Here is a 115,343-nt window from a genome sequence, read left to right on the forward strand (position 1 = left end):
CGGGGGCATCGGGCGGGTCGACTGCCGGTGCGGCCGCCGGTGCCGCCGCCGGTGGCGGTTCTGGTGCGCCCGTCGGACAGAAGTCGGCGGGTGCACCGGCCGGTGCACGGCCGGCGGCAGCCGGCCGGGGCGCGGCGCGTACAGGACAAGCGGCGCGCGGCGGACCCAGCTCGGCGGGCAACAAGCGTGACGATCGCAAGGAACAGGGGGATGCCGCTGCGGCAACGCCGATTCCGGTGTCGGCTGCGCGCGCCGAACGTGACGCCATCGCCGAGGCGTCGGCCTCTGCCGCAGAGCGCCGCAGGGGTGGCGGAAACGATCCGTTGCGCTTGGGCCGCCGCATCGCCGCCGCGCTGAACGCGCCCGGCGGCGGCGGCGAAGGGTACTTCGGCTTCTTCTGGGTCACCGCGGTCACCACCGACGGTAAGATCGTCGTCGCGAACAGCTATGGGATTGCCTACATTCCGGAAGAAGTGCGGTTGCCGGAAGCGGTGCGCATGGCCAGCGCCGACCAGGCCATCCCGCCCGCCGAGCGGGCGCGCTGGGCCACCTACCCCGTGCTGGCGGTGCAGGGCTGGGCGGCGCAGCACAATACCGGGCTGCGCGCCGTGATCGCCACCGAGGAGCAGTTGGCGGGCTCCGATCCGGGCGCTGCGAAAGTCGTGTTGAAGCCGGACGACATCCCGGCCAGCGGTGTGATGGCCGGCCGGTCGCGCCTGGAGGTGGTGGATCCGGTTGCGGCACAACGCCTGGCGGAGACGCCGGACGTGCGTCTGGCCGACTTGTTACCGCCGGCACCGGTGGACGCCAAGCCAGCGGCCGATCGTTCCGCCGCGCCTGCACCATCGATGGGCGCCGAGGAGGCCGCATTGCTCGCGGCATCGGTGGCCGCGGGAACCACCAGCATCGAGCAGATGCTCGCCCAGTTCCGGACGGGATCAGCGGACCTCAAAGCGCCGGCCGATCAACGGCCGATGTTGTGGCTCGAGGTGATGAAGCCGATGACGAGTAGTGCGACCGGGCGCCAGGCCGCGCACCTGCGGGCCTTCCACAGCTACGCCACCCACGCACTCGAGGCCTCACTGCGCGAGGCGCACACCGCCGTCGACCCGGTCGCGCAGCGCTGTGCCGTCGCCGACTGGTTGTACTGGAAACAGCTGATCGGCGTGCTTGACGCCGCGCTGTCCGAAGTGAAGTAACGGGGGTCGGAGAAAGCCCGGCGGCACAATGACTTTGCGGGCTTTGGGGGGCTTTGGGGGCTTTGCGCAGCCGCGCGGCCCGGCTGTGATCAGGCCCCGACCCGCGTCGTCGTGGGTTGTCCCGCCGCCGGCTGTTGGACGGGGACGCTTTCCGATGCCCCCTCGCCGTCGGCCTGATCGATCTGGTCGACCATCTCGGCCTGGTCCGCGGCGGGCGACTCGGTGTCGTCGAGCTGGGCCGGCGTCGCGGCGCCGCCGGCAATGCCGCCCGTGGCGCCCTGGGCGCTTTGCATCGCGCTTTGGGCCGCGAAGCCGGCGGTACCGGCCAGCTGTCCGTACTGGGCCAACCGATCAGCTCGCGGCAAGGACGCACCCGGCTGCGGTGTCCCGGGAATTTCGCCTTCCGCGGGCGGAGCATCTGGGGGTTCATCCCCGGTGCCATCCCGGAGCGCGGCGGTGCTCGAGGCACCCGAAATCGTTCTCGCCGTCCTGACGAACTCGACGCGGTTGACATGACCGCTCAACTGCTGGTCGGTCTCGGCGTAGATTTCGGCGGCGGCGACGATGTTGTCGCCGGTTCTTCTCAGTACCGCCTGTACGGCGGGCAGACCCTCGATCACCGGCGATTCGACGATCGGCAAGGTCGCGTTGATCGCCGACGACATGGAGTCGGTTCCGTCGACGACGATGCGCGGCGGGGGCGCTGGCAAGGCGAGTTTCCGCAGGGTAGCGCCGGCCGTTTCCAGACGGGCCGGATCGACCACGAGCGGCTCAGTCACCGACCGCTCCCCAAATCGATTCGCACGAGACGATTTTACCCGCGGGCGGATGGGTTCGGCCGCACCAACTTTTATCCGGAGGTGCGCCCCGCCCGTGGCGGGCTCAGAATTGGATGTTGCGGACCGTGTCGTACACGCCGGTGATCCACAGCAGCATGGGCAGGATCGCGGCGACCAATGCGCCGTCGAGCAATTCGAGCACGCGCTTCATCACCGGCGAGATCCGGCGCACCCCGACGGTGGCGCCGACGACCGCCAGCGCTATCAACGCGGCCGCGACGTAGACCGACAAGGCGAGCCAGGCAAAGTGCGGATACCAAACGACCAGCCTTGCCGTCACTGCCGTGGGAATGACTATTGCTGCGGCCAGCAGCGCCCACGCGCACCAGCGCTCGGCGTAAAGCCGGGACCGGAAGCCGCACGCCACCGTGACCAGTCCCGCCACGACCAGGCTATGGACGAAGAAGTGCCCGCGCACCACCACGGCGATCGATCCGGCCGCCAGGACGAAGGTGCCCGCCGCCACGAACCCGATCAGCAGCCGGTTGGCCAACGCGCTGCGCTCGGTGAGCCGCATGGCCGAGTCGGGCACCGAGGCGATGATGGCCTGCCAGGTGCGCGTCTCGTTCTCGTCACCCGCGTCGTGCCCGGCGACGGGATTGAGCAGTTCGTCGTGATCAACGGCCTCGCCGGGTGCCGGGATCGGCGGGAGTGCGATCCGTGCGACCGCCACCGTGAGCTTGGCCGCGTTGGTCACGATGAACAGCCCCAACACGATCGCACCCGCCGGCACCCACTGCTGGCGGCCGTAGCCGAATGCGATGGCGGCCAGGGTGATCGCGAGGGCGATGACGGCGGTGAACGCCGCCGGCTCGGCGCGCCGGCGGGGGCCTCCCCGGTTCAGCAGCGTGAGCAGCAGAAGTGTGGCGGCGGCCGCCGCCAGCTGCGGTGCCCCCAACGCGTCGGCTCCACGCGGGCGGGGGATGGCCAGCGCGGCCGCGGCGACGATCAGCGGATGCGCCGCCGCGAGCAGGCTCTCGGCGAAGTCGAGGTTTCGGTAGAACCTCTTGGCGGCCCAGCTCCCGGTCGCCACGAGGACGCCACCGATTCCCAGAGCAAGCGGCCACCACAGGTGGCGCCCGGTATTCCACCACCCGACCGTCGCCAATCCCGTAACAGCCAGTGCCACAAAGGGAATTGCCGTCCAGATGAGGCGATGCAGCGCTGCCCGGTCGAATTGCGGCGAGTCGTCCAGCACCGCGATCGCGTCGATGACGTCTTCCACGAGCGGCCGGTAACGCTCGGTGCGGCTCACCGGCACCAGGGTCAACAGGGACCCGTCGACAACAACCGCGTCGTCGAGTGATTGGTCGGGTCGAAGGGGCGGGGCTCCGGGGCGGGCGAACGTCCAGGTCCCTTGAGCCGAGAAGTCGAAGCCCGCCAGGACGTCTGCCGGCGTGTCCACCAGCAGTTCGGACAGCACCGCCATGGTGTCGTCGATGTAGGTCTCGATCGGTGCCGCGGACGGCAGCACCACATCGGTCAGCCGCCTGCCGGTGAGGATGGTCACCCTGGTGGACGCGGGCTGGACGGAAGCCGCCTCGGCGGCCGCCGGAGCGGCGGCGGCTGCTGCTGCGGTGGGCGCGCTCAACGACGATCACCCCTGTCGAAGTCATCGGACAAAGCTGCGGCGAGTTCGACCATCTTACGCTTGTAGGCATCACCGAGCTGATCGCTGCGAATCTCGGCGCCCGCGGCCACGTGCTCATCCCACGGCAGCACGATGACCCGCTCCGGCGCCACGAATGCCTCGAACCGACGCACCAGGTGGTCGACAGGTTCGGCGCGATTCGCCGGCGCAAGTTGATTGATCGCCACGCACGCGCGGCCCAGCAAGGCCTGATAGCCGTTGAGACGCAACCAGTCCAGGGCTAGCGCGGCTTGCCCGATCCCGTCGGCGGATGCGCTCGACACGAGGACCACCCCGGATGCCGTCGCCAGAATGGCGCGGGTGGCCGGACTCAGCAGATCGGTACCGCAGTCCGCGAGCACCAAGTTGTAGTACCTGGGCACGGTGCCGACCACGCATCGCCACTCCTCTTCGGTGAGTGGCCCTCGCGCCGCGCCGTACTCGGCCGCCGAAAGCACTTCGAGGTCGAACTCGTGCACGCTGGTGTGCGCGCGGACATCGTTATAGTTCGAGAGCCCCGCACCGGTCAGCAGGTCGGCGACGGTCGCTCGCGATTGCCGCCCCACCCGGTCGGCGAGATTGCCGGCTACGGGGTTGGCGTCGACCGCCAGGATCCTGTCTCCGCGTATTCGGGCGAACGTCGAGGCCAATGCAACAGCCACTGCCGTCTTGCCGGCCCCGCCTTTGAGACCCACGACCGCGATCTGATAGGAGCCGCGAACCTTGCGGCGGATGCGCTCTTCGAGTTGCCTCTGGTACTTCTCGTCACCGGACAAGCCGAAGTTGACTCCCGTCAACCGGTAGGCCCAGCGCCGCCATCCGCGCCGCGAAACCGCCTTGGGGAGGGCGTTGTTCGATGCGACTCGGTGGGCGATGGCCGGCTGTCGCGCCGGGTTCGCGGCCTTCGCCGAGTCTGTTCGCGGACGGTGTGGGAGCGAGGCACGGGGCGGCGCGTCCTCGCGGGCCCGCGGCGCCGCGCGATGGCTGTTGGGCGCTCCGGCATGTGACCGGATTTGTGGCGCAGCGGCTTTGCTGTCGCCGCGGCGCGCGTGTCGCCCCTGCTGTGCCGAGTCCCGGCTCGCCGTCACCGGACCTGGCGGTGGCGGTTCTGGGCGCGCCGGTGGTGTGTGCGGGGCCCAATCGACCGGGGGCCTGCTGTGGCCGTTGGACCGTGGTGCGCTCGCGGGCACGACCGACGGCGCGGACGGGGCATCAACGTCGTAACCAGTCTGGGCCATGGCATCTTCCGGGTCCTCCGCCCCGTCCGGGGTCTGGAAGAGCCGGTCATAGTCGGCCGCCATGCAACCCTTTCACCTCACCGCGCGAAGAAGCACGAGATGGGCAGGCCGCCCGATCCCGTGCTTCGCCGCTCTCCGCTTTTGCTATGTGAACATCCCGGTGACGCCCGACTCCGTCTGGGACATCGCCTGGCCGGCTTCGCTTATCCGCTGCGCGAGCGACTGCAACGAGGCGTTCAGCTCGGCCGAGGCGTCATCCCAGCGCCGCTGAACATCCTGGTAGGCCTCCGAGCCGCTGCCGCCCCACGCCGCGGCGAGGTTGGTCAGCGAGGTCTTGCCCTCATCGAGCAGTCCCTGGGTGGTCTGCACCGCGCCCTGGATCGCGCCCGAACCGGCTTCGATGCCGGCGAAGTTCCAATGCTGTTCTGACATTTGGTGCTCCTTTTCTTCTGCTCTGACCGAGTCGGTTCAGAAATTCATCTGGGACGACAGCGAACCGGCCTGCTCGTCGTCGGCCTTCGAGTACTGGATTCCGGCGCCCTGGATGTTCTGAGAAATGTCGGTGAGCGCCTTGATCTGCTGCTGCCCGGCCTCGTGGAAGCGGGCCAACGCTTGCTGTGCGGCGGCGCCCGCCTGGCCGCGCCAGTGGCTTGCCAACTCGCCGCCCGTGCTCTCCACGCCCCGGATGACCGTCTGAAGTTCGCTGGAAATCCGGTCGAAGTTGCTGGCCTCCGCGCGCAGGGTCGCGGCATCGGTCCTCATCTCTGCCATGCTGGTCTCTTTCCTTTTTGCTCTGTCCTCGCCAAGTGCTGGCAAGTCTTCCGGCCCCGGCGGCCGGGAAGTCTGTCGGCGTGGGTGCTCACCAATCGTCCTCATCGCCAACGTCGTCCGGTCCGTCGTGCGCGTCGGCGTCCGGGGCCAGCAGGGTCGGCGCCGCGAATCCCGTTCTGCTGCTGCCGCCGCCGGCCGCAGCGCCGGCGCCCATCATCCCCATCGGTGCGGCACCCCCGAGAGCCGACGACCCGGCGGCGGCAGCCGGCATGGCGCTCGCGGACGGCCTGTCGATCAGCTGGCTCATCATCGCCGTGCGAGCCGGGGACCCGCCCGCCCCGGGCAGCGCCTCGGCGTGCATCAATCCCATGCCCACGCTCGGACCCGCGCCGCCCGCCAGCGGATGGTTGGACAGCGGACCGGCGCCCAGGAGACCGAGTTGTCCGAGTCCCTCGCCGCCCGGCTCGCTCAGCGCGTCCGCCGCCGCGAGATCTTCCGGGGCTGCCGCGCCACCCGTGCTGCCGGCCTGGCTCGCCAACGCACCCACCTGCTGCAGCGGCATCATGAGCTGCTGCATCGGCCCGTTCAGCTGCCCCAATTGCCCCATCTGAGAGAGTATTTGGCCCACCTGCTCGTCGATCGGCAGTCCCGTGACCGGATTGGGGACCTCGTTCGCCAACTCGGCGAGCCGGCGCGAAGCCGATGGCGAGTATTCGGAGGCCACGTCCCAGAACCGGCCGAAGGCCTCGCTGACAGCCTCGCCCGCCTCGGGCTGCAGGATCGGCTTCACCGGCGGCAGCGGCTCGAAGGTGGTGTTGGCGACGGTCTCTGCCTGATAGATGTCCATGACACCGCCGGCCTGGTTCCACATGCGGACGAAGTAATCCGTCTCGTTGAAACCGATTGGCACAAGGTTGATGCCGAGGAAGTTGGTGGCCGTCAGGACCGCGTGAGTGACGTGGTTGATGGCGATCTCCGGCAGCGACGGTGTCATCGCCAACGCCTTCGTGTAGGACGCGGCCTGCGCCGTGGCCCGCATCGCGCGATCCCGCGCGTGCTGCGCCGCGGCCTGCAGCCAGGCCACCATCGGCGTAGCGGCGGAAATCGCGCGGTCGCTGCCCGCTCCGGTCCACGTTTCCTTCAGCGCGACCAGCTCAGCTGCCAATTCGGTCGCCTGCGTCTCGAGCGCGCTTCCCAACTCCTCCCAGCCGGCGGCGGCTTGCAGCATAGGTGCCGGCCCGGCTCCGGCCATCAGCCGGGCGGTGTTCAGCTCCGGTGGCATCGCGTGCCACAGCATCGTCGCCGGTCTCCTTGGTGGTCAGGGGATTTATGGGACATGTCCTATGCCGGGTGTGAAACCTGCACTGCGCCATCGCCGATAGCCGGGCAACCCTCCAAAAGCGTTAACGGGAACCGAATAGCGCGTGAACACGATCCGATTCCGCCACGGTAAGCAGGAACTCAACCGTCAATTCCGTTATCGCTCGCCGTTTTTCTGCTCCTTTGCCGGGCGACGGATCAATCCTAACCGTCCGTTGACGGTGCTGGATGCACTTCTTCGGGGGGATCGATGTAGGGAGCCTGGATGACCTCTTTGCCCTCCGGGGCGACCAGAAAAGCCTGGCCGGGCGGGCGGCGTTTGACTTGCAGTTCGCGCGACGGGAAGTCCTGCTTGTCGCCCGAGAGGAACAAGGTGGGAGCGCCCGCGCCGAAGGCGGCGCCGACGAACTTGTCCATGGTGGCTTTGTAGGCGTAGCTCATCTGGCACGTGACGATGATGTGCAGTCCGATGTCCGCCGCCGCCGGCAACAGGGGGGCCAGCGGTGCCATGGGCGGCATTCCGCCGGCGGCGCCCACGATCATGTGCCAGTCGTCGACCAGCAGAACGACATCGAATCCGGTCCACCACGAGCGCGACCGCAGCTGTGTGCTGGTCAGGTCGGCCGGCGGCAACCGCTTTTTCAGATTGGTCGCCAGCGCTTTGATCGCCTCGTCCAGGGTGGTGCTGTTGCGATTGATCGCCCCCGCGTCGAGCAGGTGGCTGTCCGGAACAGCGTCGAGCAATCCCGAGCGGTAATCGGCAAGCATGAATCGGACCTGCTGAGGACTGTTGCGGGCGCAGATGGCCCGGGCGACGGCATGGGCGGTGCTCGTCTTGCCCGACTTGGCCGCGCCGAAGATCAACAGGTGCGAGGTCGTGTACATGTGCGCGTGAGCGACCGACAGATCCCTCTCGCGCACTCCGATCGGGATCGTCCAGCGCGTCCTGTAGTCGGATTCCGGTCCGGGCGGGTCGGGGTCGAGCTCGTGCAGGTAGATGAGCTCCGGCAGCACCCGGACGCGTGGCGCCCGGTCGGTGTGCAGGGCGGCGATCTGATTCACCGCCGCCGTCATCGCCTCCACCAGGTTGTCCGCGCCGTGCACGCCGTCGAACCTCGGCACGCCGATCATCAGGTGATGCTTCTCCACCGACATTGCGCGGCCGGGCCGATTCGCCGGGATATCCCTTGTGGCGCGATCGATCTGCGTATCGTTGACGTCGCCGAGGCGGAACTCGATCTTGGTGCCCAGGTAGTCGCGGACCCGCGACTTCAATTCTGTCCAGCGTGGCGTGGTGATCACCATGTGGACTCCGAAAGCCAGGCCCTGCGAGGCCAATTCCTGCACCGGCGTTTCGAGCTCCGGGAACTCGCCGACGAAGGCCGGCCACCCGTCGATGACCAGGAAGACGTCACCGAAGGGGTCGGCCGCGACGGGATGACCGGGGTCTTCGCGCAACTGCCGGTACATCGCGATCGAGCCGATCCGGTGCTCCTTGAAGGTGGTTTCGCGCTGGCGCAGGATGGCCTGCACCTCGGCGATGACGCGCATGACGCGGTCGGGCTCCGAGCGGGTCGCCACCCCACCGACGTGCGGCAAGTTGTCGAGATAGATGAGCCCGCCGCCGCCGAGGTCGATGCAGTAGAACTGGACCTGGCGGGGCGTGTGCGTGGCGGCGGCCGAGACGACCAAGGTTTGCACCAGCGTCGACTTGCCGGTCTGCGGCGCGCCCCCGATGCCGATGTTGCCGCCGGCTCCGGATACGTCGACCCCCCACACTCCCTGCAGGTGCCGGCGCGGCTCGTCCATGATGCCCAGCGCAAAGCGCAGCGGTTGTCGGTCGTCGCGTTCGATGAGCTCGCCCAGCGGCGTGGGGTCCTTCAACGGCGGCAACCACATCTTGTACGCGCGCGATTCCGTTGTGCTGAGCTGATCGAGTACCACCTCGCTCAGCGCCCGCACTTTGGGTTCGACCGTCATGACGTCATCGACTCATCGAGGACCGGAGCGGCGGTGAACCGGCGAATCCGCAGCTTCTTGGGACCGGCGTGCGGGCCGGCACCGTTGCCGTCGGCGTCGATCTCCGCCCGCGCCGGTGCAACGTAGGGCGCGCCCGTGTAGAGGGTGCTGAATTTGACCGGGTCTTCCATGCCGACGCGCAGAAAGCCGACACCGCTCTCCTTGTTGGTGATGTACTGCGCTTCGGGCGTTCCGATCACCATCTTGGATTCGTGGGAGCTTGTGGTGCGCAACGCGATCCGGTATGTCAGGTTGGGCTCCAGCTTGTCGATGCGCGCGCCGCCCGTCTGCAACGACTGGGTGGCCAGCAGCAGGTGCACGCGCAATGATCGCCCGACGCGGCAGATCCGGTCGAAGAGGTTGATGAAGTCGGGGTGGCCCGAGAGCAGCTCCGCGAACTCGTCCACGACAACGAAAAGCGTCGGCAGCGGCGCCAACTCGGCACCGCGCTCGCGGTACTTCTCGTATTCGGCCACGCCGGAGAGCGCGCCCGTCGCACCGACCTTGATGCCGGCCTGGCGCAGCAGCGACTGGCGGCGGTCGAGTTCACCGGTGAGCACCTCACCCATGCGGCTGACGAGCTCGGCTTCCTCGGCCATGTTCGTGATCACCGCGGCGGTGTGCGGAAGCTTCTCCATTCCCAGAAACGTCGAGCCCCCCTTGAAGTCGGTGAGCAGCAGATTGACCTGATCCGGATGATGCGTGGCCACCAGCGACAGGATGAGGGTGCGCAGGAACTCGGACTTCCCGGACCCGGTGGTCCCGATGAGCATGCCGTGCGGCCCCGAACCGAATTCGGCGCCCTCCTTGATATCCAGGTACATCACGTTCCCGGTCTTGAGCTCGTGACCGAACGGGATCCGGAGGCGGTCACGATCCTTGTCGGTATACATGCGCCAGCGGGCGGGCGTCACCTCTTCGACGCTCTGGGCGTTGACCAGCTGATGCCACTCCGTCGCCACCTTCTTCTGAACGCCCACGCTTCTCTTGTCGACGATCGTCCCGGTGATCGACCACCCGGCCAACTTCCGGGCGATGCGGGTGGCCTGTTGCGGCGACATGTGATCGGTGTGCTCCGTCACCAGCCGGAACGACTGACCGGGCAGCCGGTCGTCGGCCGTGCCGTCGTCGGCCACCCTGATGCGGTAGTTCGAACCGCGGTGATTGCCCAGTGTGATCACCGTGACCCCGGCCCTGCCGTCCGGCGGGAAACCGGCCTTCCCGCCGGTCAGATCGAGCACCACGACGTAGGGCCCGCCCGGCAGCGAGTCGGGTGAGTGCGGACCTCGGGCGGCCAGATCGGTCAGGCCGTCCGGACGGCTGCTGATCATCCGTGAGAATCCGGCTCCGTCGGTGTCGGTCGGATGCGCCACGTGCGGCAGCCACTTCAGCCACGACCAGTCCGGGTCGTCCGGGTCCTCGGTCAGCACCCGCATCTGTAGCAGGTCCGGGGGATGGTAAACGGCGAGGTGGCAGATCATGGCGCGCAGCAAGCCGGCCGCACCTGCCGGGTCGCCGCCCACGGCGATCGTCGGGAAAGTGCGCAGTTGCAGCAGCTTCGGGCAATCGTGGATCAGCCCGTGCGTGCGCAGGAATTTGACCACCCACATGTTGGCGACCGGCTCCAGGTACGGCTGGGGCGCCGCGGAGGGCCCCGCCAGCTCGCCGCCGACGGAGGGTTTGATCAACCGGTCCACCGCCGGCTGGTCACCGGTCCCGATGCGGGTTGCCGCGTAGAAGTCGGCGGTGGCCGGACGGGACCACTGCCGGGGGGTGCCGATGATCGACAGGAGGTCGTCGGGATGCGGTGCGTGGTAACCGAAGAACGCGACCTGCGCTCCGGCCGATGCCGTCACCCGGGGACGCAGCCCGGCCAGGTAGCGCAGGTATTCCCGGCGGTCGGCGTTGATCTCCGGCACCTTCTTGCCGCCGCCTCCGCCACCTGCCATCATGCCCATCGACATCATGATCATCATCAAGGGCATCATCAGCATGTAGGGCGAAAGCGCCCTGGTGCCAGTGAAGATCATGATTGCGATCATGCCCACCATGCAGACGCCCATCACGTAGGGCAGGGCCTTCTGGATGCCCGACGCCGGTACGTCGACGCCGAGGTCCTCCGGCGGCGTGATGGTGATCTCCCCGGGCGTCAGCCGTGGGCCGCGCGTCATGGTGGGGGTGAACTTCTTGGTGGTCACGAGGACGCTCCGGGGGCACCGGCGGGAACCTTCCGCGGGCTCGGATCAGCCGGCAGCGTGTCGTGTTCGAGCAGCGCGGCCTCCTTGGAGAGCACCGGGCCCTCGACCAAAAGCCGAAGGATGTCCCATGGCGCGGTCTTGGGCGAACCGAGGCCCAGGGTCGAGGCGGTCTGCTGGCCGGGCAGCCCGTAACGCACGCCCTGCGGGTCGACGTAGTACAGCGACTCGCCGTACCGAGGGTCGGGTGACTGCACTTGGACGTATTTCCCGCCGTCGATGTAAACCGTTGCGCTGCCTTGGATCTGCTTGATGCCCGTGTTGATCGCCGACGCTGGGATGGGCAGGTGGCGCCCGGTCAGCACGGCAGTCTTCGGCGCCTGTTCGCCCGGCTTGCGTTCCCAGGTGAAGCACAGCGCGGGATCCTGTGGGCGGGAGACGATCTTGACCGCCTCGTCGGGTAGCGGAGAGTCGTACACCAGTTCCGGGAGGCCGATCACGATATTCGGGACCACCGCGGGGGGCGCGACCAGCCCGTACGATTGGATCGCGCGCAGCGCCGCGGCGGTGTTCGCGTTGACCGGCGCCACGCCGTCAGGCAGCACCACGAAGTAGCGGGGCCCGGAACTCGCGTGGATCTGAAGCACCGACCCGACCACCAATTCCTCCGGCAGGCCAAGGGTATTGGGTGACCCCGCGCCCGGGATCGGGGGGAGCCGCCAGGATCCGGCGTCGGGCAAGGCGTTGAACATCGCCGTGGACAGGGGGGCGGGCTTGGCGGTCCCTCGTATCCCCACGGCAAAGGTCATCGGGCGGTCCGCCAGGTCGGTGGCGTGCCGTCCGGCAGCGGTGATCACCCAGTCCTTGCCTTGGTAAGACGCCAGCAGGGCCTCGTTCTTGAGGATCGGATCGATCGACGAATCGATGGCCAGCGGCATCGCGATCACCGCTGTCTGCACGCCGGGACTGACGGTGTCGGGTCGGGTGAGGGTGTCGCACAGCGCCCACGCCGACGAGGAATCCGGCGAAACGGGCGTCGCATACGGTGCTCCCGGAATGCCGACCGTCTGTCCCCTGGGTATCTTGTTGAGCTCCGAGGATTTCACGGCCACGGGTTCGGCCGGGTTGCCCAGCACCAGGCGCGCCGAAGTCAGGTTGTACACGGGATGCAGCTCTCCCGAGACCATCAGGTACAGCTGACTGGTCGCGCGATCGACGAAAAGGTCTCCGCCGCCCAGCTTTCCCTGCGGCTTGAAATACGCCATCGCCAGGGCGCCGACCACGATCAGCACCGAGATCACCACACCGAGCGCCACCGAGCGGCTGTAGAACTGCAGCGGGTCGTCGAACATCCGGGTGTCCCGGCGCACGATGGCGTGCTCGAGCCGTCGCAGCAGAAAGCGCCAGCCGCTGACCTGGACTTTGGTGGTGAGCCGGAAACTGGCCATCGATCACCCGGTGATGTTCAGGCGTGCGTGCACGGCGGCGATCGCCTCCGCCATGTCCTGGCCGTTGATTTCGCGCAGCCGCTCCTCGTCGAGGCTCTCGAAGTCGACGGCCCGGGTCAGGCGGATGTCGCGGTACTGTTCACCGGCCTCCACCAGTTGCCTCGCGTAGCGGCCGTTCCCGGCGATGTCCAGCGCGGGTGTGCCACGCACCGTGCGCTGGCTCAGCAGCTTCGCCGCCTGCAGCAGATTGTCCGCAGCTTCCATGCTCAGCGCCGAGTCATTGGCTTCGGCAATGACTTTCGCGATCTCGAGGATCTCATCCGGGGAGTAGGACTCGAACTCGATCCGTGTGGCGAAGCGCGACCGCAGTCCCTCGTTGGTCTCCAGTAGCCGGTCGATGTCGGAGCTGTAACCGGCGATGATCACCACCAGCCGGTCGCGGTCGTTCTCCATCCGTGCCAGCAGGGTGTCCAGCGCCTCTTGCCCGAAGGGATCGGTTCGCCCGTCCCGCTCCTGCACCAGCGCGTAGGCCTCGTCGATGAACAGGACGCCACCCAGCGCGCGGTCGATCGTCTTGCTGGTCTTGACCGCCGACTGACCCTCGTACTCCGCCACGAAGTCTTTGCGCGACGTCTCCACGAGCTTGGGCTCGGGGATGACGCCGAGCCCCGCCAAGATGTTGGCGACGACCCGCGCGATCGTCGTCTTGCCGGTACCGGGCGGCCCGGTGAAGATCATGTGCTTGCTCGGCTGCGCGACCTTCATGCCGCGGGCGGCGCGGACCTTCGCCATCTGCGTTGCCGCCCGGTAGCGCTCGATCTGCTCCTTGACCCGGCCGAGGCCGATCTGTCGCTCCAGCTCGGCTTCGGCCTCGGCGAGCAGCTTGTCGCGGCCGGAGGTGTCGGCCACCACCGTGGAAGCGTCCCAGGGATCGGTGCGGGCCGAGATCTCATCGGCGCTGGTGACCGCCAAGCGATAGGCCGGATCCTTCAGCGCCGCCGCGACTTTGGGCTCGGGGTGAGTTGTCTGCAACCACTCCAGAAGCGCCACCGCGGCTTCTTCGTTGCCCTGACTGCGGCGCGCCATCGCCAGATACCAGGCGATGGCCTTGGCGCATGCCTCGGCCGCCGGAGTGGCGTTGGCCTCCGTGAGTCGGCGTTCGGCCTCGGTGAACAGGCCGAGGTTCGCCGCCGCCACCCCGTGCGCGACGCCGGCCGCGGCGGCCAGGAACGCGTCCGGCCACCTTCCGGCCCCCCTGACCTCATCGATGACGTCCGTCCAGCGCTGTGCCTCGCCGTAAATGACCGCCTTGACCCAGGAGACCAGGTGCTCGGCACCGGTGACGGATGTGCCCTCGAGTGCCTCCATGGCGTCCGCGTGATTGCCCTGTGCCGCTTCGCTGACCGCGAAGCCCATGGTGATCGCCAGCGGCGAGCTGACCGGGTAGCTGATGTCGCCGTAGGGGCCGCCGATCGGCACCCTGGCGGCCACGGCGTTCATCGAGAGCTGGGCCGCGCCCGCGAGTTGACCGAAATGGGTTCGCGAATACCACGCGCGGAACAGCGTGTAGCGGTCGGTGTCGCCGCAGCGGATTCGGCCGACCCACGCGTCACATGCCGACTCGTCATAGTTTGTGATCTCGGTGAACAGCTCGAGGGCTCGGGCTTGCGAGATCGGGAGCATGCCGACGGCGCTCTCGAACAGACCGGCATGGCGATCGCTCATCACTGCGCCTGGTACCGCGTCGCGAACACCCGAGCCTGTGTCTCGGACGCCTGTTGCGGCGAAGGCAATTCCATGCCGTTCTCCAGCACGTCACGGATGGCTGCGGTGTCGTCTGCCCCCAACTCCCGCATGCTCTCCAGCAGGAACTCGTGCTGGGCTGCCTGCCCCTTCTGCCGGGCCAGGTGCGCCAAGACCATGATCTCCTCGGCGAGCTGGGATTCGGTCATGTTCGTCACCCTGCCCGACAGGGTCACCTGGTGGATTCCACCGTCCACGACCGCCGACACCGCCACCGTGCCGGCCGGATTGGGCACGGTGAACAGCGATTCGGCGTCCTGCTCGTCCTCGCCTTCGATGGCTTCGGCGGGCGCGCTCACAGCCGCGAGGTCGGTGGAGAGCTCCCCGGACTCAGCGGGCACGTCGGCGCGCCAATCGTCGGCGCCGGCCGAATACTCGCCGTCGTCTTCGTCGGACACCGGTGCGGTGGAGCCGGAGAAGTCAAGGGCGGCGGCGAGATCGTCATCGTCGCTGTCGAACGGATGCTGGGGCATGGTGTCTTCTCTCGGACGAATGGGGGACCGATCGCTCAGTGATCGGTCGCGTATCGGGTGGCGAACACTTCCGCCTGCGCCGCCTCGGCTTGCTCCGGCGTCGGTAGACCGATGCCGTTTTCCATGAAGTCACGCAGAACCTCGTTGCGGTCCAGGCCCATCTGGCGCATGGTTCCTGCCAGGATCTCGTTCTCCAGAACGTAGTCGTGCTGCCCGGCTAGCCCCTTCTGCCTGGCCAGATCCGCGAGAACCAGGATCTCCTCGGCGAGCTCGTGCTCGGTCATGCTCGTCACCTTCGCCGACAGCTCCACCCGCTGCGTCCTGCCGTCGATGAGCGCCGACACCGACACGGTGTCTGCAGGGTTGGCGACCGTGAAAGTCTGAACGGCTTCGCCTTCGTCCTCTTCCTCTGGTGCCGAGGCGCCGGCCTGTGCGTGAATGGCGTCCAGCTCACTCTCGTCGGCGGGCTGGGCAGGCACGTATTCGTCCAGGGCGTCGACGGCTGACTCGTCACCGCCGTCATGATCGACGCCGGAGAAGTCGAGCGCGTCCGCACCGGCGTCGCCGTCGCGGTGAGTGTGGTCGGGCTCGTAGAAATCAAGGGCGTCGAGATCGTCGCGGTCGTGTGCGGGCATGGTGTCCCTTTCTGTGTCGGTGGCTTCGCGCTCAGTGCGCAGGGGAGGTCTCGGGGTGGTCCAGCCAGGCTCGCGCGGGAAGGAACTCCAGCAGGGCGTCAAGAGTGCGCTGCAGGTTCTCCTGGGTGCCGGACAGGAAGCTGCCATACAGTTCGCCGCCGACGCGGCGCGGCAGCGACACCAGCCGGCCGTATGCGGAGTCCAGCACACCGGCGGCGACATCGGTGTGTGTGCACGTCCCGCCTGAATGACGTTGTCCGGCAACGATCTCGACCCATCCACTCGGGTCGGCGATGATATCGGCATAGATCCGGGCCGATGTTGCGGCGAGGCCGTACTGCGCCAACTGGGCTGCGGTGGTGCACACCGACAGCTCGGCAGCCACGCCGGTCAGCGGTTCCACGCGCGCCGCGTCGGCGGGACCCAGGACGGCGGTGACCATGCCTGCCAGGCTCACCTGCGGAGCCACCATCTGGAGTACCAGCAGGTCGCCGTCGCGCGCGGCGATGACATGGCGTTCGTCCTTGCGGCACACCACGAATCGGATCATCACGCCGCCGGCGTCGCGCCGCCACCACCGGCATTCCAGGGTTCGGTCCGGCCTGCCGAGAGTGTCGACCATCGCCGCTACCGTCGGGTGCGGCTGCCCGTCTTGGTCCAGCACCCCTTGCGCGATCAGGTCCCGCTCCACCTGCCCCCAGACCAGGTTGCGCAGGTCTTCCTGGGGGATGTTCGGCCGAATCCCCAGCGCCGCAGGGAATTCAACCAGGTGCAGTCGGTCGGCGATCACCAGCATGCCGTCGACGGTCACCTCCACGCCGACGACATCGTCGACGAGTCCCGCGCGGCCGCCATTGAGGGGAACGGACATGATCAGCGCCGTTCGTGTACCTGCTTGTTGAGGTTCTCGCTGGTGTCCTGGTCGACGCCCGTGTAGGTCTGGGCGGCCGTGCGCAGCTTCGCCGCGAGGTCCGAGGCGGCGGTCGCGATGTTGTTCGCCGCGCCGCGGCGCACCCCCTCGGCGGCGGTGGCCGCGCTGTTCGACACGCCGCTGATCACGCCGTGCGTCACCCACACCGCGGTTTCGATGCCGGACGCCGCCGTGGCCGCGTCGCGGGCCTTACTCGACGCATCGTCTTGCTTCTTGGCCAGTTTCTCGAGGTAATCGGGGGTGATGGCTAGGTTCGCCACGGGGTCTCCTCCACGCTGGGTATACGCTGAAAACAACTCGGGCTCGTCGGGATCCGGACCGCGTCCCGCATCACACGAAACGTTCCGACTGCGACGTGCCCGATTGGCCGCCGCCCGCGAGATCGACGGGCGCGCGCTCGGCGCCGTCGGTGTTGATGCCGGCCCCGGCGCCCTCGGCATCGTCGGCGAGCGCAGCCTCCGCCGGCGCGGCGCCCTCGGCGGCGGCATCCTCGGCGGGCGCCGCGGCCTGCTGGCCCTGCTGGCCCATCGACGAGACCTGCTGAACCGACCCCATGGTCTGATTCACCAGGTTCATGTGCTGGGAAATGTGTCCGGACATCTTCGCGGCCTGCCCTGACGCCGCGCTCACCTGCGCCAGGGTGGGTGGTGTGAATGCCGGGGCGGCCCCGGTGTCCGGAACCCCGGGTGTGCCCTCCGGGATGCCGTCCGCGGGGGGTTCCTCGAGCGCGGTCATCTTCGCTTGCGCGTCGGCGGCGGCGCCTTCACCCGCGGTGCCTGCCATCCGGGCCAACGAGGAGACGGTCGGCATGTTGGCGAACGCGGACATGCCGGCCATGCTCTCGGAGATGGCCGTGAAGCTGGTGAACGTCGATTGCTGCGCGGCGGCCACCTCGATCCGGGCGAACGCCGCCGACAGTGTTGCGTTCTTCTGCACGTCGCCGTACTCGAGGGCCAGCGCGTTGATCTCGTGACCGAGCGACATCGAGTTGGCCAGCGTGAACATCTCGAACGCCAGGACTGTCGCGCATGCCGCGAAGGCGGCGACGATCTGCCATGCGCACGAAATCTCTGCTCCCACAATGGGAATCATGTAGAGCACGAGCGCGATCCCCTGAGCGACGACGAGCGCGAACAACGTCACCGAGATAGCCGTGTGCGCCTTCTGCACCTCGGCGCCCTGGTTGGCCACGAGGGCTTGCATTTGCTTGTCCAGATCTTTCATCGTCTCGACGAGGGCTTGCAACGCCGCGAGCTGGGCGGTGTAGGCCTTCGCCGCGTCACCGTCCCAATCCCGCGGGTCGACGACGGCCGCCTCGAGCTGCAGCTTGACGTTGTCGAGTTTGTCCACACCGCTGGTGAATGAGCCCCCCTTGTCGGGCGGCCCGAAGCCGTTGAAAAGGTCCACCACCGAGACCACCACCATCGTCACGTCGATAATGGCCGTCGGAGTCGGCAAGACACTTTTTCCTGACTTGGCCAACGCGTCCACGAGGGACTTCCATTGGCCCTTCGCGTACCACATCGCCTTGCCGGCAAGCGCGCCGAGGTTGGCTCCAAGGCCCACCCAATCCTCTGCGTAGCCGGCGCTACCCGCACCCCCCAGCCGCTGGAAGCAGTACGCCAGGTCATGAATGCCTGCTAAACGACTCACCGCGGTGCATCCCTTCGCGCTCGCTGATTTGTGCACCGACCTCGTGCACGGTGTTTCGAGCCTAACAGCGACCCGGCCTGGCAGAGTGCACGAATTTTCAAGCGGGCCAGTAGCTTCGACCGCTCCGGCGGGAGGCGCCACCGCAACATTGCGCAACGGTGGCCGCGCGGTGAACATCCGGGCTCGGGCGCCCGTTGACCGGGCCTCGGCCGTGCCGTCACGCGCCGGCCGGCACGGTTGACGCCCGGGTGGCCAGGTGAAGCGCGCCGATGCGCCAATCCAATTGGGGCCGAGCGGTTTCGACTCTGCCGCGCGGTTGCGCACCGAAATCGCCCTCGTCGCATAGTCGCACGACCATCTCCGGCGTGTGCAGACAGCGGGCCGCGCCACCGCGGCAACGGCGCAAAAAATGGTGCGGTGGGGCCGGTGAGCGCGGTGTTACGCTCCCCGAAACGCCCTTTCCGGCTCTCAGGAAGGTCAAAGCCGTGGTGAATTGGCCCGCGCTCTTCAAAACGGTCAGCGATGCGAAGTCTGTCGTCGGCATGGCCGGCGGGCTGGGGAAGAACGTGTACGCGAAGGATTGGGAAGCGGTTGGAGTGGGCAGCTTTTCGACCGCCGCCAGCCTGACCAGGATGGGCGTCAAGAAGTGGGCGGACCAGGGGATAAAGAATTTCAAGCCCGACGATTTCGTCTGGAATTCGGCGCGCGATACGCTCTCGCAAAAGGAGCGAAACGCGGCGGGCTTGAAATCGATCCAAGATAAGTATGAGAAATGGACCAGAGGTGCGGAAATCATCGAGTGGGCCATCTTCATCATCACCTTGGAGGAATTCACATTCGGCCCGGGCGGCAGTCCCGTCAAGGGAGACAAGTTCGGCCCCACCGGCGCCGCTTACCCGCTGGGTCAGGCCCTTGACAAAGTGGGGAGCGCACTCCCGGACGGAAGATGGCAGGGCAGTGCGGCGGATGCCTATGCCGCACGCAACAAAACACAGCAGGAGCGCATCAGGAAACTGATGGATGACGATGTGACCACGAAGAAGCTGATCGACGACACCGCCGCCAAGAACAAATACTATCGACAGCAAATCGCCATCACCAAGGACGGCTTGGGTGGGTGTATTTTCGTCGCCGTCGCGCTTTATGCCTGGAAGCCCGCGGCTTCCTACATCTTCCAGTTGTCGGTATCGGCGGCCGCGCTCGCCGGCGTCAACTACATGGTGGGCGACATGGCAACGTATTCCCGCGACCACACCGCGGCCGGGGCGCAGGCGGTCATCCAGAGATACAAAGATATGGCGGCGGCCATCTTGGCCGACCTGGAGGCGCTGGGCGCGAAGGTCCCGGACGGATTGAGCCTGGCTTTGCAGACGGCGCCGCCTTCGGGTGCTCCGAGCTTCGAGGACATTCTCAAGATGGGCATGGCGTCGCAGACAGCGGCTGAGTCCTCCCATCAGGGCCCACTGGCCGCGGTGAGCTCGCGGAGCGCCCGGGGCGATGGCACAGCTCGGTATGGCGGAGACGACCTGTACGACGGGCCCGCAGAGCCGACTGAACAAGAATCGCCGGAGACCGCTGCGCCGCAGGCGCCGGCCGGCCCGGGGTGGGCGATGCCGACGTTGAGTCAGGTGGCAGCGGTCTCGGCGCGAGGGGCGACGATGTCCGGCCAGATGTCTCAACACATGAACCTCGTCAACCAGACAATGGGATCGGTACAGCAGCTCGCCACGATCGGCCAGCAGGGCGCGGCGGCAGCGCCCCCGGCCGAGAGGGCCGCCGATGCCGGGCCGGCAGAGACTGCCCCCGCCGAACCCGTGTCGGCGGACGCGGCCGACGGTGCGGCCCCGGGCGCCGAACCGGCCGAGCGCGCACCCGTCGATCTCGACGCCGCGACGGCCGGCGCCGATCAGGGCACAAATCCCGACCCGGCTCGGCGCGCCCTGTGACGCGCGTGCGGCAATGAAGGAGCACACCCGTGGCGAATCTGGCCGTCGACCCGACCTACCTGGAATTTCTGGCGTCGAAACACGATGACGAGAAAACCGGTGCGATCAACGATCTCAAGCAGGCGGAGATCGCGTCCTCCGGGTTCGCCTGGGACCTGTGGTGGACACATGGTCCCGTCTGCACCGAGGGCAACAAGGCCATGCACGAGCTCGACATCTTGCGCAGCGCCGTGCTGGTGGGTTTGGAGGCGATATCGGCTGTCCTGGCTGCGGGCCTGCGTGCCGGCGCTCAGGCGTACGTGAGCACCGACGAGCAGGGCGGGCAAAACCTCGGCACACAGCTGGTGTGACCGCCGGATCCGATCGGGCTTGCGCCGCCTCGAGAGACGACACGTTGGCCCGCGGCGTGCCGAGTGAAGCCGTTGCGCGAGTCGGCATTTGGGGATGCCGGCTCCGCTTGCCGTGCGAAGAACCCGCCACCGCGGCAAGAGACCGGTCGTTTGGTAGGCAGTTGTTCATCCCGCCGACACGCGTGAGTCGTTTGGAGGTGACAAGCTCCGCCTGTTATCGCGGATGATGCGCGCCAGGTAATCGTGTGTGTGGGGTCTCCAACTGTGGTGTTGCGACAGCTAATTGGTGACGGACTCGGGGCCGTCGGCCAAAATTCCGCGGCGCCTGTCGAGGGAAAGTAGGCCTATGACCGCCGAAGCCGACGGCGGGGGGGTTTGGCGGGGTGCCTGTGTGCGCGATCCGGATCGCTGGACCACGGCTCCCGACGCCGAGGCCAAAGCCTTGTGCCGGGTTTGTCCGCGCCGATGGCTCTGCGCCCGGGAAGCATGCGAGCTGCCGGGCGCGGAAGGATTGTGGGCCGGCGTGGTGATCCCGGAGGCGGGCCGAGGACGCGTCTTCGCGCTGCAGCAGTTGCATTCCCTGGCCGAGCGACACGGATACCCGGTGCGCGGCCGAAGGGGTACGGCAAAAACGGCCTGACTGCGACCGTTCGCCGGCCCCCGGGTGCTACCGATCAGCTACGGCACAACGGCGGGCTCGAACCGGAAGACGGCGAGCCGGCCGGCCAGCGCCTCGAATTCGTCGGCGCTGCCGTCGCGCACCAACCCGGAGCGTTTGGCGAACGCCACCCCCACCGGCACCTCGGTGGAGAACGCCCGCAACACCGGCCGGGCTTCTTCGGCGTTGAGTTCGACGATCCGGACCGGTCGCGATCGCCTGCCCCGCGCGAGCGTGCCGCGGCCCGCGGCGCGGGCGTTCGCCGCCCAGTCGGCGCCGGGATAACCGGCCACCACATAGAGGCCGCCGCGGAATTCGAACGGGGTCATCGGCGTGCTGCGCGGTCGGCCCGATTTGCGGCCGGCCACGGTGAGCACCATCGCGGGGCCGGTGGGGATGCCGAGGCGTTGCACGGCCATCATCACCTTGTTCATCGGCTTGAGGTAGCGCGGCGGGCGCAGTTCGGACATGTCAGGCTCCTTGCCCGTCGAACAGGTTGCGGTGCGCGGCAACCCACTGCGCGAAGGGCAGCGCCGGGCGGCCGGTGATCTTCTCGACGTCGTGGGTCACCGGGGCGGGCCTGTCCAGCGTTGCGGACAGCATCGCGGCGTACGCGTCGGCGAAATCGGCCGTGAAGCCGATGCCGATGAACCGCCGCCGCACCGCATCCATCGGAATCTCCCGGTACCGCAGCGGGCGGTCCAGGACCTTTCCGATCGTCTCGACGAGCTCGGTGTTGGTCAAGGCCTGCGGACCGGTGAGCGGTATTCGTTGTCCCACATGTTCGTCGGTGAGCAGCGTGTGCGCCGCGACCGCCGCGATGTCGCTCTCGGCGATGGGCGCAGACGACGACCCGGCGCAGGGCCCCGCCACCACGTCGCCACCGCGGATCTGCGCCGACCACATGCCGGCGAAGTTGCTCGCGAAGACCGAGGGCCGCAGACTCACCCAGGCCAGCCCGGAGTCGACGGCGAGCTGCTCCACCTCCTTGTTGCGGTCGCCGCGGAATCGGGAGGGCTGGCGGGAGAAGTCGTCGTCGGCGTTGATCGCCGACAGGGCAACCAACTTCGTGACGCCGGCGCGCACGCATCCGGCCACGAAGCCGGGCAGGCCCTCGCCGAGTGCGCGGGAGTTGAGGAACACCGCCGTCGCGCCCGGCAGGGCCGCCCCCGCCGAGCCGAGCACCTCGACGGGGGTGGGGAACCCGGCGCGGTCGGGGTTGCGGCTCACCGCCCGCACCCGGGCGCCGGCGGCGACGAGCTCGGCCACCAGCGGGCGCCCGACGTTGCCGCTGGCACCCGTTACGACGATCGTCATGAATCTGCTCCTTCCCGGAGTTCTGTGCTTGCTCCACCAAGGACGGCGCGGAAGGTGAGAAAGTTACGCAAGCAACCCGTAACTTTTCGCACCGTCGGATCGTCGAAGATTCATGAACAAGTCGCCGTCAACCCAGGACCGCCTCAGCGAGGCCTGGCGCCGAAACCACCCGTATCTGATCAACCTTGCCTATCAAATGCTGGGCGATGTCGGCGCCGCCGAAGACGTTGCGCAAGAGGCTTTTCTGCGGCTGTCGCATGCCCTCGGCAGCGGCGACATCGGCGACGTGCGTGGCTGGCTGACCGTGGTGGCAAGTCGTCTGTGCCTCGATCAGGCGCGGTCTGCCCGCGCCCGCCACGAGCGGGTGGGCGACGTCGGCGAGCAGTGGGCGTCGCGCCGCCCGGGCCCCGCCGAGCGCGTCACCCTGGACGACGAGATCCGCTCCGCGTTGCTGGAAGTACTGCGCAGGCTCAGTCCCGCCGAGCGGGTGGCCTTCGTGCTGCACGACGTGTTCGCTGTCCCGTTCGACACGATCGCCGAGACCGTCGGCCGCCCCGCCGGAACGTGCCGCCAGCTGGCGCGACGGGCGCGCGCGAAATTCGTTGCGGCCCAACCCAAGCTGACAGAGGTGTCCGCATCGGAGCATCAACTGGTCACCGAGAGGTTCATCACCGCCTGCGCCAACGGCGACATCGACGCGCTGATCGCCGTCCTGGACCCCGCGGTCTGGGGGGTGGGCACACTGCTCGCCGAGCCCGCGCCGCCGCCACAGGTCAATCACGGACCGCGGGCGGTGGCCACCAATCTGCTGGTCTATCTGGGCCCCGGCGCGACGCTGGTGAGCGGGCCCGCCGGGCAACCGGTGGTGCTCGCCTTCGCCAACCGCCGGCTGTTCGCGGCAGTCGTGCTGACCGTCATCGCCGGCCGGATCACCAAAATCGAGGCGCTCGCCGACCCGTCGGCGCGGTTTTAAGGCCGTCTGCCGCGGGCGCGGTGGGGGCGCGCCGCGAAATAGCCCGCCACGGTGGCGGTGACCTGGAGGAACTTGCGTCGCGTCGCCGGCGCCATCTCCCGGCTGACGTCGATGACGCCGCCGGGCCGCAGATGGGGATCGAAGGGCACCTCGACCACCGGCTGCCCGTGATCGATGAACTCGCGTGCGAGCAGGTTCTTGGTGCGTTTGTCGGCGTGCCCGTCGGAGTCGTTGAGCACGACGATGCTGTTCTGCAGCAGGTGCGACATCCCTTGGTCCGACAGCCATTCCATGGTGCGGGCGGCGGCGGACGCCCCGTCGGCCCATGGTGAGGACACCACGATCAAGGCATCCAGGTCGCGCAGGACTTCCTGGGTGACCGGCGCGTCCATGGTCGACCCGCAGTCGATGACCGAGATCGCGAAGTGGCGGTCCAGGCGCAGCGCGGCCTCGCGGTAGATCGCGGGATCGAGCACCCGACGAGGGCCGGCCGCCGGCTCGCCGCCGAGCACGTACAACCCGGCGGAGTTGCGGCCGACGCGGGCCACCACGTCACCGAAGGACTGCAGGTTCTTGTCGGCGGTCAGCTCCCAGAACGAGCCGGCCGAGCCGGGGTCGATCCGGCTGGCGAGCCTGCCGAACGCGGTGTCGGCGTCGATGGCGACGACATGGTCGTGCCTGCGGAGCTCGGCGAACAGGGACCCGACGCTGGCGGCCACCGACGTCTTGCCGACGCCGCCCTTGCCCAGCACGCCGACCTTGAAATTGCCGTGCAGGTCGGTCCGTATCGCCGCCTGGAATCCGGCCTCCTCGAGTTGCGCCGGTGAGGGACCGGGATTGACCAGCCCGAACGTGGCCAGGCGCAGGAGGCGGCGCCATCCGCGGCCGGCCGCCGCCGGCTCGTGTGGGGGCCGCACGGGGAGGGGCGGCGGGGGCGGGACTGCAGGGGCGGCCGGCTGGGGCCGGACTGCCGCGTGCGGCGGCGGCGAGGGCGGCCCCGCGGGAGCGGGGCTCGGGGCGCCCGGGCGGGGGCGGGGGTCGGAACCGGGCGGGCCTGCCGCGGGCGGGGCGGGCGGGCCTGGCGGGGTGGCCGAGCCGGGCCGGTCACGCTGCAGGCGGTCGCGCAGGAATTCGTCGCGCTCGTTCATGGGCTCCTCGTCGGCCCTCCTCCCACGCCAGGGCATCGATCGTCGCTCCTGCGGTGGGTCCGGGGCAAATTCGTCGAGTGATGAGCGCCACGGCCGCCGTGCCGACGACGCCCGCCGGCCACTGCCGGCGACGGTGCCAGCGGATCTGCCACAGCGGCCGCGCAAACTCGCCGACGGCCCGTTGAGGTCACGCCGCACCGCCGCAGGTCGCGCGCTGAGCACGGCGCCGCGCGGTTTCGGCCGCGTCGGCGGTGCGCTTCGGCCCGAGGCCGTGGCAAAGGTTCTCCGGCGGCTGAATCACCGGCTGACCCGGCGCCGCCGGTCGCGGCGCGGGTACAGTATCGTTGTCGAAAAGTCCTCGTCGGGGGCGTCGGCGGCCGCTGGTCGCCGCCAATTTACGGTGTCGCCGGTTGGCGGTTAGACTTGACCAAGTTGGCATGTCAGGCGGGTATTGTCATATCGTTTTACGACTTGTCGAGACCGGTTCCAAGCCACCGTTCAGCGCTGCACGGACGATCCCCCCACCGGACCATGTCCGCCCGGGGGACAGCCTAGTCGACAAGGCCGAAGGGGCCTAAGCCCGCAACCTCTGGGTGCGGCCTCCTCGAACCGCTCGTGAGGGCCACGGAAGGGCCACGGAAGGGCCGCGTAGGGCCGCTGGAAAGTTCTGGTGAAGGGTCAGGTGCATATGACGCCCAAGCGCGTCGGGTTATACAACCCCGCGTTCGAGCACGATGCGTGCGGGGTTGCCATGGTCGTCGACATGCACGGCCGTCGCAGCCGCGACATCGTGGACAAGGCAATCACCGCGCTGCTCAACCTCGAACACCGCGGTGCTCAGGGCGCGGAGCCGCGCAGCGGTGACGGCGCCGGCATCCTCATCCAGGTCCCGGACGCCTTCCTGCGCGAGGTCACCGACTTCGAGCTGCCCGCGGCGGGTGAGTACGCCACCGGCATCGCGTTCCTGCCGCAGTCGTCCAAGGACGCCGCGGCCGCCTGCTCCGCGGTGGAGAAGATCGCCGAGTCCGAGGGCCTGACGGTGCTGGGCTGGCGCAACGTGCCCACCGACGACTCGTCGCTGGGCGCGCTGTCGCGCGACGCGATGCCCACCTTCCGGCAGGTCTTCATGACGGGGGCCTCCGGGATGACGCTGGAGCGCCGCTGTTACGTCGTGCGCAAGCGTGCCGAGCACGAGCTCGGCACCAAGGGTCCCGGACAGGACGGCCCTGGACGCGAAACCGTTTATTTCCCAAGCCTTTCCGGTCAGACAATGGTCTACAAGGGCATGCTGACCACCCCGCAGCTCAAGGCGTTCTACCTCGACCTGCAAGACGATCGGATGACCAGCGCGCTGGGCATCGTGCACTCGCGCTTCTCCACCAACACCTTCCCCTCCTGGCCCCTGGCGCATCCGTTCCGCCGGGTGGCCCACAACGGGGAGATCAACACCGTCACCGGCAACGAGAACTGGATGCGGGCCCGCGAGGCGCTGATCAAGACCGATGTCTTCGGCTCGGAAGCCGACGTCGAGAAGCTCTTCCCGATCTGCACGCCGGGCGCCTCGGACACCGCGCGTTTCGACGAGGTGCTCGAGCTGCTGCACCTCGGCGGACGCAGCCTGGCGCACGCGGTGCTGATGATGATCCCCGAGGCCTGGGAACGCAACGAGTCGATGGACCCGGCCCGGCGGGCCTTCTACCAGTACCACGCCTCGTTGATGGAGCCCTGGGACGGGCCCGCGTCGATCACGTTCACCGACGGCACCATCGTCGGCGCCGTCCTGGACCGAAACGGCTTGCGCCCCTCCCGGATCTGGGTCACCGACGACGGCCTGGTGGTGATGGCTTCCGAGGCCGGCGTGCTGGACCTGGACCCGGCCAAGGTGGTCCGCCGGATGCGGCTGCAGCCGGGCCGGATGTTTTTGGTGGACACCACGCAGGGACGCATCGTCGCCGACGAGGAGATCAAGGCCGAGCTCGCCGCCGAACACCCCTACGGGCAGTGGCTCGACCAGGGACTGGTTCCGCTGGGCGATCTGCCGCAGGGCGACTACGTGCGGATGCCCCACGACCGACTCGTGAAGCGGCAGCTGGCGTTCGGCTACACCTACGAGGAACTCAACCTGTTGGTCGCGCCGATGGTGCGCACCGGCGCCGAGCCGATCGGATCGATGGGCACCGACACCCCGGTCGCGGTGCTCTCCGAGCGTCCGCGGATGATCTACGACTATTTCCAGCAGCTTTTCGCTCAGGTGACCAACCCGCCGCTGGACGCCATCCGCGAGGAGGTGGTGACCAGCTTGCAGGCCGTCACCGGCGGCGAGGGCGACCTGCTCAACCCGAACGAGCAGTCCTGTCATCAGATACACCTGATGCAGCCGATCCTGCGCAACCACGAGCTGGCCAAGCTGATCAACCTCAACCCCGACGACAAGGTGGGCGGGCGCCCACACGGCATGCGCTCCAAAGTGATTCGCTGCCTGTACCCGGTAGCCGAGGGCGGCGCCGGGCTGGCCGCGGCGCTCGACAGGATCCGCACCGAGGCGTCCGCGGCGATCGCCGACGGCGCGCGGGTGATCATCCTGTCCGACCGCGAGTCCAACGAGCAGATGGCGCCCATTCCGTCGCTGCTGGCGGTCGCGGGGGTGCATCACCACCTGGTGCGCGACCGGACGCGCACGCACGTCGGCCTCGTCGTCGAGACCGGTGACGCGCGCGAGGTGCACCACATGGCCGCTCTGATCGGCTTCGGGGCCGCGGCGATCAACCCCTACCTGGTGTTCGAGTCGATCGAGGACATGCTCGACCGGGGCGCCTTCGAGGGCATGGACCGCCACGCGGCGCTGAACAACTACGTCAAGGCCGCCGGCAAGGGCGTGCTGAAAGTGATGTCCAAGATGGGCATCTCGACGCTGGCGTCCTACACCGGCGCGCAGCTGTTCCAGGCGATCGGCATCAGTCAGGACGTGCTCGACGAGTACTTCACCGGCCTGAGCTGCCCGACCGGGGGCATCAACCTGGACGACATCGCCGCCGACGTCGCCACCCGGCACAAGCTGGCCTACCTGCACCGGCCCGACGAGCGCGCGCACCGCGAACTCGAGGTCGGCGGGGAGTACCAGTGGCGCCGCGAGGGCGAATACCACCTGTTCAACCCCGAGACGGTGTTCAAGCTGCAGCACGCGACCCGCACCGGGCAGTACAAGATCTTCAAGGAGTACACGCGCCTGGTCGACGACCAGAGCGAGCGGATGGCGTCGCTGCGCGGCCTGCTCAAGTTCCGCGGGGACCTGCGGCCACCGGTTCCGATCGAGGAGGTGGAGCCGGCCGCCGAGATCGTCAAGCGCTTCGCGACGGGCGCGATGAGCTACGGCTCGATCTCCGCCGAGGCGCACGAGACGCTCGCCATCGCGATGAACCGCCTGGGTGCGCGGTCCAACAGCGGTGAGGGCGGCGAGCACGTGAGCCGGTTCGACCCGGATCCGAACGGCGACTGGCGGCGCAGCGCGATCAAGCAGGTCGCCTCCGCGCGGTTCGGCGTCACGTCGCACTATCTGACGAACTGCACCGACATCCAGATCAAGATGGCACAAGGCGCCAAACCCGGTGAAGGCGGCCAGCTCCCGGGGCACAAGGTGTACCCGTGGGTGGCCGAGGTGCGGCACTCCACGCCCGGCGTCGGGCTCATCTCGCCGCCTCCGCACCACGACATCTACTCCATCGAGGATCTGGCGCAGCTGATCCACGACCTGAAGAACGCCAACCCGTCGGCGCGGGTGCACGTCAAGCTGGTCTCCGAGAACGGCGTCGGCACGGTGGCCGCCGGTGTGTCCAAGGCGCACGCCGACGTCGTGCTGATCTCCGGCCACGACGGCGGCACCGGAGCGACCCCGCTGACGTCGATGAAGCACGCCGGGGCGCCGTGGGAGCTCGGGCTGGCCGAGACGCAGCAGACGTTGCTGCTCAACGGTTTACGCGACCGCATCGTGGTGCAGGTGGACGGCCAGCTCAAGACGGGCCGCGACGTGATGATCGCCGCGCTGCTCGGCGCCGAGGAGTTCGGCTTCGCCACCGCCCCGCTGGTGGTGGCCGGCTGCGTCATGATGCGGGTGTGTCACCTGGACACCTGCCCCGTCGGGGTGGCCACGCAGAACCCGCTGCTGCGCGAGCGGTTCTCCGGCAAGCCCGAGTTCGTCGAGAACTTCTTCATGTTCATCGCCGAAGAGGTCCGGGAGTACATGGCGCAGTTGGGCTTCCGCACGTTCAACGAGGCCGTGGGCCAGGTGAGCGCGCTGGACACCACGCTGGCGCGCGCGCACTGGAAGGCCCACAAGCTGGACCTGACGCCCGTGCTGCACGAGCCCGAGTCGGCGTTCATGAACCAGGACCTGTACTGCAGCTCGCGCCAGGACCACGGCCTGGACAAGGCGCTCGACCAGCAGTTGATCGTGATGAGCCGCGAGGCCCTGGATTCCGGCAAGCCGGTGCGTTTCACCACCACGATCAGCAACGTCAACCGGACCGTGGGCACCATGCTGGGGCACGAGGTGACGAAAGCCTACGGCGGCCAAGGCCTGCCGGACGGGACGATCGACATCACCTTCGACGGGTCGGCGGGCAACAGTTTCGGCGCCTTCGTGCCGCAGGGCATCACCCTGCGCGTCTACGGTGATGCCAACGACTACGTCGGCAAGGGCCTGTCCGGCGGCCGCGTCGTGGTGCGGCCGTCGGACAACGCGCCGCAGGACTACGTCGCCGAGGACAACATCATCGGCGGCAACGTGATCCTGTTCGGCGCCACGCGGGGCGAGGCCTTCCTGCGCGGCGTCGTCGGCGAGCGGTTCGCGGTGCGCAACTCCGGGGCCCACGCGGTGGTCGAGGGTGTGGGCGATCACGGATGCGAATACATGACGGGCGGGCGGGTGGTCATCCTGGGCCCCACCGGCCGCAACTTCGCGGCCGGCATGTCTGGCGGCGTGGCCTACGTGTACGACCCCGAGGGCGCGTTCCCGATGAACCTCAACGGCGAGATGGTCGAGCTCGAGACCCTCGACGAAGACGACGCAGAATGGTTGTACGACATGATTCAGGCGCACGTCGACGCCACGGACTCCGCCGTGGGTCAACGGATCCTGGCCGACTGGCACGAACAGCAGCGGCACTTCGTCAAGGTGATGCCGCGCGACTACAAGCGCGTGCTGCAGGCGATCGCCGAGGCCGAGCGCGACGGCGTGGACGTCGACAAGGCGATCATGGCGGCCGCGCATGGCTGACCCGACCGGCTTCCTGAAATACACGCATCGGGAATTGCCGCAGCGCCGGCCTGTCCCGCTGCGGCTGCGCGACTGGAACGAGGTCTACGAGGACTTCGACGAGGAGTCGGTGCGCGAGCAGGCCACCCGCTGCATGGATTGCGGAATCCCCTTCTGCCACAACGGGTGCCCGCTGGGAAACCTGATCCCGGAGTGGAACGACCTCACCCGTAGGGGTCGCTGGCGCGACGCGATCGAGCGACTGCACGCCACCAACAACTTCCCGGACTTCACCGGCCGGCTGTGCCCCGCGCCGTGTGAGCCGGCGTGCGTGCTGGGCATCAACCAGGATCCGGTGACGATCAAGCAGATCGAGCTCGAGATCATCGACCGGGCCTTCGACGACGGGCTGGTGGTGGCGCTGCCCCCGGACGAGCTGACCGGCAAGAAGGTCGCCGTCGTCGGGTCGGGCCCGGCCGGCCTGGCCGCCGCCCAGCAGCTGACCCGCGCAGGGCATGCGGTCACCGTCTTCGAGCGGGCCGATCGCATCGGCGGGCTGCTGCGCTACGGCATCCCGGAATTCAAGATGGAAAAGCGCGTCCTCGACCGCCGCCTCGAGCAGATGCGCGCCGAGGGCACCGAGTTCCGGGCGGGCGTCAACGTCGGAGTCGACATCACCGCCGAGCAGCTGCGCGCCGAGTTCGACGCCGTCGTGTTGGCCGGCGGTGCCACCGCCTGGCGGGATCTGCCCGTACCCGGCCGGGAACTCGACGGGATCCACCAGGCGATGGAGTTCCTGCCGTGGGGCAATCGCCAGGCGCTGGGCGAGCTGGGCGCCGACGAGGTGGACGCGGACGGCCAGCCGCCGCTGACCGCCAAGGGCAAGAAGGTGGTCATCATCGGCGGCGGTGACACCGGGGCCGACTGCCTGGGCACCGTGCACCGGCAGGGTGCGACCGCCGTGCACCAGTTCGAGATCATGCCGCGTCCGCCGGAGATGCGTGCGGCGTCCACCCCGTGGCCGACGTATCCGCTGATGTATCGGGTGTCGTCGGCGCACGAAGAGGGCGGCGAGCGGGTGTTCTCCGTCAACACCGAAGAGTTCATCGGCCGGGATGGGCGCGTGACCGCCCTGAAGGCGCACGAGGTGACCATGCAGGACGGCAAATTCGTCAAGGTCGAGGGATCCGATTTCGAGCTCGAGGCCGACCTCGTCCTGCTGGCGATGGGTTTCGTCGGCCCGGAGAAGGAGGGCCTGCTCACCGACCTGGGCGTCAAGCTGACCGACCGCGGCAACGTCGCGCGCGGCGCCGACTTCGACACGTCGGTGCCCGGTGTCTTCGTTGCTGGGGACATGGGCCGCGGCCAGTCGCTGATCGTCTGGGCGATAGCTGAGGGCAGGGCCGCGGCGGCCGGTGTGGACCGGTATTTGATGGGGTCAACGGCCCTGCCGGCACCCGTCAAGCCGACTGCCGCCCCACTTCAGTAATCACATCAGTCACATGAGAAACACGCGGGGGCGAATTCGGCGAGTCTGCCACGGTTTGCCAGAAATTGGTGTCTAATACTTTTCTGTGGGCGTCATCACATACGGGTAACGGTGGGGTCCCCATTGAACGGACCGATCGCAGGAGTGGTCACTGTGCATGTAAACCCGGTACCTCGATCGCGGGTCGGACGAATTGCCTGGTCATGGATTCGTCACCCGGTGAAGAGTCGCGAATTCCCCGCCAAACACGAACGCCTGGTGACCGCCGAAGAGTTGCTGCTGTTCGGGGTGTAAGCAGCAAACTTCGCGACCACTTAAGGATTCGCAGGTTTGCTCGTCGCGGCGGCTGGGGCTCGCCGGTCAGGTGAGCAGCCCGGAATCGCGGATCGCCTCGGCCAATGGTTCCAGGACGGCCGGATCGTGCGGTGGGGGCAGGTAGACGATGCCCAGATCCAGGCCCTCGGCGGCAAGGCCCGCCGCGTCGGCGACGACCTTTCCGTAATCGAGGTCCGGCTCGAGCCGCAGGTGAGCCGACGTCATGATCTCCGTCGGATCCCGGCCGATGTCCGCGCAGTGCGACGCCAGCACCTCCCGCTTGTGCGCGAACACGTCGGGCGGGCCCCCCACGAAGTTCCAGTGCTGGGCGTAGCGGGCCGTGATGCGCAAGGTGCGCTTCTCCCCACTGCCGCCGATGCAGATGGGCGGGTGCGGGCGCTGCACCGGTTTGGGCTCGTTGCGGGCGCCCTTGAGCTGGTAGAACCTGCCGTCGAAGTCCGTGCTCTCCTCGCTGAGCAGGCTGGTGACGACCGCGCACGCCTCCTCGAATCGGTCGAAACGCTCCTTGATGGTTCCCAGCTCGATGCCGTAGGCGCCCGACTCCTCCTCGTTCCAGCCCGCACCGATACCCAGCTCGAGCCGCCCGTCGGAGATGATGTCGACCGCGGCGGCCATGTTGGCCAGCACGGCCGGGTGCCGGTAGTGGATGCCGGTGACCAGTGTGCCCAGCCGTAACCGCCTGGTGGCCTGCGCCAGCGCGGTCAAGGTGGTCCAGCCCTCCAGGCAGGGCCCGGTGCTGTCGGAGAAGATCGGATAGAAGTGGTCGAACGTCCACCCGGACTCGAAGACGTCGATGTCATCGGCCGCCTGCCAGACGGCGAGCATCTGCCCCCAGGTGGTGTTCTGCGGTGAGGTTTTGAACGCGAATCGCATGCCATCGACGTTAGCGGATCTTTATGAAGGGCAACTAAACTCGCACGGGTCGATGGCGCCCGGTCCGCTTCCCCGCGCCGGCAGTCAACGCGCGGGCACACTGAAGGCATGGATCCCGTGACCGCCCTACGGCAGATCGCCTACTACAAGGACCGTAGCCGCCAGGACCCCCGGCGCGTGATGGCCTACCGCAACGCCGCCGACATCATCGAGGGCCTCGACGACGCCGCGCGGGAACGGCACGGGCAGGCCAACAGCTGGCAGTCGCTGCCGGGCATCGGCCCCAAGACGGCGAAGGTGATCGCCCAGGCCTGGTCCGGCCGCGAGCCCGACCTGCTGGCCGAACTGCGCTCGGAAGCCGCCGATCTGGGCGGTGGCGACATCCGCGCCGCACTTCGCGGCGACCTGCATCTGCATTCGAACTGGTCGGACGGCTCGGCGCCGATCGAGGAGATGATGGCCACCGCGGCGGCGCTGGGGCACGAGTACTGCGCGCTGACGGACCATTCGCCGCGGCTGACGATCGCCAACGGACTGTCCGCGGACCGGCTGCGCAAGCAACTCGAGGTCATCGAGCGACTGCGCGAGCAGTTCGCGCCGATGCGAATCCTGAGCGGGATCGAGGTCGACATCCTCGAGGACGGCAGCCTGGATCAGGAGCCGGAGCTGCTCGAGCGCCTCGACGTGGTGGTCGCCAGCGTGCACTCGAAGTTGTCGATGGACTCGGCCGCGATGACGCGCCGCATGGTGCGCGCCGTGTCCGACGGCCACGCCGACGTCCTCGGCCATTGCACGGGCCGGCTGGTCGCCGGCGGGCGGGGCATCCGGCCGGAATCGAAGTTCGACGCCGAGACGGTGTTCACCGCCTGCCGCGATCACGGCACCGCGGTGGAGATCAACTCCCGTCCGGAGCGCCGCGACCCGCCCACGCGGTTGCTGAACCTCGCGCTGGAGATCGGCTGCGTGTTCAGCATCGACACGGACGCGCACGCGCCCGGGCAGCTGGACTTCCTCGGTTATGGCGCCCAGCGCGCGCTGGACGCGGACGTTCCGGCCGACCGGATCGTCAACACCTGGCCCGCCGAACGCCTGCTGGAGTGGACCGGTTCAGTCGGGTAGGTGGGGCATGTCCATGCCGGGGTCGCGGCCGACGAGCACCGCGGGGGTGAGCGCGGACCTGCCGTAGCGGCGGCGTATCCGGTCGACGGCCGCGTCGACGCTGTCGGTTACCGGCGTTCGTCCGCCGAACGGCAACATCAGCTGCTGGGCGCCGCCGCCGTCGATCGAGGACACCGCGAAGCCGACCAGGGTGAGCCCGCGCTGCGCGATGACGGGCGCCGCCGCGGCGACCAGTTGGCGGGCCGCGGCGAGGATGGGCTGCGTCGACGAGGTGGCAGCAGGCAGCGTGCGCGACCGCGTGGCCCGGGTGAAGTCGTCGAAGCGCAGGCGCAGCACGACTGTGCGGCCGGTGCGCCCGGCGGCGCGCAGCCGGGCGGTGATGCGGTCGATCAGCGTGATGACCACCGCGTCGATCTCGGCCGGCGACATGGTGTTGCCGGCCCGGCCCAGCGCCCGCTGCGCACCCACCGACCGGCGCCGCACACCAGTGGTCACCCGTCGCCGGTCGATGTTGCGCGACAACGCGAACAGATGGCGGCCCCGCGCGTTGCCCAGCAGCGAGGTCAGCGTCGACTCGCTGAGTTCGGCGACATCGGCCACCGTGTGCAGGCCGTGCGTGTGCAGTTTGTCGGCGGTCTTGGAGCCCACGCCCCACAGCCGGCGCACCGGCAGCGGGTGCAGGAAGGCCAGTTCCCCGTCGGGCGGCACGAGCAGCAGGCCGTCGGGCTTGGCCTCCTGGCTGGCGACCTTCGCGAGGAACTTCGTCCGCGCGATTCCGACCGTGATGGGCAGGCCGACGCGGTCGCGCACGTCGGCGCGCAGCCGCGCGGCGATCTCGACCGGCGTGCCGGAGACCCGGCGCAGCCCGCCCACGTCGAGGAACGCCTCGTCCACCGAGAGCGGTTCGACGATGGGCGTGCAGTCGCCGAACACGCCGAACACCGCGTCGCTGGCCCGCGAGTAGGCGCTCATCCGAGGTGGGACCACCACGGCGTCCGGGCACAGGCGGCGGGCCTGCGCCCCGCCCATGGCCGTTCGCACGCCGTAGGCCTTGGCCTCGTAACTGGCCGCCAGCACCACGCCGCCGCCGACGATCACGGGGCGGCCGCGCAGGGTCGGGTCGTCGCGCTGCTCGACGGACGCGTAGAACGAGTCCAGGTCCGCGTGCAGGATCGACGCATCACAGCGCACGAACATATGTTCGCACAGCCGGCCGACAAGTCCGGGTCAGCAGGCCTCGCCGTACACGCTGCTGACCCAGATGTGCACCAGCGTGTCGAGCAGTTGTTCGTCGGGCACCGAGGGACTCTCACCCGCGAACGAAGTGAGCATCACCTTCTCATTCAGCAGGTTCAGCGCCGCGGACAGGTCGCGCGCCGGCAGCGTCACCGGCGCGGCCCCGCGGGCGCGCTCGGCCTCGATCACCACCGTGATGTGGTCCACCCACTTCTGCATGAAGCGCGACCACAGCTCGCGGACGTCCTTGTTGGTGCGGGCGGCGTCGGCGGCCAGTGACACCGCGCGGTGTGCCCCGAATGTCTGGACGAAGACATTGATCCCCGTGCGCCACAGCGTCTTGAGGTCCGCGGGCGGGTTGGCGATCAAAGTCTCCAGTGCGGAGTCGGCCTCGACGACCACCCGCTCCAGAAGGGTGAGCAGCACCGCGTCCTTGGACGGGAAATAGAAGTAGAACGTGGGCCGCGACAGTCCGGCGCCCCTGGCCAGGTCGTCGACGGAGATGTCGGCCAGCGGCCGCTCGGCCAGCAGCCGCTCGGCGGTGGACAGGATGGCCAGCTCGCGCTCGTCGCCCGACGGGCGGGTGGACCGCCGGCCCCGCGCGGGGCGGGGGGAGCCGGCGATCGAGCCGGCCCTCGAACTGGCGGTGGTCACGACAGTGAGCTTACACGGCGTTGAAACTTTCGACAGCGTGTTGACTACTTCGACACGGCGTTGATAGCGTGACCCTATGGCTGAGCACCTTGACGTGGTCATCATCGGCGCTGGCATCTCGGGCGTCAGCGCCGCCTGGCACCTGCAGCAGCGGTGCCCGTCCAAGACCTACGCGATCCTGGAACGACGGGACGACCTGGGCGGCACGTGGGATCTGTTCAAGTACCCCGGCATCCGGTCCGACTCGGACATGTTCACCCTCGGGTTCCGGTTCAAGCCGTGGCGCTCGGCGAAGTCGATCGCCGACGGCGCGTCGATCAAGGCCTACATCAGGGAGACCGCGGTCGAGAACGGCATCGACAGCCACATCCGCTACCGCCAGCGGGTGGTGGCCGCCGACTGGTCCGACGCTGACAACCGCTGGACCCTGACCGTGGAAAGCGACGGCCGGAGCTCGGAGCTCACCTGCTCGTTCTTGTTCGCCTGCAGCGGCTATTACAACTACGACGAAGGCTATTCACCCGCCTTCGCCGGGTCGCAGGACTTCAAAGGCACGATCGTGCACCCGCAGCACTGGCCCGACGACCTCGACTACCAGGGCAAGAAGATCGTCGTGATCGGGTCCGGCGCCACCGCCATCACCCTGATCCCGGCCCTGGTGAACTCGGGGTCCGGCCACGTGACGATGCTGCAGCGCTCGCCCACCTACATCGGCTCGCTGCCGGGGGTCGACCCGTTCGCCGAGCGTGCCAACCGGCTGCTGCCCGAGCGCTTGGCGCACGTGGCGAACCGCTGGAAGGCGATCGCGTTCAGCACTTTTCAGTACCAGCTGTCGCGCAAGGCCCCCGCCTACATGCGCAAGACCCTGATGACGATGGCCCGCCGGCGCCTGCCCGAGGGCTACGACGTCGAGAAGCACTTCGGCCCGCACTACAACGTCTGGGACCAGCGGTTGTGTCTGGCGCCGGACGGCGACTTCTTCCGCACCATCCGGCACGGCAAGGCCGACGTCGTCACCGACACCATCGACCGGTTCACCGCCACGGGGATCAGGCTCGTCTCGGGTGAGGAGTTGCGGGCTGACATCATCGTCACCGCAACGGGATTGAACATGCAGCTGCTCGGCGGCCTGGTGCCGTCCCGCAACGGCGAGCCCATGGACCTCACGTCGCTGATGACCTACAAGGGCTGCATGTTCTCCGGCGTGCCGAACTTCGCCATCACCTTCGGGTACACGAACGCGTCCTGGACGCTGAAGGCCGACCTGGTCTCCGAGTTCGTGTGCCGGCTGCTGAATCACATGGACGCCAAGGGATTCGACTTCGTGGAGCCGCAGCACCCGGATGACTCCGTCGACGAGCTGCCGTTCATGGACTTCAGCCCCGGCTACTTCCAGCGCTCGATGCACCTGCTGCCCAAGTCCGGCTCGCGCGCGCCGTGGCGGTTGAAGCAGAATTACCTCTTCGACATGCGCACCATCAGGCACGGCCGTGTCGACGACGAAGGCCTGCTGTTCGCGAAAAAGCGTGCACCCGTAGGGGTTTGAGTCAGGGCTGCGCCGCGACGACGACGATCCCGTCGTCGTCGCTGTGGGCGATCTCGCCTGGTGAGAACGTCACCCCGCCCAGCGTGACCTCGACGTCGCGCTCGCCGTCCCCGGTCTTGGTGCTCTTGCGGGGATTGGTTCCCAGCGCCTTGATGCCGATGTCGATGCCGCGCAGCGCGGCCGCGTCGCGGACGGCGCCGTTGATGACCAGCCCGGCCCAGCCGTTGGAGCGCGCGAGTTCGGCGATGACTTCTCCGACCAGCGCCGAGTGCAGCGAACCGCCCCCGTCGATGACGAGTACGCCGCCCGCGCCGGGCTGCGAGAGCACGGACTTCAGCAGCGCGTTGTCCTCAAAGCAGCGCACGGTGCTGATCGGCCCGGCGAATTGGGTGCGGCCGCCGAACTGGCGGAATTGCAGGTCGCAGCTGCGGACGTCGGGCCCGATGCTGTCGACGAGGTCGGCCGTCGGCTGGAACGACACGGTCACCGGCGCCGAAGCTGCCGGATGAGCAGGACGGCCAGGAGGCTGACGGCCAAGGCGACGAGCCATGGAGCCCGGGACGGGCCCAGCGCCGCGGCCGGCACGTCGACGGGCAGGGGGTTCTCAGCGGCTTCGACGGTTGACTTCGCTTGCGCCGCAGCATCTTTGGCTGCAGCCGTCAGGTCGCCGTTGGTCTCGACGCGCTGCTGGGGGGCCAGTGGCCGCTCCGCGGGTCCGGGGGCCGGCGGGGGCGGCGGTGCCTTCTTGGCGGGCGCTTTCTTGGCCGGGGCCTTCTTGGCCACCGCCTTCTTGGCCGGGGCTTTCTTGGCGGGCGCCTTGGCGGCCTTCTTCGCCGCCTTGGCAGGGGGCGTGTGCTCCGGCGGCGTCGGGGTGCCGTCGGGTTCGCTGTTGGGTTGGTCCTGCGGGTCTGCCATGCGGCCGCTCCTCTTGAGCCTTCTCACGCGTCCTAGCGCACCGGGTCGTCGGTCCCATCATGCCAGGACACGCGGTGGGGCCTCGGCGAGCGGTCACGGTCTGCGCCGCGCCGCCCAGACCGCGCCCGCCGCGACGAGCACAGCCGCCACGGCCACGAAGGGCCAGACCGGGATGCTCGTGCGCCCGGTGCCGGTGCCGCTCGCCGGAGGTCCGGGCGTGCCCGTGCCGGGCACCGTCAGCCGAAACGACCAGGACCCCGACACCACATGCCCGTCGGCGGACGTCACCCGGTAGTTCACCGTGTAGGCGCCGGCCGGTCCCAGCGGACGCAGGCCGATCGCGACGACCGCCCCCTGCACGCTCGGCTGCCCGGTGGACCACAGGTTTCCGTCGGGCCCCACGACCGTCATGGCCGCGAACGTTGTCTGCAGCTGCTCGTTGAACGTCGCGCTCACCCGGGCGGGCCCGGCGGCGAGCATCGCGTCGTCGCCGGGATCGGTGGACACCCGGGTGGCGTGGGCGCACGCCGGTGGTGCGAGCAGCGCCGCGACGCAGAGCAGGGCGGCGCAGACCCACGCGACGAGCGCGCAACGCTTCATGCCCGCCGGCGGATCAACGCGACAGCCACCGCCAGAGCCCCCAGCACCAGCGCCGCGCCGCCGAGCAACCGTGCGGTGTTGTCCGAGCTGGCGGGCCGTGGCGTGGTGGCGGCGCGGTCGCCCGCCGGCGCCGAGGACGGCTGGTGGTCATGCGATGCCGGCGGCCCCGCCGCGAGGGCGAGCGTGGGCACCGGGTTCTCCGGCTCGCCGCCGCCGGGCAGCGGCGGCTGGTCCCACTTCACGACCGTCCCGTCGGCGTAGGTCTGGGTGGTCGGGAAGCTCACCGTGTCGGCGTCGGGCAACGTCACCGACAGGCGGAACAACGCGAATTGGTCCACTCCGATCCCCCCGTTGGGCGCGGCCTTCCACGTAACCGAGCGGACGGTGCCGGCCGCTGCGTCGCGGTCCAGCGTGGCGGTCCACCCCGGCATGGTCTCGGTGCGCGCGGAGGCCACATTGGGCAGCGCGACCGTCAGTGCGGTGGTCGCGGCGCCCTTGTTCGATTCGTTGGGGACTTGGAAGGTCACGACCGCGGTGGCCCCGCGCACTGCGTTGTCGCTGCTGGCGTGGACGTGCGCCCATGCCGCGGGCGCACCCGCTGCGGAGCCGACGATCAAGGCACCGGCCGCGACCGCGGCCCAGGCCGGGGAGATCAGTCTGCCGCGCGGTGACATGCCGGGCTGCCGTCGTGCGTGCGAAGTCAACTCAGCCCGAGCCGGGCCATCAGGTCCGCCTCGATGCCGTCGAGTTGGGAAGCGATCGCGGCGTGCGCGGAGCGACGCCGCGCGCTCGGCATGTTCTCGGCGGCGGTGACCGCCGCCGACAGGTCGGTGAGCCGTTCGGTGATGGCGGCGGCGAACTGTCTGGTCTCGGCGTCCTTCGGCTTCCTGTCGGCCACCATCCGCAATGACTTCTCGGCCCCGGCGATCCGGGCCGACAGCTCGGCGCCGTGCCCGGAGAACTGGCCGATCTGGGCAAGCGGAATCCCCAGCCGGTCGGCGCGGCGCTGGTCGATGAGCGCGCGGGCGGACACGGCGGCCCGGTAGATGACCGGCGTGAGAATCGGCGCGAGGAGCCGGGATACCGTCATCGCCCGGCGGATGCGTGTCGGCGACAGCAATTTGCCTTCGCGGACCGCCTTGAGCTCGGCCTCGGCGACTTTCAACGCGTTCCGGTCGCTGTCGCGCTGGGATTTGATCTGCGCCTTGAGGGCCTTTTCCGCGGCACGCCGTTCGTGCTTGAACCGACGGACTTCGTTCTTGGCCGACAGTTTGGCCTCGAGTTTCGCGCGGGCCCTGATCGCACGGGCCTCGGCGCGACGCGTCGCGCGACTCTTTCGCTTACGGAACAGGGCCATTCGCGGCCGCCTCCCGGTCATCTCGCTGGCTACGTTGTCTATCGCTCTCGCGTGTGCGCGATCCGTGAGCCAACCCTAATGGGAATGGACCGGGGGCAATCCGTCAGGTGGGGCTGCGCCTTTCCTACGTTGGGGGCCTATGCGTCGAGGTGCTCCGCGCGGCGGAGTTCGTCCACGCGCGCCAGGACGTCCTGCAGGGCCTCGTGGGACAACTCGGAGGCGCGCAGCGCCAGACGGCGGACACTGTCGTCACGCATCGAGGCGACGAACGCCAACTCCTTGTCGAGTTTCTCGTAGTACTCGTCGTCGGTGAAGTAGGCCGGCTTGATGCGGAAGAAATTGGCCAGGGCGGCCATGGTTGCCGCCGAAGGATTCGTGCGGTTGCCCGAGCGTAGCTGGGACAGGTACGGGGCCGACATCGTGATGCCCTCCGACTTGAGCGCCGCGATGACTTCGGCAGAGGTGTGCGGCCCGCGCCCCGGCGGATACACCGTGTCGAATAGGCGATTCAGGCGGGCAGCGAACGTCGTGCTCATCGAAGTGACCTCCACTGGGCTCTAGAAGTGAACTATTGCCTGGGCATATTTGCTGTTCATGGTACCGGGGGTATGTTTCACCCACCAGGTGCAAACCCGGATGGTCGCCACGCAGACTTAGCTGACGCACGCAGTTTCCCCACCCTTCGAGGGTCCAACCAATTCGCTGGCGTGTCCACTTTATTGGCGAAACTCACAGGTTATACGCAGAAAACGGGAAGCCGGCGACGTGGCGGACGGTTGGCGAGATCGCGGCCTGCGCGGGGCGGGGGAAAGCGCTGGAGCCGTGTCCAGGGGATCGTCCAGCAATGCGCGCCCGCAAAAACGCCGATTTGCTGTAACTGCCGATTATATCCACTGAACGAACACTTCCCCCATGCCGACGGCGACGCCGGACCCGCCTGCGGGGGCCGCCGGACTTGCCGGTGTATGGGGCTCATGGTAGCGAATGCGCGGAGGTCGCCCGCTGAGCGGCGGTCCGCTGCGCCGTCGCGGACGAAGTTTGCGGCGCACCCATCGCCGCGACGGCCACCCGGGGGCGGTGGCTGCGCCGACGCCCAGGCATCCACAATCCGAAACGCCGACACGGTTCGCCGGCGTCCCGGGGCGGCTCGAGCGCGTGCGGCCGGCGCCGCTAGGCCGCGAGGAGCATGGCGAGGATCGCCGTGTCCGGGTGGCTGATCGGATCGACACCCACCCGGCTGACCATGGAGGTGATGGTGCCGTCGGCTTCGGCCTCCACCCACGCCGCCCGGTGCTCGAGCCCCAGGTACGGCAGCCCCGGCAGCAGCACGCAGCCCGAAGCCGCGCCGGTGCATTCGGGCAGGGAGGGCGTGGTTTCCGACGGCGGATGCAGCATCAGCAACGCGGGCGGCTGATGCTCCGCGAAATACCCTGGCTGGATTGCAGATTCACCGAACACGGTGCCCTCGGCCAGCACAAGGCCGACGGTGCCCGGCTCGGGTTCGTCGGGCAACTCCTCGCGCGCGCCGAATACCGTTGTGGTGGAGAGCAACCCGGGTAGCGAAGCGACCCGGACGGCCACCATCAGCAGTTGGGCCCACTCCTTCGTCGAGTCAGGCCAACGCCCGGAGATGACGAACCCTTTCAGGGCACCACGAGAATGGAAGGGGGAAACCCCTATTGGCCGTTCCGAGCCAGTCTCCATTTTCGACCTCCGCGCGACGCCTCCATCCGATTAACCACACTGGTAGCTCGAATACTTAAGGATGCCTGCGGGTTCGGCGCCGTGCAACCCGACACGGCCAGTCAGGCCGGTGAAACAAAAATCGCGACGTCCGAAGAAAGCCAGAGGCGCCGCGCAATCCGCGCGGCGCCTCTGTTGATCAAGCAACGGTCAGCCGGCGATCAATCCCTTGGTCTTCGACGTCGCGGCTGCGTAGCGGTCCTGGACGTCCGCCCAGTTCACCACGTTCCAGAACGCCTTCGCGAAATCGACCTTGACGTTCTTGTACTGCAGGTAGAACGCGTGCTCCCACATGTCGAGCAGCAGCAGCGGGACGATGCCCAGCGGGAAGTTGGTCTGGTGGTCGTACACCTGGAAGATGAGCAGCTTGTTGCCCAGCGTGTCCCAACCCAGCGCGGCCCATCCCGATCCCTGAACGGTGGTGGCGGCCGCGTGGAACTGTCCCCGGAACTTGTCGAACGACCCGAAGGCCTCGTCGATGGCCGCGGCGAGCTCACCGGTCGGCTTGTCGCCGCCGTCGGGGGAGAGGTTCTTCCACCAAATGGTGTGGTTCACGTGGCCGGCAAGGTTGAACGCCAGGTTCTTCTCGTAGAGCAGGACCGCGCCGAAGTCCTCTTTGGCCCGCAACTCCTCGAGCTTTTCCAGCGCGTCGTTCGCGCCCTTGACATAGGTGGCGTGGTGCTTGTCGTGGTGAAGTTCGTTGATCTGCCCGGAGATGTGCGGTTCCAGGGCTCCGTAGTCCCAGTCCAAGTCCGGCAGGGTGTATACAGCCACAACATTCCTTTCGTCGATAATCGTCTCGGCTCATTCACGCGGGGCTGCCACGCGGCGGCCAGCCATAATCAACCCTGCTCCATGACCGCCCGCACCGCAAGAATGACCGCTCCGAACAGGTGCTTCGGGTACCCGTTTCGCGTGATTCCAAGACGGGAGATCAGGACAAGACGATGAGCGCGAGAACCGCCAGCAGCACGAGAGCGATCAGGCCGGCCCGCAAGGCCGCGACGCTATAGCTGTGGTTCCAGGCGGGCGAGCCGGTATACGACTTCGAGGGTCCCGGCGAACCCGGGCCGAACGAGTGCGTAGCCATCAGTTGCCTTTCACCCACACCCCCCCACCCCGCCTTGCAGTGAGGTGAGTCACAAACGACCTTACGTGACCGCGATCATAACGCTTTGCGGGCGCGATGGAAAACGACGCCCTGAACTGGGGTTCGGCGAGCCACATCAGCCGGGACTCCGGTGAGCCGGGGCGATGGTCGGCATCCGCGGGGTTCGGCGGGCGGCCCAAATCCGGCGGCGAATTTCGCTCGGGGAGCGGTTGCGGGTGTCGATGGCAAAGCAATGCGGGCGAGACGTTATCCACAGTCGCGCCCGGTAAGCCCTCAGAGGCTGTAGTTATGTGATCCTTACCCAACAACCGCATGTGGATAAACCTGTGGAAACTGTGGATAGCTGTGAGTGGCTAAAAATGTTGCGGGCTCGTCCCCGCGGCCCCCCGCCGTCGCGCCGCTAGTCTGGTCCGGTGATCCAGGTGTGCTCCCAATGCGGCACTCGGTGGAACGTTCGCGAGCGGCGGCGCGAATGGTGCCCACGCTGCCGCGGAGCGCTGATGGCGCCGTCCATGGATGTGGCGGACATGGCGGGCGTGTCGCCGGCCGGCCGGCCGTGGAGCACGGCCGGATCCGCGCCGCAGGCGAGGCCGCCCGGGTGGCAGCGCACGCCGCCGCGATTGCCGCCGGGCTACCGCTGGATCGCGGTGCGCCCGGGCGCCGCTCCGCCCGCCCGGCGTGGGCGCCGCTTCCGCGGGCCCACGCCGCGCTACGCGGTGATGCCGCGCTGGGGCCTGTCCGACCGCGTCGAACCGTCATCGACGCCGTCCGGAACACCCGCGCGCCGGGGACCGTCGGCCGACCTCGTCCGCACCATCCTGTTTCTGACCACGTTGGTGCTCGGGATCGTCGCGCTCGTCTACGCCGTCCGGTACGCGCTGTTGGTCGTCAACCGCAATTCGTTACTGAACTCGGTCGTCGCCATCGCCGCAACCTGGCTCGGCGTGCTGGCCGGCGTGGTCGCGATCGGGGCCGTCACCGCCTGCGCCGTCGTCCTGATCAGATGGCTGATCGCGCGGCGGGCCGCCGTGTTCTCCCAGCACGGGCTGCCCGAGCCGCGCTCCGTGCGGGCGTTGTGGGCCGGTTGCCTGGTGCCGCTGGCCAACCTGTTGTGGGCGCCCGTGTTCGTCATCGAGTTGGCGACGGTGGAGGAGCACTACGAGCGGATCCGCAAACCGATCGCGCACTGGTGGGTCGCGTGGGTCTGCAGCTATGCGGTGTCGATCTTCGCCATGTTCACCAGCTTCGCCACGGATGCACAGGGCATCGCCAACAACACCGTCGCGATGGTCTTCGCCTACCTGCTCGCGGCCGTCACGGTGGCTGCGGTCGCCAGGGTCTTCGAAGGGTTCGAGCGCAAACCGGTCGAACGGCCGGCACACCGCTGGGTGGTCGTCGGCGCGGATGACACGCCGGACGCGGACGCGACCGCGCCGCACGCTTCGGCCGCCCCGGTTGAGTTGGAGGGCCGGGAACCGGCAGCATAGGGGATATGACGTGGGCCGACGATGTGCTCGCCGGGCATCCCTTTGTCGTTGCCCACCGCGGCGCCTCGGCCGCGCGGCCCGAACACACGCTCGCCGCCTATGACCTCGCCCTCAAAGAGGGCGCCGACGGCGTCGAATGCGACGTCCGCCTGACCCGTGACGGCCACCTGGTCTGCGTGCACGACCGCCGGCTGGACCGGACCTCGACCGGCGCCGGCCTGGTCAGCACCATGACGCTCGCACAACTGCGCGAGCTGGAATACGGGGCGTGGCACGACAGTTGGCGCGCCGACGGCACCCACGGCGACACCAGCCTGCTGACGCTCGACGACCTGGTCACGCTGGTCCTCGACTGGAACCGGCCGGTGAAGCTGTTCATCGAGACGAAGCATCCCGTGCGGTACGGCTCCCTGGTGGAAACCAAACTTCTGGCGCTGCTGCACCGCTACGGCATCGCCTCGCCCGCCTCTGCCGACCGGTCGCGCGCGGTGGTGATGTCGTTCTCGGCCGCCGCCGTCTGGCGAATCCGGCGAGCCGCCCCGATGCTGCCGACGGTGCTGCTCGGCAAGACGGCCCGCTATCTGACCAGCGGCGCGGCCACGGCGATCGGCGCCACGGCCGTCGGCCCGTCGCTGGCGACGCTGAAGGAATACCCGCAGCTGGCCGACCGCTCCATAGCCCAGGGCAGGGCGGTCTATTGCTGGAACGTCGACGAGTACGAGGACCTCGACTTCTGCCGGGATGTCGGGGTGGCCTGGCTGGCCACCCACCACCCGGGTCGCACCAAGGCGTACCTGCAGAACGGGCGCGCCGGCGAAGGCCACGGCTGACGCGTTCAACCCGGCGAGGCCGGCACGGGCGCATCGGATGCCAGGGCGTCGAACAACCGGCGGGCCTCGTCGTGCTGCCACACCACCACCGACCCGGCGTCGCCGCTGGTGAATTCCCCGATCGGCACGGTCATGGCGACGGTGGATCCGTGCAGCGCCCGGAAAAGCAGCGCCAGGTCCCAGACGTGGCAGCCCAGGTCGACGGTCAGGGCGTCGGCGACCGCGCGCGGCACCGAGTACCAGCGCCACGGGTTGCGCCACACCGCGGGGTCGGCGGCGCGGCGCAGCAGCGCGGACAGGAACAGCCGCTGGTTGACCATCCGGTCCAGGTCGGCCCGCGGTGTGTCCCGCGACCTCACGTAGCCGAGCGCGCTGCGGCCGTCCAGGGTCTGGCAACCGGCCGGCAGGTCGATGCCGGCCAGCGGGTCGTCGATGGGTTCGGCGGGGCACATGGTCACGCCGCCGAGCGCGTCGACCAGCCCGGCGAATCCGCCGAACCCGATCTCGGCGTAATGGTCGAGCCGCAGCCCGGTGGCCTGCTCGACGGTTTGGGTGAGCAACTGCGCACCCCCGATCGCGAACGCGGCGTTGATCTTGTCCCGACCGTGCCCGGGGATGGGCACGTAGGAGTCACGGGGCAGGGACACCACGCTCGCGGGGTTGTCGGACCAGGGCTGCGGCACGTGCACCACGACGATGGTGTCGGTGCGACTGCTGCCGATGTCGCCTCCTGTGGCCAGCTCCTGCTGTTGCTCGGCGGTCAGGCCTTCGCGGCTGTCCGAGCCGACGAGCAGCCAGTTCGTGCCGCGGCCGGGTGCCGGCCGGTCGGGATAGCCGGTCAGGGCCTGCTCGCGGTGCAGACGCCCGTCGAACCAGACGGCCCCGCCGACGATGCCGGCGCCGGCGAGCAGCGAGCCGATCAGCAGGCCGGCCGCCGCGATCCGTCCCCACCGGCGCTTGCGGCGGGCCTTCGGCGCGGGGGGACGTGGCGGCGCGAGGGCACGAGGCGGCGCGGGGGGACGTGGTCGCGGCGCGGGCGCCGGGGACGGCCGGGCCGGCGGAATGGTCCGATCGTGCGGCGCCGCCCCTGGCCTACGGCCGATCACCTGCGACGGCTCGAGGGGTGTGACGGCCGGCGGGGCCGGGCGCCGTGGCCGTCGCCCCTGCGGTGTGCGGTCGCCGTTCACCGGCCATAACTTAGGGCAGTGGCTGGCGGCGGGCTAGCGACGGGCGCGCAGGCCGTTGACGAACGGGCACCCCATCAGCACGCGGATGGCCTGCCGCAGACTCGTCATGTCGTCGACCGGGCGGTGGAAGGGCAGCCGGACGTCGTGGTCGCCCTCATGGCGTTCGATGCGGAACCGCATGCCGTAACGGTCGAGCCCCAGGAGGCGGACCCGACCGCGCCGCACTCCCGCCGGGAGCCTCGACGCGAGCCGGGTGACGACGTCGTTGTGCGCGCTGTCCAGATGCCGCAGCAGGTCGGACTCGACCTCGCAGAACGGGTCGGGCCGGGCCGCCAGCAGCTCGGCGACGGTCACCGGCTCGGCACCGACGGCGTCGGTGACCACCACCGAAGCGATCTCGAGCCGCAGCAGCGCATACCGGTCCCCGGTCGGATCGGTGGGGTCGGGCGGCGCCGACCTGGGCGTCACGACCTGCAGCAGAACCGGATTGGGATCGGCGCAGGCGATGAGGTCGAGCGTCGCGGTCACCGCCTCCGGCGGGACCTGCCGTAGCTGCCCACGCACCCACACCAGCGAGCGGACCGGCTCGCGCACGGGAAGCGGGGCGTAGTCGATGAGCTCGAGAAGGGCCTGGGTGCCGCAGAGTGGGTGGCGGGCCAAACGCTCGCCGTCGGCGGGGACCGCGACGGCGAAGGATCCGTCGGGCAGCAGGTGATGCAGGGGGACACAGATCGCCGCCGCGCCGCCGGACGCCATCACGTCCCGGGGCTCGACGGCCAGCAGCGCACCGCCGGCGCGAGCGCAGGCGCTGCGAATGCGTTCTGCGGTCGTCGGGGCGGGGCAGGTCAGCGTCATAACGTCCTCCGGAAAATTAGGTAAGGCTAAGTTAACTCACCGCTGGGCGTCGCCGCAAGGCCCGACGCGTCGCCGCACGCCGTTAGGGTTGGGGGCGTGGTCCGCATCGCTTACCTCGGCCCGGAGGGAACGTTCACCGAGGCGGCGCTGCTGCAGATCACCGCCGCCGGCCTGGTGCCCGGACCGCCGGCCGACGGGCTGCAGCGGTTGCCGATCGACAGCACCCCGGCGGCGCTGGCCGCCGTCCGTGACGGCGCCGCCGACTACGCCTGCGTACCGATAGAGAACTCCATCGACGGTTCGGTGACGCCCACGCTGGACAGCCTGGCGGGCGGTTCGCCGTTGCAGGTGTACGCCGAGACCACGCTGGACGTGGCGTTCAGCATCGCGGTGAAGACCGGCCGGAGCGTCGCCGACGTGCGCAGCCTGGCGGCCTTCCCCGTGGCCGCAGCGCAGGTGCGGCAGTGGCTGGCCGCCCACCTGCCCGGCGCCGAACTGCGTCCCGCCTACTCCAACGCCGACGCGGCGCGGCAGGTCGCCGAGGGCCTGGCCGACGCCGCCGTCACCTCGCCGCTGGCCACCAGCCGCTACGGGCTGGCGGCCCTGGCCGACGGGGTCGTCGACGAAGCCAACGCCCGCACCCGCTTCCTGCTGATCGGGCCGCCGGGGCCGCCGCCCGCGCGGACCGGGGCCGACCGGACGTCGGTGGTGCTGCGCATCGACAACCGGCCCGGCGCGCTGCTGGCCGCGCTCGCCGAATTCGGTATCCGCGGCATCGACTTGACCCGCATCGAATCGCGGCCGACCAGAACGGGACTCGGCACCTACCTGTTCTTCGCCGACTGCGTCGGCCACCTCGACGACGACGCCGTCGCCGAGGCACTCAAAGCGCTGCACCGGCGTTGTGCCGATGTGCGATATCTGGGGTCATGGCCGACGGGCGCGCCCGCCGGTGTGCCGCCACCGCCATCCGAGGAGGCGACCCACTGGGTGGAGCGGCTGCGGACGGGCAAGCCCGAGTGGGGGCCCGCGACATGAGCGGGCGTCTCGTGCTGGTCCGACACGGCCAGTCGCACGGCAACGTCGAACGCCGGCTGGACACCCGCCCGCCCGGCGCGGAGCTGACGACGCTGGGCCGCGACCAGGCCCGGGAGTTCGCCCGCGCGGCGGGCCGGCCGGCGATGCTCGCGCACTCGGTGGCCACCCGCGCGTCCCAGACGGCCGCCGTCATCGGCGGTGAGTTCGGGATGTCCGCCGTGGCGGTCACCGGCATCCACGAGGTGCAGGTCGGCGCGCTGGAGGGCCGCAACGACGACGAGGCGATCGCGGAGTTCAACGCGATCTACCAGCGATGGCATCACGGGGAGCTCGACGTGCCGCTCCCGGGCGGGGAGTCCGGCGACGACCTGCTGGACCGCTACGTGCCCGCCCTGACCGACCTGCGCATGCGCTACCTGGACGACGACGACTGGAATGGAGACATCGTCGTCGTCAGCCACGGTGCGGCGATCCGGCTGGCGGCCGCGGTGCTGGCGGGTGTCGACGGGAACTTCGCGCTCGACCACCACCTGGACAATGCCGAATCGGTGGCGCTGAGCCCGATCACGGACGGTCGGTGGAGCTGCGTGCGCTGGGGTTCGCTGACGCCGCCCTTCTTCCCGGCGGCCGAGGCGACGCCGGTCGCGGACGCGGTGCGGTCCAGCACCGATCCGATGGGCTGACGCCCGGGTCAGACCGCGACCGCGATCGATTCGGCGCAGTCGCAGCCGACGGCGCCGCAGTCGATGACGAAGGCGTGCGGCAGCAGCTCGGGGCTGAAGCAGTCCGGCTCGGTGCACTCCGACCGGCCCCAGGACCGGCCCAGCGAGTGGCGAATGATGGTGCCGTGACAGTGATCTAGGCCTGCCCGACAGTCGCGGCATTCAAGGCTCATACGGCGTTCATAGCACCGCGGCGCGACAAATTCGTGCTGCCGCGCCGGGAGGGTCTGCCGGCGTCTTCAGGCCCAGCCCAACTGCGTGAGCCGGTCGTCGTCGATGCCGAAATGGTGAGCGATTTCGTGGATCACCGTGACGGCCACCTCGTCGACGACGTCGTCATCGGACTCGCAGACGTCCAGCAGCGCCTCGCGGTAGATGGTGATGGCGTCCGGCAGGGATCCGGCGTAGTCGGAGTCGCGCTCGGTCAGCGCCACTCCTTCGTAGAGCCCGAGCAGTTCGGGATCGTCGGGGTGGCGGTCGTCGACCAGCACCACGACGTTGTCCATCGCGGCCGCCAGCTCGGGCGGGATCAGGTCCAGGGCATCGGCGACCAACTCGTCGAAACGCTGCGGATCCATCCGCACGGACACGCGGCTAGCCTGCCGCTGGGGGCTCGGCCGGCGGCGGCGCGTCGGGCCCGCCCGGCTGCTGCGGGACCAGCGCATCCGGCGGCGCCGGCGGGGCGGGGGCCTGCTGGGGGCCGGCCGGTTGCTGGCCGGGGAGGTGCTGGTTGTTGGGCGGGATGGCCGGTGGGGCGCTGGGCTGGCTCGCGGGAGCGGGGGACGGCACCTGCACCGGTATCTGCGGCAGGTTGAGCCGCTCCTCGGGGATGTCGGGCGGCGGCACCGGCGGCTGCCCGTTGATCAGCAGGTGACCCTTTGCGGTGTTCACCAGGGTGGCCCAGCCCCCGTTGCCCAGCGTCGCGCCGATGCTGCACGCGACCTCGCGGCTGCCCGCCGACCAACTGGACAGCGAGACCGTGGGGTAGATCAGGGTCAGCGTGGTGGTGCGCAGCTTGACCGGCGCCAGGTAGGCGTCCGTCATCTTGGTGCACGAGTCCTTGATGAAGCCGTCCTGGTCGGGTTCCGCGGGCAGCCCGGCAGGGAACTTCTCGGCCAGGTTCACCGTGCCGGTGACCTCCATCGCGTGCGGGGCGGCGCAGTCGACCGGCACGTCGATCGGCTGGTTGGTGGCCGAGTCGATGCCCAGGCAGGTGCCGGTGGGCCACACCTTGGACTGGTCGACGTCGGCGACCTTGCCCTTGAAGGCCTCCTGCTGGTTGTTCAGGCCGGGCAGTTGCAGTCCGCACAGCATGCGGCGGTCCCCGGACTGCCGCCAGGCCCGGTCGCCGGGCCACAGCAGGCTGACCGTGAACTTGCTGTTCGGGTCGAACTTGGGTCCCAGGTAGTTGCGGACCGCGGCCTCGCACTGCTCCTGCGTGATCTGCTGGATGCGGGCCGGCGTGGGGGGCTCGGCGTTGGGCCCGTACTCGGAGCCCGGGAACGTCCGCATGTCGATGGACTCGGCCACCTCGAACTTGTGGTCGTCGGCGCAGTTGACGATGCTCGCCGACTCCGGCGTGGTGTCGGGCCACATGAGGCAGTCGCCGCCGTTGGCGCGGTTGACCGCCGCGTTGCTCTTGGTTCCGGTGCTCGGCACGGGATCGCTGTCGATGTAGCCGGCCAGCCGGCCGGGGCCGTTGCCGCCGATCGGCAGCGCGGTCACCAGGCCGGCGATCAACAGCCCGCCGAGCGCGGTGAGCAGCAGCGCCCGCCTGGTGGCCGTCGCCTGCAGGCTCCGCGGCCAGCGGGGGGCGGCCGGCGGCTGCTGCGGCGCGTCGCGGGCCTCGGAGACCGCCGGAGCCTCGGAACTCTCCGTGGGCTCCGGTGGTGGCGGACTCTGCGTGGGCTCCACGGCGTCCTGCTCGGGCTCGTGCGACATCGGCTCCATTCTGACAGGGCCAGCTAAGTCCCGTGACGAAAGTTGCAGAAGTAGCGCCTGAGACCGGCCCGGCGGGATGCTGCGCTACCGGGCCGCGGCGCCGAAAGTAGTCTCAGGGCCGTGATCGACCTGAAGCTGCTCCGGGAACACCCCGACGCCGTGCGCCGCTCCCAAATCAGCCGCGGCGAGGACCCGGCCCTGGTAGACGCGCTGTTGACGGCCGACGCGGAGCGCCGGGCCGCGATCTCGTCGGCCGACGCGCTGCGCGCCGACCAGAAGGCGGCCAGCAAGAGCGTCGGCGGCGCGTCACCCGAGGAGCGCCCGGCGCTGCTGGCGCGCGCCAAGGAGCTGGCCGAGCAGGTGAAGACCGCCGAGGCCGCCCAGAGCGAAGCCGAGGCCGCGTTCACCGCGGCGCACATGGCGATCTCCAACGTCGTCATCGACGGTGTGCCCGCCGGCGGCGAGGACGACTACCGCGTCCTCGACGTGGTCGGCGAGCCGGCCGTACTCGACAACCCGAAGGACCACCTGGAGCTCGGCGAGTCCCTCGGGCTGATCGACATGCAGCGCGGCGCCAAGGTGTCGGGGTCGCGGTTCTACTTCCTGACCGGCCGGGGCGCGCTGCTGCAGCTGGGCCTGCTGCAGCTCGCCCTGCGGCTGGCCGTCGACAACGGCTTCATCCCGATGATCCCGCCCGTGCTGGTGCGCCCGGAGGTGATGGCCGGCACCGGGTTCCTCGGCGCGCACGCCGACGAGATCTACCGGGTGGAGGCCGACGACCTCTACCTGGTCGGCACGTCGGAGGTGCCGCTGGCCGGCTACCACGCCGACGAAATCCTGGACCTCTCCGGCGGCCCGCTGCGGTACGCGGGATGGTCGTCGTGCTTCCGGCGGGAGGCCGGCAGCTACGGCAAGGACACCCGCGGCATCATCCGGGTGCACCAGTTCGACAAGGTCGAGGGGTTCGTCTACTGCCCGCCCGAGGAGGCCGAGGCCGAACACGGGCGGCTGCTCGGCTGGCAGCGCGAGATGCTGGCCCTGATCGGGGTGCCCTACCGCGTGATCGACGTGGCCGCCGGCGACCTGGGGTCCTCGGCCGCCCGCAAGTTCGACTGCGAGGCGTGGGTCCCCACCCAGGGCGCCTACCGCGAGCTGACGTCGACGTCGAACTGCACCACCTTCCAGGCGCGCCGGCTCTCGACGCGCTACCGCGACGCCAACGGCAAGCCGCAGGTCGCCGCCACGCTGAACGGCACGCTCGCCACCACCCGGTGGCTGGTGGCGATCCTGGAAAACCACCAGCGGCCCGACGGCAGCGTGCGCGTTCCCGACGCGCTGGTGCCGTTCGTGGGCACCGAGCTGCTGGAGCCCAAAACGTAGGCGCCGGACGCGCCGGACGCGCCGGACGCTCAGGCGTTCACGGTCTCGCGGGCACGCTCGTGGCGGCGCTGCCGCTCCACGGTGGCGAAGTACCAGGCGAGCGGGAACGAGAAGCTGGTGAAGAAGCTGGCGAGGAAGAACAGCCACGGACGGCGGATGCCGCGGCGGTAGCCGTCGACGATCGTGAACACCGGCAGCAGAATGACATTCGCGATGATGTAATCCTGGTCCCCCGAACCCGCGGCCGGATTGGCGAACTGCATCCGCAGGAAGTGCGGATAACTCGCCGGCCCCGAGACGATGGATCCCTGCCCGTGCGCGTCGAGCACGAAATGGATGTTGAAGTACCAGCCCAACAGAATCGAGGCGATCCCCGCGGCGTAGTAGACGAGCTCCAGCGGCGAAAGCCACGGTCCCGCAGCCGGTTTGGCGTAGACGCTCGGGTTCGACGCGATTATCCAGCCGATGACGGCCAGCCCGAGAAACGCGTGGACATAGAGCCAGATCATGCGCGAAGTCTCCGTGCGGCACAAAGTTTTGTCAAGACTGACAAAACCCGCCTGGGGTACGTTACTGGCATGGTCCGGCCCGCGCAGACGGCGCGCAGCGAGCGCACCCGCGAGGCGCTGCGACAGGCGGCGCTCGTGCGATTCCTGGCGCAGGGCGTCGAGGACACCTCGGCCGAACAGATCGCGGCGGACGCCGGGGTGTCGCTGCGGACGTTCTATCGCCACTTCCGGTCGAAGCATGACCTGCTGTTTGCCGACTACACCGGGCTGAATTGGTTCCGCGCCGCACTCGACGCACGGCCGGTGGGCGAACCGATCATCGATTCCGTGCAGGCGGCGATCTTCGCATTCCCCTATGACGTTGAGGCGGTGGCGAAGATCGCAACGCTGCGAGACGACGAACTTGACCCCGGGCGCATCGTCCGTCACATCCAGGAAGTGCAGGCCGACTTCGCCGAGTCGATCCGCGCGCAGCTGCAACGGCGTAGCTGCAACTCGGCACACACGCCCGATTCCCGGTTGCGCGCGGCGGTGACGGCCCGTTGCGTGGCGGCCGCGGTTTTCGGGGCGATGGAGTTCTGGATGCTCGGCGACGACCGGTCGCTGAGCGAGCTGGCGCGGGTGTGCCACGCGGCGCTCGAGTCGCTGCGGGCCGGCATCACCGAGGCCTGGGCCGACGAGGCCTGACTCAAGTTTCGTCATAATTGACAAAACATGCGCCTCATGCCAGCCTGCTTTCCGGAGGCAGGGACATGGCTGATTTCGACGCGATTGTTATCGGGGCGGGCCACAACGGGCTGGCCGCTGCGGTGGTGCTGCAGAAGGCGGGCCTGCGCACGGTATGTCTGGACGCCAAGCTGTACGCCGGCGGAATGGCTTCCACGGTGGAGCTTTTCGACGGGTACCGGTTCGAGATCGCCGGCTCGGTGCAGTTTCCGACGTCGTCCGTGGTGGTCGAGGCGCTGGGGCTGGACACCCTGCCGACGATCGATCTGGACGTGATGTCGGTGGCGCTGCGCGGCGTCGGCGACGATCCGCTGGTCCAGTACAGCGACCCGATCAAGCTCTTCACCCATCTCAACGAGGTGCACGGCGCGGACGCCGTCAACGGCATGGCGGGTCTGATGGCGTGGAGCCAGGCGCCGACGCGGGCGCTGGGCCGGTTCGAGGCCGGCGCTCCGCCCAAGACGTTCGACGAGATGTATGCCTGTGCCACCAACGAATTCGAGCGCTCGGCGATCGACGACATGCTGTTCGGCTCGGTCACCGACGTGCTGGATCGGTACCTCCCCGACCGCGAGAAGCACGGCGCGCTGCGCGGCTCGATGACCGTGCTGGCCGTCAACACCCTCTACCGCGGACCGGCGACCCCGGGCAGCGCGGCGGCGCTCGCCTTCGGGCTGGGCGTGCCCGACGGGGACACCATGCAGATGAAGAAGCTGCGCGGCGGCATCGGCGCGCTGACCGCGCACCTGTGCGACCTGTTGGAAAGCCTGGGCGGCGAGGTCCGGCTGCGCACCAAGGTGACCGAGATCGTCGTCTCCGACGGCCGCGTGACGGGCGTGCGCACCGAAGCGGGCGACACGTTCAACGCCCCGGTCGTGGTCTCCGGCATCGCGCCCGACGTCACGCTCAACGAGATGATCGACCCGGCCGCCCTGCCCGCCGACATCCGGGAACGGTACGCGCGCATCGACCACCGCGGCAGCTACCTGCAGATGCACTTCGCGCTCGAGGAGGCACCCGCGTTCGCCGCCCCCTACGAGGCGCTCAACGAACCCGCGATGCAGGCGTCCATCGGCCTGTTCTGCACGCCGGAGGAGGTCCAGCGGCAGTGGGAGGACTGCCGCCGCGGGATCGTCCCGGCCGACCCGACGGTCGTGCTGCAGATTCCGTCGCAGAACGACCCGGGGCTGGCGCCCGAAGGCAAGCACGCCGCGTCGGCGTTCGCGTTGTGGTTCCCCATCGAGGGCGGCGCCGACTACGGGCAGGCCAAGGTGGAAATGGGTCAGCGGGTGATTGACAAGATCACGCGCCTCGCCCCGAACTTCGAATCCAGCATCATCCGGCACACCACCTTCACGCCCCGGCACATGGGCGTGATGTTCGGGGCGCCCGGCGGCGACTACTGCCACGGGCTGCTCAATGCCGACCAGATCGGCCCGAACCGGCCGGGCCCGAAGGGGTTTGTCGGCCAACCGATCCCGATCAGCGGGCTGTACCTGGGCAGCGCGGGTTGCCACGGCGGGCCCGGGATCACCTTCATCCCCGGTTACAACGCCGGCCGGGCGGCGCTCGAAGACCGCTAGCCGCGCTCGCCGAGCAACTCGTCGAGCAGGGCGGTGAACTCGTCGGGCCGCGCCGGCGTGCACGCGGGACGCGGCCAGGTTCCCGGCACGTCGAGAGTGATCAGCGTCGACTTGAAGGGACGGCCGATGTCCAGCGGCAGCCAGCGGCGCAGGTCCGAGCTGCCCCAGATCCGCAGCCGCTGTGCGAAGAATCCCAGCCGCTCGGATTTGTATCCGCGGATGGAGCCCAGCGCGATCACCTTCGAAGTCCCGGACGGAAAGTGGTAGCGCCGCAACGTGATCGCGGCGCGGTCCAGCGCAATCAGGCCGTCATCGTAAGTCGCGTTCATGCTCGCGCGCTCCGCAGCTGGTGGCCCCGCGCTGTCAGGCAGTGGCCGTCGTCCAGCCGCCACTGCCACCCGTGCAGGTTGCAGGTCAGCGTATTACCTTCCACCACACCGAATTTCGACAGGTCAGCCTTCAGGTGCGGGCAGCGGCGCTGGATCTGCCAGCCGTCCATGGTGACCGACGCCGAGTCGTCGTGCGTCTCGGCGAACCAGCCGTCGGCGTAGGCGATCCGTTCGTCGGTCAGGCACTTGAAGAAGGTGTACAGGTATTCGTTGTAGCCGCCGACCCGCCAAGCGGTGAAGCGGGTGGACAAGAAGATCGTGTTGACCCAGTCCGGCTCGTGGTCGCGCAGCACGGTACGGACCAACTCCGGCGCGATCGCGAAACCGTAACGCACCCTCTCGTCGGGAACCCGTTCCCGCACGGTGCGTTTGGGGAAGTCCAGGACGACGGTCTGTTGGCCGAGGACCAGCTCGACGGGGTAGCCGATGCCGTCGCAGATCTCGTCGCTGGCCAGCATGATCGGTTCGAACAGCGCGCGCAGCGGCTCGAGCAGCGGCTCGCCGCCGGCCGGGGCCCAGCTCGCCCGCTCGGCGGCCAGCACGGGCGCCATCCGCTCGGCATAGTCGGCGATGTAGGCCGACTTGCCGGTGGTGAAGATGGCCTCGACTTCGTCGGTGGGCAGCGGATGGGTGAGCGAATTCAGCGTCGAGCCGGTGAAGTCCGCCGCGGAACCCGGCATCATCAGCAGCCCGCGCTCGTGGCCGTGGGCGCGCATCTGCTCCAGGAAGACCATCTGGTCGGGGAAGATGTTGGCCGGGTCGCCGTGGTCGTCGTTCAGGTGGCGCAACTCGGGGTCCAGGAAGCACGGCGGCCCGGCGGACGGCACCACCCAGCTCGCCCCGACCTGGGCGATGTACTGGCGGGCGCGGTCCATCTGGCGCTGCCGCTTCTGCACCCCGAACGACTCCTTGGCGCGCTCGGGCATGTCGTAGACCATCGGGTACCAGATGGCGCCGGAGTACTGCAGCATGTGCACGTCGATGTGGCCGAACTCGGCGTCGAGCACGTCCAGGTCGACGGGACGGGCGTCGTTCATGTTGAAGGCCGTCGTGACGCCGTCGGACACCACCAGCGCGGAGTCGCCGATCGGGCCGTCGGCGGGGGCCCGCAGCGCGAGGATCATGACGTCCAGGTCGCCCCCGGGGCCGGCGACGCGGTGCCTGACCCCGCTGGTGGTCTCGAAGAACCGGTGAAAACCCAGCAGCTGCAACTCGTTTCGCAGGTCGGGCACCGGGAAGTCGGGCAGCAGCACCACCGCATCCTTGTTGACGTGGCGCGCGAGGTTCTTGGCGTCGAAGTGGTCTTTGTGCAGGTGCGAGACGTAGAGGAAATCGCAGTCGCCGAGGGCGTCCCAGTCCAGCGCGCTGTTGTCCGGGAAGGGGAACCAGGACGCGAAGTACGCGGGATTGACCCAGGGGTCGCACAGGATGCTGCCCGCGGGGGTCTCGATGAGAAATCCGGCGTGCCCGACGCTGGTGACCTGCACAGATACCTTCCGGCGCCTTCTCGGGTAGGGGTTTTGCGCCCCCGAGCTTAGCGTGCGGCGCGCCGTTCGGCCCGCCGCCGGCGGCCCTGCCCCGCCAACGGCACTGCAGGTGCCTCACAGTCCCGAGCATTACGCTGATCTGTTGTGGAGCCGGTATACGGGACCGTCATTGCGCTCGCCCGCCTGATCTGGCGCATCCAGGGTCTCAAGATCACCGTTTCAGGCGTCGAGAACCTGCCGGAAAGCGGTGGCGCCGTCATCGCGATCAACCACACCGGCTATCTGGACTTCACCTTCGCGGGCCTGCCCGCCTTCCGGCAGGGCCGCGGCCGCAAGGTGCGGTTCATGGCCAAGCAGGAGGTGTTCGACAGCAAGATCACCGGCCCGCTGATGCGCAGCCTGCGGCACATCTCGGTCGACCGGCAGGAAGGGGCCGCGTCGTACGAGGCCGCGGTGCGCAACCTCAAGGACGGCGAGCTCGTCGGGGTCTACCCCGAGGCCACCATCAGCCGCAGCTTCGAGATCAAAGAGTTCAAATCCGGAGCCGCCCGCATGGCGGTGGAGGCCGGCGTGCCGATCGTCCCGGTGATCGTCTGGGGCGCGCAGCGGATCTGGACCAAGGGTCACCCGAAGAAGCTGTTCCGCCCGAAGGTGCCGATCACCGTGCTCGTCGGCGAGCGGATCGAACCGACGCTGGGCACCGCGGAGCTGAACGCCCTGCTGCATTCGCGGATGCAGCACCTGCTGGAGCGGGCGCAGGAGATGTACGGGCCCCATCCGGCCGGGGAGTACTGGGTGCCGCGCCGGCTCGGCGGCGGCGCGCCGTCGCTGGCGGAAGCGGCCCGGATGGACGCCGAGGATGCCGCCGCCCGTGCGGCTCGCCGCGCCCAGGCGGCAGACCCGCCGGAGTAGCGGGGCGATGGTGGAGCCGACGTTCCGCTCGCTGGAAATCCTCGCCCAGCTGGTGGTTGCGGCCACCGGAACCCGGATCACCTACCGCGGCGTGGAGAACATCCCCGAGCGGGGCGGCGCTGTCGTCGCGATCAACCACACCAGCTACGTCGACTGGCTGCCCGCCGCGCTCGCCGTGCACCGGCGGCGCCGGCGGCTGCGGTTCATGATCAAGGCCGAGATGCAGCGGGTGCGGGCGGTCGATTTCCTGATCAGGCACACGCGCACCATCCCGGTGGATCGCCGCGCGGGAGCCGGTGCCTATGCGGTGGCCGTGCAGCGCCTCCGCGAGGGTGAGCTGGTGGGCGTCTACCCGGAGGCCACGATCAGCCGCAGCTTCGAACTCAAGGGTTTCAAGACGGGGGCCTCGCGGATGGCGATCGAGGCCGGCGTCCCGATCGTGCCGGTGATCGTCTGGGGCGCGCAGCGGATCTGGACCAAGGACCACCCGCGGAAATTAGGCCGCACTAAGGTGCCCATTACAGTGCAGGTGGGTGCGCCGTTGCGCCCGGCTGCTGACCTCGCGCAGACCGATGCCGCGCTGCGCGAGTCGATGACCACGCTGCTGCACCAGGTGCAGCAGCACTACCCGCGCCCGTCGGGCGCGTACTGGGTGCCGCACCGACTGGGCGGCGGGGCGCCGACCTTGGAGCAGGCCGCTCGGATAGAGGCCGACGAGGCGGCGAGCCGGGCGCCGCGCCGGCCCGAGTAGCGATAGGAGAGGACATGGCGGAGGCCTTCTACCGGCTGGGGGAGTTGATCGTCCCGCCGCTGGTGGCCATGCAGGGCACCAAGATCACCTTCGAGGGCCTCGAGAACATCCCCGAGCGCGGCGGTGCGCTCCTGGCCCAGAACCACACCAGCTACCTCGACTGGCTTCCGACCCTGCTCGGCGTGCGCGAGCGGGGCCGCCGCGCGTACTTCATGATCAAGGCGGAGATGGCCGAGGTGAAGGCGGCCGACTACGTCATCAGGCACGCCAGGCTGATCCCGGTGGACCGGACCGCGGGCCACGAGGCGTTCGACCTGGCCGTGCGGCGGATGCGGCAGGGCGAGCTGATCGGCATGCACCCCGAGGCGACCATCAGCCGCAGTTTCGAGCTGCGCGAGTTCAAGACCGGGGCCGCCCGCATGGCGGTGGAGGCCGGCGTGCCGATCGTCCCGGTGATCGTCTGGGGCGCCCACCGGATCTGGCCCAAGGATCATCCGAAGAAGGTGTTCCGCAACAAGGTGCCGATCACCGTCGCCGCCGGGCGGCCGCTGCCGCCGCACGGCACCGTCGAACAGCTCAACGCCGCCCTGCGCGAGCAGATGAACGCGCTGCTCTACCGGGTCCAGGCCGAATATCCGCATCCGCCGGGAGAGTTCTGGGTGCCCCGGCGGCTGGGCGGCTCCGCGCCGACCCAGGACGATTCGCGGGCGATTCGGCTGGCCGAGCTGCAGGAGCGCATGAAAAGGCACGGGACCGACGGCGTGACGCGCCCCGGTCAAAGCCAAAGCGGGCTCCATTGAGCCCGCAATGACGAAGCCGGCACTCATCGCCTGCGACGTCGACGGCACGCTGTTCGACGAAAACGAGACCATCACCCCACGCACCCGAGACGCCGTCCTTGCCGCAGTGGCCGCAGGCGCCACCTTCGTCGTGGCGACCGGGCGTCCCCCGCGGTGGATCCGGCCGGTCGTCGAGGCCCTCGGATTCGCGCCGATGGCCGTGTGCGCCAACGGCGCCGTGATCTACGACTCCGCGACCGACCGGGTGGTGTCGGCGCGCACGCTCAGCGTCGACACCCTGGCCGAGCTGGCCGAGCTCGCCACGCGCGTCATACCGGGCGCGGGGCTGGCCGTCGAGCGGATCGGCGAACGCGCCCACGACACGGCCACGCCGCAGTTCATCAGTTCGCCCGGCTACGAGCACGCGTGGCTCAACCCCGACAACACCGAGGTGTCCATCGAGGACCTGCTCAGCGCCCCGGCGATCAAGCTGCTGATCCGCCGGGCCGGGGCCCGCAGCGCCGACATGGCGGCCGAGCTGGCCAAGCACGTCGGCATCGAGGGTGACATCACCTACTCCACCAACAACGGCCTCGTGGAGATCGTGCCGCTGGGCATCAGCAAGGCCACCGGTGTGGACGAGCTCGCCCGGCCGCTCGAGATCGGCAGCGACGAGGTGGTCGCCTTCGGCGACATGCCCAACGACCTGCCGATGCTGCTGTGGGCGGGCCACGGCGTGGCGATGGGCAACGCCCACCCCGAGGTGATGGCCGCCGCCGACGAGGTGACGGCGTCCAACAGCGACGACGGGGTGGGACGGGTGCTGGAACGCTGGTGGGTCTAGCCGCTAGGCCGCCGGCACGATCACCGCGGCGAGTTGCTCGGGCAGGTAGTTGACCAACAGCGGTACCAGCCCCATGAAGGGCGTGCCGAAGATCGTCACGGGGGTGGGGCCGAAACCCAGGGCGCTCGGGTCGATGGTCGCCGTGATGGGATGCGGTGGAACGAGAATGCCGTCGAACGGCAGGTGCAGGGTGATCGGCACGTTGAAGCTGGGGAACGGTGCCGGAAGCGTCACTGGCACCGGGATCGTGAAGTCCACGAGGGTGTCGCTGTTGAGGAAGCCGTTCGCGATTGCGGCCGGCGCGTCGAACAGCGCCCCCAGCGCCCCCACGCCGTTGCCGGCCAGCAGCGCCTGCTGAACGGCCGTCGCGCTGGTCGCCAGGCCGTTGAGGGCCGAGATCGGCGCCCCCATCACCGCGTAGGTGAGCACCAGCGGCAGCCCGAAGAAAGCGCTGAGCGAGCCGGTCGTGGGCGCCAGTAGCGGCAGCGTGACGGTCGCGGAGATACTTGGAATCGACAGCGCGTCGAGGACATTGGTGAGGTTCTGCGCCATCTGCCGAAACACCGACGGCGGAATCAGGTTGGTGAGGTACTGCGCCTCCTGCCCGGGCAGGTTGGCGATGGTGAACAGATCCCCCAGCGGGCCCAGGATCGTCGGGTTGACCGTGGCCACCACCGTCGGGTTGGTCAGCGGAGTCAGCAGGGAGGTGGTCACGGTGCCCGGATTGAAGCCGGTGACCAGGAGGTTGGCGAAGGCCTGCGCGACGTCCTGCACCGCGCCGTAGTAGTTGCCCGCCAGCACGGCCTGATAGGCCGCCTGCAGTCCCGACTGCAGGCCGGGCAGCCCGGCCACGATGCCGGTGAGCGCGTCGTTCAGCGACGAGGCGAAGGTCTGGGCGAAGCCGACCTGGGTGGCGACGAACTGCTGCACGTAGTACGCGGCGTCGAAGGTCAACAGTCCCTGCACGCCGCTTTGCACCGCCGCGGGCAGGTTCGCCAGCTCGGCGGGCAGGTTCGCGATCGCGCCGGCGAGCGCCGCCACGAACTGCCGCGCGTAGACCTGCTGGTTGGCCACGATCTGGCGCAGCAACGGCAACGGGTCCGCGGCCCACGCCCGGTAGAGGGACTGCAGGTTGGCGGTGGTGTTCGCGACGAGCTGCCCATAGGCCCCGACCGGCAGGGCGGCGGCGGGCGCTTCCACGGCGGCCATCAGCGCCTGTTCGGTGTTGGCGGCCTCGGTGCCGACGTAGGCGGCCGCACTGCCGTTCAGCAGGCCCACGAACCCGTCGTGAAACGCCGCCGCCCGGGCGCTGAGCGCCTGGAATTGCTGTCCGTACGTGCCGAACACCCGTGAGATCGCCACCGAGACCTCGTCGGCGGCCGGGGCCGCGATCCCGGTGGTGGGTCCCGCCGCCGCGGCGGCGGCCCGTTCGAGCGTGGTGCCGATCCCGGCGAGGTTGCCGGCGGCGTCCGTCACCGCCTCGGGTGCTGTCAACACGAACGACACGGCGGTCCCCCCTCGACTCGAACCCCCTGATCGGCCAGGCAGGTCGAGCCTACTGTGACCGGTGCCACACTCGTGTGCGAACTGCGCGGTTCAGGCGGTGCCGGGATGGCTCGGTAGCGAGAAATGCTCGGCCGGCACGGTCGGGCCTTCCGGCGGCTCGGTCGACAGCGGCGTCGTGATGCCGTCCACGACCTGGGTGACGTTCCCGGTGAGCCGCTCGTAGTTGAGGGTTCCGTGCTGGAAGTTCTGCGTGATCTGCAGCGGCTCCTGGATTTCGGCGCTCGTGGGCAACCCGAGCGGCCCGCGCTCGTAGCTGAGTGAGGCCCACGCGTCGTAAAGCGCGCCGGTGACGGGCTGGGGACCGGTTTCGGGCGACCAGTACATCGCGCCCTTGGCGAAGGTGACGTAGCGGGCCACACCGCCCGACCCCTCGGCGTCGTCCTCGGGGGAGGTCGGCGCGCCCAGATAGCTCTTCATGCCGCCCATGTCGATCCAGTGCTGGTAGATGGCGCCGCCCTCCAGGGCCTTGAGCAGCTCCTCGGGCGGATCGTTGACATGCGAGGCGATGTCGCGGATCTCGTCCATCAGCGCGTAGGCGGCGTTTCCCGGGCAGTCGGTGTTCCCGACGTCGCGGTGGGTGAAGATCGTCGGCAGCGTGGCGACCGCACCCGCCGGGAAGACCGTGTAGTGGCTGCCGGCGGACTCCAAGGCCACGGTGCCCTTGGGGTCGACGCCGTCGAGGCCCAGCCGCCAGCCCAGCAACCGGCCGACCATGCGCAGCTGGATCGGGGTGGGCGGGACGTCGTCGAAGTTGCCGATCATCGCCACGCCCCAGGTGTTGCGGTTGAAGCCGCCGGTGTGAAAGCCCTCGACCGCCTTGGTGAGCCCCCCGGCGCTGCCCTCGAACACCTGGCCGTACTTGTCGACCAGCGCGTTGTAGGCGATGTCGCACCAGCCCAGGGTTTTGCTGTGATAGGTGTAGATGGCCTTGACGATCCCGGCGGACTCCAGCGGCGAGTAGTCGTTGCTGCCCGCGGTGTGATGGACCACCGCCGCGCGAATCCCGTTGTCGTACTGGGGGCTACCGCATCGCAGTGACTCGTCGGCGCCCCACTCGGCGCGGCTGATGATGGGCGGCGCCTGGCCGGGCATCAGCACGCCGGCCGGCGGCGTCCACTTCTGCTTGGGCGGCGCCTGGGGAGGGGAGATGAGGATCGCGGAGATGTTCTGTCCGAACGGCCGTTCCCTGGACGCGGGCCGGTAGCCGAGGCCCTCGGAGGCCGCCGGCGCCGCGGGCGGCTGCGTCAGCGGCGCGTCGACGGGTCGGGTGACGGCGACCTGGACGGTCGTGGTGGTGCCGACGAAGACCGGGTCTGTGCTGCGCGGCCCCTCGAGCGCTCCGGCCGGCGCGCCGGGCGCCGCCGAATCGGGTGCCGCGGTCTCGTACTCGGTCTGATACCAGGGTCCCCACGACCCGTCGGCCCGCTTCGCGCGCACCCGGGTGGATGTGCCGGCCAGATCGCCGGTGAGCGCCACCAGGGAAAACGGTGTGTCCTGGGTGAGTTCTCGCACGGTGACGCCGCCGCCCAGTCCAACCAGCGGCTGTTCGGCGAGCAGGGTGTCGCGCCGCTGTGGTCCGGACGCGGGGTCACGGTCACGCGCCGTGCCCGTCATCCACGAGACGATCACGACGGTGGCGATGACGGCGGTCATCAGCATCGTCGGTGCGCGACCACGGGACACCAGCTGATGTTACGTGTGTTTCTGATGTTATCAATGTGACGACACGACCGAGGGCTGCCCGAATTGCGCCGAAATGTCGACGGCACCGCGGAGTGTGAGGTGACTCCGCGGTGCCGTCGGGTGACAGGTTCGGCGAATCAGACGGGAGGCAAGGGTGCCGCCGCGGCCGGCGCGGCAGCGCCGGCAGCTCCGGGCAGTGCACCCGCCGCGCCCGGCAGGGCACCGGCGGCGCCCGGCAGCGCGGCCGCCGCGTGCGGTAACGCACCCGCGGCACCGGGCAGAGCACCGGCCGCGCCCGGCAGGGCACCCGGGAGGGCACCCGCCGCGCCCGGCAGCGCGCCCGGCGCGCCGGCGCCGCCTTGCATGCTCTGCGTGATCGCCGGCATCACCAGGCCCTTGAGCAGGTCGATGGCCTGCCCGGCGCCCAGCTGGTTGGCGGCCTGCATCACGTCGTTGATCAGCCCGCCGCCGCCGTTGCCGCCCCCGCCGCCGCCACCGCCGAGGGTGGACGGGTCACCGAGGATCGGGTACGTCCCGTCGGCGCCGGGGTCCAGCGCGGCGGGCGTGGTGATCGGCACTTCGCCGGCCGCGGGGGTGCCGAGGCCGCCGGCCGGGCTGGTCAGCGCGGGGTTGAGGCCCGCGCCAGGGGTGGTCAGGCCACCGACGCCCGGGGTCGTCGGCAGCGCGCCCGGCGCGGTCAGCCCGGGGGTGGTCGGCGACAGGCCGGGGCTTGCCAGGCCCGGGCTGGTCAGACCGGGGCTCGTCAGGCCCGGGCTGGTGAGGCCGGGGCTGGTCAAACCGGTGGTCCCCAGGCCCGGGGTACCCAGGCCGGGGCCGGTCAGGCCCGTCGTGCTGGCGCCGCCGCCGCTGAGGGCGGGGATCGGGGGCATGTTGATCCCGAATTGCGACAGCCCCTGGGTCAGCGCGCCCATCAGCTCGCCGGGCAGGTCGGTCATCACGGCTGCCTGCTTGAACTCGTGGTGCTCGGGCTGCTTGCCGGCGGAGGTCGATTCGTAGACAAGGAAGTATGCGCAAGGACTCGCGACTGCCACAGCGGCGACCGCGCTCATGGCTGTCGAGAGCTTGCGTCGGCGTCGGTTCGGCACGGAAGTCTCCTCAATCTGGACAACTCAATCTGAACTTTTCGTGTGGCGTGTCCTGCCGGTCGCATCCGGCATGAACCACACAAGTCGATGGTACGAGTGGGATTGCTGTGACTAGAGTGGTGATATTGAATCGTGAGATAAATGCGATACCGACTGTGACCCTGCCGGTTCGGCGGCCCGGCAGGATCAACCCCGACTCCCCAGCCTCGCCAAATGGGTTGCGCTGCCGCAGTCGGATACCCTAAGCAACCGATGACTTCTCCTTCCAGTCGCTTTGACCTCTATGTCGTCGGCTCCGGATTCTTCGGCCTGACCATCGCCGAGCGCGTGGCTACCCAACTCGGGAAACGCGTGCTCGTGGTTGAGCGGCGCCCGCACATCGGTGGCAACGCGTACTCCGAGGCGGAGCCGCAGACCGGGATCGAGATCCACAAGTACGGCGCGCACCTGTTCCACACCTCCAATAAGAGGGTCTGGGACTACGTGCGGCAGTTCACCGAGTTCACCGACTACCGGCACCGGGTTTTCGCCATGCACAACGGGCAGGCCTACCAGTTCCCCATGGGCCTGGGCCTGGTGTCGCAGTTCTTCGGCAAGTACTTCAGCCCCGAGGAAGCCCGGCGCCTGATCGCCGAACAGGCCGCCGAGATCGACACCGCCGACGCGCAGAACCTCGAGGAGAAGGCCATCTCGCTGATCGGCAGGCCGCTCTACGAGGCGTTCGTCAAGGGCTACACGGCCAAGCAGTGGCAGACCGACCCCAAGGAGCTGCCGGCGGCCAACATCACCCGGCTGCCGGTGCGCTACACCTTCGACAACCGGTACTTCAGCGACACCTACGAGGGCCTGCCGGTCGACGGCTACACCGCCTGGCTGGAGAAGATGGCCGACGACGACCGCATCGAGGTGCGGCTGGACACCGACTGGTTCGAGGTCCGCGACCTGCTGCGCCGGGAGTCGCCGTCGGCCCCGGTGGTCTATACCGGGCCGCTGGACCGCTACTTCGACTACGCCGAGGGCCGGCTCGGCTGGCGCACGCTGGACTTCGAGGTCGAGGTCCTGCCCATCGGCGATTTCCAGGGCACGCCGGTGATGAACTACAACGACCTGGACGTGCCCTACACCCGCATCCACGAGTTCCGCCACTTCCACCTCGAGCGCGACTACCCGAACGACAAGACGGTGATCATGCGGGAGTACTCGCGGTTCGCCGGGGACGACGACGAGCCCTACTATCCGATCAACACCGAAGCCGACCGCGCCCTGCTGGCCGCCTACCGCGCGAGGGCGAAGTCCGAGACGGCGTCGTCGGGAGTGCTGTTCGGGGGCCGGCTGGGCACCTACCAATACCTGGACATGCACATGGCCATCGCCAGCGCACTGAATATGTACGACAACACCCTCGCGCCGCACCTGCGTGACGGCGCCCCGCTCGCTGACACCGAAAGCGCACACGCATGACCCGTGCCGGCGACGATGCAGCGCGAAGCAATGAGGAGGAGCGGCACCAATGACCCGTGCCGGCGACGATGCAGTGGGGGCACCTCCCGCTTGCGGGGGACGAAGCAATGAGGAGGAGCGGCACCAGTGACCGCCGTGAGCCTGCTGTCCCGAATCATCCTGCCGCGCCCGGGTGAGCCCCTCGACGTGCGCAAGCTCTACCTCGAGGAGTCGACCACCAACGCCCGGCGCGCCCACGCGACGAGCCGCACGTCGCTGCAGATCGGGGCGGAGTCCGAGGTGTCGTTCGCGACGTACTTCAACGCCTTCCCGGCCAGCTACTGGCGCCGCTGGAGCATCTGCACGTCGGTGGTGCTGCGCGTCGAAGTGACCGGCGCCGGGCGCGTCGACCTTTACCGCACCAAGGCCACCGGCGCGCGCATCTTCGTCGAGGGCCGCCAGTTCAGCGGGGCCGAGGACGAGGCGCAGGTGGTCGAGGTCGAGGTCGGGCTGCAGCCGTTCGAGGACGGCGGCTGGGTGTGGTTCGACATCACCACCGACACCAAGGTGACCCTGCTCAGCGGCGGCTGGTATGCGACCGGGACCCCGCCGGTCAAGGCCAACATCGCCGTCGGCATCCCCACGTTCAACCGCCCGGCGGACTGCGCCAACGCGCTGGCCGCGCTCACCGCCGACCCGTTGGTGGACGAGGTGATCGGCGCGGTGATCGTTCCCGACCAGGGTGTGCGCAAGGTGCGCGACCATCCCCGCTTCCCGGAGGCCGCCAAGCGGCTGGGTAATCGGCTGACCCTCTGCGACCAGCCCAACCTGGGCGGGTCGGGCGGCTATAGCCGGGTGATGTACGAGGCGCTGAAAAACACCGACTGCCAACAGATTCTGTTCATGGACGACGACATCCGCATCGAGCCGGACTCGATCCTGCGGGTGCTGGCCATGCACCGCTTCGCCAAGAGCCCCATGCTGGTCGGCGGCCAGATGCTCAACCTGCAGGAGCCCTCGCACCTGCACATCATGGGCGAGGTGGTCGACCAGTCGAACTTCATGTGGACCGCCGCGCCGCACGCCGAGTACGACCACGACTTCGCCGTGTACCCGCTCAACGACAAAAACGACCGCAGCAAGCTGCTGCACCGGCGCATCGACGTCGATTTCAACGGCTGGTGGACGTGCATGATCCCGCGTCAGGTCGCCGAGGAGGTGGGCCAGCCCCTGCCGCTGTTCATCAAGTGGGACGACGCCGAATACGGACTGCGCGCCGCAGAGCACGGCTACCCGACGGTGACGCTGCCGGGCGCGGCGATCTGGCACATGGCCTGGAGCGACAAGGACGACGCGATCGACTGGCAGGCCTACTTCCACCTGCGCAACCGGCTGGTGGTCGCCGCGCTGCACTGGGACGGTGACGTCACCGGCCTGGTCCGCAGCCACCTGAAAGCCACTCTGAAACACCTTGCCTGTCTTGAATATTCGACCGTGGCGATCCAGAACAGGGCCATCGACGATTTCCTGGCCGGTCCCGAGCACATCTTCTCGATCCTGGAATCGGCGCTGCCGGAAGTGCACCGGATGCGCAAGCAGTACCCGGACGCCGTCGTCCTGCCGGCCGCCAGCGAACTGCCGTCGCCGGTGTACCAGAGCAAGGCCATGAAGCCGCCGGTGAACCCGTTTTCCATCGGCTACCGGCTGGCCCGCGGCATCCTGCACAACATGACCAAGGCCGACCCCGACCACCACCGCCGGCCGGAATTCAATGTGCCGACCCAGGACGCGCGGTGGTTCCGGTTGTGCACCGTCGACGGCGTGACCGTCACGACGGCCGACGGCTGCGGGGTGGTGTACCGGCAGCGCAATCGCGCCAAGATGATGTCGCTGCTGCTGGCTTCGCTGCGCCGCCAGCGCCAGTTGACCGGCCGGTTCGACGAGATGCGCAAGGTGTACCGGGACGCGCTGCCCGTCCTTTCCAGCACTCAGAAGTGGGAGACGGCGCTGCTGCCGGGCCCAGAGGACAAGGCCCGCGAGAAGACCCAACATGCCTGACGCCTCGGTCTCTGAGGCGCCGCGCGGCGAAGTGGCCGCCCTGGTGGCCGTCCAGTCGGCGCTGGCCGGGCGCCCCGGCACGCTCGCCGTGGCCCGGGGGCTCTCCTACTTCGGGGAGCACAGCATCGGGTGGGTGGCCGCGGCGATCCTGGGCGCGGCCCTGCTGCCCGGCCGCCGCCGGGCGTTCCTGGTGGCCGGGGCCGGCGCGTTCGCCGCGCACGCCGCCGCGGTGGCGGTCAAGCGGGTGGTCCGGCGCCGCCGGCCCCATCATCCGGCCGTCGCCGTGCACGTCGGCACGCCCAGCCGGTTGAGCTTCCCCTCCGCGCACGCCTCCTCCACCACGGCCGCGGCCATCCTGCTGGGACGGGCGGCGGGGTTGGGGGGGCTGCCACTGGCCGCGGTCCTGGTTCCCCCGATGGCGATATCCCGGATGCTGCTGGGCGTGCACTACCCGAGCGACGTGGCCGTCGGCGTCGCCCTGGGCGCCGGCGTCGCGGAGATCACCGGCCGTGCGGCGAGAGGTCTGGAAGGGAGTGCGGCCCAATGAGCGAAGGCGTGGTAACCGGGCCTCCGGGGAACCTGATCGCCGGGGTGGTCAAGGCGATCCGCCCGCGGCAATGGGTCAAGAACGTCATCGTGCTGGCCGCGCCGCTGGCCGCGCTCGGCGGCCCGATCCGCTACGACTACGCCGAGGTGCTGACCAAGGTGTCCGGGGCCTTCGTGGTGTTCTGCCTCGCGGCGTCGTCGATCTATCTGGTCAACGACGTTCGCGACATCGCCGCCGACCGCGAGCATCCGACCAAGAGGTACCGCCCGATCGCGGCGGGCGTGGTGCCGGAGTGGCTGGCCTACGCGCTGGCGGTGGTGCTGGCAGCGGCCTCCCTGGCCATTTCGTGGTGGCTGGCGCCCAATCTTGCGCTGGTGATCGCCGTCTACCTCGGCATGCAGCTCGCATACTGTTTCGGCCTCAAACACCAAGCGGTGATGGACATCTGCATCGTGTCGTCGGCGTACCTGATCCGGGCGATCGCCGGGGGCGCCGCCACGAAAATCCCCCTGTCGCAATGGTTCCTGCTGTTCGTGGCGTTCGGGTCGCTGTTCATGGTGGCCGGCAAGCGCTACGCCGAGCTGCAGGTGGCCGAGCGCACCGGCGCGGCCATCCGCAAGGCGCTGGAGAGTTACACCAGCACCTATCTGCGCTTCGTCTGGACGATGTCGGCCACCGCGGTGGTGCTGTGCTACGGGCTGTGGGCGTTCGAGCGCGACCGCCATTCTGGATCCTGGTTCGCGGTGTCGATGGTCCCGTTCACCATCGCGATCCTGCGCTACGCGGTCGACGTCGACGGCGGCCTCGCCGGTGAGCCGGAGGACATCGCGCTGCGCGACCGGGTGCTGCAGCTGCTGGCCGTGGCGTGGATCGTGACAGTTGGGGCCGCCGTTGCCTTCGGCTAGCCCCGAGCTGCAGGCCCTCAAGGCGCGATTGTCGAGCCGTCGGCCGGCGGACAGGCGGCCCGGCCGGCTTCTTTGGAGACCATCGTTCCCCTACGACCTCACCGTGCGGGTCAGCCTGTGGATCGGGGTGGCCACGGTCGCGACGCTGTTCGCCTGGGGTGCATGGCAGCGCCGCTGGATCGCCGACGACGGCCTGATCGTGCTGCGCACCGTGCGCAACCTGCTGGCCGGCAACGGGCCGGTGTTCAACGAGGGCGAGAGGGTGGAGGCCAACACCTCCACGGCCTGGACCTACCTGATGTACGCCGGGAGCTGGGTCGGCGGCCCGATGCGCATGGAATACGTCGCGTTGGCGCTGGCCCTGCTGCTCTCGGTGCTGGGCGTGGCGCTGCTGATGCTCGGCGCCGCGCGGCTGTACGCGCCCAGCCTGCGGCTGCGCAAGGCGGTCATGCTGCCCGCCGGCGCCTTCGCCTACATCGCGCTGCCGCCCGCGCGGGACTTTGCGACGTCCGGGCTGGAGACCGGGCTGACGCTGGCCTACCTGGGCTTGCTGTGGTGGATGATGGTCTGCTGGGGCCAGCCCGTGCGCAACCGGCCGGATAGCCCGTGGTTCCTCGGCGCGCTGGCATTCGTCGCCGGTTTGAGCGTGCTGGTCCGGCCGGACCTGGCGCTGATGGGCGGGCTGGCGCTGATCATGATGCTGATCGCCGCCCGCACCTGGCGCCGGCGGGGGCTGGTCGTGCTCGCCGGGGGCCTGCTGCCCGTCGCCTACGAGATCTTCCGGATGGGCTACTACGGCCTGCTGGTACCCGGGACCGCCCTCGCCAAGGACGCCGCCGGCGACAAGTGGTCGCAGGGCATGGTCTATCTGTCGAATTTCGACGCGCCGTACGCGGTGTGGGTGCCCGCGTTGCTGCTGGTGCCGCTGGGGGTGCTGATGGTGTTCGCCCGCCGGCGGCCGTCGTTCCTGCGTCCGGCGCTGGCGCCCAACTACGGCCGGATCGCCCGCGCCGTCCAGAGCCCCCCGGCGGTGGTGGCATTCGTGCTGGTCAGCGGGTTGGTGCAGGCGTTGTACTGGATCCGCCAAGGCGGTGATTTCATGCACGGCCGGGTGCTGTTGGCCCCGCTTTTCTGTTTGCTTGCCCCCGTGGCCGTGATCCCCGTGCCGATTCCCGACGGCCAGGACTACTCGCGGGAGACTGGATATTGGGTGGCGGGCGCCGCCGGGGTGCTCTGGCTGGGCGTGGCGGGATGGTCGCTGTGGGCGGCGAACTCGCCGGGAATGGGCGACGACGCCACCCACGTCACTTACTCCGGGATCGTCGACGAGCGCCGCTTCTACGCGCAGGCCACCGGGCACGCGCACCCGTTGACCGCCGCCGACTACCTGGGCTACCCGCGGATGGCCGCCATCCTGGCGGCACTCGACAACACCCCGGACGGCGCGTTGCTGCTGCCGTCGGGCAACTACATCCAGTGGGACCTGGTGCCGATGCTGCAGCCGCCGCCGGGCAGCCCACCCCAAAAGCCCCAGCACACAGTGTTTTTCACCAATCTGGGCATGGTCGGCATGAACGTCGGGCTCGACGTCAGGGTGATCGACCAGATCGGCCTGGCCAACCCGCTCGCGCAGCACACCGAGCGGCTCAAGCACGGCCGGATCGGCCACGACAAGAACCTGTTCCCGGACTGGGTGATCGCCGACGGCCCCTGGGTCAAGACCTATCCCGGAATCCCCGGCTACCTGGACCAGCAGTGGGTCGCGGAGGCGGTGGCGGCGCTGAAATGTCCCGAGACGCAGGCGGTGCTGGGATCGGTGCGTGCGCCCCTGACCGTGCACCGATTCCTGTCCAACCTGCTGCACTCCTACGACTTCACCTCCTACCGGATCGACCGCGTGCCGCTCTACGAGCTCGCCAGGTGCGGCCTCCCGCTGCCCGACACCGTGCCGCCACCGCCGCGCGAGTAGCGCCCGGGGCGGTGGTCCGGAAACTTTTTCTCGGCCTGATCGCCCGTGCGCCCCCACCCCGGTCACCGGAGATTGACAGCAACATCACATTTTGGTCTCTACCAGCCTGTCGCGCCGGGCAGGCACATGCCGAAACGCTATTTTTCACGGACGGGTCGGGATTCGGAATTCGCGGAAATGGCGGTCGGACAATCGTTTGCGCCGTCGCCTCGATGCGACCGGATGGCAGAAGGTGTGGTTGACTACACGGGCACTGCCGCGCTTGGCGCCGGGCAATCGGCTAAGCGCATGCAGTCCGACCCAATCGAGTGATGCGCCCAATCGGAGGAATGTGCCGAGAGGCCAGAAGGATGAGGAAGCAAGGATGACGCTTGTTGACAGGTTGCGCAGCGCCGCGGCAGTGATGCCGCGCCGGCTCGCAGTTGCGGCCGTGGGGGCGGCTCTGCTGTCGGGCCTGATCGGCGCTGTGGGGGGCTCGGCGACCGCCGGAGCGTTCTCTCGCCCGGGTCTGCCGGTGGAGTACCTCCAAGTTCCTTCCGCAGCGATGGGACGTGACATCAAGGTTCAGTTCCAGAGCGGTGGCGCCAACGCGCCCGCGCTGTATCTGCTCGACGGCATGCGCGCGCAGGACGACTACAACGGCTGGGACATCAACACCCCGGCGTTCGAGTGGTACAACCAGTCCGGCATCGCCACCGTGATGCCGGTCGGCGGCCAGTCCAGCTTCTACTCCGACTGGTACAAGCCCGCCTGCGGTAAGGCCGGCTGCACCACCTACAAGTGGGAGACCTTCCTGACCAGCGAGCTGCCGCAGTACCTGTCGGCCAACAAGCAGGTCAAGCCGACCGGCAGCGCGGTCGTCGGCCTGTCGATGGCCGGCTCCTCGGCGCTGATCTTGTCCGCCTACCACCCCGACCAGTTCATCTACGCCGGCTCGCTGTCGGCGCTGCTGGACCCGTCGCAGGGCATGGGCCCGTCGCTGATCGGGCTCGCCATGGGTGACGCCGGTGGCTATAAGGCCGCCGACATGTGGGGCCCGTCGAGCGACCCGGCCTGGGCGCGCAACGACCCGTCGCTGCAGGTCGGCAAGCTGGTCGCGAACAACACCCGCATCTGGGTGTACTGCGGTAACGGCAAGCCGTCGGACCTCGGTGGCGACAACCTGCCCGCGAAGTTCCTCGAGGGCTTCGTGCGGACCAGCAACCTGAAGTTCCAGGACGCGTACAACGCGGCCGGTGGCCACAACGCGGTGTGGAACTTCGACGCCAACGGCACGCACGACTGGCCGTACTGGGGAGCGCAGCTGCAGGCCATGAAGCCTGACCTGCAGTCGACGCTGGGCGCGACGCCGGGCGCCGGTCCGGCCACGGCCGCCCCGACCAACGACGGCACCTAAACACAGCACACGACCGGCGGCGGCAATCCCTGCGGGGTTGCCGCCGTCGGTCGTTTCGGCACGGCGCCGTGGTGTGAGGTGGTTCACTACCCCCGGGCCACGCCTCATCGGGCGCTGGTTAATGTGCTCAAGAGCGGAGTCGACGAGGGAGGGTGGACATGAGGGTCGGACGACGGGGCGCGGCGGCGGTGCTGAGGGCGATCTGTGGTGCCGTGCTGGCGGTGGTCTTCGGCGGCGTGACCGTGACGGCGGGGATTCCCGGAGCGGCGCGCGCGGCCGGCTACGAGAGCCTCATGGTCCCGTCCGCCGCGATGGGCCGCGACATCCCGGTGGCCTTCCTGGCCGGCGGCCCGCACGCGGTCTACCTGCTCGATCCCTTCGACGCCGGCCCGGACGTCAGCAACTGGGTCACCGCCGGCAACGCGATGAACACCCTGGCCGGCAAGGGCATCTCGGTGGTGGCGCCCGCCGGCGGCGCCTACAGCATGTACACCAACTGGGAGCAGGACGGCAGCAAGCAGTGGGACACCTTCCTGTCCAGCGAGCTGCCGGACTGGCTGGCGGCCAACAAGGGCCTCGCCCCGGGCGGTCACGCCGCCGTGGGTGCCGCGCAGGGCGGCTACGCCGCGATGGCGCTGGCCGCGTTTCATCCCGACCGCTTCGGCTTCGCCGGCTCGATGTCGGGCTTCCTGTACCCGTCGAGCACCAACTACAACGGCGCGATCCTGGCGGGGCTGCAACAGTTCGGTGGCGTCGACGGCAACGGCATGTGGGGTGCGCCGCAGCTGGGCCGGTGGAAGTGGCACGACCCCTACGTGCACGCCTCGCTGCTGGCCCAGAACAACACCCGCGTGTGGGTGTACAGCCCCACCAACGACGGGGCCAGCGATCCGGCGGCCATGATCGGCCAGGCGTCGGCGGCCATGGGCAGTGCCCGCGAGTTCTACCAGCAGTACCGCAGCGTCGGCGGGCACAACGGCCACTTCGACCTGCCGGGCGGCGGCGACAACGGCTGGGGTTCGTGGTCCGGCCAGCTGGGTGCCATGTCCGGGGACATCGTCGGCGCCATCCGCTAGCGGCGGGTCACGGCCGGTGCCCTGGTCGGCCCGGCCGGTCCTTCATGGCGAGCCGGTACCCTGTAGGAGCGTGCGGCAGGGGGCGGGACGACCGCGTCGCTGCGGCCTATCCGCTTCGCTAGCAGGAGAACATGACCACGAAATCCCGGCGCAGACGCCACCGGATCCTCGCGTGGGTCGCCGCCCTCTCGGTGGCCGGCGTCGTGCTGCTGGTGGTGGCGCTCGCGGCGGTCTTGCTGCGCAGCCACGAAGCGCCGCCCAGCGCGGTGCCACCGGGGGTGCTACCCCCGTCGTCGACGACGACGCACCCGCACAAGCCGCGGCCCGCCTCCCAGGACTCCTCCTGCCCCGACGTGGAGGTGATCGCGGTGCCGGGCACCTGGGAGTCGTCCCCGCAGGATGACCCGCGCAACCCCACGCAGTTCCCGAACGCGTTGCTGCTCAAGGTGACTGGGCCGCTGTCCAGCCAGTTTCCGGGTTCGCGGATGCGGACGTACACGGTGGCGTACACGGCACAGTTCCACAACCCGCTCAGCGGTGACACCCAGATGTCCTACAACCAGAGCCGCGCCGAGGGCACCCGCGCGCTGGTGCAGGCGATGACCGACATCAACAACAAGTGCCCGCTGACCAGCTACGTGTTGATGGGTTTCTCCCAGGGCGCGGTGATCGCCGGGGATGTCGCCAGCGACATCGGCAACGGCCGCGGACCGGTCGACGACGACCTGGTGCTCGGTGTGACGCTGATCGCCGACGGTCGGCGGCAGCAGGGCGTGGGCAACGACGTGGGGCCCAACCCCCCCGGGCAGGGCGCCGAGGTCACGCTGCAGGAAGTGCCGGTGTTGTCCGGGCTCGGCCTGACCATGACGGGTCCGCGGCCGGGCGGCTTCGGCGCGCTCAACGACAAGACCAACGAGATCTGCGCCCCGGGCGACCTGATCTGCGCAGCGCCCGAGGAGGCGTTCAGCGTGGCCAACCTGCCGAACACGCTGAACACGCTGGCCGGTGGAGCGGGCCAGCCGGTGCACGCGCTGTACGCCACGACGCAGTGCTGGAGCCTGGACGGCCAGCCGGCGACCGACTGGACGCTGAACTGGGCGCAGGGTCTGGTCGCCGGTGCGCCCCACCCGAAGCACGGCTGACTGCCGACGGCAGACACAACGGCCCGGGTGGCCGGTGCGCGCGCCAATCGGCGGTACCTTGAGATTTGGTCTGTCGCGCGACGCCGCCTAACATTAAGAAAAAAATAAGAGCTATGAGAGTTCGTGGGTCGGCCCGCCGGGTCGACGTCGGCGCGCAAGTGCCCCACGGGACTTGACCGTCGGGGCGGCCGACACCGAGACGTGAGTACCGTCGGCGGAGCCGACATAGGCGTTTTGTAACAGGAGAGGGCGGCATGGTCTACCACAACCCATTCATCGTCAACGGAAGAATCACGTTCCCCGACAACACGAACCTGGTCCTTCACGTCGAGAAATGGGCGAGGGTGCGCGGCGACCGCCTGGCCTACCGGTTCCTCGATTTCTCCACCGAACGCGACGGGATCGCGCGCGACATCGTCTGGCGCGATTTCAGCATGCGCAACAGGGCCGTGGGCGCCCGCCTGCAGCAGGTCACCAAGCCCGGCGATCGCATCGCCATCCTGTGCCCGCAGAACCTCGATTACCTCATCGCGTTCTTCGGCGCGTTGTACGCCGGCAGGATCGCGGTGCCGTTGTTCGACCCGAGCGAGCCGGGACACGTCGGCCGCCTGCACGCCGTGCTCGACGACTGCGCCCCGTCGACCATCCTGACCACCACCGAGGCCGCCGAGGGCGTCCGCAAGTTCATCCGTGCCCGCTCCGCGAAGGAGCGCCCGCGCGTGATCGCCGTCGACGCGGTGCCCGACGAGGTCGCCTCCACCTGGCAGCCGCCCGAGGCGACCGAGGAGACCATCGCCTACCTGCAGTACACATCCGGTTCCACCCGGACACCGACCGGTGTCCAGATCAGCCAGCTCAACCTGCCCACGAACGTGCTGCAGGTGCTGGTGGCGCTGCAGGGCACCGAAGGCGACCGCGGGTGCTCGTGGCTGCCGTTCTTCCACGACATGGGCCTGATCACGGCGCTGCTGTCGCCGGTGCTCGGTCACGACTTCACCTTCATGACGCCCGCCGCGTTCGTCCGCCGGCCCGGCCGGTGGATCCGTGAGCTGGCGCGCAAGCCGGGCGAGACCGGCGGTGTGTTCTCGGCCGCCCCGAACTTCGCGTTCGAGCACGCCGCGGTGCGCGGCCTGCCCCGCGACGACGAGCCGCCCCTGGACCTGAGCAACGTCAAGGGCATCCTCAACGGCAGCGAGCCGGTCAGCCCGGCCTCGATGCGCAAGTTCTACGAGGCCTTCGCCCCCTACGGGCTGCAGGAGACCGCCATCAAGCCGTCGTACGGCCTGGCGGAAGCCACGTTGTTCGTCTCGACCACGCCGATGAACGAGAAGCCCAGGGTCATCCACGTCGACCGGGACCAGCTGAACAACCAGCGCTTCGTCGAGGTCGCGGCCGACGCGCCGAACGCCGTCGCCCAGGTGTCGGCGGGCGAGGTCGGCGTCGACGAGTGGGCGGTCATCGTCGATCCCGAGTCGGCGAGCGAGTTGCCGGACGGGCAGATCGGCGAGATCTGGCTGCACGGCAAGAACCTGGGGCTCGGCTACTGGGGCAAAGAGGAAGAGACGACCGACGTCTTCAAGAACATCCTCAAGTCCCGGGTCGCCGCGTCGCATGCCGAGGGAGCAGCCGACGACGGCCTGTGGGTGCGCACCGGCGACTACGGCGTCTACCACGACGGGCACCTCTATATTGCGGGCCGCATCAAGGACCTGGTGATCGTCGACGGCCGCAACCACTACCCGCAGGACCTCGAGTACTCGGCCCAGGAAGCCAGCCGCGCCCTGCGCACCGGTTACGTCGCCGCGTTCTCGGTCCCGGCCAACCAGCTCCCCCAGGAAGTGTTCGACAACCCGCACGTCGGACTCAAGTACGACGCCGAGGACTCCTCCGAGCAGCTGGTCATCGTGGCCGAGCGCGCCGCCGGCACGCACAAGCTCGACTACCAGCCCATCGCCGACGACATCCGCGCGGCCATCGCCGTGCAGCACGGGGTGACCGTCCGCGACCTGCTGCTTGTGCAGGCCGGCACCATCCCCCGCACCTCCAGCGGCAAGATCGGCCGCCGGGCCTGCCGCGCCGCCTACCTCGACGGCAGCCTGCGGAGCGGCGTCGGGTCCCCGACCGCCTTCGCCAGCGCGACCGACTGAATCCAGGAACCATGGCTGACACACACCTCGAACCTTCGGACGACTCCGCAACCGCCACGCCCATCCTGCCCGCGACGTCGACCGGCATGACGGTGCCGGAGATGCGGCAGTGGCTGCGCAACTACGTCGCCAAGTGCACCGGGCAGTCGCCCGACTCGATCGACGAGTCGGTGCCGATGGTGGAGCTGGGGATGTCCTCGCGCGACGCCGTGGCCATGGCCGCCGACATCGAGGACCTGACCGGCGTCACGCTGTCGGTCGCGGTGGCCTTCCAGCACCCGACCATCGAGTCGCTGGCCACCCGGATCGTCGAGGGCGAACCCGAGGCGGACACCTCCCTGGACGGCAACACCGACTGGACGCGCAAGGGCCCGGCCGAGCGCGTCGACATCGCGATCGTCGGTCTGTCCACCCGCTTCCCGGGGGACATGAACACCCCGGACGAGATGTGGCAGGCGCTGGTGGAAGGTCGCGACGCCATCACCGACCTGCCCGAAGGGCGCTGGTCGGAGTTCCTGGACGAGCCACGGCTGGCCGACCGCATGGTCAACGCCCAGACCCGCGGCGGCTACCTGAAGGACATCAAGGGCTTCGACTCGGAGTTCTTCGCGGTGGCCAAGACCGAGGCCGACAACATCGACCCGCAGCAGCGGATGGCGCTGGAGCTGACCTGGGAGGCGCTGGAGTACGCCCGCATCCCGGCATCCAGCCTGCGCGGCAAGGCCGTCGGCGTCTACGTCGGCGTGTCCAACAACGACTACGCGATGATGGCGGTCTCGGACCCGACGACGGCACACCCCTACGCCATCACCGGCACCGCCACCTCGATCATCGCCAACCGGGTGTCCTACTTCTACGACTTCCGCGGTCCCTCGGTGGCCGTCGACACCGCGTGCTCGAGCTCGCTGGTGGCGGTCCACCAGGCCGTGCAGGCGCTGCGCAACGGCGAGTGCGACGCCGCGGTGGCCGGCGGGGTCAACGCGCTGATCACGCCCGCGGTGACGCTGGGCTTCGACGAGATCGGCGCGGTGTTGTCCCCGGACGGCCGGATCAAGTCGTTCTCGTCGGACGCCGACGGCTACATCCGCTCCGAGGGCGCCGGGATGCTGGTGCTCAAGCGGGTCGACGACGCCCGCCGCGACGGCGACCAGATCCTGGCCGTCATCGCCGGCAGCGCGATCAACCACGACGGCCGGTCCAACGGCCTGATCGCGCCGAACCAGGACGCGCAGGCAGACGTGCTGCGCCGGGCCTACAAGGACGCCGGCATCGACCCGCGCAACGTCGACTACATCGAGGCGCACGGCACCGGGACGGTGCTCGGCGACCCGATCGAGGCCGAGGCGCTGGGCCGCATCGTCGGCCGCGGGCGCCCCGCCGACCGTCCCGCGTTGCTCGGCGCGGTCAAAAGCAACATCGGCCACCTGGAGTCGGCGGCCGGTGTGGCCAGCATGGCCAAGGTGGTGCTGGCGCTGCAGCACGACAAGCTGCCGCCGTCCATCAACTTCGCCGGCCCCAGCCCCTACATCGACTGGGACGCGACGCACCTGAAGGTGGTCGACACGGCCACCGACTGGCCGCGGTACGGCGGATACGCGCTGGCCGGGGTGTCCAGCTTCGGCTTCGGCGGGGCCAACGCCCACGTCGTCGTGCGCGAGGTCCTGCCGCGTGACGTCGTCGAGAAGGAACCCGCGCCCGAATCCCCGGCGGCCGCCGAGGCGGAGCCCGCTCAAGCGCCGTCGCCGGGAACCTTCGAAGGCCACTCGCTGCGCTTCGACGATTTCGGCAACATCATCACCGACACCCCCGCGGCCGAAGAGGAATACGAGCTGCCGGGCGTCACCGAGGAGGCGCTGCGGCTCAAGGAGATCGCGCTCGAAGAGCTCGCGGCCAAGGAAGCCGCCGAGCCGACCAGGCCGCTGATCCCGCTGGCGGTGTCGGCGTTTCTGACCTCCCGCAAGAAGGCGGCCGCCGCCGAGCTGGCCGACTGGATGGACAGCCCGGAGGGCCGGGCGTCGTCTCTGGAGGCGATCGGGCGGTCGCTGTCGCGGCGCAACCACGGCCGCTCGCGCGCGGTGGTGCTGGCGCACGACCACGACGAGGCCATCAAGGGCCTGCGCGCCGTCGCCGAGGGCAAGCAGCGCCCAGGCGTTTTCAGCGCCGACGGGCCGGTGACCAGCGGCCCGGTGTGGGCGATGGCCGGTTTCGGCGCGCAGCACCGCAAGATGGGCAAGAACCTGTATCTGCGCAACGACGTCTTCGCCGAGTGGATCGAAAAGGTCGACGCGCTGATCCAGGACGAGCGGGGCTACTCGGTGCTCGAGCTGATCCTCGACGACTCGCACGAATACGGCATAGAGACCAGCAACGTCGTCATCTTCGCGATCCAGATCGCGCTGGGTGAGCTGCTCAAGCACCACGGCGCCAAACCGGCCGCGGTGATCGGGCAGTCGCTGGGCGAGCCCGCATCGGCCTACTTCTCCGGCGGGCTGTCCCTGGCCGACGCCACCCGCGTGATCTGCTCACGCTCGCACCTGATGGGCGAGGGCGAGGCGATGCTGTTCGGCGAGTACATCCGCTTCATGGCGCTCGTCGAATACTCCGCCGACGAGCTCAAGACGGTGTTCGCCGACTTCCCCGGCCTCGAGGTGTGCGTCTACGCCGCGCCCAGCCAGACCGTCATCGGCGGTCCGCCCGAACAGATCGACGCGATCGTCGCCCGCGCCGAGGCCGAAGGCCGCTTCGCCCGCAAGCTGCAGACCAAGGGCGCCGGCCACACCTCGCAGATGGATCCGCTGCTCGGTGAGTTCTCCGCGGAGCTGCAGGGCATCCACCCGCTGAGCCCGACCACCGGAATCTTCTCGACCGTGCACGAGGGCAGTTTCGTCAAGCCCGGCAGCGATCCCATCCACGACGTGGCGTATTGGGTGAAGGGGATGCGGCATTCCGTCTACTTCACCCACGGCGTCCGCAACGCGGTCGACAGCGGCTACACCACCTTCCTCGAGCTGGCGCCCAACCCGGTGGCGCTGATGCAGATCGGCCTGACCACCGCCGCCGCGGGCCTGCCGGATGCGCAACTGATCCCGACACTGGCCAAGAAGCAGGACGACGTCGAGTCGATGATCTCGGCCATGGCGCAGCTCTACGTCTACGGTCACGACCTGGACATCTGGACGCTGTTCACGCGGCGTTCCGCCGACCGGTTCGACCCCCAGGACTACGCGAACATCCCGCCGACACGGTTCAAGCGCAAGGACCACTGGCTGCAGGTGTCGTTCTCGGCGGGCAGCAGTGCGGTGATCATGCCCGGCGCCCACGTGGCACTGCCGGACGGGCGCCACGTGTGGGAGTACGCGCCCCGGATCTTCACGGGCCTGGAGGCGACCGACCTGGAGGCGTTGGTCAAATCCGCCGCCGCCGAGGTGCTCGAGGACGCGCAGCTGACCGCCTCGGAGGTGCGGGCGGTGCCCCCGCAAGGCTCCGCCCTGGTGACGACGCTGACCCGGCACCCCGGCGGCGCCTCGGTTCAGGTCCACGCCCGGGTCGGGGAGTCCTTCACGCTGGTGTACGACGCCCTGGTGGCGCGGGCCGGTGCCCAGTCGGTGCTGCCCGCCGCCCTCGGTGCGGGCGCGGGGATCGCGGCCGGCCTGCCGGCGGCCCCCGCCGTCGAAGCCCAGGCCCCCACGCCGGATCGGGGCGCCGAAACCGTCCAGGACAGCCTGACCAGCCGCTACCTGCCGTCCGACACGGCCAGGTGGTCGCCGGACTCCGGTGAGACCATCGGGGAGCGGCTCGGCATGATCGTCGGCGTCGCGATGGGTTACGAACCCGAGGACCTCCCGTGGGAGGTGCCGCTGGTCGAGCTGGGCCTGGACTCGCTGATGGCGGTGCGCATCAAGAACCGCGTCGAATACGACTTCGACCTGCCGCCGATCCAGCTGACCGCGGTGCGCGACGCCAACCTGTACAACGTCGAGAAGCTGATCGAGTACGCGGTCGAGCACCGCGACGAGGTGTCCCAGCTGCACGAGTACCAGCAGACACACACGCCCGAGGAGGTCGCCAAGGCACAGGCGGAGTTGATCAGCGGCGCAACGCCCGCCACGGCGGCCGCGCCGGCGCCCGACCCGCAGGCGGAGCCGCAGACGCAGCCGCAGCCGGCGTCCGACATCCCGGTCCCGCCGCCGCCGACCGACCCGTCGGGGCCCTCGGGCTCCACCAACGGGGCCGGGCAGCCGAACCTCAAGGCCGCGGCGGACGCGCTCAACCAGGAGGCGATCGCCAAGGCGCTGAACTCCGACGTGCCGCCGCGCGACGCCGCCGAGCGGGTCACGTTCGCCACCTGGGCGATCGTCACCGGCAAGTCACCGGGCGGCATCTTCAACCCGCTGCCCAGGCTGGACCAGGCCACCGCCGCCAAGATGGCGACCCGGCTCTCCGAGCGCGCCGAGGGCCCGATCACGGCCGAGGACGTGCTGACCTCACAGAACATCGAGGCGCTGGCGGACAAGGTGCGCGGCTACCTCGAGGCCGGCGAACTCGACGGGTTCGTCCGCACCATCCGGGCGCCGCAGAACGATTCGCAGGTACCGGTGTTCGTCTTCCACCCGGCCGGCGGCTCGACGGTGGTGTACGAGCCGCTGCTCAACCGGTTGCCGGCCGACACCCCGATGTACGGCCTGGAGCGGGTCGAGGGAACCGTGCAGGAACGGGCCGCCCAGTACGTTCCCAAGCTCCTCGAGATCAACAAAGACAAGCCCTTCGTCCTGGTCGGCTGGTCCCTGGGCGGCGCCCTGGCCTACGCCTGCGCGATAGGTCTCAAGCGGATGGGCGCCGACGTGGCGTTCGTCGGCATGATCGACACGGTGCGGGCCGGCGAGGAGATCCCGCAGACCAAGGAGGAGACCCGTAAGCGCTGGGACCGGTATGCCAAGTTCGCCGAGCGCACCTTCAACGTCGAGATCCCCGCGATCCCCTACGAGCAGCTGGAGGAGCTCGACGACGAGGGACAGGTCAAGTTCGTCCTCGACGTCGTCCAGCAGAGCGGCGTGCAGATCCCGGGCGGGATCGTCGAGCACCAGCGGACCTCCTACCTGGACAACCGGGCGCTCGAGACCGTCGAGATCGAGCCGTACGACGGCCACGTGACCCTCTACATGGCCGATCGCTACCACGACGACGTCATCGAGTTCGAGCCGCGGTATGCGGTCCGCAAGCCCGACGGCGGCTGGGGTGAGTACGTCGCCGACCTGGAGGTGGTGCCGATCGGCGGCGAGCACATCCAGGCCATCGACGAGCCGATCATCGCCAAGGTCGGCGCTCACCTGGGCGGGGTGCTGGGTAATGTCGAGTCGCACACCCGCCGGACGAGTGAAGTGAGCAAGTAGTGACGGAGACCGCCCCAGCGCCCATCCAGCACAGCACCGCCGAGAAGCTGGCCGAGCTGAACGCTCGCCTGGAGCTGGCCAAGGAGCCCGGCGGTGAGAAGGCCGCCGCCAAGCGCGACAAGAAGGGCATCCCGAGCGCCCGCGCCCGCGTCCACGCGCTGGTCGACCCGGGCACGTTCCTCGAGATCGGCGCGTTGGCCCGCACCCCCAACGACCCCGGCGCGCTGTACGGCGACGGGGTGGTCACCGGCCACGCCATGATCGACGGCCGGCCGGTCGGGGTGTTCTCGCACGACCAGACGGTGTTCCAGGGCTCGGTCGGCGAGATGTTCGGCCGCAAGGTGGCCCGGCTGATGGAGTGGTGCGCCATGGTCGGGTGCCCGATCGTCGGCATCAACGACTCGGCCGGCGCCCGCATCCAGGACACCGCCACCTCGCTGGCCTGGTACGCCGAGCTGGGCCGCCGCCACGAGTTGCTCAGCGGGCTGGTTCCGCAGATCTCCATCATCCTCGGCAAATGCGCTGGGGGAGCGGTCTATTCGCCCATCCAGACCGACCTGGTGGTGGCGGTGCGCGACCAGGGCTACATGTTCGTCACCGGCCCCGACGTCATCAAGGACGTGACGGGCGAGGACGTCACCCTCGACGAGCTGGGCGGTGCGGACTACCAGGCCCGCTACGGCAACATCCACCAGGTCGTGGAGTCCGAGGCCGCGGCGTTCCAGTACGTGCGCGACTTCCTGTCGTTCCTGCCGTCCAACGCCTTCGACAAGGCGCCGGTGGTCAACCCGGGGCTGGAACCCGAGATCACCCCGTCGGACCTTGAGCTCGACTCGATCGTCCCCGACTCGGACAACACGGCCTACGACATGCACGAGATCCTGCTGCGGATCTTCGACGACGGCGACTTCCTCGACGTCGCGGCGCAGGCCGGGCAGGCCATCATCACCGGCTACGCCCGGGTCGACGGCCGCACGGTCGGCGTGATCGCCAACCAGCCCATGCATATGTCCGGTGCCATCGACAACGAGGCCTCCGACAAGGCCGCGCGGTTCGTCCGGTTCTGCGACGCGTTCGACGTGCCTCTGGTGTTCGTGGTGGACACGCCCGGCTTCCTGCCCGGCGTGGAGCAGGAGAAGAACGGCATCATCAAGCGCGGCGGGCGGTTCCTGTACGCGGTGGTCGAGGCCGACGTGCCGAAGGTGACGATCACCGTGCGCAAGTCCTACGGCGGCGCCTACGCGGTGATGGGTTCGCGGCAGCTGACCGCGGACTTCAACTTCGCCTGGCCCACCGCGCGCATCGCGGTGATCGGCGCCGACGGCGCCGCGCAGCTGCTGATGAAGCGCTTCCCCGACCCCACGACGCCCGAGGCGCAGCAGATCAAACGCGACTTCATCGAGGGTTACAACCTGAACATGGCGATTCCGTGGATCGCCGCCGAGCGCGGCTTCATCGACGCCGTCATCGAGCCGCACCAGACCCGGCTGCTGATCCGCAAGTCGATGCACCTGCTGCGGGACAAGCAGCTGTGGTGGCGCATCACCCGCAAGCACGGGCTGATCCCGGTCTAGGGGGCCCGCGCCTATCGGCGGGGTTGGCCCCGGCGCACCGTGCGGTCGAGGATGCCGAGCGTGGCCCGCAGGGCGCTCTCGGATATGACGGGGAAGATCCCGGCGTCGCGCCACTGCTGGTCGATGTCCGACCAGTCGTAGAAGGACGTGACGAGGGTGCCGGCGCCGTCCTCTGTCGGGCGCAGCCGGTAGCCGTACACGTGGCCGATCTGCGGCCGGATCCGGCCCAGGATGGTCCAGGCGATCAGCCGGTCGGGCTCGAACTCGGTGATGGTGACCGTGACGTCGTAGCGGCCCATCTCGGGGAAGTCGTTGAGCGCCTCGCGGTCCATGTGCACCACGAAGCTGTCGCCGACGGCGCCCACCGGCTCGCCGTCGGCGTCCTGCAGCATCCCGGACGCGTCGATCGCGACGTGCCCGTGCGGGTCGCACAGCACGGCGAAGATCTCCGCTGGTGACGCCGCGATGGTGCGCTGCACCTCGATCCGCTCAGCCATGGAACGCCCCCGCCACGAGTTCGTCGAAGCGCTCCAGCGTCTCGTCGGTGTCGGCGTCGATGCCGCGCAGCGGCCCCCGGTCGGCCAGGTACCGCTGGGCGTGCAGCCGGGCGACGAGCGCCTTGCGGTCGCCGCCGCGGCTGTCCCGCTCCCAGGCGGCCTGCTCGGTGAGCAGGGCCGCGGCGTAGACGTCGCCCATGAACTGCGCCAGCGGGAACAGCCGCGCCTCGGCGGTCTCGCGGTCCAGCTTGGCCCACGCCGTGACGGCCGCGTCGAGGTCCTCGACGCGCTCGGCGACCAGGCGGGTGGTCTGGTCGTCGTCGGAGACCGACACCGCGTCGCGCAACCGCGCCAGCAGTGTCTCGTGCGCGCGGGTCTGCTCGATGCCGCGCCGCACGTCCAGGCACAGGATGTTGTCCGGGCCCTCCCAGATGGTGTTGACCTGCGCATCCCGCAATATCCTTGCCACCGGCCAGTTTTCGATGTACCCGTTGCCGCCGTGGATCTCGATGGCGTCGGATGCCGCGGTGATCCCCAGCCGGCACACGCGCAGCTTGGTCACCGGCACCGCGATCCGCTGCCGCAGGATGCGGGGCTGGCGGTGGTTGGTGGCGCCGGTCCCGTCGAACACGAGCGCCTGGGCGGCCTCCACGTCGACGATCAGCTCGGCGAGCTTGCGCCGCATCAGCGGCTTGTCGACGAGCGCCCCGCCGAACGCCCGGCGCTGCCGCGCGTAGCACAGCGACTCGACCAGGGCGCGCCGCGCGTTGCCCAGCGCGAACAGCGCGATGCCCAGGCGCGCGGCGTTGGTCAGCTCCATCATGCGGCCCAGACCCTTGCCGTCGGATGGCCCGGCGTCGGCGGAGGTGGGTTCGCCGGACAGCAGGAAGGCCTCGGCGTCGCTGAACTCGACCTCGCCGGAGGCCACCGAGCGGGTCCCGAGCTTGTCCTTGAGCCGGCGCACCCGGACCCCGTTGCGCGAACCGTCGCGGCGGGTGCGCAGCACCAGGAAGTTGGCGACGCCGCGCGACGAGTCGGGGGCGCCTTCGGGCTTGGCCAGCACCACGAACGCCTCGCCGGCGCAGTTCGACGCGAACCACTTGAAGCCGTTCAGCAGCCACGCGTCGCCGTCGCGGCGGGCGGTCGTTTCGAGCGCTCCCAGGTCCGAGCCGCCGGTGCGTTCGGTGAGCAGCTGGGCCGTCTCGCCGGCCCACTCGCCGGAGGCGAATTTGGCCAGCACGTGCTCGCGCACGTCGGCCGGCGCGTAGGCGGCGACCAGCGACTGCACCATGCCGCCGCCCGTGCCCAGCGCGCAGCCCATGCCGATGTCGGCCTGGTTGAGCAGGTAGTTCGACGCGAACAGCGCCAGCCCGGAGCTGACCTTCGCGGCCCGGGCGTCGGTTCGCAGGGCTTGCTGGGCGCCCAGTACCGCGCTCTTGGCCGCGGCGAACGAGGCGGGCATGATCACCTGGCTGACGTCGTGCCCCCACCGGTCGTAGCGCTCCAGCCGGGGTGGGTTGCGGTCGGTCTCCTCGGCCCAGCGGGTCACCGGGCCGCCCGTCAGTTCGCCCATGCGCACCAGATGCGGCTCCACCACCGACAATTCGTGGGGTTGCAGGTAGTAGGCCATGGTGAACTGCAGGGTCGGATCGGTGGAATACCAGTTGAGCCCCGAGGCCCCGCGGTAGCTGTCGGTGGCGTAGCGCTGAGACTTCTCCGGGGTGGAGAAGGGCAGCCGATCCACGGCCTCGGCGGCGTAGTCGCTCATGGGATGACGGTATACCGTGGCGCGGCGGGCCCGCCCTCATGCGGTGGCGCGCAGCGGCCGTCGCCGCCGGCTCAGCTGCTCGGAGCTGCCGGCGGAGCTTCGGCGGGTCAGTTCCCCGGCGTCGAGGAGGACGACGCTGCGTCCGTCCACCCGGATCCATCCGTGCGCCGCGAATTCGCGCAGGGCCTTGTTGATCGATGCGCGGTCGGCGCCGACGAGCTGGGCAAGCTCGTCCTGGCTCAGGTGGTGGCTGACGCGCAGCGCCTGGCAGTCGGGGCCCTCGGGCGTTCCGAAGCGACGGCCCAGCTCCAGCAGGCGGCCGGCGACGCGTCCGGTCACGTCGCCGAAGAGCAGCCCGACCCGCTCCTCGTCGGTGTCGCGCAGCCGCCGGGCCAGTACTTGCAACAGCTGCTCGGCGAGCGCCGGCTGCTCGGTGAGCCGGGTGCGTAGCGTGGCACGGTCCAACCATCTGGCGCGCACGTCGGTGATCGCCGTCGCGCTGCAGCTGCGCGGGCCCTGGTCGAGCACCGCCAGCTCGCCGAAGATCTCCGCCGGGCCCAGAATCGCGCGCATGCTCGTGCGGCCGCCCGCGCCGCGAAGGGTGATCTTGACCATTCCCTGGTCGATGACGAACACGCGGTCCCCCGGGTCGCCTTCGGCGAAGATCTCCTCCCCCGCGGCGAATTCGACGTGGTTGCGCTCCCCGATCATCGGGCGTTTTCGCCGCTGCCGGCGCGCGCGGCCGGACCGGTGAGAAACACCAGACGGAAGTTTCCGATCTGGATCTCGTCGCCGTCGGTCAGGGCGGCCGAGTCGACGGGTTCGCGGTTGACGTAGGTGCTGTTCAGGCTGCCGAGGTCGACGACGCGGAATTCGCCTTGTTCGCGCCGGAATTCGGCGTGCCGGCGGCTGACGGTGATGTCGTCGAGGAAGATGTCGCTGGCGGGGTGCCGTCCGGCCGACATGACGGGGTAGTCGAGCGCGAACAGCGATCCGGCGTTGGGGCCGCGCTTGACCACCAGCATGGCCGAGCCGCACGCGAGCGTTGCCATGTCCTCCACCGCGGCGTCGACGGCCACCGTCGCGTCGTCGAGCATGGGCTGCCGTGCCGTGGTCACCATCGCCCGATCACGCGGCCTGAGGGAGATCCGTTGTGGCGCCGGCCTTGTGCGCCGTCGGATGTCCGCGCGTCGGCGCCCAGCCGACGTAGGTCAGGTACAGGCCCACCAGGGCCAGGGCGATGCAGATGCCGGCCCACCAGCCGTGCGCGCCGATCATGCTGTTGGCCATCGAGATGAAGGCCCTGGGGAAGGCCACGAGCAGCAGCCCGCGCAGCACGATCAGCCAGCCCAGCAGGGAAACGGTGATGGCCGCGGCGCCCCGCCAAACCTGGTGGGCGGCGACGATGAAGAGCCCGATCAGCAAGATGAAGGCGCCGGTGACGAACGTCCACATCGAGTTCGCCTCGAACTGTGACAGCAGCGCCTGCATGTCCGAGGCGCGGGCCACCGCCGTCACGTCGACGATCACCAGGAAAGGCCCGAGCGCGCGAGAAAGGATGCGTGTTCGGATGGCTGACTGCTGCGTCGCGTCCATGGGTGGGCCTCCGTCCTTGCGTCGTTGCAGCTGTCTGTATCGGACCATTCGACGCAAGCGCCCAGATAGGGGCAGAAGTCCCGTCTTGTGCGGGTCTCGGTTCCCGCCGCCGGGCGCGAAAGGGGTGCTTATACGGGCGCCACGAACTCCGACGTGTAGAACTCGCCCGGATTCTGCGAATGCGGGTTCGGCTGCTCGACGATCACCCACACGCCGGTTGTTCCCGGCCGAAGGGTGTCCGAGACGGTCGCCGTCGCGCTGCCCGTGGCGTCGGTGTCCAGCCCGGTGAAGGCGGTACCCGGATCGCCGGGGCCGCAGGTGGCGGCGGCCGGACGCGGCTCCTGGATGAGCCCGACGTCGAAGTGGGTGCCCGGCTCGGGCTCGTCGACCACGTGTACCTGGGCCACCACCCTGGACCCGGCCCTGCGCACCACCGCCGTGCCCGTGCCGAGCGCGGGGTGCGGCACCATCGGCGCGAAGCTCACCAGGCTGAAGTCACAACGCCGCAGCTTGGCGTCCAGAACGACCGTCGTGCCGCCCTCGGCGGTCGCGGTGCCGGCCTGGAAACCCGCAACGAGCGCCACCGTGATCGCGGCGGACCCGCCAAGGCGTGTCACAGCGTGCATGGCCCCCCCTCACGTCATTGTGAGCCAGTTCACACCGGGGGAGTTGACCGAAATTCGGTCCGGTCAAACCACGGATTACGGCTTGATGCGGATCGGCCCGGGCGACCACCAACCGGTCCGGACGGCCGTGCCCAGCTCGAGCTGCGCGGGCTGGGCGTCGGCGATGGTGTCGAATTTCCGCAACGATCCCCAGTCCCGCCCCCAGTCGTGGGAGAGGTACGTCGACATCACGTGTGCCCGCAGCAGCAGGTCGGTGATGCCCAGCAGCCCGCCGTTGACACCGTCCTCCCAGGTGTCGGTGTCCTGCTTCTTGGCGTTGTAGTCCGGGGTGATGCGGAACTTCGGGATCTCGGTGACGCCGTTGACGTGCAGCATCGGATGCTGGCACGGGAATGCCAGCCCGACGGCCCAGTCCATCAGCACCGGCTGGGACGACCCGACGTATTCCTGCACCGAGCGCAGTTCGGGGACCCGCGGCGGGGTCACCGCGATCCAGTCGTCGGGCGTCAGCGACAGGTCCTCGGCCACCAACCGGACCGCGACGGCATCCGCGGGCATCTGGGACCGGGCGTAGCGCAGGTTGCGCCACGCCTTGGGCTGGTCGCCGTTGAGGTCGTAGGGGACCAGCCGGCCGGCGGGCACCAGGGTGCCGCCGGGGCCGGGCATGGCGTACTCGAGCACGACGGTCTGGCCTTCGGTGTGGTGGTGCAACACGCTGTTGCCGGTGATCGTGCCCGCGGCGGTGACGACCACCAGCGGATGGCCGGGGTCCGGCTTCGGCAACTGGTACCACGCCGAGGTGAGCCTGCTCTGCTGTTGCGCGCCGGTGGTGTAGCTGCCGGCCACCGGAACCTTGTCGGGATTCAGGCCGTAGGGCAGCGGCACGGTCGAGCCGTTGATGCCCGGCTTGGCCAGCTTGAGCGGGGCGTCCCAGTCGTAGTCGGTGCCGGGTTGCGGCACCGCGGTCTCCTTGACCGACTCGGCCAGGGTGCGCTCAGGCACGCCGTCGGGCGTGAACCCGGTCGGGTTGACACCCCCCAGCGCGCCCAACGGCCCGTAATTGCCGGGGAAGGGCGGCATGAAGCCCGCGTTGCTGTCCGGCTCGACCAGGACGTCGTCTGCCAGCCCGCAGCCTCCGCTGAACTCCCGCAGGTTGTCCCAGGCGTTGGAGTAGGTGGGGTACTGCCGAACGATGCCGGCCACCATCGACGCCACGAACACCAGCACCATGAATCCGGCCGCCAGCGGGACGGGTGCCGCCGTCAGCGCCCGCGCCAGCCGCCCTTCGCCGTGCTCCCGCGACGCGAAGTGCAGGTACGCCGCGTACAGCGCGACGACCACGAACAGCGCGAAAAAGATTGTGCTGATCGTGATTCCGCCGACCTTCGGCATGCTGCTGTTGAAGGGGACGCCGTAGCTGGACACGTACCACCAGCCGTTGGTGGTGGCGAAACAGAGCGCCAGCACGAACAACACTGCCGCCAGGAAAGCCATCCGGTTGCGCGACCAGCGCAGCACCTCGTGCGACACGAGCACCGTGGTCAGGGCCGCCATCGCCGCGCCGACCGCGGCGAACAGCCCGAAGTGGTGCACCCACTTGGTGGGGGTGAACATCAGGAAGAACATGGTGCCGAAGATGACGCCCATCAGCCGCCACGCCGGCCCGCGCGCCACACCGCGAACCCGCTTGCGCCGCAACATGATGAACATCGAGGTGAACAGGCACAGGGCCGTGATCAGGAAGCCGAACCGGCGCGACGCCGAACCGTCGACGGTGGGCAGGATCAGATAGTAGTAGCGCAGGTTCTCGGTGTACCACGCCTGGCTGGGCCCGATGTCGGTGCGAATCCTGGTGGCCTCCAACACCGTCGACAGCGTCTGGTCGGCGAACACCACGGTGAGGACGACGAATCCGGCCGCGAGCATGGGGGCCACCAGCGGCCACGTCCCGACCAGGCGGTGGCGTCGCACCAGGATGCGCAGGATCGGGCGGCCGCCGGCGACCAGTGCCGCCACCGCGATCAGCCCGGTGGGCTGGATGCCGAGGGTGAACGCGGCGGCGATCACCGCCAGCGCCGCGGGTGTGAGCCGGCTGTAACGCATGGAGCGTTCGATCAGCACGTAGGTGATCAGCGAGCCGACGGCGATCTGGCCCTCCGGGCGCAGGCCGTTGTCGAACGGCATCCAGGCGGCCAGCAGCACCAGGCCCGCCGCCCAGTTCGCGGCCCTGCTGCCGGCCACCGCGGGCCCCAGGCGGGGCAGCACCTCACGGGACAGGAGCAGCCAGCACACCAGCCCGGCGACCAGGTCCGGCAGCCGCATCCACAGGCTGGCGTCGCTGACCTTGGTCATGAGCGCCAGCAGGTTGTAGTACCAGCCGAACGGGTCCTCGGGGCTGCCGAACCAGCGGAAGTAGTTCGACATGTAGCCGGCGGGACCGGCGACCCGGGCCATGCCCAGGATGTAGCCGTCGTCCGACGAGTTCGCGCCGATCACATGCCACAGCAGGAAGCCGAAGATGACCGTGGCGTCGGCCAGCGTGAACCTGCGCCAGTTCGCGGGAATGAGCCGGCGCATCCGGTGGCCGTCCAGCTGGTCGAGACGCCACAGCGCGACCAGCGAGACGATGGTGGAGACGATCGCCAGCACCATCGCGACCAATTTCAGCGTCGTCGGGGTGGTGGAGAACCGGGTGTCGATGGTCGCCGAGAACCGCAGCCCCGGCGGGGCCGGGCCGGTCAGGTCCGTGAACACCCCGACGATCTGCGGGCGCAGGTTGGGATCGGGGAAGCCGCCACGGACCGGCTTGCCCGCCGCATCGGTCAGCCCGACGAAGCTGGCGTAGGCGCCGGCCTGGGTGGAGGTGATCTCGATGCTGGAGCAGCCGGGGGCGCCCGCGCCCCCGACCGCCTGATCGCGCGGCACGCTGGCGATCACCACGTTGCGGTCGGTGACGTCGACGCGCTTGCTGTTGGCGACGACGAACAGGCCGTTCAGCGCCGCGTCCTTGCCCTTCTTGGGCGCCGTGCTCAGCACGACCCCGCCCTCGGGGGGCAGGGAGCGCAGCACCGAACACGGCACGCTCACCGCCACGTCGACCGGTGTCAACGAGATCAGCGGCGCGGTCACGCTGTTCAGCTGGCCGTTTTGCGGCCAGTTCAGCGTCGCGGTGGTCTGCACGACGGGCAGCAGCGGCGTCGCGACCGACAGCACGAATCCGATCAGGCCGGCGATCGTCGCGACCCAGCGGGTCACGCGCACGTCTTGGCGCGGGGTCGTCTTGCCGCCGGGGCTGTGCACCGTGGTGAGGGTCATGGCAGGGCCCGAATCGGTCCCTGCCGGCTCCAGCCGGGGACTGTGATCACACCCTGTTCTATAGCGGCGACCGGTGCGTCGGTGTCCGGAACCAACGGGTAATACCGTTCGACCGATCCCCAGTCGCGATGCCAGTCACCACGCAGGTACGTCGCGACCGTCGAGGTGCGCAGCATCGCCTGCGTGATCAGGAACGGGCCGCCGGCCTCGCTGGCCTCCCACCCGTTGGACGACGCGGCCGTCTGTTTGTGGTCGGGCAGGATGCGGTATCGCGGCAGCTGGGCGACGCCAAGGTGCATGGCGAACGGCTGCTGGCACGGGAAGTTCGCGGCGGTCGCGATGTCCATCAGCACGGGGGTGTGCGACCCCATCAGTTGCTGCAGGGTCTGCAGCACCGGGACGCGTGGGGGGGTGAACGCGAACCACTGCTCGGAACTCAGGTTCGGGTCGTAGGCGACGATGCGTGCCACATTGGCCTCCGGGGGCGCCCAGCTCAGCGGGATCCGCAGATTGCGCCAGGCGGGTTCCGGACCGATGTCGATCGGATACACCTCGGCGAGCGCCTGGGTGGTGCCGTCGGGCCGGGCGACTCCCCACTGCAGTTTCAGCTGCTGCCCGTAGGTGAAGGTGCCGTCCTCCTTGTAGGACCAGATGGCGCCGGTGGCCGAGACCACCACCAGCGGCCGGTCCGGGCTGCGGGGCGGCAGCTGGTACCACGCCGAGGTCGCCGTGGCCGCCAGCGAGTTCTCGCCGTAGCTGCCCATCACGGGGGTGCGCGCCGGGTCGAGGCCGAACGGCAGCGCCGCGTGCGAACCGTTCACCCCGACGGGGCCCTTGCCGCCGGCGGTGCCGGCGGAGTCGGTCATCGAGGCGTTGGGCTTGTTGGGTGACGCGTCGGAGTTCACCACCCCGGGTTTGGTCACCACCGGGTAGGACCTCAGGTCGTCGCCCACGCCGTCGGGCTTGAAACCCACGGGGTTGATCCCCCCGAGCGGGCCGTCGGGGCCGAAGGACTGTCCCGGCGCCGGCGCCAGCATGCCGGCGTTGGGGTCCGGCTCGGTGAGCACGTCGTCGGCCATGGCGCAGCTGTTGGGTGAGAGCCCGGTGGCGAGGGCGGCCAAGTTGGCCTTCGCGGTGGTGTAGAGCGGGTAGCGGAACACGGCGCCCTTCGCCAGCGACCCCACCTCGCCGAGCACCATGATCGTCGCGAACACCAGCAGCGGGGTCGAGGCCAGGACGCGGTTGCGCCGGCTGTCCTTGACCTCGGTGTGGCCGGCGTAATCCATGCGGAAGTGCTGCCAGGCGGCCAGCAGCCCGGTCAGGATCGACAGCGTCAGGAACATCGAGGTCACCGGGTGGCTGGCGATGACGGGCTGGATGTCGTACCACGGCACGCCGTAGTTGCCGACGTAGAACCAGCCGTTGACCCCGGAGGTGGCCCACGCCAGCACGAACAGCAGCGCGGTGACGTACAGGGTCAGGTTGCGGCGGTTGTGCAGGCCGATCCGGGCGCAGGCGAACGCGGTGACCGCGCCCAGCGCACCGGCCAGCCCGGCGAAGGCGCCGAACTGCACCGCCCACTTCGTGGGTGTGAACGTCAGCAGCAACAGCCCCAGCGCGGTGGTGCCGAGCAACCGCCAGGCCGGGCCGCTGGCCAGCCCGGGGACCCGGCCGCGGCGTAGCAGGATGACCAGCATCCCGAACAGGCACAACAACAGCACCAGCACGGCGAATCGGCGCGCCATCGACCCGTCGGGGTTGGACTCCACGGTCAGGAAGTAGTAGCGCAGCCAGTCCTGATACCAGGCGATGGTGGGCCCGACCTTGTACTTGATGCGCCACGATTCGGCGACCGTGGCCAGCGTCTGGCTGCGGAACACCACGACGGTGATCAGCGAGAACGACGCCGCGAGCACGGCCAGGGGCGCCAGCAGCCCGTCGGTGGCGCGCCGGCGCCGGATTGTCTGGGCGACCGTGCGCGCGCCGGTGAGCAGCGCGGCGACGGCGATCAGGCCCTGCGGCGCCAGCGTCGCGGTCAGCAACGCCACGACGACGCCCACCGCGGCGGGGGCCAGGCGGCCCAGCGCGATCGCGCGCTCCACCAGCACCCAGGTGAGCACCACCCCGAGCGCGATCAACGGCTCGGGCCGCAGGCCATTGTTGAACGGCAGCCAGGCCGCGAGGAAGACCGCGCCGGCGGTGAACACTGCCACCCGGTTGGCCGCCAGACCTCCCCTACCGGGCCCGAGCCGTCGCAGCATCCAGTGGCCGACGATCAACCAGCACCCGATCCCGGCCAGCGTGGCCGGCAGCCGCATCCACACCCCGGCGGTGCTCACCGCCGCCATCTTGGCCAGCACCCCGAGGTACCAGTCGAACGGGGCGTCCGTCGTGCCGAAGTAGCGGTAGTAGTCGGGGATGTAGCCGGCCTGGCCGGCCACGCGGGCGATGGTCAGGTTGTAGCCGTCGTCCGACGAGGTGGCGCCGATCACGTGCCAGATGAGCAGCGTGGCGACGACGCCGGCGTCGGCGAGCCAGATCGCGGCTCCGGCGCGCCGGTGCGGCGCGGGCCGGTAGCGCGCGAGCCTGGCTATGGGGGACCGCCAGCTGATCAGCGCTTCGCCGCCGCGGCTGCGGCGGTCCAGCACCGCCAGGGCGGCGATGGCCGTCAGAACGGCCAGCGCGCCGGCGGCCATCAGGATCGCTTTGAGGGCGGTGGGAGCGGTGATGAACCGGGTGTCGATGTCGATCCGGGCCGACAACCCCGGCTGGGCGGGCACTTTCAGGTCGGTGAAGATGCCGGTGACCTGCGGCTTCTTGTCCGACGAGAGGACGCCGGAGGCGCCGGGTATGCCGGCGAACTCGGCGCCCGCCGCGCCGGCGTCCGCCCACGCGTGCAGCACGGCGCAGCCCCCGGCGGCGACGGCCGACCGTTGCGCCACCGCCGCGACGGAATCGCGAAAGGCGACTACGACCGTGTCCCGGTCGGCGCGCACGAAGAGCCCGTTCTTGCCGGCGTCCACGCCGCCGGCCGGCAGGGTCGACACCACCAGGCCGCCCCCGGGGGGCAGGGTGGCGATCGCCGAGCACGGAATGGAGATGTCGAGTGCCCTCGGCGCCCCGGACACCAGCGGGGCGGTGATCTGCGTGACGTGCCCGTCGCTGGTGCCCTGCGGCCACAGCACGGTCGCCGTGGTCTGCTTCACCGGCAGCAGCGGGACCAGCGCGCACAGCAGCAGGCCCACGAGCCCGGCGGTGGCGGCGACCAACCGCGGGATCCGCTGCGATCGCTCATCACCGTCGTGGGGCACGAGGCTCGATCGTAGGGGAAGCCGCTGTGCCGGCCGAGGACGCGGGGCCGCTCCGGGGCCCGGCGTCTCCGGGGGCGCCCTGTCGCAGCCGACGCGCCCTCAAGGCGGGCCCGTGCGCTTCCGTGCGGTCAAAATAGGGTCTGTGCACAACGTAGGCCTCGGGTTCGGCGTACTGGGACCGTTGCTGCTGAGCTCCAACGGCGTCCCGATCCCGTTGGGTGCCCCCAAGCAGCGGGCCGTGCTCGCGATGCTCCTGATCAACCGCAATCGGCCGGTGTCCGTCGACTCGCTCATCCACGCGGTGTGGGACGACGATCCGGTGCCCGCCGCGCGGACCAGCATCCAGTCCTACGTGTCGACGCTGCGCCGGCTGCTCCGCGACGCGGTGGCCAACCCGTACGCGGTGCTGGCGAGCGCGCCCCCGGGTTATCAGCTCAACGTGGCCGACGCCGACTGCGACCTGGGGCGGTTTCGGCTCGAGAGGGACGCGGGTGTCCGGGCCGCCGCCGCGGGGCGGTTCGCGGAGGCCGGCCGCCGGCTGTCGGCCGCGCTCGGCGAATGGCGCGGGCCTGCGCTCGACGACCTGCGGGACTTTCCCTTCGCCGGCGCCTTCGCCACCACCCTGCTCGAGGAGCGGGTGGCAGCGCATACCGCTCGCGCCGAGGCCGAAATCGCTTGCGGGCGAGCGGATTCGGTGATCGGTGAGCTCGAAGCGCTCACCGCGCAGCACCCGTACCGCGAGCCGCTGTGGGCGCAGCTGATCACCGCCTACTACGTCACCGAGCGCCAGTCCGACGCGCTGGGCGCCTACCGGCGGTTGAAGACCGCGCTGGCAGAGGGACTGGGCATCGACCCCGGCCCGACGGTCAACGCGCTGCACCAGCGGATCCTGCGCCAGGAACCGCTGGGCGCCCGGCGCCCCGGGCGCACCGTGGTGACCACCCACAAGCAGAGCGTCGTCCGGTCCGAACCGCTGCCGGCCATCGAGCCCGTGGTCGCCCGCCTGCGCGACAGGGCGGGCCGCCAGTACCGGCTCAACGGGGTCACCACCCGGATCGGCCGGCTGGACGACAACGACATCGTCCTCGACGACGACGACGTCAGTCGCCATCACGCGATGGTCGTCGACACCGGCTCGGGGTTTTTGATCACCGATCTGCGTTCGACCAACGGGGTCGAGGTCGGGGGCCGCCGCATCCGCCCGAGCGCGACGCTGACCCACGGGGACCGCATCCGGATCGGCAGCTCCCACTTCATCTTCGAAGAGGTCCGCCCCGGCTGAGCGTTACCGGACCAGCCGAGCGGCCAGCGTGGGCAGACCCGGTCCCGTGAGGTCCGCGAGCGCCGCGGGGCGGCCCGACATCGCCATCAGCAGCGCCTCGCCCGGCCCACTGACCTCCGCGCCCCGCCCGTGCTGCCAGTCGACGTCGGTGGCGTTCAGCCGCAAGCCCCGGATCCGGCGTCCGGCGCCGAGCCGGGGGTTTCCGGGCACCAGGGCGAGCACCCGGGTGAGCCGGTCGGCGGGCACGGTGCGGGGGCGGTCCAGCGAGCGGCGGATGTCCTGGTGGTGGATCGTGCCGTCGACCAACGCGATCATCCCGCCGAAGCCCGCGGTCAACCCCTTCGGCGTGAGGTGGTCGTTGAGGAAGGCCAGGAGCTGTTGTGGGCTGCGCGCGGCGAATTCGGCGACGCCCACCTCGTTGGCCCGCACCACCCAGCCCTTCGCGAACCGCGTGACCAGCCCGGCCGCGCCGAGCTCTTCGTAGCTGATCACATGTGCGACAACGTCTTTGACGGTCCACCTGGTGCACAGCGTGGGCGCCGCCCAGTCCTGCGGCGACAGGTCCGCGAGGAACTCCGCGAGGTCTGCCCGCTCGGCACGGGCCATGGTCATCATGTCCATCGCAACCGCCTTCGGTGCACCGCAAGAAATTCGCAAGAATTTCTCCACCATCTGACAAGCCGGGTGTCGCAACCTGGGTTCGTCGGGCACCGGGCCCGACTCCTGGAAAGATACTCTCAGATAGGAATAGCCATGAGCGCCAACAACGCAAAGCCCGCCAAGGTCTCCAAGCTGCGCATCGCCGCCGGGGTGGTCGTGGGAACCGTCGGCCTCTCGCTCGCCGGGGCGCTGGTGCCGGCGGTCGCCTCCGCCGACCCGTACGTCCCGTTCAGCGGGCCGCTGCACCCGATCCGCCACTACGCCGCCGACGCCCTGCACCCGATCTACACCATCACGCACCCCATCCGCTCCATCATCCCGTGACGCGGGGGGCCTCCGTGACGCGGCGGTACTCGGTGCCGACGCGGCGATACTCAGTGCCGTAGCGGCGCGGGGTTCCACAGCCCGCTGCGCGTCACCGTTCCCAGCTGCAGAAGGGCGGGCCGGGCGTCGGGGTAGTAGGGGGTCAGCCGCTGCAGCGAGCCCCAGTCCTGCGACCAGTCGTCCTTGAGGTAGGTCGCCACCGTCGTCGCCTTCAGCAGCAGTTCGGTGACGCCCAGCGGGCCGCCGCCGTTGTTGTCCATCACCGGTGAGTTGGCCTCGGCGCCAAAGCGATCCGGCAGGATTCGCCACTTCGGGGTTTCGTCGACGCCGTTCTGGTGGCCGAACGGGCGCTGGCAGGGGAACGCGAGCCCGACGAGCCAGTCCAGGAAAACCGGGTCCTTGGAGCCCACCACGTCCTGCAGCGTGCGCAGGTGCGGGATGCGCGGCGGGGTGAGCGCGATCCAGTGCTGCGGCGCCAGGTCCTCGTCGTCGGCGACGAGGCGGACCTGGGTGGCCGCGGCGGGGATCGCCGACATGGCCAGCCGCAGGTTGCGCCACGCCGGTGACGCCCCGACGTCGGCGAACTCGAACGACCCACCGGGGTGCCCGACGGCGGCCTGGTCGTCGGTGGCCCACTGCACCTGCACCTCGCGTGGGTCGAAGCGGCCGGCGGCGCTGACCACCAGCAGGGGCCCGGCCTGACTGCGCGGCGGCAGCCGATACCAGCCCGACCGCAGCCGGGCGGGCACCTGGACGCCGGCCCGCCAACTGCCCAGCACCGGCGTTCTGGCCGGGTCCAGGTTGTAGGGCAACTGCGCTCGCGAACCGTTGATGCCCGGTGCGGCGACCGTGCCGCCCTCGGTCCCGGCCTGGTTGGTGGTGGTCTTGTCGTTGTCGTTGACGAAACTCTGGTCGCCCGGGCGTTCCATCACCGGGTCGGCGCGGACGTCGGCGGGAATGCCGTTGGGGGTCCAGCCTTCTGCCAGCCCCGCGCCCAGGGCGTCACCGACGGACCCGGTCACCGGGGCCAGCATGCCGGCGTTCGGGTCCTGTTCGACCAGCACGTCCTCGGCCAGCCCGCACGACTTGCCCATCAGGGCCTGCAGGTTCGACCGGCCCACCGACCACGCCGGGTACTGGTAGGTCATCGCGAGCGTCAGCGAGGCCACCTCGAAGGTCACCAGCAGCCACGCCGCGATCGCCAGCGGCGCCGCGACGATCCCGTCGAACCCGGGCCGCCCCCGGGTCGGGGAGGAGTCGGTCGCGACGAAGTGGAACCAGGCCGCCAGCACCAGCACCAGCACCGTCAGGCCGAGCAGCATGGTGGCGAACGCGTAGTGCCACTTGGGAAACGAATTGGACCATGGCACACCGAAATTGGAGACATACCACCAGCCGTTGACGCTGGCGAAAGACAGTGCCATCAAAAACAGCACCACGGCGGCGAACACCGTGCGGTTGCGGCGTGAGCGCATCGCCCGGGCCGCCACCGCCACGGCGGCCAGCGCGCCCAGCGAGCCGGCCAGTCCGGCGAACACCCCGAAGTGGTGCGTCCACTTCGTCGGGGTGAACATCATGGCCAGAAACGAGATGATCGTGATGCCGATGATCCGCAGGCTCGGCCCGGCGGCCGTTCCGGGTATGCGCCCCTTGCGCAGCGACATGGCCACCGATATCCCGAGCGCCAGCAGCAGCGCGAGCACGGCGAACCGCCGGGCGACCGAGCCGTCCGGGCTGGCCATGAACAGCCGCTCGTAGCGGATGTGCTCGTCGAACCAGCTCAGGCTGGGCCCCACCGAGCGCTTGAGGGCGGTGGCCTGGAGCTCGCCCGCCAGGGTCTGGTCGCGGAAGATCAAGATCACGGTCACGGTGGCGGCAGCGAGGATCGGGGCCAGCAGCGGCAGCGCGCCGAACTGCTTGGACCTGCGGTGCATGATGGTCCGCAGCGGCCCGATCGCGACCAGCAGCGCGCCGATCGACGCGATGCCCGTCGGGCCGGAGAACAGGGTCAGCGCGCCGATGATGCAGGCCATCGCCACGGGAAGCAGCCTGCTGGTGGCCACCGCTCGCTCGACCGAGCACCAGGTCAGCAGGATGCCCAGCGCGATGATCGGCTCGGGCCGCAGCCCGTTGTTCAGCGGCAGCCAGACGGCAAGGAACATGCCCGCCGCCGTCCAGGCGGCCGCCCGGTTGGTCTTGACGGCGTGACCGAGCCGGGGGATGACCTCGCGGCTGATCACCCACCAGCAGGTCAGGGCCATCACCAGGGTGGGCAGCCGCATCCAGATGCTGGCGGTGCTGACGTGGGCCCACAACGCCAGCAGGTCGTAGTACCAGCCGAACGGCGCCTCGGGGGTGCCGAACCAGCGGTAGTAGTTGGCCATGTAGCCGGCGTGCTCGGACACCCGGGCCATGGTCAGGATGTAGCCGTCGTCGGAGGTGTTGGCGCCGACGAACTGCCACCACACCAGCACCGCGATCACCAGCGCGTCGAGGCCGCCGATCGACCACCAGCGCGACGGCAGGAAGCGCCGGTGCCGCAGGCCGTCGGCGCGGTCGAGCACGTGCAGGGCGATCAGCGCGACGGCGGTCAGCGCCACCCCGAGGATCATCGCCGCGAGTTTCAGCGGGGTGGGGCTGCTGCTGTAGCGGGTGTCGACGGTCGCCGAGAAGCTCAGGCCCGGGGGCGCCGGGCCGGACAGGTCGGTGAAGACGCCGACGATCTGCGGCCGGAAGTCATAGCCGCTGCGCTCGCCGCGCAGCGGTGCGCCCGGATGCTCGGCGTTAGGTCCCTGCGTGAGGCCGACGAACTCGGCGGCGACCTTGTCGGCGTGCGCGGTGAAGGTCAGCCGCTGGCAGGCCGGGCTGAGCACCTGGCTCAGCGGGGCGGTGACCACCGGGACGTTGCGCACCACGAGCACCAGCTCGTCGTTGGCGCGCGAGACGAGCAGCCCGCGGTCGACGGCCTTGGGCGCCTGCTTGGGCACGGTCGACAGCAGCACTGTCTTGGACGCGTTCTGTGGGCCGGCCAGTCCGGCGGCGGCCTGGCACGGGATCGTGATGTTGAGCTCGGTGGCGACGTAACCGATCAGCGGCGCCTCGACGCTGCCGTAGGCGCCGTTCTGCGGCCAGTTCAGCTCAGCGGTGGTCTGTTTGACCGGCAGCAACGGCGTGGCGATCGCCAGCAGCGCCCCCAGCAGACCGGCGACGGTGGCCACCAGCCGGGCGATCCGGTGGTCGGCTCCCGTGTCGTTCACGGGGGTTGATGGTAGTTCTTCGGCCCGCTGGGGCGCGGTTTCGGTGGCCATCGGGCGTTCACGCCCCCGGCTTGCGGATGGCCAGCACGAACGGCCCGACCGTCGAGACGGCAAAACGCGGGTCGTCGAACAGCGACGACCTCAGGTCGACGGTGTAGCGACGGACGTTGGGCTGGTTGGGGTAGACGTCCTCGGCCAGCCGCAGCGTGTAGGTGTCGTTCGCGCCCCGGCGCATGAGGAACACCGTCGGCGGCGGCCAGGGGCAGGCGTCCAGCGCGCGGATCAACTCGTCGGCGGTCTTGAGCGTGGACCATTTGTTGATCTGGGCGGCCCGCAGGTCGAACTGGGCCAGCGGGTTGGCATAGTGCGAGGTCAGCCCCTGGAATCCCCAGTAGGGGTAGTAGGACAGGAAGCTGTAGTCGGCCGTCATCACCACCGTCTGGTCGCGTGGCCGGCCCGTGACGTGCAGGATCGCGGCGTCGATCTCGCGGTAGAACTTCTCCGAGCTCGGCGGGCGCCGGTCGCCGCGCTGGCCGTAGCCGTCGGTGTCGGTGTAGGCGATCGTGAGGTCCGGCCGCAGCACGTCGGGAATGTCCTGGCTGAACGCGATGGCGGCGGCCAGCCCGACCGCGGCCGCCACCGGCATCGCCGCCCGGCTCCGTTGGGCCAGGACCCGGGTGCCCTCGATGAAGCCGAACGCCCCGGCGGCGACCAGCAGCACGGTCAGGGTGGGCTGCAGCCGGAACGACAACAGCGTGGTGCGCGCCAGCGTGGTCAGCATCGACAGCAGCGACCACAGGTAGACGGCGAGCACGCCGATCCCCAGGCCGCCCGCGCGCACCGAGGTGCGGGCCCGTACCAGCAGCCAGAGCGTGCCGAGCAGGCAGACGGCGCCCAGCAGGGAGAACTGCAGCATCGGGAAGGTCAGCTCGGCGCCGTCGGCGGGCAGGTAGTGCTGGGCGCTGCCGGCGTCGCTGACGGGGCTGTGCGCGGCGCGCAGCAGGAAGGGCAACCACGTGGTGCTGGCGATCGCCGCCGCGATGACGGCGATCACCGCCAGCCTTCGCAGCGGGTCGAACGCGGCCCTGAAGCCGTCCTGCCGCCAGTGCGCAGCGGCCTGGACCAGCGCCATCAGCACGACGGTGAACGCGCTGAACGCCACCAGCAGCGTGTACCAGGTGGCCGCGAAGCCCAGGAACAGCCCGGTGCCCACGACGGCCGCCCACCCGCGCCCGGGCCGCGCGAGCCCTGACCGCCCGAGTGTGCGGCCAGCTTCACACTCGCGCCCGAGTGTGCGGCCAGCTTCACACTCGCCGGCCCGCAGGCCCGACCAGGCGAGCACCAGCACCGGCGGCAGCAGCACCGTGATCATCGCGGCGTAGGGCTCGGGTGAGCTGTAGGCCAGCGTGGCCGCGGCGGTGGCGGTGGTGACGATCAGCGCATATTCGAAACGGATCATCCGCCACCACAGCACCAGCGCGACCGCGACGGCGATGGTGATCGAGGTGATCGCCCACGGCTTGCAGATCTCCCAGGCCGGCGCGCCGGTCAGCGCCGCCGCGCGCCCGCCGATCCAGAACCAGCCCGGCGGGTAGAACGGCGGCAGCCCGAGGTAGGTCATGTCGTGCAGGGCGGGGCTGTCGGCGAGCCGGGTCAGGTACTCGGTGCGGAACTGCTGGTCGACCGAGATGCCGAACAGGTACAGCCGGGTGGCCCCCAGCGGCATGCCCAGCGTGACGACCGTGAAGGCGGAGACGAACACCAGCCCGCCCAGCCGGGCCAGCGGCCGGTAGCGCTCGCGGCGCCCGGCCCAGCCGACGGCGGCCAGTCCGCCCAGGCAGCCGACCTGCCCGACGGTGGTCAGCGCGTGCAACTGGTTCGACGACGGGAAGGCGGGCCACTGCACCCGCGAGATGGCGATCAGGGAGACCACGGCGACCGCGGCGGCCACGGCGACCGCCGCGGCCATCTGGCCCAGGGTGGCCAGCGCGTTGCGCGTGCTCAGATCGGCAGCCTGCGGAAGAGGGCTCGCGGGATGTGTCGCAACACCATCATCACGTAACGGAATGCTGCTGGCGCCCAAACCAATTCCTTACCTTTTGCGGCGGAGGTCACCGCGAGGTCGGCAACGTACTCCTTGTCGACGGTCAACGGGGCCTCTTTGACGTGCGCGCTCATCCGGGTGCGCACCTGACCGGGCCGGATCACCAGCACGCGAACACCGAACTCCCGCAGGGCCTCCGCCAGGCCGAGGTAGAAGCCGTCCAGGCCCGCCTTGGTGGAACCGTAGACGAAGTTCGACCGCCGCACCCGCTCGCCGGCCACCGTGCTCATCGCGATGATCTGGCCGAAGCCTTGCGCGCGCATTCTCTCGGCCAGCAGAACGCCTACCGAAACGGCTGCGGTGTAATTGATTTCGGCCGCCATCACGGCCTTGCGCTGGTTCTGCCACAGCTCCTCGGCGTCCCCGAGGATGCCGAACGCGACGATGGCCACGTCGACGTCTCCGCCGGCGAACGCCTGGTCCATCATCTTCGGGTGGCTCTCGGTGTCGGTGGCCTCGAAATCGACCAGCTCCACCGACCGCGCGCCGGCCGCGCGCATCTGGGCCACCGCGGCGTCGCGGCCCGGGTCATTCGGCATGGCCGCCAGGATGATCCGGGCGTGCGCGTTTCGCAGGTAGCGCTCGCAGATGGCCAGGCCGATCTCCGAGGTCCCGCCGAGTAGCAGGATGGTCTGCGGGTTTCCCACGGCGTCAAGCACCATTTACAGCAACTCCAGGCGTCGGGCCATGTCCGAGGCGAAAACTTGCAGCGGGTCGACCTTGCGGCGCACCGCAATCCATTCGTCGATGCGCGGATACATGGCGTGGAAGGTTTCGGCGCTCACGCGCGAGTCCTTGGCGGTGTAGACCCGCCCGCCGAATTCCAGCACCCGGCGGTCGAGCTCGTTGAGGAACTCGTTGACGCCGTTCTTGTTGGGGAAGTCCATAGCGACGTTCCAGCCGGCCATGGGGAAGCTCAGCGGTGCGCGGTTGCCGGGGCCGAAGAGCTTGAACACGTTCAGCGCCGAATAGTGGCCGCGGGTCTGGATCCAGCGAATGATGGCCTTGAACTCGTCCATCGCGTCGGGCGGGACCAGGAATTGATGCTGCGCGAAACCCGCTGGCCCGTAAGCATAATTCCAGCCGCGGACCAGGTCGAGCATGTGGTAGAACTGCGACAGGTTCATGATCTTGCCGCTGTAGGTTCCGCCCAGCCGGTAGTACACCTCGCCGATCGCCATGAACGACAGCTTGTTCATCGCGCTGACGGGAAAGACGTTGGGCACCGTCAACAGTTGCGGCGCATCGAATTTCAGCGGGTTCTTGGCGAGCTTCTTCGGCAACTGGTCGAGCTTCGCCAGGCTGCCGCGGCTGACAGCGGCCCGGCCGAGCTTCGGCGGCGGGCTGATCAGGTCGAACCAGGCGCTGGAGTACGTGTAGTTGTCCTCGCTGCCGTCGAGGTGCACGGCGACGGTCTCGTCGAGGTCCCTGGTGGCCACGCCGTCGGCGATGAAGTACGCCGTCTCCGTCGGCGTCATGGCGACGCTGGCGCGCAACACGATCCCGGTCAGGCCGTTGCCCCCGACGGTGGCCCAGAACAGCTCGGCGTCCGGGCCCTCGGGGGTGATCGTGCGGACGGTGCCGTCGGCCGTGAGCAGGTCCATCGAGCGGACGTGGTTGCCGAAGCTGCCGGCGCTGTGGTGGTTCTTGCCGTGGATGTCGCACGCGATCGCGCCGCCGACGGTGACCTGGCGCGTGCCGGGCAGCACCGGAACCCACAGCCCGAACGGGAGGGCGGCCCTCATCAACTGGTCCAGGCTGACGCCGGCGTCGACGTCGACCAGGCGGGTGTCGGCGTCGATCGAGTGGATGCGGTTGAGGGCCGTCATGTCGATCACCAGGCCGCCGCCGTTTTGCGCGTTGTCGCCGTAGGAGCGCCCCAGGCCGCGGGCGATGACGCCCCGGCCGCCGCTCGTTCGGTCGGCGGCCACCCGGGCCACCGCCTTGGCGATCAGCTCCGGATCGCGGGTGGAGAGCACCTGGGCCACCGACGGCGCGGTGCGGCCGAAGCCCGTGAGCCGGGTGCTGCTGGTCGGAAGGTCGGTGCTCGACATCGTCAAAGAGGGTACCGCCTGCGGGTGCCGGCTCAGCGGATGCGGAAGATCACGGCTCGCTGCACGACGAAGTTGATCACCGTCGCCGTCCCCTGCGCGATGATGAATGCGACGGGGATCGCCCACTTCTGATAGTGCAGAAGCGCCAGGCACAGGTGGTTCAGTCCGACCTGCACGGCGAAGGTGAGCGCGTAGAGCACCATCACCCCTGCGAACCGGGCGGTGCTGGGCGACGCCTGGAACGTCCAGCGCCGGTTGATCAGGTAGGCGGTGATGGTGCCGACGATGACGCTGATCAGCTTGGACAGGTCGACCTGCAGGCCCACCGCCTTCCACAGCGTGAGATAGACGCTGAAGTCGACGATCGCGGCGAAGGCACCGGTGACGACGAAGCGCGATACCTGCTGGGCGAGGCTCAGTTGGGGAAGCAGCGGCGCTGGTTCGGGCAACGGGGCAACCATTTGAGGGGAGTTTAACGGTGCCGCCGTCCCGCGAGGCGCCGTCTACGTGGGCGGCTTGACCGCGATCAGCTCGACCTGGTTCTCGCCGTGCGGGGTCGAATAGGTGACGGTGTCGCCCGGCTGATGCCCGGCGAGGGCCTGGGCCAACGGGCTGCGCGCGGTCAGGGTCTCCGTCTCGCGGCCGACGGGGGTCTCCTCGACGATCGAGATGACCTGCATGGTGACGACTTCGCCGTCGGGGAACCGGACGGTCACCTCGGTGCCGCCGGGCAGCGCCTCGGAGTCGTCGGAGTACGACGGGCCCGCCCGCAGGCGCCGGTCCAGCTCGTTGATGCGATCGGCGAGCACGACCAGTTCGTCGGCGCGCTGGATGGCTTCGGCGGCGTCGCCGTGGTCGCCGATCATGCCGCGGTCGTCCTTGACTTCCGCCTCGAGCCGGTCGCGCCGCTGCTTGAGCCGCTCCAGCTCCGCGGCTAGGTTCTCCCGCGCCGCGTCTGCCGCCGATGGGACTTCGTCGCTCACGACCCCCGACCTTTCGCCCTGTTCGCCACGATCAATGGCGTACCAGTGTGACACCTGGACGGGCCGGTCGCCACGGTTACGCGTGCCGGGGTGGTGAGCCGTGCCCGCCCGGCGCCGGGGCGGCGCCTATGGTCGAGCGGTGACGATCGCCTACGACGAGGCCCTGCGGGAGCGGATCGGCGCGCACCTGGCGGCCCACGACCGCCGCGTGGTCACCGACCCGACCAAGCGGCACGCGGCCGTCGCGGTCGTGCTGGTCGACTCCGAGGTCGGGGAGGACAGGGTGGACCCCGCGCCGGTGAACGACTGGATCGGCGGACGCCCGATGCCAGAAGCCGGCCTGGACGGTCGCATGGTCGACGTGTCCGGCGGCGCCGCTTTCCTGTTGTGCCGCAGGGCTTCTCGCCTCACCTCGCACGCCGCCCAGTGGGCCCTGCCGGGCGGTCGCCTGGACCCGGGCGAAAGCCCGCAGGACGCCGCGCTGCGAGAGCTCAACGAGGAGGTCGGCATCGAGCTGCCCGGGTCGGCCATTCTCGGACTTCTCGACGACTATCCGACCCGGTCGGGCTACGTGATCACGCCGGTGGTGCTGTGGGGCGCCGGACGACTCGATCCCCGGCCCGAGCCCGACGAGGTGGTGGCCGTCTACCGGGTGGGGCTGCACCAGTTGCAGCGCGCGGATTCCCCGCGTTTCATCGCCATTCCGGAGAGCCCGCGGCCCGTGGTGCAGATTCCGTTGGGAAACGATCTGATTCACGCGCCCACCGGTGCCGTGTTGCTGCAGCTGCGGTGGTTGTGCCTGGAGGGCCGCGACGACCCGGTCGACGAGCTCGAGCAGCCGGTGTTCGCCTGGAAGTAGCGATCGCGAGCGCTAGAACGGCGGCGGGTGGTCGTCGGGCGGGGGCGGGCCAGCGAGTTGGCTTGCGGCGCAGCGCTTTTGGCGGTTGTGCTGGCGTTCGGTGGCGATGCGATGGGCGCGGTCTTGGTCTCGGCTGCGGGTGCGTCGGGGCATCATGGCGGTACGTTCGGCGCAGGGCCCGGGGGGCGGGCCGGCCGGCGGTGTGGCCAGGGCGCCGGTGGGGGCACACAGGTGGGGGAACAGCACGGCGCTGCCCGGGGTGGTGACATAGGTGTGCCCGGTGGGGGAGGTCAGGATCAGCGTCGCGTCCGGGAGTTGCTTTTCTTGCCAGCCCCAGAAGGTTTTGACCAAATGGTGTGTGCGGCAATAACACTTGAGGTTGGAGGCATGGGTGCGTCCGCCCTGGGTGTAGGGGATGGTGTGGTCGAGGTCGCAGCGATAGGCGGGCTGGTCGCAGCCGGGCCAGCGGCAGGTCAGGTCGCGGCAGCGCACGAAATCGGCCAACGCCTTGGAGGGCACGTAGCCCGGCTCGGGCGCGGCGTCGGCGGGATGGACCAGGGGCAGCAGGGTGGCCGAGGCGGCCAGCTCGGCGAGCAGTTCGGGGCCGATGAGCCCGTCGCCGGCCACCAGCGAGCCGGGCGTGGCCGCGCGCCCGTCGATGGCGGCCTCTTCGGCGATCACGTGGATGACCACCGGGGCGGCTCCGCGCCCGGCGGTGGCGGCGCAGTCGGAGCGCCCGCACCCGCAGCCGAGCCGGTCGGCCCCGCCGGCCAGCGCGCCGAGTGCGTCGGCGCGCCGCTGGGCGTGCGTGCGCGGATCCTGGGCGCACACCGTGGCCGCCAGCGCGCTCAACCGTCGATCCAGCGCGTGGGCGTGCGGGGTCAGCAGGCTGCCCTGGATCTCTGACAGCCCACCGACGCGGTCGTCGATCACCACCTCGCGACCCTCCTGCTGCTGGCGGCGCTGGCGCACCGCATCACGATCGGCGCGCGCCACGATGCGGTCCACCGCCCCGGCCAGCCGGCCCCGGCCCATCGACGGCCAGCGCCCCACCTTGGCCGCCAACTCCGCGTCCACCGCGGCGAGCACGTCGGGGTCGTCGATCAGATCGGTGCGATAGACGATAGTCACGAACACCCGAAAGTCGATGTCGCCGGCGGCGAACACCGCACCGACCTTGGGCAGGCGCTCCCGCATCGCGCGGGCATAACGCACCCGGCTCGCGGCCAGCCCCTGCCCGATCCGCAACGCCGCGGCCACCTCGGCAGCCACCGCCTCCTCGGTGTCCACCGCCCAGTCCTCGGTCTCCGAACAGCGCGACAACCGGTAGGCGAACAAGTCCCCGATCGCCACCAGCTGCGCCGCGGCCGCCCGGTTCTCGATCCGCGCAAACACCACCACCCGCTCGACGAGCCCCACCGACTCCGCCGTCTTCGACGGATACCGACGCTCGAACAACTCGTCGAACTCCGCGACCACCCGTTCACGATCGAACATAAGTTCGACCATGCCATGGGTGTCCGACAAGTCAGCCGTCGATGTGCGTCGGCGGGTTGGCGAAGTTGAAATCCGAGGGCTGCTGGCCCGGGCCCACCGACTCGCAGTGCCCGTCGGGCACCAGGAAGGAACTGGCGCCGCTGGGAATCAGGCGGGGCACCGCCACGCACCGCTGCCAGGTGCCGTCGGGCTGGACGGGGCCGTCGCACTTGCTGATCACCGGTCCCCCGTACTGGCAGCCGGCGCGGGCCGGCGGCGCCGCGGCGATCAGCCCCGCGGCCATCAGCAGGGCGGCCGATCCCGCGACGATGCCGTGCTTCACTGTTGCCTCCCGTCATCGTCCCCGTCGATGACGCTACCGCCCGTGCCGCTCGGCGAGAAGCCTTGCGCGGCGGCGCATGCTAAACCCAGTAGGGCACCCGGGCGCGGAATTGGCGCATCGCGAAGGCCGCCAGCAGCCAGCCCACGACGGTCAGGGTCACCACCACCGCCCAGTGCCGCAACTCCTGATGGGCGCCCAGCAGCGGGGCCCGCACGATGTCGAGATAGTGCAGCAGCGGGTTGAGTTCCACGATGCTCGCCCAGCGCCCGGCGCCCTGCTGGCGCAGCGTGTCGTCGTTCCAGATGATCGGCGTCATGAAGAACAGCAGCTGCACGATCGAGAACAGCAGCGGCCCGATGTCGCGGTAACGCGTCGCCAGGATGCCGAAACACAGTGACACCCATATGCAGTTGAGCACGATCAGGGCCAGCGCCGGCAGAACCGACAGGTCGGCCCATGACCAAGGCTTGGGGTAGATGATCGCCACCACCACGTAGATGGCGATGTTGTGCGCGAACAGGATCATCTGCCGCCAGACCAACCGGTAGACGTGCACGCTCAACGGCGTCGGCAGCTGCTTGATCAGCCCCTCGTTGGCCACGAACACGTCGGCACCCTCGAGGATGGAGGCGTTGATCAGGTTCCAGATGATCAGCCCGAGCGTGACGTAGGGCAGGTGCACCGCCAGCTCGAGATGGAACAGCTTGGAGTACAGGCCGCCCATCGCGACGGCCGTGGTTCCCGTCGCGATGGTGATCCAGAAGGGCCCCAGCACCGAGCGGCGGTAGCGCTGCTTGATGTCCTGCCACCCCAGGTGCAGCCACAGCTCGTGGCGGCGGAAGCCGGCGACCAGGTCGCCGCGGGCGCGGGTGAACGTGCGCGACTGTGCCGCCGCGTCGACGAAAGTCACGAAGAACCTCCCGGCTTGCCGAAACGCTCACGACGTCCCATGCGGCGCAAGCGGATCCACTGGGCCAGGCCCGCGGGGTCGCGCCGGGTGACGAGGAAGAACCAGCCGAACCGGACCCACTCCTGGAACAGCAGCTTGCGCATCCCCGGTTGCGCCATCAGGTAGCCGCGGTTGCGGTAGGTGTAGAACCGTTTGACCGGATTGTCGGGGTACTGGGTGTGCATCCGGCCGCCCAGGATCGGCCGGAACTCGTCGGACCCGCAGGGATGCAGATACACGGCGTCCAGGCAGGTGCCGAACGGCAGGCCGGACCGCACCAGCCGGCGGTGCATCTCCACCTCGTCGCCGCGGATGAACAGTCGCAGGTCGGGCACGCCGATCGCCTCGAGGGTGGACGCGCGGAACAGGGCGCCGTTGAACAGCGACGCGATCCCGGGCAGCAGGTCCTGGCCCGGCTCGGTGCGCAATTCGCTTGTGCGCCTGCGCCATACCAGCCCGCGGCGCAGCGGGAACGCCAGCCGTTGCGGATCGTCGACGTCGCATACCATCGGCGACACCTCGGCCAGCCCGTACTTGCCGGCGCAGGCCAGCAGCGTCGCCAGCACATTCGCGTCCTGCGGGCGCCCGTCGTCGTCGGCCAGCCACACCCAATCGGCTCCCAGGGCCAGCGCGTGCAACATGCCCAGGGCGAAACCGCCCGCGCCACCGAGGTTTCGGTGCGAGCCCAGGTAGGTGGTCGCAAGCGGCTGTCCGGCAACCAGATCGCGGACGCGGCCGCCGCCGGCGCCGTCGTTGTCGACGACGATCAGATGGTCGGGCAACCTGGACTGCGTGCTCACGACGTCGAGTGACTTGGCCAGGTCGTCGGGGCGCCGGTGGGTGACGACGACGGCGATGACGGACTCAGCCATTCCCGGATGTTCTTTGTGCGGAGGCGGTTTCGGCCAGCACCTCGCGGACGTGCCGCGCCGCGTCCTCGCCTTCGTAGGCCCGCACCACGTCCTCGATGCCGCCGGAGAGGCGGATGACGCCGTGGTCGATCCACATCGCGGTCTTGCACAGCCGGGCGAGGAATTCGTTGGAGTGGCTGGCGAACACCAGAATCCCGGACCGCTCGACCAGGCTCTGCAGCCGCGACTGGGCCTTCTTCAGGAAGTCGGCGTCCACCGCCCCGATGCCCTCGTCGAGCAGCAGGATCTCGGGGTCGATGCTGGTGACCACGCCCATCGCCAGCCGCACCCGCATGCCGGTCGAGTAGGTGCGCAGCGGCATGGACAGGTAGTCGCCGAGCTCGGTGAACTCGGCGATCTCGTCGACCTTGGCCAGCATCTGCTTGCGCGTCTGCCCGAGGAACAGCCCGCGGATGATGATGTTCTCGTAGCCGGAGATCTCGGGGTCCATGCCGATGCCCAGGTCGAAGACCGGGGCCACCCGGCCGGTGACCTTGGCCCAGCCCCGGGTGGGTTCGTAGATGCCCGAAAGCAGGCGCAGCAGAGTCGATTTCCCGGCCCCGTTGTGGCCGACGAGTCCCACCCGGTCGCCCAGCTCCAGCGACATGGTGATGTCGCGCAGCGCCTCGACGACGACGACGTTGGAGTTGTTGCGGCCTATCGTCCCGCCCGCCTTGCCCAGGACCGCCTTCTTCAGCGAGCGCGACTTGGCGTCGAAGATCGGAAACTCGACCCACGCCTGGTGCGTCTCGATATGAGGTCCTGCTGGCGACACCGGTGCCCGCTTACAGGTACTGGCCGTGACCGTGTGCCGACGGCTTGCCCATCCCCGGCGGCAGTGCGCCCTGGCGCATCTGCTCCAGCTGGGCGCGGGCGGCCATCTGCTGCGCGAACAGCGCCGTCTGGATGCCGTGGAACAGCCCTTCCAACCAGCCGACCAGCTGGGCCTGCGCGATGCGCAGCTCGGCGTCCGACGGCGTGGCGTCCTCGTTGAACGGCAGGGTGAGGCGGTCGAGCTCCTCGCGCAGTTCCGGGGCGAGGCCCTCCTCGAGTTCGCGGATGCTGGTGGCGTGGATCTCGCGCAGGCGGTTGCGGCTCGCCTCGTCGAGCGGTGCGGCGCGCACCTCTTCGAGCAGTTGCTTGATCATGGTCCCGATGCGCATCACCTTGGCGGGCTGCTCGACCAGGTCGGTCAGGGACCGCTCGTCGGAGTCGTCCTCGTTCACCGCCATGATCCGCGGGTCGACACCGCCGATGATCTCGACGCCATCGTCGTCGGGACCGTCGCTGCGAATAGTCAATTCATCACCGTCCTTCGGCGGAGCTAAGAGTGTGCTGGGGCGCCGCTTCCGCGCCACTCGTAGATGCGGGCCTCACCGTTGTCGTAGATCAGCGCCCACGACGTCGACTTGTCCAACGACCTTAGTCCCTCGGGTGTGGCGAACCCCCGGACGTTGGGCACGCTCGTGAGAATGTACCGAATGTTGAGCGCCTTAATCGCTTCGACCACACGCGGATCGGAATCACCCTTGTTGGCGCCCGCCCAGAAAATGTAGCGGTAGTAGCCCGGGCCCATCTGTTGCGGGAAGTCGTAGTGGGTCCACAGGGGATGCAGGTCGGCGACCGCGTACATCCACGCTGTGCCGTCGACGTTGGAATCGCCGATGACGGTGTCCCGCGCCCCCGGCTGATTCGCCAGGTAGGCCATGGCCATCAGGTCTCGCTGGTCGATCATCACCGAGTCGTACTTGTCGCCGAAGAGGACCAGGTGCCGGTAGAAGTAGTGCCGTCCGGTGAGCACCGTCACCGCGATCAGCACGACCGCCGTGGCGGGTACCCAGATGCGTTCCGGCAGGGGCCGGTGCCGGTCGGTGAAGCGCCGGGCGGCGGCCATCGCGGCGACGACGATCGCGAACAATGCGACGCCCGCCATCGGCGTCAACAGCAAGGTGATCGCGGCCGAGATGCGGCGCGGGTCTTTGTAGAAGAACTCACCGAACGCTCCCGCGATCGCTCCGACGGGTCCGCCCAGCGGGTTGCCCGCGTCGACGTCGACCACGACCAGCAGCAGCCAGAGCGCCAGCGGCCACCAGATCTTCTTGATCGCGAAGATGAGCCCGCCGGCGGCCGTCAGCGCGATCAGGCCGTACTGGACCGGGAAGTCGTTGAGGTGGCGCGAGTGCTGGAAGACGACGTCGAACACGCCGTGCTTCTTGCTGAGGTGCGTCAGGAAGGAGTGCCCGGCGATGATGTCTTCCTGCTGCTGGACACTGATGAACTGCGGCAACAGGATTGCCCCGGTGATCAGCGCCACGTCGGCCAGGGTCAGCGCGTCGGCGAGGCGGCCCCGCACCGGATGCCGCAGGGCGTCCAGGAGCCACCACGCCACGAGGAATAGGAGCACGATGAACCCGCCGGTCAGGTGGACCGACGTGACACCGACGAACGCCAGCACGGCCAGCGGGATGCGGTCGCGATGCCGCAACGTGGAGGTGATCAGGACGAAGGTCGGCACCGCCGCCCCGTAGGCCGCCAGATTGGGCATCGCCGCGACGCCGAACTCGACGTAGGGCACCGCGGTGAACGACGTCGACAGTGCGGCCGTGGTGGCCGCCGCGCCGGCGGTGCGCCATTCTCCCCAGAAAGGGCGCATGAGCCGCCAGGTCAGCATCGCCGCGCTCGACGGGTAGAGCCAGACGGCCGCCGCCACCGAGTTCAGGGTGTAGCCGGTGGTCGGCGCTGCGCCGGTGAGCTGGCAGTACACGGCGGTCAGGGCGTGGAACACCGACGGGTAGTACAGCGTCCGGTGGGTTTCGACGTTGCGCAGCTCGCCCATGTGGGTCGACGACGCCTGGCCGGTGTCGAGGATGAAGCGCACCTCGTTGGCGTGCCACACCGCGTCCCAGGTGCTCGGGATCGACTGCCAGTGCACCAGGCCGCGATAGGCCGCCCACATCACCAGAAACGAGCCGAGCAGCACCCCCCCGGCCACGGTCAGCGCCGGCCATCGACTGACGCCCAGAGCTTCCGCGTCGCGGTCGCGGTAGCGAGCGAGCAGCAGCTGCAGCCCCGTCACGGCGAGGCACACCACGGCCAGCGCCGCCAGCGCGGTCCAACCGTTCCAGGGGATTGCCAGCGCGCCCAACGGGATGATCGCCAGTGCGACAACACCGTAGGTCAGCGGCGCGCCGACCGCGATGGCGACGGGCCAGGTCAACTGCCCGATGCGCGCGACGATCACACCCGGCGCGATCAGCAGGAACAGTGCGATCAGCGTTCCGAGCCACAAACCCACTCGACTAGTATGGCTGGCCGGGTGCTCTGGCTCGGGAGGCCACCGACCGCGCAGGATCGGCTGTGACCGACCACGGCACCCGCTAGCGTCACAATTTCGCCCAAAATGCGGAAGCAGTAGGTTGGCTGGCATGGCTTACGACGTCGCCCGGGTGCGCGGACTCCATCCGTCGCTCGGTGACGGGTGGGTTCATTTCGACGCGCCCGCCGGGATGCTGATTCCCGATTCCGTGGCGACCACCGTGTCGACGGCATTCCGCAGGTCCAGCCCCACCACCGCAGGCGCGCACCCGTCGGCGCAGCGCAGCGCGGCCATCCTGGAGGCGGCGCGGGCAGCGGTGGCCGACCTGTTCAACGTCGACCCCGCGGGCGTGGTGCTGGGTGCCGACCGCGCGATTCTGCTCTCGGCGCTGGCCGAGGCGTCGTCGTCGCGCGCGGGCCTGGGCTACGAGGTGATCGTCACCCGCCTCGACGACGAGGCCAACATCGCCCCGTGGCTGCGCGCGGCGCACCGTTACGGCGCCAAGGTGAAGTGGGCCGAGGTCGACATCGAGACCGGCGAGCTGCCGACCTGGCAGTGGGAGAGCCTGATCGGGAAGTCGACCAGGCTGGTCGCCGTCGCCTCGGCGTCGGGGACGCTGGGCACGGTCACCGACCTGCGGGCGATGACCAAGCTGGTGCACGACGTCGGAGGGCTGGTGGTCGTCGACCACTCCGCCGCCGCGCCCTATCGCCTGCTCGACGTCAAGGAGACGGACGCCGACGTGGTTGCCGTGAACGCGTCGGCGTGGGGCGGGCCGCCGATCGGAGCGGTCGTGTTCCGCGATCCGGTGCTGCTCAACTCGTTCAGCTCGATCGCGACCGACCCCAACGCCGTCGGCCCGGCGCGCCTGGAGCTCGGCACCCACCAGTACGGCCTGCTGGCCGGGGTGGTGGCGAGCATCGAATACCTGGCCGCCCTCGACGAGTCGGCTCGCGGCACCCGGCGCGAACGGTTGTCGCTGTCGATGCAGTCCTCCGCCGCGTACCTGAACCGGATCTACGACTACCTGATGGTGTCGCTGCGCTCGCTGCCGTTGGTGATGGTGATCGGGCGTCCGGAGGTGCGGATCCCGGTGGTCAGCTTCGCCCTGCACGACGTGCCCGCCGAGCGGGTGGTGCAGCGCCTGGCCGACAACGGGATCCTGGCCGTCTGCAACGCGAGTTCGCGAGCGCTCGATGTGTTGGGTGTCAACGACATCGGCGGCGCCGTCACCGTCGGGCTGGCGCACTACTCGACGACGGCCGAGGTCGACCAGTTGGTGCGCGCGCTTGCGTCGTTGGGCTGACGCGCCCAGGGGCGGCTAGCCCGGCAGCGTCAGCACGATCTTTCCGGTCACGTTGCCCGACACCAGCTCCCGATGCGCGTCGCCCGCCCGCTCGATGGGCATGCGGGCGCCGATGATCGGGCGGACCTTGCCGTCGGCGATCATCGGCCACACCGACGCCGTCACCGCCTGCACGATCTCGGTCTTGCTGTTGGGGCCGCTCGTCGGCCGG

98 protein-coding genes and 2 pseudogenes (2 of these 100 running past the window's edge) are annotated in these 115,343 nt (G+C 69.6%); 35 read left to right on the forward strand and 65 right to left on the reverse strand.

Annotation, left to right across the window (positions count from 1 at the left end; genetic code table 11):
- A protein-coding gene (locus G6N48_RS20000) for a hypothetical protein (RefSeq protein WP_085270514.1) crosses the window boundary here: on the forward strand, positions 1-1,199 show its 3' portion. The gene continues 1,018 nt to the left of window position 1, outside the view; only the last 1,199 of its 2,217 coding nucleotides appear in the window; the start codon falls outside the window, past its left edge; the stop codon is at positions 1,197-1,199.
- A gap of 89 nt (positions 1,200-1,288) precedes the next feature.
- Here G6N48_RS20000 and G6N48_RS20005 read toward each other — a convergent pair whose 3' ends face one another.
- From G6N48_RS20005 to G6N48_RS20075, 16 genes and pseudogenes are all read right to left on the reverse strand, one after another.
- Positions 1,289-1,963 carry a hypothetical protein gene (locus G6N48_RS20005; RefSeq protein WP_139825895.1) on the reverse strand — a complete coding sequence of 225 codons (675 nt, stop codon included), beginning with the start codon at positions 1,961-1,963 and terminating at the stop codon, positions 1,289-1,291.
- A gap of 118 nt (positions 1,964-2,081) precedes the next feature.
- Positions 2,082-3,629, reverse strand: a complete 1,548-nt coding sequence (gene eccD, locus G6N48_RS20010) for a type VII secretion integral membrane protein EccD (protein WP_085270516.1) — start codon at positions 3,627-3,629, stop codon at positions 2,082-2,084.
- Complete coding sequence (locus tag G6N48_RS28345; protein ID WP_232066669.1) at positions 3,626-4,444, reverse strand: MinD/ParA family ATP-binding protein; 819 nt, start codon at positions 4,442-4,444, stop codon at positions 3,626-3,628. Before G6N48_RS28345 ends, eccD begins: the two co-directional genes overlap by 4 nt.
- A 444-nt stretch (positions 4,445-4,888) precedes the next feature.
- A pseudogene (locus tag G6N48_RS29055) lies at positions 4,889-4,969 on the reverse strand (ESX-1 associated ATP-binding protein EpsI N-terminal domain-containing protein); the annotation flags it as partial.
- Between the two features lie 81 nt (positions 4,970-5,050).
- The gene (locus G6N48_RS20020) at positions 5,051-5,338 is read right to left on the reverse strand and encodes a WXG100 family type VII secretion target (RefSeq protein ID WP_085270518.1); all 288 of its coding nucleotides are present in this window, start codon (positions 5,336-5,338) and stop codon (positions 5,051-5,053) included.
- 36 nt (positions 5,339-5,374) lie between these two features.
- Positions 5,375-5,677: a WXG100 family type VII secretion target gene (locus G6N48_RS20025; protein WP_085270519.1), complete on the reverse strand. Its 303-nt coding sequence runs from the start codon at positions 5,675-5,677 to the stop codon at positions 5,375-5,377.
- A gap of 88 nt (positions 5,678-5,765) precedes the next feature.
- Complete coding sequence (locus G6N48_RS20030) at positions 5,766-6,974, reverse strand: PPE family protein (RefSeq protein WP_085270520.1); 1,209 nt, start codon at positions 6,972-6,974, stop codon at positions 5,766-5,768.
- A 227-nt stretch (positions 6,975-7,201) separates the two neighbouring features.
- Entirely contained in the window at positions 7,202-8,977 is a 1,776-nt protein-coding gene (eccCb, locus tag G6N48_RS20035) for a type VII secretion protein EccCb (RefSeq protein ID WP_085270521.1), read from the reverse strand.
- The gene (eccCa, locus tag G6N48_RS20040) at positions 8,974-11,214 is read right to left on the reverse strand and encodes a type VII secretion protein EccCa (protein WP_085270522.1); all 2,241 of its coding nucleotides are present in this window, start codon (positions 11,212-11,214) and stop codon (positions 8,974-8,976) included. The genes eccCb and eccCa overlap by 4 nt, the downstream gene beginning before the upstream one ends.
- A complete protein-coding gene (eccB, locus tag G6N48_RS20045; protein ID WP_085270523.1) occupies positions 11,211-12,659 on the reverse strand; it encodes a type VII secretion protein EccB in 1,449 nt (482 codons plus the stop codon). Before eccB ends, eccCa begins: the two co-directional genes overlap by 4 nt.
- Before the next feature lie 3 nt (positions 12,660-12,662).
- The gene (eccA, locus tag G6N48_RS20050; RefSeq protein ID WP_085270524.1) at positions 12,663-14,384 is read right to left on the reverse strand and encodes a type VII secretion AAA-ATPase EccA; all 1,722 of its coding nucleotides are present in this window, start codon (positions 14,382-14,384) and stop codon (positions 12,663-12,665) included.
- Positions 14,384-14,935 (reverse strand): hypothetical protein, encoded by a 552-nt coding sequence (locus G6N48_RS20055; RefSeq protein ID WP_085270525.1) that lies wholly within the window; start codon positions 14,933-14,935, stop codon positions 14,384-14,386. The genes eccA and G6N48_RS20055 overlap by 1 nt, the downstream gene beginning before the upstream one ends.
- 35 nt (positions 14,936-14,970) lie before the next feature.
- Complete coding sequence (locus G6N48_RS20060; RefSeq protein WP_085270526.1) at positions 14,971-15,570, reverse strand: hypothetical protein; 600 nt, start codon at positions 15,568-15,570, stop codon at positions 14,971-14,973.
- 31 nt (positions 15,571-15,601) lie between these two features.
- A complete protein-coding gene (locus tag G6N48_RS20065) occupies positions 15,602-16,441 on the reverse strand; it encodes an ESX secretion-associated protein EspG (RefSeq protein WP_085270527.1) in 840 nt (279 codons plus the stop codon).
- 2 nt (positions 16,442-16,443) lie between these two features.
- On the reverse strand, positions 16,444-16,761 hold the full coding sequence (locus G6N48_RS20070) for an ESX-1 secretion-associated protein (RefSeq protein WP_085270528.1): 318 nt from the start codon (positions 16,759-16,761) through the stop codon (positions 16,444-16,446).
- Between the two features lie 70 nt (positions 16,762-16,831).
- Positions 16,832-18,154, reverse strand: coding sequence for an EspA/EspE family type VII secretion system effector (locus G6N48_RS20075; RefSeq protein WP_161494234.1), 1,323 nt, complete (start codon positions 18,152-18,154; stop codon positions 16,832-16,834).
- 485 nt (positions 18,155-18,639) lie between these two features.
- On the opposite strand from G6N48_RS20075, the gene G6N48_RS20080 reads away from it, so the two are divergent.
- The 3 genes from G6N48_RS20080 to G6N48_RS20090 all read left to right on the forward strand — a co-directional run bounded on the left by G6N48_RS20080 (position 18,640) and on the right by G6N48_RS20090 (position 21,090).
- Positions 18,640-20,100, forward strand: coding sequence for an EspA/EspE family type VII secretion system effector (locus G6N48_RS20080; RefSeq protein WP_085270530.1), 1,461 nt, complete (start codon positions 18,640-18,642; stop codon positions 20,098-20,100).
- Positions 20,101-20,129: 29 nt separating this feature from the next.
- The gene (locus tag G6N48_RS20085; RefSeq protein ID WP_085270531.1) at positions 20,130-20,450 is read left to right on the forward strand and encodes a type VII secretion target; all 321 of its coding nucleotides are present in this window, start codon (positions 20,130-20,132) and stop codon (positions 20,448-20,450) included.
- 346 nt (positions 20,451-20,796) lie between these two features.
- Entirely contained in the window at positions 20,797-21,090 is a 294-nt protein-coding gene (locus tag G6N48_RS20090) for a WhiB family transcriptional regulator (RefSeq protein WP_085270532.1), read from the forward strand.
- Between the two features lie 38 nt (positions 21,091-21,128).
- Here G6N48_RS20090 and G6N48_RS20095 read toward each other — a convergent pair whose 3' ends face one another.
- Together G6N48_RS20095 and G6N48_RS20100 are read right to left on the reverse strand one after the other, a co-directional pair.
- Positions 21,129-21,578, reverse strand: a complete 450-nt coding sequence (locus G6N48_RS20095; protein ID WP_085270533.1) for a nitroreductase family deazaflavin-dependent oxidoreductase — start codon at positions 21,576-21,578, stop codon at positions 21,129-21,131.
- Between the two features lies 1 nt (position 21,579).
- Positions 21,580-22,425, reverse strand: a complete 846-nt coding sequence (locus G6N48_RS20100) for an NAD(P)H-binding protein (RefSeq protein ID WP_085270534.1) — start codon at positions 22,423-22,425, stop codon at positions 21,580-21,582.
- 112 nt (positions 22,426-22,537) lie between these two features.
- Here G6N48_RS20100 and sigI point away from each other — a divergent pair, with 112 nt between their 5' ends.
- Positions 22,538-23,398 (forward strand): RNA polymerase sigma factor SigI, encoded by an 861-nt coding sequence (sigI, locus tag G6N48_RS20105; protein ID WP_085270535.1) that lies wholly within the window; start codon positions 22,538-22,540, stop codon positions 23,396-23,398.
- Here the strand turns inward: sigI and G6N48_RS20110 are convergent.
- A complete protein-coding gene (locus tag G6N48_RS20110; RefSeq protein WP_179969889.1) occupies positions 23,395-24,546 on the reverse strand; it encodes a MinD/ParA family ATP-binding protein in 1,152 nt (383 codons plus the stop codon). The two genes, sigI and G6N48_RS20110, sit on opposite strands and share 4 nt — an antisense overlap.
- Before the next feature lie 688 nt (positions 24,547-25,234).
- Here G6N48_RS20110 and gltB point away from each other — a divergent pair.
- Both gltB and G6N48_RS20120 read left to right on the forward strand, forming a co-directional pair.
- Positions 25,235-29,818 (forward strand): glutamate synthase large subunit, encoded by a 4,584-nt coding sequence (gene gltB, locus G6N48_RS20115; RefSeq protein WP_085270782.1) that lies wholly within the window; start codon positions 25,235-25,237, stop codon positions 29,816-29,818.
- Entirely contained in the window at positions 29,811-31,286 is a 1,476-nt protein-coding gene (locus tag G6N48_RS20120; protein WP_085270783.1) for a glutamate synthase subunit beta, read from the forward strand. Before gltB ends, G6N48_RS20120 begins: the two co-directional genes overlap by 8 nt.
- 360 nt (positions 31,287-31,646) lie before the next feature.
- On the opposite strand, the gene G6N48_RS20125 is transcribed toward G6N48_RS20120, so the two are convergent.
- Positions 31,647-32,495, reverse strand: coding sequence for an LLM class F420-dependent oxidoreductase (locus tag G6N48_RS20125; protein WP_085270784.1), 849 nt, complete (start codon positions 32,493-32,495; stop codon positions 31,647-31,649).
- A 108-nt stretch (positions 32,496-32,603) separates the two neighbouring features.
- On the opposite strand from G6N48_RS20125, the gene G6N48_RS20130 reads away from it, so the two are divergent.
- Positions 32,604-33,614: a PHP domain-containing protein gene (locus G6N48_RS20130; RefSeq protein ID WP_085270785.1), complete on the forward strand. Its 1,011-nt coding sequence runs from the start codon at positions 32,604-32,606 to the stop codon at positions 33,612-33,614.
- Here the strand turns inward: G6N48_RS20130 and dinB are convergent.
- Together dinB and G6N48_RS20140 are read right to left on the reverse strand one after the other, a co-directional pair.
- Entirely contained in the window at positions 33,603-34,811 is a 1,209-nt protein-coding gene (gene dinB, locus G6N48_RS20135; RefSeq protein ID WP_085270786.1) for a DNA polymerase IV, read from the reverse strand. The genes G6N48_RS20130 and dinB overlap by 12 nt on opposite strands.
- Before the next feature lie 30 nt (positions 34,812-34,841).
- Positions 34,842-35,504, reverse strand: a complete 663-nt coding sequence (locus G6N48_RS20140; protein WP_232066670.1) for a TetR/AcrR family transcriptional regulator — start codon at positions 35,502-35,504, stop codon at positions 34,842-34,844.
- A gap of 76 nt (positions 35,505-35,580) precedes the next feature.
- On the opposite strand from G6N48_RS20140, the gene G6N48_RS20145 reads away from it, so the two are divergent.
- A complete protein-coding gene (locus G6N48_RS20145; protein WP_085270787.1) occupies positions 35,581-37,050 on the forward strand; it encodes a flavin-containing monooxygenase in 1,470 nt (489 codons plus the stop codon).
- A gap of 1 nt (position 37,051) precedes the next feature.
- On the opposite strand, the gene rraA is transcribed toward G6N48_RS20145, so the two are convergent.
- The 9 genes from rraA to G6N48_RS27745 all read right to left on the reverse strand — a co-directional run bounded on the left by rraA (position 37,052) and on the right by G6N48_RS27745 (position 42,755).
- Positions 37,052-37,537 carry a ribonuclease E activity regulator RraA gene (gene rraA / locus G6N48_RS20150; RefSeq protein WP_085270788.1) on the reverse strand — a complete coding sequence of 162 codons (486 nt, stop codon included), beginning with the start codon at positions 37,535-37,537 and terminating at the stop codon, positions 37,052-37,054.
- Positions 37,534-37,965, reverse strand: coding sequence for an Rv3852 family protein (locus tag G6N48_RS28700; protein ID WP_085270789.1), 432 nt, complete (start codon positions 37,963-37,965; stop codon positions 37,534-37,536). Before G6N48_RS28700 ends, rraA begins: the two co-directional genes overlap by 4 nt.
- Positions 37,966-38,058: 93 nt before the next feature.
- Positions 38,059-38,565 (reverse strand): copper resistance CopC family protein, encoded by a 507-nt coding sequence (locus G6N48_RS20160; RefSeq protein WP_085270790.1) that lies wholly within the window; start codon positions 38,563-38,565, stop codon positions 38,059-38,061.
- Positions 38,562-39,239 carry a YcnI family protein gene (locus G6N48_RS20165; protein ID WP_085270791.1) on the reverse strand — a complete coding sequence of 226 codons (678 nt, stop codon included), beginning with the start codon at positions 39,237-39,239 and terminating at the stop codon, positions 38,562-38,564. The genes G6N48_RS20160 and G6N48_RS20165 overlap by 4 nt, the downstream gene beginning before the upstream one ends.
- 26 nt (positions 39,240-39,265) lie before the next feature.
- The gene (locus G6N48_RS20170) at positions 39,266-39,922 is read right to left on the reverse strand and encodes a DUF6474 family protein (protein WP_085270792.1); all 657 of its coding nucleotides are present in this window, start codon (positions 39,920-39,922) and stop codon (positions 39,266-39,268) included.
- Positions 39,923-40,059: 137 nt separating this feature from the next.
- Positions 40,060-40,458 (reverse strand): transcriptional regulator, encoded by a 399-nt coding sequence (locus G6N48_RS20175; RefSeq protein ID WP_085270886.1) that lies wholly within the window; start codon positions 40,456-40,458, stop codon positions 40,060-40,062.
- A 634-nt stretch (positions 40,459-41,092) separates the two neighbouring features.
- Positions 41,093-41,626 (reverse strand): peptidase, encoded by a 534-nt coding sequence (locus G6N48_RS20180; RefSeq protein ID WP_085270793.1) that lies wholly within the window; start codon positions 41,624-41,626, stop codon positions 41,093-41,095.
- A gap of 189 nt (positions 41,627-41,815) precedes the next feature.
- The gene (locus tag G6N48_RS20185) at positions 41,816-42,439 is read right to left on the reverse strand and encodes a superoxide dismutase (RefSeq protein ID WP_085270794.1); all 624 of its coding nucleotides are present in this window, start codon (positions 42,437-42,439) and stop codon (positions 41,816-41,818) included.
- Positions 42,440-42,599: 160 nt separating this feature from the next.
- Positions 42,600-42,755: a hypothetical protein gene (locus tag G6N48_RS27745; protein ID WP_169718454.1), complete on the reverse strand. Its 156-nt coding sequence runs from the start codon at positions 42,753-42,755 to the stop codon at positions 42,600-42,602.
- Between the two features lie 434 nt (positions 42,756-43,189).
- Here G6N48_RS27745 and G6N48_RS20190 point away from each other — a divergent pair, with 434 nt between their 5' ends.
- Together G6N48_RS20190 and G6N48_RS20195 are read left to right on the forward strand one after the other, a co-directional pair.
- Positions 43,190-44,263: a DUF4328 domain-containing protein gene (locus tag G6N48_RS20190; RefSeq protein WP_085270795.1), complete on the forward strand. Its 1,074-nt coding sequence runs from the start codon at positions 43,190-43,192 to the stop codon at positions 44,261-44,263.
- 5 nt (positions 44,264-44,268) lie between these two features.
- The gene (locus tag G6N48_RS20195) at positions 44,269-45,093 is read left to right on the forward strand and encodes a glycerophosphodiester phosphodiesterase (protein WP_085270796.1); all 825 of its coding nucleotides are present in this window, start codon (positions 44,269-44,271) and stop codon (positions 45,091-45,093) included.
- A 5-nt stretch (positions 45,094-45,098) separates the two neighbouring features.
- On the opposite strand, the gene G6N48_RS27955 is transcribed toward G6N48_RS20195, so the two are convergent.
- Together G6N48_RS27955 and G6N48_RS20210 are read right to left on the reverse strand one after the other, a co-directional pair.
- Positions 45,099-46,280 carry an LCP family protein gene (locus G6N48_RS27955; RefSeq protein WP_085270797.1) on the reverse strand — a complete coding sequence of 394 codons (1,182 nt, stop codon included), beginning with the start codon at positions 46,278-46,280 and terminating at the stop codon, positions 45,099-45,101.
- A gap of 33 nt (positions 46,281-46,313) precedes the next feature.
- On the reverse strand, positions 46,314-47,135 hold the full coding sequence (locus tag G6N48_RS20210) for a DUF2470 domain-containing protein (protein WP_085270798.1): 822 nt from the start codon (positions 47,133-47,135) through the stop codon (positions 46,314-46,316).
- A gap of 96 nt (positions 47,136-47,231) precedes the next feature.
- Between G6N48_RS20210 and pheA the strand changes: the two genes are divergently transcribed.
- Entirely contained in the window at positions 47,232-48,173 is a 942-nt protein-coding gene (pheA, locus tag G6N48_RS20215) for a prephenate dehydratase (RefSeq protein ID WP_085270799.1), read from the forward strand.
- Positions 48,170-48,856, forward strand: coding sequence for a histidine phosphatase family protein (locus tag G6N48_RS20220; RefSeq protein ID WP_085270887.1), 687 nt, complete (start codon positions 48,170-48,172; stop codon positions 48,854-48,856). Before pheA ends, G6N48_RS20220 begins: the two co-directional genes overlap by 4 nt.
- 8 nt (positions 48,857-48,864) lie before the next feature.
- Here G6N48_RS20220 and G6N48_RS20225 read toward each other — a convergent pair whose 3' ends face one another.
- The 3 genes from G6N48_RS20225 to G6N48_RS20235 form a co-directional block, all read right to left on the reverse strand.
- Positions 48,865-49,068 carry a hypothetical protein gene (locus G6N48_RS20225; RefSeq protein ID WP_085270800.1) on the reverse strand — a complete coding sequence of 68 codons (204 nt, stop codon included), beginning with the start codon at positions 49,066-49,068 and terminating at the stop codon, positions 48,865-48,867.
- 66 nt (positions 49,069-49,134) lie between these two features.
- Positions 49,135-49,485, reverse strand: a complete 351-nt coding sequence (locus G6N48_RS20230; RefSeq protein WP_085270801.1) for a metallopeptidase family protein — start codon at positions 49,483-49,485, stop codon at positions 49,135-49,137.
- A 4-nt stretch (positions 49,486-49,489) separates the two neighbouring features.
- The gene (locus G6N48_RS20235; RefSeq protein WP_179969890.1) at positions 49,490-50,836 is read right to left on the reverse strand and encodes a septum formation family protein; all 1,347 of its coding nucleotides are present in this window, start codon (positions 50,834-50,836) and stop codon (positions 49,490-49,492) included.
- 120 nt (positions 50,837-50,956) lie between these two features.
- Between G6N48_RS20235 and serS the strand changes: the two genes are divergently transcribed.
- Positions 50,957-52,216: a serine--tRNA ligase gene (serS, locus tag G6N48_RS20240; RefSeq protein ID WP_085270803.1), complete on the forward strand. Its 1,260-nt coding sequence runs from the start codon at positions 50,957-50,959 to the stop codon at positions 52,214-52,216.
- Between the two features lie 29 nt (positions 52,217-52,245).
- Here the strand turns inward: serS and G6N48_RS20245 are convergent, their stop codons facing one another.
- Positions 52,246-52,725, reverse strand: a complete 480-nt coding sequence (locus G6N48_RS20245; protein WP_085270804.1) for a DUF2834 domain-containing protein — start codon at positions 52,723-52,725, stop codon at positions 52,246-52,248.
- Between the two features lie 69 nt (positions 52,726-52,794).
- Between G6N48_RS20245 and G6N48_RS20250 the strand changes: the two genes are divergently transcribed.
- Both G6N48_RS20250 and G6N48_RS20255 read left to right on the forward strand, forming a co-directional pair.
- Positions 52,795-53,412 (forward strand): TetR/AcrR family transcriptional regulator, encoded by a 618-nt coding sequence (locus G6N48_RS20250; RefSeq protein WP_085270805.1) that lies wholly within the window; start codon positions 52,795-52,797, stop codon positions 53,410-53,412.
- Between the two features lie 65 nt (positions 53,413-53,477).
- Positions 53,478-55,034, forward strand: coding sequence for a phytoene desaturase family protein (locus G6N48_RS20255; protein ID WP_085270806.1), 1,557 nt, complete (start codon positions 53,478-53,480; stop codon positions 55,032-55,034).
- On the opposite strand, the gene G6N48_RS20260 is transcribed toward G6N48_RS20255, so the two are convergent.
- Both G6N48_RS20260 and G6N48_RS20265 read right to left on the reverse strand, forming a co-directional pair.
- Positions 55,031-55,363, reverse strand: coding sequence for a hypothetical protein (locus G6N48_RS20260; RefSeq protein WP_085270807.1), 333 nt, complete (start codon positions 55,361-55,363; stop codon positions 55,031-55,033). The two genes, G6N48_RS20255 and G6N48_RS20260, sit on opposite strands and share 4 nt — an antisense overlap.
- A complete protein-coding gene (locus G6N48_RS20265; protein ID WP_085270808.1) occupies positions 55,360-56,910 on the reverse strand; it encodes an MBL fold metallo-hydrolase in 1,551 nt (516 codons plus the stop codon). Before G6N48_RS20265 ends, G6N48_RS20260 begins: the two co-directional genes overlap by 4 nt.
- Before the next feature lie 144 nt (positions 56,911-57,054).
- On the opposite strand from G6N48_RS20265, the gene G6N48_RS20270 reads away from it, so the two are divergent.
- From G6N48_RS20270 to G6N48_RS20285, 4 genes are read left to right on the forward strand one after another with little or no spacing between them, the layout of a single operon-like run.
- Positions 57,055-57,822, forward strand: coding sequence for a lysophospholipid acyltransferase family protein (locus tag G6N48_RS20270; protein ID WP_085270809.1), 768 nt, complete (start codon positions 57,055-57,057; stop codon positions 57,820-57,822).
- A 7-nt stretch (positions 57,823-57,829) separates the two neighbouring features.
- Positions 57,830-58,573, forward strand: a complete 744-nt coding sequence (locus G6N48_RS20275) for a lysophospholipid acyltransferase family protein (RefSeq protein WP_085270888.1) — start codon at positions 57,830-57,832, stop codon at positions 58,571-58,573.
- A 14-nt stretch (positions 58,574-58,587) separates the two neighbouring features.
- Positions 58,588-59,373, forward strand: coding sequence for a lysophospholipid acyltransferase family protein (locus tag G6N48_RS20280; protein WP_085270810.1), 786 nt, complete (start codon positions 58,588-58,590; stop codon positions 59,371-59,373).
- A gap of 7 nt (positions 59,374-59,380) precedes the next feature.
- Positions 59,381-60,196: a Cof-type HAD-IIB family hydrolase gene (locus G6N48_RS20285; RefSeq protein WP_085270811.1), complete on the forward strand. Its 816-nt coding sequence runs from the start codon at positions 59,381-59,383 to the stop codon at positions 60,194-60,196.
- 3 nt (positions 60,197-60,199) lie between these two features.
- Here the strand turns inward: G6N48_RS20285 and G6N48_RS28705 are convergent, their stop codons facing one another.
- The 3 genes from G6N48_RS28705 to G6N48_RS20300 all read right to left on the reverse strand — a co-directional run bounded on the left by G6N48_RS28705 (position 60,200) and on the right by G6N48_RS20300 (position 64,551).
- Positions 60,200-61,702 (reverse strand): PE family protein, encoded by a 1,503-nt coding sequence (locus tag G6N48_RS28705; RefSeq protein WP_085270812.1) that lies wholly within the window; start codon positions 61,700-61,702, stop codon positions 60,200-60,202.
- A gap of 90 nt (positions 61,703-61,792) precedes the next feature.
- The gene (locus G6N48_RS20295; protein ID WP_179969952.1) at positions 61,793-63,448 is read right to left on the reverse strand and encodes an LGFP repeat-containing protein; all 1,656 of its coding nucleotides are present in this window, start codon (positions 63,446-63,448) and stop codon (positions 61,793-61,795) included.
- Positions 63,449-63,582: 134 nt separating this feature from the next.
- Positions 63,583-64,551: a PirG gene (locus G6N48_RS20300; protein WP_179969891.1), complete on the reverse strand. Its 969-nt coding sequence runs from the start codon at positions 64,549-64,551 to the stop codon at positions 63,583-63,585.
- Between the two features lie 213 nt (positions 64,552-64,764).
- Here G6N48_RS20300 and glf point away from each other — a divergent pair, with 213 nt between their 5' ends.
- The 11 genes from glf to G6N48_RS20355 all read left to right on the forward strand — a co-directional run bounded on the left by glf (position 64,765) and on the right by G6N48_RS20355 (position 84,195).
- Positions 64,765-66,012: a UDP-galactopyranose mutase gene (gene glf / locus G6N48_RS20305; RefSeq protein WP_139825921.1), complete on the forward strand. Its 1,248-nt coding sequence runs from the start codon at positions 64,765-64,767 to the stop codon at positions 66,010-66,012.
- A gap of 126 nt (positions 66,013-66,138) precedes the next feature.
- Positions 66,139-68,049: a glycosyltransferase gene (locus G6N48_RS20310; RefSeq protein ID WP_085270816.1), complete on the forward strand. Its 1,911-nt coding sequence runs from the start codon at positions 66,139-66,141 to the stop codon at positions 68,047-68,049.
- Positions 68,042-68,596 carry a phosphatase PAP2 family protein gene (locus G6N48_RS20315; RefSeq protein ID WP_085270817.1) on the forward strand — a complete coding sequence of 185 codons (555 nt, stop codon included), beginning with the start codon at positions 68,042-68,044 and terminating at the stop codon, positions 68,594-68,596. Before G6N48_RS20310 ends, G6N48_RS20315 begins: the two co-directional genes overlap by 8 nt.
- Positions 68,593-69,501, forward strand: coding sequence for a decaprenyl-phosphate phosphoribosyltransferase (locus G6N48_RS20320; protein WP_085270818.1), 909 nt, complete (start codon positions 68,593-68,595; stop codon positions 69,499-69,501). Before G6N48_RS20315 ends, G6N48_RS20320 begins: the two co-directional genes overlap by 4 nt.
- Complete coding sequence (gene aftB, locus G6N48_RS20325; protein WP_269475424.1) at positions 69,488-71,470, forward strand: terminal beta-(1->2)-arabinofuranosyltransferase; 1,983 nt, start codon at positions 69,488-69,490, stop codon at positions 71,468-71,470. The genes G6N48_RS20320 and aftB overlap by 14 nt, the downstream gene beginning before the upstream one ends.
- Before the next feature lie 364 nt (positions 71,471-71,834).
- Positions 71,835-72,866 carry a diacylglycerol acyltransferase/mycolyltransferase Ag85B gene (gene ag85B, locus G6N48_RS20330; RefSeq protein WP_085270820.1) on the forward strand — a complete coding sequence of 344 codons (1,032 nt, stop codon included), beginning with the start codon at positions 71,835-71,837 and terminating at the stop codon, positions 72,864-72,866.
- 158 nt (positions 72,867-73,024) lie between these two features.
- Positions 73,025-73,942, forward strand: coding sequence for an esterase family protein (locus tag G6N48_RS20335; RefSeq protein ID WP_085270821.1), 918 nt, complete (start codon positions 73,025-73,027; stop codon positions 73,940-73,942).
- A 131-nt stretch (positions 73,943-74,073) separates the two neighbouring features.
- Entirely contained in the window at positions 74,074-75,084 is a 1,011-nt protein-coding gene (gene culp6 / locus G6N48_RS20340) for a carboxylesterase Culp6 (protein WP_085270822.1), read from the forward strand.
- Positions 75,085-75,338: 254 nt separating this feature from the next.
- Positions 75,339-77,231, forward strand: coding sequence for a long-chain-fatty-acid--AMP ligase FadD32 (gene fadD32 / locus G6N48_RS20345; protein ID WP_085270823.1), 1,893 nt, complete (start codon positions 75,339-75,341; stop codon positions 77,229-77,231).
- An 86-nt stretch (positions 77,232-77,317) separates the two neighbouring features.
- The gene (gene pks13 / locus G6N48_RS20350; RefSeq protein ID WP_163670985.1) at positions 77,318-82,621 is read left to right on the forward strand and encodes a polyketide synthase Pks13; all 5,304 of its coding nucleotides are present in this window, start codon (positions 77,318-77,320) and stop codon (positions 82,619-82,621) included.
- Positions 82,621-84,195: an acyl-CoA carboxylase subunit beta gene (locus tag G6N48_RS20355; RefSeq protein ID WP_085270825.1), complete on the forward strand. Its 1,575-nt coding sequence runs from the start codon at positions 82,621-82,623 to the stop codon at positions 84,193-84,195. Before pks13 ends, G6N48_RS20355 begins: the two co-directional genes overlap by 1 nt.
- A gap of 11 nt (positions 84,196-84,206) precedes the next feature.
- On the opposite strand, the gene G6N48_RS20360 is transcribed toward G6N48_RS20355, so the two are convergent.
- From G6N48_RS20360 to G6N48_RS20395, 8 genes and pseudogenes are all read right to left on the reverse strand, one after another.
- Positions 84,207-84,692: an SRPBCC family protein gene (locus G6N48_RS20360; protein WP_085270826.1), complete on the reverse strand. Its 486-nt coding sequence runs from the start codon at positions 84,690-84,692 to the stop codon at positions 84,207-84,209.
- Complete coding sequence (locus G6N48_RS20365; RefSeq protein ID WP_085270827.1) at positions 84,685-86,460, reverse strand: acyl-CoA dehydrogenase family protein; 1,776 nt, start codon at positions 86,458-86,460, stop codon at positions 84,685-84,687. Before G6N48_RS20365 ends, G6N48_RS20360 begins: the two co-directional genes overlap by 8 nt.
- A gap of 36 nt (positions 86,461-86,496) precedes the next feature.
- Positions 86,497-87,171, reverse strand: a complete 675-nt coding sequence (locus G6N48_RS20370) for a Crp/Fnr family transcriptional regulator (RefSeq protein WP_085270828.1) — start codon at positions 87,169-87,171, stop codon at positions 86,497-86,499.
- Positions 87,168-87,503: pseudogene (locus G6N48_RS20375) on the reverse strand (FHA domain-containing protein); the annotation flags it as partial. The gene G6N48_RS20370 and the pseudogene G6N48_RS20375, both read right to left, overlap by 4 nt.
- Positions 87,504-87,588: 85 nt before the next feature.
- The gene (locus tag G6N48_RS20380; protein ID WP_085270830.1) at positions 87,589-88,056 is read right to left on the reverse strand and encodes a hypothetical protein; all 468 of its coding nucleotides are present in this window, start codon (positions 88,054-88,056) and stop codon (positions 87,589-87,591) included.
- Between the two features lie 128 nt (positions 88,057-88,184).
- Positions 88,185-88,682 carry a hypothetical protein gene (locus tag G6N48_RS20385; RefSeq protein WP_085270831.1) on the reverse strand — a complete coding sequence of 166 codons (498 nt, stop codon included), beginning with the start codon at positions 88,680-88,682 and terminating at the stop codon, positions 88,185-88,187.
- Positions 88,683-88,757: 75 nt separating this feature from the next.
- On the reverse strand, positions 88,758-91,997 hold the full coding sequence (locus tag G6N48_RS20390) for an arabinosyltransferase domain-containing protein (protein ID WP_085270832.1): 3,240 nt from the start codon (positions 91,995-91,997) through the stop codon (positions 88,758-88,760).
- The gene (locus G6N48_RS20395; RefSeq protein WP_085270833.1) at positions 91,994-95,308 is read right to left on the reverse strand and encodes an arabinosyltransferase domain-containing protein; all 3,315 of its coding nucleotides are present in this window, start codon (positions 95,306-95,308) and stop codon (positions 91,994-91,996) included. The genes G6N48_RS20390 and G6N48_RS20395 overlap by 4 nt, the downstream gene beginning before the upstream one ends.
- Positions 95,309-95,450: 142 nt before the next feature.
- On the opposite strand from G6N48_RS20395, the gene G6N48_RS20400 reads away from it, so the two are divergent.
- Positions 95,451-96,590 (forward strand): BTAD domain-containing putative transcriptional regulator, encoded by a 1,140-nt coding sequence (locus G6N48_RS20400; protein ID WP_085270834.1) that lies wholly within the window; start codon positions 95,451-95,453, stop codon positions 96,588-96,590.
- Positions 96,591-96,593: 3 nt separating this feature from the next.
- On the opposite strand, the gene G6N48_RS20405 is transcribed toward G6N48_RS20400, so the two are convergent.
- Positions 96,594-97,211 (reverse strand): maleylpyruvate isomerase family mycothiol-dependent enzyme, encoded by a 618-nt coding sequence (locus tag G6N48_RS20405; RefSeq protein WP_085270835.1) that lies wholly within the window; start codon positions 97,209-97,211, stop codon positions 96,594-96,596.
- A gap of 132 nt (positions 97,212-97,343) precedes the next feature.
- Here G6N48_RS20405 and G6N48_RS20410 point away from each other — a divergent pair, with 132 nt between their 5' ends.
- Positions 97,344-97,574: a hypothetical protein gene (locus G6N48_RS20410; RefSeq protein ID WP_085270836.1), complete on the forward strand. Its 231-nt coding sequence runs from the start codon at positions 97,344-97,346 to the stop codon at positions 97,572-97,574.
- Between the two features lie 50 nt (positions 97,575-97,624).
- Here G6N48_RS20410 and G6N48_RS20415 read toward each other — a convergent pair whose 3' ends face one another.
- Genes G6N48_RS20415 through G6N48_RS20440 form a run of 6 tightly spaced genes read right to left on the reverse strand, consistent with a single transcriptional unit; the run spans position 97,625 to position 105,972 of the window.
- A complete protein-coding gene (locus G6N48_RS20415; RefSeq protein WP_085270837.1) occupies positions 97,625-100,882 on the reverse strand; it encodes an arabinosyltransferase domain-containing protein in 3,258 nt (1,085 codons plus the stop codon).
- A gap of 7 nt (positions 100,883-100,889) precedes the next feature.
- Positions 100,890-102,800: a galactan 5-O-arabinofuranosyltransferase gene (locus G6N48_RS20420; RefSeq protein ID WP_085270838.1), complete on the reverse strand. Its 1,911-nt coding sequence runs from the start codon at positions 102,798-102,800 to the stop codon at positions 100,890-100,892.
- 32 nt (positions 102,801-102,832) lie between these two features.
- Positions 102,833-103,597, reverse strand: a complete 765-nt coding sequence (locus G6N48_RS20425; protein WP_085270839.1) for a decaprenylphospho-beta-D-erythro-pentofuranosid-2-ulose 2-reductase — start codon at positions 103,595-103,597, stop codon at positions 102,833-102,835.
- Positions 103,598-104,989: an FAD-binding oxidoreductase gene (locus G6N48_RS20430; RefSeq protein WP_085270840.1), complete on the reverse strand. Its 1,392-nt coding sequence runs from the start codon at positions 104,987-104,989 to the stop codon at positions 103,598-103,600.
- A 32-nt stretch (positions 104,990-105,021) separates the two neighbouring features.
- Positions 105,022-105,450 (reverse strand): GtrA family protein, encoded by a 429-nt coding sequence (locus G6N48_RS20435; protein ID WP_085270841.1) that lies wholly within the window; start codon positions 105,448-105,450, stop codon positions 105,022-105,024.
- Between the two features lie 42 nt (positions 105,451-105,492).
- On the reverse strand, positions 105,493-105,972 hold the full coding sequence (locus tag G6N48_RS20440; protein ID WP_085270842.1) for a GreA/GreB family elongation factor: 480 nt from the start codon (positions 105,970-105,972) through the stop codon (positions 105,493-105,495).
- Positions 105,973-106,111: 139 nt separating this feature from the next.
- On the opposite strand from G6N48_RS20440, the gene G6N48_RS20445 reads away from it, so the two are divergent.
- Complete coding sequence (locus G6N48_RS20445; RefSeq protein WP_085270843.1) at positions 106,112-106,831, forward strand: NUDIX hydrolase; 720 nt, start codon at positions 106,112-106,114, stop codon at positions 106,829-106,831.
- A gap of 12 nt (positions 106,832-106,843) precedes the next feature.
- On the opposite strand, the gene G6N48_RS20450 is transcribed toward G6N48_RS20445, so the two are convergent.
- The 7 genes from G6N48_RS20450 to G6N48_RS20480 form a co-directional block, all read right to left on the reverse strand.
- On the reverse strand, positions 106,844-108,328 hold the full coding sequence (locus G6N48_RS20450) for an HNH endonuclease signature motif containing protein (RefSeq protein WP_085270889.1): 1,485 nt from the start codon (positions 108,326-108,328) through the stop codon (positions 106,844-106,846).
- 31 nt (positions 108,329-108,359) lie between these two features.
- Entirely contained in the window at positions 108,360-108,650 is a 291-nt protein-coding gene (locus G6N48_RS20455) for a CDGP domain-containing protein (protein ID WP_085270844.1), read from the reverse strand.
- 79 nt (positions 108,651-108,729) lie between these two features.
- The gene (gene wzm / locus G6N48_RS20460) at positions 108,730-109,560 is read right to left on the reverse strand and encodes a galactan export ABC transporter permease subunit Wzm/RfbD (protein ID WP_085270845.1); all 831 of its coding nucleotides are present in this window, start codon (positions 109,558-109,560) and stop codon (positions 108,730-108,732) included.
- Positions 109,557-110,471, reverse strand: a complete 915-nt coding sequence (glfT1, locus tag G6N48_RS20465) for a galactofuranosyltransferase GlfT1 (protein WP_085270846.1) — start codon at positions 110,469-110,471, stop codon at positions 109,557-109,559. The genes wzm and glfT1 overlap by 4 nt, the downstream gene beginning before the upstream one ends.
- Entirely contained in the window at positions 110,464-111,285 is an 822-nt protein-coding gene (gene wzt / locus G6N48_RS20470) for a galactan export ABC transporter ATP-binding subunit Wzt/RfbE (RefSeq protein WP_085270847.1), read from the reverse strand. Before wzt ends, glfT1 begins: the two co-directional genes overlap by 8 nt.
- A gap of 10 nt (positions 111,286-111,295) precedes the next feature.
- Positions 111,296-111,742 (reverse strand): bacterial proteasome activator family protein, encoded by a 447-nt coding sequence (locus tag G6N48_RS20475; protein ID WP_085270890.1) that lies wholly within the window; start codon positions 111,740-111,742, stop codon positions 111,296-111,298.
- A 92-nt stretch (positions 111,743-111,834) separates the two neighbouring features.
- Complete coding sequence (locus G6N48_RS20480; RefSeq protein WP_085270848.1) at positions 111,835-113,805, reverse strand: DUF6541 family protein; 1,971 nt, start codon at positions 113,803-113,805, stop codon at positions 111,835-111,837.
- Between the two features lie 130 nt (positions 113,806-113,935).
- On the opposite strand from G6N48_RS20480, the gene G6N48_RS20485 reads away from it, so the two are divergent.
- Positions 113,936-115,132, forward strand: a complete 1,197-nt coding sequence (locus tag G6N48_RS20485) for a cysteine desulfurase-like protein (RefSeq protein ID WP_085270849.1) — start codon at positions 113,936-113,938, stop codon at positions 115,130-115,132.
- A 15-nt stretch (positions 115,133-115,147) separates the two neighbouring features.
- On the opposite strand, the gene G6N48_RS20490 is transcribed toward G6N48_RS20485, so the two are convergent.
- On the reverse strand, positions 115,148-115,343 hold the end of the coding sequence (locus G6N48_RS20490; RefSeq protein WP_085270891.1) for an NAD(P)H-quinone oxidoreductase. It continues 779 nt past the right edge of the window; only the last 196 of its 975 coding nucleotides appear in the window; the start codon falls outside the window, past its right edge — the gene reads right to left on this strand; the stop codon is at positions 115,148-115,150.

Origin of the sequence: Mycobacterium parmense (genome assembly GCF_010730575.1) — a bacterium.
Lineage (GTDB): Bacteria > Actinomycetota > Actinomycetes > Mycobacteriales > Mycobacteriaceae > Mycobacterium > Mycobacterium parmense.

Excerpts from the sequence above, each read along its gene's own strand:
- G6N48_RS20020 (WP_085270518.1), bottom strand. The coding sequence starts at position 5,338 with ATGTCAGAACAGCATTGGAACTTCGCCGGCATCGAAGCCGGTTCGGGC.
- G6N48_RS20025 (WP_085270519.1), bottom strand. The coding sequence starts at position 5,677 with ATGGCAGAGATGAGGACCGATGCCGCGACCCTGCGCGCGGAGGCCAGC.
- G6N48_RS20030 (WP_085270520.1), bottom strand. The coding sequence starts at position 6,974 with ATGCTGTGGCACGCGATGCCACCGGAGCTGAACACCGCCCGGCTGATG.
- eccCb (WP_085270521.1), bottom strand. The coding sequence starts at position 8,977 with ATGACGGTCGAACCCAAAGTGCGGGCGCTGAGCGAGGTGGTACTCGAT.
- eccB (WP_085270523.1), bottom strand. The coding sequence starts at position 12,659 with ATGGCCAGTTTCCGGCTCACCACCAAAGTCCAGGTCAGCGGCTGGCGC.
- eccA (WP_085270524.1), bottom strand. The coding sequence starts at position 14,384 with ATGAGCGATCGCCATGCCGGTCTGTTCGAGAGCGCCGTCGGCATGCTC.
- G6N48_RS20055 (WP_085270525.1), bottom strand. The coding sequence starts at position 14,935 with ATGCCCCAGCATCCGTTCGACAGCGACGATGACGATCTCGCCGCCGCC.
- G6N48_RS20060 (WP_085270526.1), bottom strand. The coding sequence starts at position 15,570 with ATGCCCGCACACGACCGCGACGATCTCGACGCCCTTGATTTCTACGAG.
- G6N48_RS20065 (WP_085270527.1), bottom strand. The coding sequence starts at position 16,441 with ATGTCCGTTCCCCTCAATGGCGGCCGCGCGGGACTCGTCGACGATGTC.
- G6N48_RS20090 (WP_085270532.1), top strand. The coding sequence starts at position 20,797 with ATGACCGCCGAAGCCGACGGCGGGGGGGTTTGGCGGGGTGCCTGTGTG.
- G6N48_RS20095 (WP_085270533.1), bottom strand. The coding sequence starts at position 21,578 with ATGTCCGAACTGCGCCCGCCGCGCTACCTCAAGCCGATGAACAAGGTG.
- G6N48_RS20100 (WP_085270534.1), bottom strand. The coding sequence starts at position 22,425 with ATGACGATCGTCGTAACGGGTGCCAGCGGCAACGTCGGGCGCCCGCTG.
- sigI (WP_085270535.1), top strand. The coding sequence starts at position 22,538 with ATGAACAAGTCGCCGTCAACCCAGGACCGCCTCAGCGAGGCCTGGCGC.
- G6N48_RS20110 (WP_179969889.1), bottom strand. The coding sequence starts at position 24,546 with ATGAACGAGCGCGACGAATTCCTGCGCGACCGCCTGCAGCGTGACCGG.
- gltB (WP_085270782.1), top strand. The coding sequence starts at position 25,235 with ATGACGCCCAAGCGCGTCGGGTTATACAACCCCGCGTTCGAGCACGAT.
- G6N48_RS20120 (WP_085270783.1), top strand. The coding sequence starts at position 29,811 with ATGGCTGACCCGACCGGCTTCCTGAAATACACGCATCGGGAATTGCCG.
- G6N48_RS20125 (WP_085270784.1), bottom strand. The coding sequence starts at position 32,495 with ATGCGATTCGCGTTCAAAACCTCACCGCAGAACACCACCTGGGGGCAG.
- G6N48_RS20130 (WP_085270785.1), top strand. The coding sequence starts at position 32,604 with ATGGATCCCGTGACCGCCCTACGGCAGATCGCCTACTACAAGGACCGT.
- dinB (WP_085270786.1), bottom strand. The coding sequence starts at position 34,811 with ATGTTCGTGCGCTGTGATGCGTCGATCCTGCACGCGGACCTGGACTCG.
- G6N48_RS20145 (WP_085270787.1), top strand. The coding sequence starts at position 35,581 with ATGGCTGAGCACCTTGACGTGGTCATCATCGGCGCTGGCATCTCGGGC.
- G6N48_RS28700 (WP_085270789.1), bottom strand. The coding sequence starts at position 37,965 with ATGGCAGACCCGCAGGACCAACCCAACAGCGAACCCGACGGCACCCCG.
- G6N48_RS20160 (WP_085270790.1), bottom strand. The coding sequence starts at position 38,565 with ATGAAGCGTTGCGCGCTCGTCGCGTGGGTCTGCGCCGCCCTGCTCTGC.
- G6N48_RS20165 (WP_085270791.1), bottom strand. The coding sequence starts at position 39,239 with ATGTCACCGCGCGGCAGACTGATCTCCCCGGCCTGGGCCGCGGTCGCG.
- G6N48_RS20170 (WP_085270792.1), bottom strand. The coding sequence starts at position 39,922 with ATGGCCCTGTTCCGTAAGCGAAAGAGTCGCGCGACGCGTCGCGCCGAG.
- G6N48_RS20175 (WP_085270886.1), bottom strand. The coding sequence starts at position 40,458 with ATGAGCACGACGTTCGCTGCCCGCCTGAATCGCCTATTCGACACGGTG.
- G6N48_RS20180 (WP_085270793.1), bottom strand. The coding sequence starts at position 41,626 with ATGGAGACTGGCTCGGAACGGCCAATAGGGGTTTCCCCCTTCCATTCT.
- G6N48_RS27745 (WP_169718454.1), bottom strand. The coding sequence starts at position 42,755 with ATGGCTACGCACTCGTTCGGCCCGGGTTCGCCGGGACCCTCGAAGTCG.
- G6N48_RS20195 (WP_085270796.1), top strand. The coding sequence starts at position 44,269 with ATGACGTGGGCCGACGATGTGCTCGCCGGGCATCCCTTTGTCGTTGCC.
- G6N48_RS20210 (WP_085270798.1), bottom strand. The coding sequence starts at position 47,135 with ATGACGCTGACCTGCCCCGCCCCGACGACCGCAGAACGCATTCGCAGC.
- G6N48_RS20220 (WP_085270887.1), top strand. The coding sequence starts at position 48,170 with ATGAGCGGGCGTCTCGTGCTGGTCCGACACGGCCAGTCGCACGGCAAC.
- G6N48_RS20225 (WP_085270800.1), bottom strand. The coding sequence starts at position 49,068 with ATGAGCCTTGAATGCCGCGACTGTCGGGCAGGCCTAGATCACTGTCAC.
- G6N48_RS20235 (WP_179969890.1), bottom strand. The coding sequence starts at position 50,836 with ATGTCGCACGAGCCCGAGCAGGACGCCGTGGAGCCCACGCAGAGTCCG.
- G6N48_RS20245 (WP_085270804.1), bottom strand. The coding sequence starts at position 52,725 with ATGATCTGGCTCTATGTCCACGCGTTTCTCGGGCTGGCCGTCATCGGC.
- G6N48_RS20250 (WP_085270805.1), top strand. The coding sequence starts at position 52,795 with ATGGTCCGGCCCGCGCAGACGGCGCGCAGCGAGCGCACCCGCGAGGCG.
- G6N48_RS20255 (WP_085270806.1), top strand. The coding sequence starts at position 53,478 with ATGGCTGATTTCGACGCGATTGTTATCGGGGCGGGCCACAACGGGCTG.
- G6N48_RS20260 (WP_085270807.1), bottom strand. The coding sequence starts at position 55,363 with ATGAACGCGACTTACGATGACGGCCTGATTGCGCTGGACCGCGCCGCG.
- G6N48_RS20275 (WP_085270888.1), top strand. The coding sequence starts at position 57,830 with ATGGTGGAGCCGACGTTCCGCTCGCTGGAAATCCTCGCCCAGCTGGTG.
- G6N48_RS20280 (WP_085270810.1), top strand. The coding sequence starts at position 58,588 with ATGGCGGAGGCCTTCTACCGGCTGGGGGAGTTGATCGTCCCGCCGCTG.
- G6N48_RS20285 (WP_085270811.1), top strand. The coding sequence starts at position 59,381 with ATGACGAAGCCGGCACTCATCGCCTGCGACGTCGACGGCACGCTGTTC.
- glf (WP_139825921.1), top strand. The coding sequence starts at position 64,765 with ATGGGTTGCGCTGCCGCAGTCGGATACCCTAAGCAACCGATGACTTCT.
- G6N48_RS20315 (WP_085270817.1), top strand. The coding sequence starts at position 68,042 with ATGCCTGACGCCTCGGTCTCTGAGGCGCCGCGCGGCGAAGTGGCCGCC.
- G6N48_RS20320 (WP_085270818.1), top strand. The coding sequence starts at position 68,593 with ATGAGCGAAGGCGTGGTAACCGGGCCTCCGGGGAACCTGATCGCCGGG.
- ag85B (WP_085270820.1), top strand. The coding sequence starts at position 71,835 with ATGACGCTTGTTGACAGGTTGCGCAGCGCCGCGGCAGTGATGCCGCGC.
- G6N48_RS20335 (WP_085270821.1), top strand. The coding sequence starts at position 73,025 with ATGAGGGTCGGACGACGGGGCGCGGCGGCGGTGCTGAGGGCGATCTGT.
- culp6 (WP_085270822.1), top strand. The coding sequence starts at position 74,074 with ATGACCACGAAATCCCGGCGCAGACGCCACCGGATCCTCGCGTGGGTC.
- fadD32 (WP_085270823.1), top strand. The coding sequence starts at position 75,339 with ATGGTCTACCACAACCCATTCATCGTCAACGGAAGAATCACGTTCCCC.
- pks13 (WP_163670985.1), top strand. The coding sequence starts at position 77,318 with ATGACGGTGCCGGAGATGCGGCAGTGGCTGCGCAACTACGTCGCCAAG.
- G6N48_RS20360 (WP_085270826.1), bottom strand. The coding sequence starts at position 84,692 with ATGGCTGAGCGGATCGAGGTGCAGCGCACCATCGCGGCGTCACCAGCG.
- G6N48_RS20365 (WP_085270827.1), bottom strand. The coding sequence starts at position 86,460 with ATGAGCGACTACGCCGCCGAGGCCGTGGATCGGCTGCCCTTCTCCACC.
- G6N48_RS20370 (WP_085270828.1), bottom strand. The coding sequence starts at position 87,171 with ATGATCGGGGAGCGCAACCACGTCGAATTCGCCGCGGGGGAGGAGATC.
- G6N48_RS20380 (WP_085270830.1), bottom strand. The coding sequence starts at position 88,056 with ATGGACGCGACGCAGCAGTCAGCCATCCGAACACGCATCCTTTCTCGC.
- G6N48_RS20385 (WP_085270831.1), bottom strand. The coding sequence starts at position 88,682 with ATGCACGCTGTGACACGCCTTGGCGGGTCCGCCGCGATCACGGTGGCG.
- G6N48_RS20390 (WP_085270832.1), bottom strand. The coding sequence starts at position 91,997 with ATGACCCTCACCACGGTGCACAGCCCCGGCGGCAAGACGACCCCGCGC.
- G6N48_RS20405 (WP_085270835.1), bottom strand. The coding sequence starts at position 97,211 with ATGGACATGATGACCATGGCCCGTGCCGAGCGGGCAGACCTCGCGGAG.
- G6N48_RS20410 (WP_085270836.1), top strand. The coding sequence starts at position 97,344 with ATGAGCGCCAACAACGCAAAGCCCGCCAAGGTCTCCAAGCTGCGCATC.
- G6N48_RS20415 (WP_085270837.1), bottom strand. The coding sequence starts at position 100,882 with ATGGCCACCGAAACCGCGCCCCAGCGGGCCGAAGAACTACCATCAACC.
- G6N48_RS20420 (WP_085270838.1), bottom strand. The coding sequence starts at position 102,800 with ATGGCCGCGGCGGTCGCCGTGGCCGCCGCGGTCGCCGTGGTCTCCCTG.
- G6N48_RS20425 (WP_085270839.1), bottom strand. The coding sequence starts at position 103,597 with ATGGTGCTTGACGCCGTGGGAAACCCGCAGACCATCCTGCTACTCGGC.
- G6N48_RS20430 (WP_085270840.1), bottom strand. The coding sequence starts at position 104,989 with ATGTCGAGCACCGACCTTCCGACCAGCAGCACCCGGCTCACGGGCTTC.
- G6N48_RS20435 (WP_085270841.1), bottom strand. The coding sequence starts at position 105,450 with ATGGTTGCCCCGTTGCCCGAACCAGCGCCGCTGCTTCCCCAACTGAGC.
- G6N48_RS20450 (WP_085270889.1), bottom strand. The coding sequence starts at position 108,328 with ATGTTCGATCGTGAACGGGTGGTCGCGGAGTTCGACGAGTTGTTCGAG.
- glfT1 (WP_085270846.1), bottom strand. The coding sequence starts at position 110,471 with ATGGCTGAGTCCGTCATCGCCGTCGTCGTCACCCACCGGCGCCCCGAC.
- G6N48_RS20475 (WP_085270890.1), bottom strand. The coding sequence starts at position 111,742 with ATGGCGGTGAACGAGGACGACTCCGACGAGCGGTCCCTGACCGACCTG.
- G6N48_RS20485 (WP_085270849.1), top strand. The coding sequence starts at position 113,936 with ATGGCTTACGACGTCGCCCGGGTGCGCGGACTCCATCCGTCGCTCGGT.